At 35.3% G+C, this 115343-nt stretch carries 118 protein-coding genes and 1 other RNA gene (2 of these 119 cut by a window edge); 84 read left to right on the forward strand and 35 right to left on the reverse strand.

Annotated elements, in window-relative coordinates; translation table 11 throughout:
- From murF to ftsZ, 10 genes are all read left to right on the forward strand, one after another.
- Window positions 1–432: the 3' portion of a UDP-N-acetylmuramoyl-tripeptide--D-alanyl-D-alanine ligase gene (gene murF / locus ABMA72_RS09885; protein ID WP_392861247.1), read on the forward strand. It extends 879 nt beyond the left edge of the window; only the last 432 of its 1311 coding nucleotides appear in the window; the start codon falls outside the window, past its left edge; the stop codon is at window positions 430–432.
- 25 nt (window positions 433–457) lie between these two features.
- On the forward strand, window positions 458–1534 hold the full coding sequence (mraY, locus tag ABMA72_RS09890; RefSeq protein WP_392861246.1) for a phospho-N-acetylmuramoyl-pentapeptide-transferase: 1077 nt from the start codon (window positions 458–460) through the stop codon (window positions 1532–1534).
- Window positions 1535–1537: 3 nt separating this feature from the next.
- Window positions 1538–2920, forward strand: a complete 1383-nt coding sequence (murD, locus tag ABMA72_RS09895; RefSeq protein ID WP_021267585.1) for a UDP-N-acetylmuramoyl-L-alanine--D-glutamate ligase — start codon at window positions 1538–1540, stop codon at window positions 2918–2920.
- A gap of 77 nt (window positions 2921–2997) precedes the next feature.
- On the forward strand, window positions 2998–3465 hold the full coding sequence (locus ABMA72_RS09900; RefSeq protein ID WP_392861244.1) for a hypothetical protein: 468 nt from the start codon (window positions 2998–3000) through the stop codon (window positions 3463–3465).
- Between the two features lie 62 nt (window positions 3466–3527).
- Window positions 3528–4658 carry a putative lipid II flippase FtsW gene (gene ftsW, locus ABMA72_RS09905; RefSeq protein ID WP_393056999.1) on the forward strand — a complete coding sequence of 377 codons (1131 nt, stop codon included), beginning with the start codon at window positions 3528–3530 and terminating at the stop codon, window positions 4656–4658.
- A gap of 51 nt (window positions 4659–4709) precedes the next feature.
- Complete coding sequence (gene murC, locus ABMA72_RS09910) at window positions 4710–6086, forward strand: UDP-N-acetylmuramate--L-alanine ligase (RefSeq protein WP_393057001.1); 1377 nt, start codon at window positions 4710–4712, stop codon at window positions 6084–6086.
- A complete protein-coding gene (gene murB, locus ABMA72_RS09915; protein ID WP_393057003.1) occupies window positions 6079–6987 on the forward strand; it encodes a UDP-N-acetylmuramate dehydrogenase in 909 nt (302 codons plus the stop codon). The genes murC and murB overlap by 8 nt, the downstream gene beginning before the upstream one ends.
- Window positions 6987–7724, forward strand: a complete 738-nt coding sequence (locus ABMA72_RS09920; protein WP_392861238.1) for a hypothetical protein — start codon at window positions 6987–6989, stop codon at window positions 7722–7724. Before murB ends, ABMA72_RS09920 begins: the two co-directional genes overlap by 1 nt.
- Window positions 7725–7817: 93 nt before the next feature.
- On the forward strand, window positions 7818–9071 hold the full coding sequence (gene ftsA, locus ABMA72_RS09925) for a cell division protein FtsA (RefSeq protein WP_021267553.1): 1254 nt from the start codon (window positions 7818–7820) through the stop codon (window positions 9069–9071).
- Between the two features lie 14 nt (window positions 9072–9085).
- Window positions 9086–10627, forward strand: a complete 1542-nt coding sequence (gene ftsZ / locus ABMA72_RS09930; RefSeq protein ID WP_393057005.1) for a cell division protein FtsZ — start codon at window positions 9086–9088, stop codon at window positions 10625–10627.
- An 80-nt stretch (window positions 10628–10707) separates the two neighbouring features.
- Here ftsZ and ABMA72_RS09935 read toward each other — a convergent pair whose 3' ends face one another.
- From ABMA72_RS09935 to udk, 4 genes are read right to left on the reverse strand one after another with little or no spacing between them, the layout of a single operon-like run.
- A complete protein-coding gene (locus tag ABMA72_RS09935) occupies window positions 10708–11094 on the reverse strand; it encodes a hypothetical protein (protein WP_392861234.1) in 387 nt (128 codons plus the stop codon).
- Window positions 11095–11105: 11 nt separating this feature from the next.
- Window positions 11106–11621, reverse strand: a complete 516-nt coding sequence (locus tag ABMA72_RS09940; RefSeq protein WP_392861233.1) for a hypothetical protein — start codon at window positions 11619–11621, stop codon at window positions 11106–11108.
- Window positions 11622–11639: 18 nt separating this feature from the next.
- A complete protein-coding gene (locus ABMA72_RS09945) occupies window positions 11640–13247 on the reverse strand; it encodes a ribonuclease J (protein WP_393057006.1) in 1608 nt (535 codons plus the stop codon).
- Window positions 13247–13897: a uridine kinase gene (gene udk, locus ABMA72_RS09950; RefSeq protein WP_392861230.1), complete on the reverse strand. Its 651-nt coding sequence runs from the start codon at window positions 13895–13897 to the stop codon at window positions 13247–13249. The genes ABMA72_RS09945 and udk overlap by 1 nt, the downstream gene beginning before the upstream one ends.
- A 114-nt stretch (window positions 13898–14011) precedes the next feature.
- On the opposite strand from udk, the gene ABMA72_RS09955 reads away from it, so the two are divergent.
- From ABMA72_RS09955 to ABMA72_RS10000, 10 genes are all read left to right on the forward strand, one after another.
- Window positions 14012–15532, forward strand: a complete 1521-nt coding sequence (locus ABMA72_RS09955; protein ID WP_392861228.1) for an ABC transporter substrate-binding protein — start codon at window positions 14012–14014, stop codon at window positions 15530–15532.
- Window positions 15516–16484, forward strand: coding sequence for a 50S ribosomal protein L11 methyltransferase (locus ABMA72_RS09960; protein ID WP_393057008.1), 969 nt, complete (start codon window positions 15516–15518; stop codon window positions 16482–16484). Before ABMA72_RS09955 ends, ABMA72_RS09960 begins: the two co-directional genes overlap by 17 nt.
- Window positions 16485–16487: 3 nt before the next feature.
- Entirely contained in the window at window positions 16488–17210 is a 723-nt protein-coding gene (locus ABMA72_RS09965; RefSeq protein WP_392861225.1) for an RsmE family RNA methyltransferase, read from the forward strand.
- Window positions 17211–17244: 34 nt separating this feature from the next.
- A complete protein-coding gene (locus ABMA72_RS09970) occupies window positions 17245–17967 on the forward strand; it encodes a hypothetical protein (RefSeq protein ID WP_392861224.1) in 723 nt (240 codons plus the stop codon).
- On the forward strand, window positions 17967–18425 hold the full coding sequence (rfaE2, locus tag ABMA72_RS09975) for a D-glycero-beta-D-manno-heptose 1-phosphate adenylyltransferase (protein WP_392861223.1): 459 nt from the start codon (window positions 17967–17969) through the stop codon (window positions 18423–18425). Before ABMA72_RS09970 ends, rfaE2 begins: the two co-directional genes overlap by 1 nt.
- Window positions 18426–18728 carry a hypothetical protein gene (locus ABMA72_RS09980; RefSeq protein WP_392861221.1) on the forward strand — a complete coding sequence of 101 codons (303 nt, stop codon included), beginning with the start codon at window positions 18426–18428 and terminating at the stop codon, window positions 18726–18728.
- A gap of 275 nt (window positions 18729–19003) precedes the next feature.
- Window positions 19004–19837, forward strand: coding sequence for a flagellin (locus ABMA72_RS09985; protein ID WP_392861220.1), 834 nt, complete (start codon window positions 19004–19006; stop codon window positions 19835–19837).
- A 433-nt stretch (window positions 19838–20270) separates the two neighbouring features.
- Window positions 20271–21101 (forward strand): flagellin, encoded by an 831-nt coding sequence (locus ABMA72_RS09990; protein WP_392861218.1) that lies wholly within the window; start codon window positions 20271–20273, stop codon window positions 21099–21101.
- A 116-nt stretch (window positions 21102–21217) separates the two neighbouring features.
- Window positions 21218–21889, forward strand: a complete 672-nt coding sequence (locus ABMA72_RS09995; protein ID WP_392861217.1) for a PilZ domain-containing protein — start codon at window positions 21218–21220, stop codon at window positions 21887–21889.
- A 30-nt stretch (window positions 21890–21919) separates the two neighbouring features.
- Complete coding sequence (locus tag ABMA72_RS10000; protein WP_393057010.1) at window positions 21920–22642, forward strand: UDP-2,3-diacylglucosamine diphosphatase; 723 nt, start codon at window positions 21920–21922, stop codon at window positions 22640–22642.
- 2 nt (window positions 22643–22644) lie between these two features.
- Here the strand turns inward: ABMA72_RS10000 and ABMA72_RS10005 are convergent, their stop codons facing one another.
- From ABMA72_RS10005 to fliD, 11 genes are all read right to left on the reverse strand, one after another.
- Complete coding sequence (locus ABMA72_RS10005; protein ID WP_392861213.1) at window positions 22645–23541, reverse strand: NAD(+)/NADH kinase; 897 nt, start codon at window positions 23539–23541, stop codon at window positions 22645–22647.
- Complete coding sequence (locus ABMA72_RS10010) at window positions 23542–23904, reverse strand: response regulator (RefSeq protein ID WP_392861212.1); 363 nt, start codon at window positions 23902–23904, stop codon at window positions 23542–23544.
- Complete coding sequence (locus tag ABMA72_RS10015; protein ID WP_393057012.1) at window positions 23885–25390, reverse strand: sensor histidine kinase; 1506 nt, start codon at window positions 25388–25390, stop codon at window positions 23885–23887. The genes ABMA72_RS10010 and ABMA72_RS10015 overlap by 20 nt, the downstream gene beginning before the upstream one ends.
- Window positions 25339–25959: a hypothetical protein gene (locus ABMA72_RS10020; RefSeq protein ID WP_393057014.1), complete on the reverse strand. Its 621-nt coding sequence runs from the start codon at window positions 25957–25959 to the stop codon at window positions 25339–25341. Before ABMA72_RS10020 ends, ABMA72_RS10015 begins: the two co-directional genes overlap by 52 nt.
- Complete coding sequence (locus ABMA72_RS10025; RefSeq protein WP_393057015.1) at window positions 25956–27629, reverse strand: glycosyltransferase family 9 protein; 1674 nt, start codon at window positions 27627–27629, stop codon at window positions 25956–25958. The genes ABMA72_RS10020 and ABMA72_RS10025 overlap by 4 nt, the downstream gene beginning before the upstream one ends.
- A gap of 9 nt (window positions 27630–27638) precedes the next feature.
- A complete protein-coding gene (locus ABMA72_RS10030; protein WP_392861205.1) occupies window positions 27639–27779 on the reverse strand; it encodes a hypothetical protein in 141 nt (46 codons plus the stop codon).
- Window positions 27763–29406, reverse strand: a complete 1644-nt coding sequence (locus tag ABMA72_RS10035) for a glycosyltransferase family 9 protein (protein ID WP_393057017.1) — start codon at window positions 29404–29406, stop codon at window positions 27763–27765. Before ABMA72_RS10035 ends, ABMA72_RS10030 begins: the two co-directional genes overlap by 17 nt.
- A gap of 9 nt (window positions 29407–29415) precedes the next feature.
- Window positions 29416–30114 (reverse strand): hypothetical protein, encoded by a 699-nt coding sequence (locus ABMA72_RS10040; protein WP_393057019.1) that lies wholly within the window; start codon window positions 30112–30114, stop codon window positions 29416–29418.
- 108 nt (window positions 30115–30222) lie between these two features.
- Window positions 30223–30633: a hypothetical protein gene (locus ABMA72_RS10045; RefSeq protein WP_392861199.1), complete on the reverse strand. Its 411-nt coding sequence runs from the start codon at window positions 30631–30633 to the stop codon at window positions 30223–30225.
- Entirely contained in the window at window positions 30633–31022 is a 390-nt protein-coding gene (gene fliS / locus ABMA72_RS10050; RefSeq protein ID WP_392861197.1) for a flagellar export chaperone FliS, read from the reverse strand. The genes ABMA72_RS10045 and fliS overlap by 1 nt, the downstream gene beginning before the upstream one ends.
- A 14-nt stretch (window positions 31023–31036) precedes the next feature.
- Window positions 31037–32404, reverse strand: a complete 1368-nt coding sequence (gene fliD / locus ABMA72_RS10055) for a flagellar filament capping protein FliD (protein WP_393057020.1) — start codon at window positions 32402–32404, stop codon at window positions 31037–31039.
- Between the two features lie 255 nt (window positions 32405–32659).
- Between fliD and ABMA72_RS10060 the strand changes: the two genes are divergently transcribed.
- The 5 genes from ABMA72_RS10060 (at window position 32660) to lepB (ending at window position 37466) form a co-directional block, all read left to right on the forward strand.
- Window positions 32660–34171 (forward strand): hypothetical protein, encoded by a 1512-nt coding sequence (locus tag ABMA72_RS10060; RefSeq protein WP_393057022.1) that lies wholly within the window; start codon window positions 32660–32662, stop codon window positions 34169–34171.
- Window positions 34172–34309: 138 nt separating this feature from the next.
- Window positions 34310–34471: a hypothetical protein gene (locus tag ABMA72_RS10065; protein ID WP_392861192.1), complete on the forward strand. Its 162-nt coding sequence runs from the start codon at window positions 34310–34312 to the stop codon at window positions 34469–34471.
- Window positions 34472–34925: 454 nt separating this feature from the next.
- Window positions 34926–35528: an SAM-dependent methyltransferase gene (locus tag ABMA72_RS10070; RefSeq protein ID WP_392861191.1), complete on the forward strand. Its 603-nt coding sequence runs from the start codon at window positions 34926–34928 to the stop codon at window positions 35526–35528.
- A 4-nt stretch (window positions 35529–35532) separates the two neighbouring features.
- The gene (locus tag ABMA72_RS10075) at window positions 35533–36744 is read left to right on the forward strand and encodes a penicillin-binding transpeptidase domain-containing protein (protein ID WP_393057024.1); all 1212 of its coding nucleotides are present in this window, start codon (window positions 35533–35535) and stop codon (window positions 36742–36744) included.
- Window positions 36741–37466: a signal peptidase I gene (gene lepB / locus ABMA72_RS10080; RefSeq protein ID WP_393057025.1), complete on the forward strand. Its 726-nt coding sequence runs from the start codon at window positions 36741–36743 to the stop codon at window positions 37464–37466. The genes ABMA72_RS10075 and lepB overlap by 4 nt, the downstream gene beginning before the upstream one ends.
- Here the strand turns inward: lepB and ABMA72_RS10085 are convergent.
- Complete coding sequence (locus ABMA72_RS10085; RefSeq protein WP_393057027.1) at window positions 37450–39780, reverse strand: Smr/MutS family protein; 2331 nt, start codon at window positions 39778–39780, stop codon at window positions 37450–37452. The two genes, lepB and ABMA72_RS10085, sit on opposite strands and share 17 nt — an antisense overlap.
- Between ABMA72_RS10085 and ABMA72_RS10090 the strand changes: the two genes are divergently transcribed.
- The 15 genes from ABMA72_RS10090 to ABMA72_RS10160 all read left to right on the forward strand — a co-directional run bounded on the left by ABMA72_RS10090 (window position 39779) and on the right by ABMA72_RS10160 (window position 56614).
- A complete protein-coding gene (locus ABMA72_RS10090; protein WP_393057029.1) occupies window positions 39779–41080 on the forward strand; it encodes a hypothetical protein in 1302 nt (433 codons plus the stop codon). The two genes, ABMA72_RS10085 and ABMA72_RS10090, sit on opposite strands and share 2 nt — an antisense overlap.
- A gap of 40 nt (window positions 41081–41120) precedes the next feature.
- A complete protein-coding gene (locus ABMA72_RS10095) occupies window positions 41121–41900 on the forward strand; it encodes a hypothetical protein (RefSeq protein ID WP_392861183.1) in 780 nt (259 codons plus the stop codon).
- Complete coding sequence (locus ABMA72_RS10100) at window positions 41901–43073, forward strand: class I SAM-dependent rRNA methyltransferase (protein WP_393057031.1); 1173 nt, start codon at window positions 41901–41903, stop codon at window positions 43071–43073. It abuts the gene before it with no gap.
- Window positions 43066–44013: an AAA family ATPase gene (locus ABMA72_RS10105; RefSeq protein ID WP_392861179.1), complete on the forward strand. Its 948-nt coding sequence runs from the start codon at window positions 43066–43068 to the stop codon at window positions 44011–44013. Before ABMA72_RS10100 ends, ABMA72_RS10105 begins: the two co-directional genes overlap by 8 nt.
- A gap of 1 nt (window position 44014) precedes the next feature.
- A complete protein-coding gene (locus ABMA72_RS10110) occupies window positions 44015–44860 on the forward strand; it encodes a DUF58 domain-containing protein (RefSeq protein ID WP_392861178.1) in 846 nt (281 codons plus the stop codon).
- Entirely contained in the window at window positions 44860–45642 is a 783-nt protein-coding gene (locus ABMA72_RS10115; protein WP_392861177.1) for a hypothetical protein, read from the forward strand. The genes ABMA72_RS10110 and ABMA72_RS10115 overlap by 1 nt, the downstream gene beginning before the upstream one ends.
- A gap of 136 nt (window positions 45643–45778) precedes the next feature.
- Window positions 45779–46621 carry a VWA domain-containing protein gene (locus tag ABMA72_RS10120; RefSeq protein ID WP_392861175.1) on the forward strand — a complete coding sequence of 281 codons (843 nt, stop codon included), beginning with the start codon at window positions 45779–45781 and terminating at the stop codon, window positions 46619–46621.
- Window positions 46621–48420 (forward strand): VWA domain-containing protein, encoded by a 1800-nt coding sequence (locus ABMA72_RS10125; RefSeq protein WP_393057033.1) that lies wholly within the window; start codon window positions 46621–46623, stop codon window positions 48418–48420. The genes ABMA72_RS10120 and ABMA72_RS10125 overlap by 1 nt, the downstream gene beginning before the upstream one ends.
- A complete protein-coding gene (locus tag ABMA72_RS10130; RefSeq protein ID WP_393057035.1) occupies window positions 48420–50078 on the forward strand; it encodes a hypothetical protein in 1659 nt (552 codons plus the stop codon). The genes ABMA72_RS10125 and ABMA72_RS10130 overlap by 1 nt, the downstream gene beginning before the upstream one ends.
- Window positions 50065–50985 (forward strand): bifunctional riboflavin kinase/FAD synthetase, encoded by a 921-nt coding sequence (locus ABMA72_RS10135; protein WP_392861169.1) that lies wholly within the window; start codon window positions 50065–50067, stop codon window positions 50983–50985. The genes ABMA72_RS10130 and ABMA72_RS10135 overlap by 14 nt, the downstream gene beginning before the upstream one ends.
- Window positions 50978–51658 carry a hypothetical protein gene (locus tag ABMA72_RS10140; protein WP_392861168.1) on the forward strand — a complete coding sequence of 227 codons (681 nt, stop codon included), beginning with the start codon at window positions 50978–50980 and terminating at the stop codon, window positions 51656–51658. The genes ABMA72_RS10135 and ABMA72_RS10140 overlap by 8 nt, the downstream gene beginning before the upstream one ends.
- 75 nt (window positions 51659–51733) lie before the next feature.
- Entirely contained in the window at window positions 51734–53410 is a 1677-nt protein-coding gene (locus tag ABMA72_RS10145) for a GspE/PulE family protein (RefSeq protein WP_393057037.1), read from the forward strand.
- 24 nt (window positions 53411–53434) lie between these two features.
- Entirely contained in the window at window positions 53435–54574 is a 1140-nt protein-coding gene (locus ABMA72_RS10150; RefSeq protein ID WP_392861165.1) for a type IV pilus twitching motility protein PilT, read from the forward strand.
- 8 nt (window positions 54575–54582) lie between these two features.
- Window positions 54583–55797 carry a type II secretion system F family protein gene (locus tag ABMA72_RS10155; RefSeq protein WP_392861163.1) on the forward strand — a complete coding sequence of 405 codons (1215 nt, stop codon included), beginning with the start codon at window positions 54583–54585 and terminating at the stop codon, window positions 55795–55797.
- A gap of 205 nt (window positions 55798–56002) precedes the next feature.
- Window positions 56003–56614 carry a type IV pilin protein gene (locus tag ABMA72_RS10160; RefSeq protein ID WP_392861161.1) on the forward strand — a complete coding sequence of 204 codons (612 nt, stop codon included), beginning with the start codon at window positions 56003–56005 and terminating at the stop codon, window positions 56612–56614.
- Window positions 56615–56644: 30 nt separating this feature from the next.
- On the opposite strand, the gene ABMA72_RS10165 is transcribed toward ABMA72_RS10160, so the two are convergent.
- On the reverse strand, window positions 56645–57307 hold the full coding sequence (locus ABMA72_RS10165) for a hypothetical protein (protein WP_392861160.1): 663 nt from the start codon (window positions 57305–57307) through the stop codon (window positions 56645–56647).
- A gap of 46 nt (window positions 57308–57353) precedes the next feature.
- Here ABMA72_RS10165 and ABMA72_RS10170 point away from each other — a divergent pair, with 46 nt between their 5' ends.
- The 20 genes from ABMA72_RS10170 to lon (ABMA72_RS10265) all read left to right on the forward strand — a co-directional run bounded on the left by ABMA72_RS10170 (window position 57354) and on the right by lon (ABMA72_RS10265) (window position 81771).
- A complete protein-coding gene (locus ABMA72_RS10170; RefSeq protein ID WP_392861159.1) occupies window positions 57354–58211 on the forward strand; it encodes an ABC transporter ATP-binding protein in 858 nt (285 codons plus the stop codon).
- Entirely contained in the window at window positions 58208–58975 is a 768-nt protein-coding gene (locus tag ABMA72_RS10175; RefSeq protein WP_393057038.1) for an ABC transporter permease, read from the forward strand. Before ABMA72_RS10170 ends, ABMA72_RS10175 begins: the two co-directional genes overlap by 4 nt.
- The gene (locus ABMA72_RS10180) at window positions 58975–59748 is read left to right on the forward strand and encodes a prepilin peptidase (RefSeq protein WP_393057040.1); all 774 of its coding nucleotides are present in this window, start codon (window positions 58975–58977) and stop codon (window positions 59746–59748) included. Before ABMA72_RS10175 ends, ABMA72_RS10180 begins: the two co-directional genes overlap by 1 nt.
- Window positions 59749–59811: 63 nt before the next feature.
- Window positions 59812–60984, forward strand: coding sequence for a type IV pilus assembly protein PilM (pilM, locus tag ABMA72_RS10185; protein WP_392861154.1), 1173 nt, complete (start codon window positions 59812–59814; stop codon window positions 60982–60984).
- Window positions 60981–61610 (forward strand): PilN domain-containing protein, encoded by a 630-nt coding sequence (locus ABMA72_RS10190; RefSeq protein ID WP_392861152.1) that lies wholly within the window; start codon window positions 60981–60983, stop codon window positions 61608–61610. Before pilM ends, ABMA72_RS10190 begins: the two co-directional genes overlap by 4 nt.
- Before the next feature lie 2 nt (window positions 61611–61612).
- Window positions 61613–62266, forward strand: a complete 654-nt coding sequence (gene pilO / locus ABMA72_RS10195) for a type 4a pilus biogenesis protein PilO (protein ID WP_392861150.1) — start codon at window positions 61613–61615, stop codon at window positions 62264–62266.
- A complete protein-coding gene (locus tag ABMA72_RS10200; RefSeq protein WP_392861148.1) occupies window positions 62263–62697 on the forward strand; it encodes a hypothetical protein in 435 nt (144 codons plus the stop codon). The genes pilO and ABMA72_RS10200 overlap by 4 nt, the downstream gene beginning before the upstream one ends.
- Before the next feature lie 72 nt (window positions 62698–62769).
- Window positions 62770–64566, forward strand: coding sequence for a type IV pilus secretin PilQ (pilQ, locus tag ABMA72_RS10205; RefSeq protein ID WP_392861147.1), 1797 nt, complete (start codon window positions 62770–62772; stop codon window positions 64564–64566).
- Entirely contained in the window at window positions 64567–65427 is an 861-nt protein-coding gene (locus ABMA72_RS10210) for a tetratricopeptide repeat protein (RefSeq protein ID WP_392861145.1), read from the forward strand.
- Complete coding sequence (locus ABMA72_RS10215; RefSeq protein WP_393057042.1) at window positions 65420–65854, forward strand: type II 3-dehydroquinate dehydratase; 435 nt, start codon at window positions 65420–65422, stop codon at window positions 65852–65854. Before ABMA72_RS10210 ends, ABMA72_RS10215 begins: the two co-directional genes overlap by 8 nt.
- Window positions 65855–65863: 9 nt before the next feature.
- On the forward strand, window positions 65864–66436 hold the full coding sequence (gene efp, locus ABMA72_RS10220; protein ID WP_392861143.1) for an elongation factor P: 573 nt from the start codon (window positions 65864–65866) through the stop codon (window positions 66434–66436).
- 151 nt (window positions 66437–66587) lie between these two features.
- On the forward strand, window positions 66588–67475 hold the full coding sequence (locus ABMA72_RS10225; protein ID WP_393057044.1) for a hypothetical protein: 888 nt from the start codon (window positions 66588–66590) through the stop codon (window positions 67473–67475).
- On the forward strand, window positions 67472–71416 hold the full coding sequence (locus tag ABMA72_RS10230) for a translocation/assembly module TamB domain-containing protein (RefSeq protein WP_392861141.1): 3945 nt from the start codon (window positions 67472–67474) through the stop codon (window positions 71414–71416). The genes ABMA72_RS10225 and ABMA72_RS10230 overlap by 4 nt, the downstream gene beginning before the upstream one ends.
- Complete coding sequence (locus ABMA72_RS10235; RefSeq protein WP_392861139.1) at window positions 71404–74256, forward strand: outer membrane protein assembly factor; 2853 nt, start codon at window positions 71404–71406, stop codon at window positions 74254–74256. Before ABMA72_RS10230 ends, ABMA72_RS10235 begins: the two co-directional genes overlap by 13 nt.
- A 236-nt stretch (window positions 74257–74492) precedes the next feature.
- Window positions 74493–74930: a 50S ribosomal protein L13 gene (rplM, locus tag ABMA72_RS10240; RefSeq protein WP_021267593.1), complete on the forward strand. Its 438-nt coding sequence runs from the start codon at window positions 74493–74495 to the stop codon at window positions 74928–74930.
- 15 nt (window positions 74931–74945) lie between these two features.
- Entirely contained in the window at window positions 74946–75347 is a 402-nt protein-coding gene (gene rpsI, locus ABMA72_RS10245) for a 30S ribosomal protein S9 (RefSeq protein ID WP_021267519.1), read from the forward strand.
- A gap of 102 nt (window positions 75348–75449) precedes the next feature.
- A complete protein-coding gene (locus ABMA72_RS10250; protein WP_393057045.1) occupies window positions 75450–77999 on the forward strand; it encodes a hypothetical protein in 2550 nt (849 codons plus the stop codon).
- Between the two features lie 117 nt (window positions 78000–78116).
- Window positions 78117–78719: a hypothetical protein gene (locus tag ABMA72_RS10255; protein WP_392861135.1), complete on the forward strand. Its 603-nt coding sequence runs from the start codon at window positions 78117–78119 to the stop codon at window positions 78717–78719.
- A 73-nt stretch (window positions 78720–78792) separates the two neighbouring features.
- Window positions 78793–79275, forward strand: a complete 483-nt coding sequence (locus ABMA72_RS10260) for a hypothetical protein (protein ID WP_103218451.1) — start codon at window positions 78793–78795, stop codon at window positions 79273–79275.
- A gap of 12 nt (window positions 79276–79287) precedes the next feature.
- Window positions 79288–81771 (forward strand): endopeptidase La, encoded by a 2484-nt coding sequence (gene lon, locus ABMA72_RS10265; RefSeq protein ID WP_392861133.1) that lies wholly within the window; start codon window positions 79288–79290, stop codon window positions 81769–81771.
- Between the two features lie 64 nt (window positions 81772–81835).
- Here the strand turns inward: lon (ABMA72_RS10265) and rpoZ are convergent, their stop codons facing one another.
- Window positions 81836–82048, reverse strand: a complete 213-nt coding sequence (gene rpoZ / locus ABMA72_RS10270; RefSeq protein ID WP_021267614.1) for a DNA-directed RNA polymerase subunit omega — start codon at window positions 82046–82048, stop codon at window positions 81836–81838.
- Between the two features lie 177 nt (window positions 82049–82225).
- Here rpoZ and ABMA72_RS10275 point away from each other — a divergent pair, with 177 nt between their 5' ends.
- Together ABMA72_RS10275 and ABMA72_RS10280 are read left to right on the forward strand one after the other, a co-directional pair.
- A complete protein-coding gene (locus ABMA72_RS10275; protein WP_392861131.1) occupies window positions 82226–82465 on the forward strand; it encodes a hypothetical protein in 240 nt (79 codons plus the stop codon).
- A complete protein-coding gene (locus ABMA72_RS10280) occupies window positions 82465–82698 on the forward strand; it encodes a hypothetical protein (RefSeq protein ID WP_392861130.1) in 234 nt (77 codons plus the stop codon). Before ABMA72_RS10275 ends, ABMA72_RS10280 begins: the two co-directional genes overlap by 1 nt.
- Here the strand turns inward: ABMA72_RS10280 and ABMA72_RS10285 are convergent.
- The 5 genes from ABMA72_RS10285 to ABMA72_RS10305 form a co-directional block, all read right to left on the reverse strand.
- The gene (locus ABMA72_RS10285) at window positions 82691–83089 is read right to left on the reverse strand and encodes a hypothetical protein (protein WP_392861129.1); all 399 of its coding nucleotides are present in this window, start codon (window positions 83087–83089) and stop codon (window positions 82691–82693) included. The genes ABMA72_RS10280 and ABMA72_RS10285 overlap by 8 nt on opposite strands.
- A gap of 138 nt (window positions 83090–83227) precedes the next feature.
- Window positions 83228–84952 carry an ABC transporter substrate-binding protein gene (locus tag ABMA72_RS10290; protein ID WP_392861128.1) on the reverse strand — a complete coding sequence of 575 codons (1725 nt, stop codon included), beginning with the start codon at window positions 84950–84952 and terminating at the stop codon, window positions 83228–83230.
- Window positions 84930–85487 (reverse strand): regulatory protein RecX, encoded by a 558-nt coding sequence (locus ABMA72_RS10295; protein WP_392861126.1) that lies wholly within the window; start codon window positions 85485–85487, stop codon window positions 84930–84932. Before ABMA72_RS10295 ends, ABMA72_RS10290 begins: the two co-directional genes overlap by 23 nt.
- 83 nt (window positions 85488–85570) lie before the next feature.
- The gene (gene recA / locus ABMA72_RS10300; protein ID WP_393057047.1) at window positions 85571–86689 is read right to left on the reverse strand and encodes a recombinase RecA; all 1119 of its coding nucleotides are present in this window, start codon (window positions 86687–86689) and stop codon (window positions 85571–85573) included.
- A gap of 175 nt (window positions 86690–86864) precedes the next feature.
- Window positions 86865–87383, reverse strand: a complete 519-nt coding sequence (locus ABMA72_RS10305) for a phosphatidylglycerophosphatase A (protein ID WP_392861124.1) — start codon at window positions 87381–87383, stop codon at window positions 86865–86867.
- A 43-nt stretch (window positions 87384–87426) separates the two neighbouring features.
- On the opposite strand from ABMA72_RS10305, the gene ABMA72_RS10310 reads away from it, so the two are divergent.
- Window positions 87427–88656 (forward strand): TIGR04552 family protein, encoded by a 1230-nt coding sequence (locus tag ABMA72_RS10310; protein ID WP_392861123.1) that lies wholly within the window; start codon window positions 87427–87429, stop codon window positions 88654–88656.
- Here the strand turns inward: ABMA72_RS10310 and ABMA72_RS10315 are convergent.
- Genes ABMA72_RS10315 through ABMA72_RS10340 form a run of 6 tightly spaced genes read right to left on the reverse strand, consistent with a single transcriptional unit; the run spans window position 88642 to window position 93313 of the window.
- Window positions 88642–89523, reverse strand: coding sequence for an alpha/beta fold hydrolase (locus ABMA72_RS10315; protein ID WP_392861122.1), 882 nt, complete (start codon window positions 89521–89523; stop codon window positions 88642–88644). The two genes, ABMA72_RS10310 and ABMA72_RS10315, sit on opposite strands and share 15 nt — an antisense overlap.
- Window positions 89504–89941, reverse strand: coding sequence for a hypothetical protein (locus tag ABMA72_RS10320; protein ID WP_392861120.1), 438 nt, complete (start codon window positions 89939–89941; stop codon window positions 89504–89506). Before ABMA72_RS10320 ends, ABMA72_RS10315 begins: the two co-directional genes overlap by 20 nt.
- Window positions 89942–89978: 37 nt before the next feature.
- Window positions 89979–92057: an ATP-dependent DNA helicase RecG gene (locus ABMA72_RS10325; protein ID WP_392861118.1), complete on the reverse strand. Its 2079-nt coding sequence runs from the start codon at window positions 92055–92057 to the stop codon at window positions 89979–89981.
- Window positions 92044–92514 (reverse strand): transcription elongation factor GreA, encoded by a 471-nt coding sequence (gene greA / locus ABMA72_RS10330; RefSeq protein WP_392861117.1) that lies wholly within the window; start codon window positions 92512–92514, stop codon window positions 92044–92046. Before greA ends, ABMA72_RS10325 begins: the two co-directional genes overlap by 14 nt.
- An 11-nt stretch (window positions 92515–92525) precedes the next feature.
- On the reverse strand, window positions 92526–92822 hold the full coding sequence (locus tag ABMA72_RS10335; protein WP_392861115.1) for a hypothetical protein: 297 nt from the start codon (window positions 92820–92822) through the stop codon (window positions 92526–92528).
- On the reverse strand, window positions 92822–93313 hold the full coding sequence (locus ABMA72_RS10340; protein WP_392861114.1) for a hypothetical protein: 492 nt from the start codon (window positions 93311–93313) through the stop codon (window positions 92822–92824). The genes ABMA72_RS10335 and ABMA72_RS10340 overlap by 1 nt, the downstream gene beginning before the upstream one ends.
- A gap of 90 nt (window positions 93314–93403) precedes the next feature.
- Between ABMA72_RS10340 and ABMA72_RS10345 the strand changes: the two genes are divergently transcribed.
- The gene (locus ABMA72_RS10345; RefSeq protein WP_392861112.1) at window positions 93404–95119 is read left to right on the forward strand and encodes an ABC1 kinase family protein; all 1716 of its coding nucleotides are present in this window, start codon (window positions 93404–93406) and stop codon (window positions 95117–95119) included.
- Here ABMA72_RS10345 and ABMA72_RS10350 read toward each other — a convergent pair.
- Window positions 95116–96117 carry a GNAT family N-acetyltransferase gene (locus ABMA72_RS10350; protein ID WP_392861111.1) on the reverse strand — a complete coding sequence of 334 codons (1002 nt, stop codon included), beginning with the start codon at window positions 96115–96117 and terminating at the stop codon, window positions 95116–95118. The two genes, ABMA72_RS10345 and ABMA72_RS10350, sit on opposite strands and share 4 nt — an antisense overlap.
- A 243-nt stretch (window positions 96118–96360) precedes the next feature.
- Between ABMA72_RS10350 and ABMA72_RS10355 the strand changes: the two genes are divergently transcribed.
- The 3 genes from ABMA72_RS10355 (at window position 96361) to ABMA72_RS10365 (ending at window position 99374) form a co-directional block, all read left to right on the forward strand.
- Window positions 96361–97209: a flagellin gene (locus tag ABMA72_RS10355; protein WP_021267425.1), complete on the forward strand. Its 849-nt coding sequence runs from the start codon at window positions 96361–96363 to the stop codon at window positions 97207–97209.
- Window positions 97210–97467: 258 nt separating this feature from the next.
- Window positions 97468–98301, forward strand: coding sequence for a flagellin (locus tag ABMA72_RS10360; protein ID WP_021267659.1), 834 nt, complete (start codon window positions 97468–97470; stop codon window positions 98299–98301).
- 92 nt (window positions 98302–98393) lie between these two features.
- Window positions 98394–99374 (forward strand): SDR family oxidoreductase, encoded by a 981-nt coding sequence (locus ABMA72_RS10365; protein WP_393057049.1) that lies wholly within the window; start codon window positions 98394–98396, stop codon window positions 99372–99374.
- Between the two features lie 5 nt (window positions 99375–99379).
- Here the strand turns inward: ABMA72_RS10365 and ABMA72_RS10370 are convergent, their stop codons facing one another.
- Window positions 99380–99910, reverse strand: coding sequence for a hypothetical protein (locus ABMA72_RS10370; protein WP_021267415.1), 531 nt, complete (start codon window positions 99908–99910; stop codon window positions 99380–99382).
- Between the two features lie 70 nt (window positions 99911–99980).
- Window positions 99981–100153: non-coding RNA, 6S RNA (gene ssrS / locus ABMA72_RS10375), on the reverse strand.
- Between the two features lie 234 nt (window positions 100154–100387).
- Between ssrS and ABMA72_RS10380 the strand changes: the two genes are divergently transcribed.
- The 17 genes from ABMA72_RS10380 to ABMA72_RS10460 all read left to right on the forward strand — a co-directional run bounded on the left by ABMA72_RS10380 (window position 100388) and on the right by ABMA72_RS10460 (window position 114180).
- Window positions 100388–100576, forward strand: a complete 189-nt coding sequence (locus ABMA72_RS10380) for a Flp family type IVb pilin (RefSeq protein WP_021267549.1) — start codon at window positions 100388–100390, stop codon at window positions 100574–100576.
- A gap of 107 nt (window positions 100577–100683) precedes the next feature.
- Window positions 100684–100896, forward strand: a complete 213-nt coding sequence (locus tag ABMA72_RS10385) for a hypothetical protein (RefSeq protein WP_021267615.1) — start codon at window positions 100684–100686, stop codon at window positions 100894–100896.
- A 6-nt stretch (window positions 100897–100902) separates the two neighbouring features.
- Window positions 100903–101409, forward strand: coding sequence for a prepilin peptidase (locus ABMA72_RS10390; protein WP_392861107.1), 507 nt, complete (start codon window positions 100903–100905; stop codon window positions 101407–101409).
- A complete protein-coding gene (locus tag ABMA72_RS10395; RefSeq protein ID WP_392861105.1) occupies window positions 101379–101693 on the forward strand; it encodes a hypothetical protein in 315 nt (104 codons plus the stop codon). The genes ABMA72_RS10390 and ABMA72_RS10395 overlap by 31 nt, the downstream gene beginning before the upstream one ends.
- Window positions 101677–102207, forward strand: coding sequence for a hypothetical protein (locus ABMA72_RS10400; RefSeq protein WP_392990133.1), 531 nt, complete (start codon window positions 101677–101679; stop codon window positions 102205–102207). The genes ABMA72_RS10395 and ABMA72_RS10400 overlap by 17 nt, the downstream gene beginning before the upstream one ends.
- 1 nt (window position 102208) lies before the next feature.
- A complete protein-coding gene (locus tag ABMA72_RS10405) occupies window positions 102209–102718 on the forward strand; it encodes a hypothetical protein (RefSeq protein ID WP_392861102.1) in 510 nt (169 codons plus the stop codon).
- An 83-nt stretch (window positions 102719–102801) separates the two neighbouring features.
- Window positions 102802–103617: a Flp pilus assembly protein CpaB gene (cpaB, locus tag ABMA72_RS10410; RefSeq protein WP_392861100.1), complete on the forward strand. Its 816-nt coding sequence runs from the start codon at window positions 102802–102804 to the stop codon at window positions 103615–103617.
- Window positions 103617–105140: a hypothetical protein gene (locus ABMA72_RS10415; RefSeq protein WP_392861099.1), complete on the forward strand. Its 1524-nt coding sequence runs from the start codon at window positions 103617–103619 to the stop codon at window positions 105138–105140. The genes cpaB and ABMA72_RS10415 overlap by 1 nt, the downstream gene beginning before the upstream one ends.
- Entirely contained in the window at window positions 105140–107386 is a 2247-nt protein-coding gene (locus tag ABMA72_RS10420) for an ATPase, T2SS/T4P/T4SS family (protein ID WP_392861097.1), read from the forward strand. Before ABMA72_RS10415 ends, ABMA72_RS10420 begins: the two co-directional genes overlap by 1 nt.
- A 15-nt stretch (window positions 107387–107401) precedes the next feature.
- A complete protein-coding gene (locus ABMA72_RS10425; RefSeq protein WP_392861095.1) occupies window positions 107402–108292 on the forward strand; it encodes a type II secretion system F family protein in 891 nt (296 codons plus the stop codon).
- 88 nt (window positions 108293–108380) lie between these two features.
- Window positions 108381–110012, forward strand: coding sequence for a DUF6531 domain-containing protein (locus ABMA72_RS10430; protein WP_392861093.1), 1632 nt, complete (start codon window positions 108381–108383; stop codon window positions 110010–110012).
- 12 nt (window positions 110013–110024) lie between these two features.
- Complete coding sequence (locus ABMA72_RS10435) at window positions 110025–110222, forward strand: hypothetical protein (protein ID WP_392861091.1); 198 nt, start codon at window positions 110025–110027, stop codon at window positions 110220–110222.
- Window positions 110223–110406: 184 nt separating this feature from the next.
- Window positions 110407–110592, forward strand: coding sequence for a hypothetical protein (locus tag ABMA72_RS10440; protein ID WP_392861089.1), 186 nt, complete (start codon window positions 110407–110409; stop codon window positions 110590–110592).
- Between the two features lie 98 nt (window positions 110593–110690).
- A complete protein-coding gene (locus ABMA72_RS10445; protein ID WP_392861087.1) occupies window positions 110691–112055 on the forward strand; it encodes an aldehyde dehydrogenase family protein in 1365 nt (454 codons plus the stop codon).
- A gap of 67 nt (window positions 112056–112122) precedes the next feature.
- Window positions 112123–112740 carry a hypothetical protein gene (locus ABMA72_RS10450; protein WP_392861085.1) on the forward strand — a complete coding sequence of 206 codons (618 nt, stop codon included), beginning with the start codon at window positions 112123–112125 and terminating at the stop codon, window positions 112738–112740.
- A 26-nt stretch (window positions 112741–112766) separates the two neighbouring features.
- Window positions 112767–113831, forward strand: coding sequence for a PQQ-dependent sugar dehydrogenase (locus ABMA72_RS10455; RefSeq protein WP_392861083.1), 1065 nt, complete (start codon window positions 112767–112769; stop codon window positions 113829–113831).
- Window positions 113832–113967: 136 nt separating this feature from the next.
- The gene (locus ABMA72_RS10460; protein ID WP_021267597.1) at window positions 113968–114180 is read left to right on the forward strand and encodes a hypothetical protein; all 213 of its coding nucleotides are present in this window, start codon (window positions 113968–113970) and stop codon (window positions 114178–114180) included.
- A gap of 1 nt (window position 114181) precedes the next feature.
- Here ABMA72_RS10460 and ABMA72_RS10465 read toward each other — a convergent pair whose 3' ends face one another.
- From ABMA72_RS10465 to lon (ABMA72_RS10475), 3 genes are all read right to left on the reverse strand, one after another.
- A complete protein-coding gene (locus ABMA72_RS10465) occupies window positions 114182–114538 on the reverse strand; it encodes a hypothetical protein (protein ID WP_392861081.1) in 357 nt (118 codons plus the stop codon).
- A gap of 4 nt (window positions 114539–114542) precedes the next feature.
- Window positions 114543–114938: a PleD family two-component system response regulator gene (locus tag ABMA72_RS10470; RefSeq protein WP_392861079.1), complete on the reverse strand. Its 396-nt coding sequence runs from the start codon at window positions 114936–114938 to the stop codon at window positions 114543–114545.
- A gap of 62 nt (window positions 114939–115000) precedes the next feature.
- Window positions 115001–115343 carry the final stretch of an endopeptidase La gene (lon, locus tag ABMA72_RS10475; RefSeq protein WP_392861077.1) on the reverse strand. The gene runs 2081 nt beyond the window's last position, so 343 of the gene's 2424 nt are visible here — the last part of the coding sequence; the start codon falls outside the window, past its right edge — the gene reads right to left on this strand; it ends in the stop codon at window positions 115001–115003.

The raw sequence follows: 115343 nt of genomic DNA on the forward strand, positions 1-115343 counted from the left end.
TTAAAAAAACTAAGGCTTCCTGAAAATAAAAGGGCCCAGTGGATTAGTGTTAATGAGTCAAAAATATATTTAGATGCCTACAATGCAAATCCAACTTCAATGAGACTTGCAATTAGAGAGTTTGCTAAACAAGTCCCAGATACAAAGAAAGTTATCTTCATTATTGGTGACATGAATGAGTTAGGCGATAAGACCCAGGAACATCACGAGGGTGTTGCGGAGTTGTTAAATGAGCTAGGTATCAAAAACTCAATTTTCATTGGGCGATTTGCTAATTTTTATCAAAATAAATTTAGCGGTGCGTCCGAAACTTATGTAAATCTTGATGATTTCATCTCAAATTGGCCAACAGTATTAAATTCGTACGATTATATTTTTTTAAAAGCTTCTCGTTCTTTACAACTAGAGAGGCTAATAGATATAACTATGTAATATAATTTAAAAACCAGGTGATTACATGCTGTATCATTTCCTCTATCCCCTAAGGGATGAATTCTTTGCTTTTAATATTTTTAAATACATCACATTTAGAACAGTTGTGGCCTTCTTGCTTGCAACAGTTATCTCAATTATTTGGGGTAAGTACTTTATTGGATTCATGCAGCGTAAGCAGTTTGGCCAAGTAATACGTGATGATGGTCCAGAGTCTCACTTAAAAAAAGCAGGAACACCAACAATGGGTGGTGTTTTTATTTTGGGGACAATCCTATTAACGCTGTTAATAACTGGAAATTTTAATTCGATTCCAGTTCTCATTACCTGTGGTGTAACTGCATCGTACTTTGTGCTCGGCTTTATCGACGACTATGCTAAGATCTCTAAAGGAAATACAAAAGGTGTTTCGGCCAGAGGTAAGCTTGTGTGGCAATTTGCAACAGCTCTAATTGCTGTCTTTGCCATGGTTCATTTCAATGTTATCGACACTCAATTATTTGTACCTTTTGTGAAAGGGCCAGTCTTTAACCTGATGAGCTTCTTTATAATTTTCGGGGCTATCGTTATTGTTGGTTCTAGTAATGCTGTTAACTTAACAGATGGATTAGATGGACTAGCTATTGGTCCAATCATTACATCAGCTGCAACTCTTGGATTTATTGCTTATGCAACTGGTCACAGAGAGATTGCATCATACCTTTTTGTGCCATACGTTGAAAATGTTGGAGAATTAGCTGTCATTGGTGCTGCAATCGTCGGTGCAGGCGTTGGATTTTTGTGGTATAACACATACCCAGCTCAGATTTTTATGGGTGACGTGGGGTCCCTTGCCTTAGGTGGTACACTAGGAACAATGGCCGTACTAACAAGAAGTGAATTACTCTTTGTTATTATTGGTGGTGTTTTTGTTGCCGAGGCTGTTTCGGTGATCTTACAAGTTGCTTCTTACAAAACTCGTAAGAAGAGAATATTTAAGATGGCCCCGATACATCACCACTTCGAGCTATTGGGATGGGCCGAGCCTAAAGTAATTGTTAGATTTTGGATTATAAGTATATTTTTAGCGATTCTAGCGATCGCAACATTAAAAATGAGGTAGAGAATGGAGAGATTTAGAAACAAGAATATCCTAATCGTTGGTATTGGAAAAACTGGTTTCAGACTCATAAATTTCTTTAATCGTCTTGACTGTAATATTCGTGTAACAGATATCAAACCGATTTTTGATCTTAATAAAGCTGTAAAGAAACTACGTAAGATTAAACCTGCAGTTGAAATGACTTTTGGTGAACACTTAGATGACGACTTCATCAATGCTGATGTTGTTGTTTACTCAGGTTCTGTTGATCCAAATATGCCTCAACTAGAACTAGCAAGAAGAGAAGGGAAAGAAGTTTACTCTGAATTCGCTCTTGGAAATAAGCTATGTCGTAAGCCAATCATTGCTGTTTGTGGATCTCACGGTCGTACAACTGTAGCACACATGATTGGATTTACTTTAAGACAAGATGGAAAGAATGTATTTGTTGGTGGAACAAGCGAAAGCCCATTTATCGAATACTCAATGCTTCCTAATAAAGATGAAATTGACTACGTTGTAGTCGAGGTTTCAGCAGTTCAAATGAGACGTCTAACTGACTTCCACCCTAAGATGGTTGTCTTTACAGATATCGCAGACACTTACCCACAAGGACAATTCACGTCGATGGGTGAGTACATGGAAACAAAATTAAGTATCATCAAGACTCTATCTCCTGATGACACTTTAATTGTTAACTTCGACAAGCTTGCAAATAATAGCTTCTTTAGAAATGCAAATTGCCAGACTTACTGGTACTCAAGAAGATCATTCGTTAAGCTTGGTGTAATGGAAGAGATCCAAGGAACACACTTCCACGATCGTCGTATCCATTCAAATATCAACTACCACTCAGAGTTTGTTGTTAAGAAAATGAGAATCATTGGTCAAAATAACCGTGAAAATCTTCTTGCTGCAATCACTGCATGTAAGGCACTAGATCTTTCTGACGAAGCAATTCAAACATGTGTAACGAAATTCCCTGGAATTCCACACAGAATTGAATTCTTAATGGAAAAGAATGGTGTTTCTTTCTATAACGACTCAAAAGCAACAGATATGAGAACACTTGTTGAGACAACTAAGGCGTTTAAAACTCCGGTTATCTTAATTGCTGGTGGGAAAGATATCGAAGATCTTGAGTATGAAGCATTTACTGATGAGCTAATTCAAACAACAAGAATCATCGTTCTTGTTGGTGAAGCAAAAGAAAGAATGAACCGCGCACTTGGGGAGCATCCACAAACTTTCATTGTTGGATCGTTTGAAGAGTCTGTTCTCTTTGCTTATCAAAAGTCGAGAACTGGTGACACGATTATTCTTTCACCAGGTAACCCTGCTACGGACTTCTTTAGAGATTACGAAGAGCGTGGGAATTACTTTAAGAAGTTAGTATATCAACTATAATTACTGAGATGCCCCTTTCATAGGGGCATTTTTTTTATGCCTAATACAGAACAAGTTTTAAGTCATATGATCTCGTCATGAAGGTTCTGTTATTTTTTATTTTTGTTTCTATTTTTTCTACTCAAATTAAAGCTGATCAAGATTATGTGAAAGTCTGTCAAAACCTCGTGGACAAGCGACTTTCAAAATACAATCAATTTCGTTTTAAAAAACAATGCTCACAAATTACGACTAAGTATCAGTTTCAATGTTTAACTGAAGTCTTAGACAATCGCAGAGCGATCTCCCTCGTGGAGTTTAACGCATGCACTTATGTAAAGAGTGCTGAAACTTTGGCGAGCATTCATGAAGTGGCCAAGTACTATCACAGTAGTGTGAATAGCTTTCATGTGACAGTTGCGGCCTTGGTGCAAAATGAAAAAGAGAAGAACTGTGTTTTAAATATAATTCAAAAAGAAGGCTTAGATCCTTTCAATGCCTACACGTGTTTTGATGAAAGAGGAATTGATCCAATTAGGCATTTTGCGCAAATGTATATCAAGTAGCCTGACGCGCAGTTTCCTATATTTCTAATGCATCGAATACAATCTTCATATATGATTAATATATGAACTCTATTGAAAACACGGATCGTTTTGGAAAACTCTTTTTAATTATCACATCAATTATTGTTGGTGTTGGTATCGTCATGGTTTACTCTTCATCCTATATGTTTTCAAAAGAAGTTTACGGAACAAGCCTTCACTTCTTCTCAAGACAAATTCTCTTTGCTTTAATCGGCGTGGGTATGGCCTATGTTGTGGCAAAGACTAAGTATCAGTTTTGGATAAAGTTCTCATTCCACTTAAATCTCGTTGTGGCCTTTCTTTTGGTTTTAACATTTATTCCAGGTTTAGGCGTTGTTGCTAAAGGTGCCAACCGATGGATTAATCTAGGATTCGGTTCATTACAACCGGGAGAGCTTGCAAAGTATACGATACTTATGATGTCACTTTTCTTTTTTGAGAATTATGAAAAGCTAAATCTTAAAAATCGTTTAAAGTATGCGGCCAATATTGGATTAGTTCTCTTGCTCTTACTTTTACAACCTGACTTTGGAACATTCTTTATTTGTGCCCTAGGAATGGGATTCACTTGTTTTATTTCTAATTTTAATCGTAAGTATTTCTATATCATGGGAGTAGTAGGTACAATTCTTTCGTCTCTAATACTCGTTGCTCAACCTTATCGTGTGAAAAGACTGATGTCCTTTTTAGATCCATGGGCAAACCCAAGAGGAAGTGGTTTCCAGGTAATTCAGTCTTGGATTGGTTTTGCAAATGGTGGCTTCTTTGGAAAAGGTATTGGTAATAGTTTAGAAAAATTATTCTTTCTACCAGAGGCCCATAATGATTTCATCTTTTCAGTTATAGGTGAAGAGTTTGGTTTTCTAGGTGTCATTGCATTTGTTGTTCTCTTTATGGCCTTTACTCATATTGGTTTTAAATTAGCACTGTCTTTAAATGACGATATTGCAAAGAAAATGGTCATGTCCATTATCTTCATTATCGGTGTTCAAGCTTGTTTAAATATGGGGGTTGTTCTTGGGCTTCTTCCAACAAAGGGACTTAACCTACCATTCGTTAGCTATGGTGGATCATCACTTATGAGTAATTTAATTGCTATCGGTGTAATCTTCTCTTGTGTGTCACGTCAACGAACGATGTCAGGCCAGAAACCGTTTTTTTCTCAACAATAGCCAATATATGCGCTAAATTTAGAAGAAGTAATCTTGTGAAAAGGAACAAGTATGAATATTAATATTCAAAATATTAGCGTGCATTTTATTGGAATCGGTGGAATTGGGATGAGCGGTATCGCTGAAATTCTACTGAGTCTTGGGTATAAGGTAACTGGTTCAGATATTAGTGAGTCTGCCAATGTTGCTCGTTTAAGAGATTTAGGAGCTGAGGTCTTTATTGGACATAAGCGTGAAAATATAACTGATAAAACGACAGTAGTTGTTTATTCATCTGCAGTAAATGAGTCTAATCCTGAAATGCAGATGGCCCGTGAAAAGCAAATTCCTATTATGAGAAGAGCTGAAATGTTGGCCGAACTTATGAGACTTAAAAGAGGAATCGCAATTGCGGGAACTCACGGTAAGACGACAACAACAAGCTTTCTAGCGACAATCTTACAAGCGAGCAATTACGAACCAACTTATATTATCGGCGGTATCGTTTCTAATCTTGCAGGACATGCAAAGGTTGGTACTGGTGAGTACTTAGTGGCCGAAGCCGATGAGTCCGATGGATCTTTTCTAATGTTAAATCCAATTATGTCGGTTGTAACTAATATCGACCTTGATCATATGGACCATTACGGAAGTGAAGATGTTCTTATGGATAGCTTTGAAGAATTTATTAACAAAGTTCCTTTCTATGGACTCTCTTCACTTAATGCAGATGATGAAAGACTAATGAGTCTTGTTCCACATATTAAAAAACCAATTGTTACTTTTGGAATTGAAAAACCAGCAGATTATCAAGCTGTCGATATTAAAATGTCTGATCTGTGTTCAGAGTTTGACCTTATCGTTGGTCCTGAGAACTTAGGACGCTTTATCATTAATCTTCCTGGTAAGCACAATGTGCAAAATGCTCTTGGGGCAATCTCCATTGCTCATAAAATGGGAGTACCAGTGGATATGATTAGAAGCTCAATTAGAAGCTTTGAAAATGTTGGACGCCGTTTTCAATTACTTTATAAGAATGAAGATGTAGAGATTCTTGATGATTATGGCCATCATCCGACTGAAATAGCTAAGACTTTAAACACATTAAAAGAAATTAGAGATCATAAGAAAATTGCTATTTTTGAACCGCATCGTTTCTCTCGAACAAAAGACTGTTGGAATGAGTTCCTACACTGTTTCAACGACGTTGATGAGTTATATATGTGTCCAATTTATCCAGCTAGTGAAAGCCCTATTCCTGGGATCACTTCAGATAGACTTGTCGAAGATATTAATCGACTTCATCCGGGGCTAGCTAAAACAATTGAACTTAAAGACTTAGATACAATTATTAAGTCTAATAAGAATTCAACAATTATGACATTAGGGGCCGGGTCAATTGGCCGAGTCATTAGAGAATGGGTTTTAGATAACGATCGCAATGAATAAGATTAAAGAGTTATTAGCTAATATTCCAAATATTGAAATCGAAATTGATAAGGATCTATCAAAGTATTCAACAATGAGACTTCAATCTAAGGGGGATTTTATTTCTGTAAAGGATCTTGATGGACTTAAGGACGTTGCAAGAACCCTTACTGAAAATAACCTTAACTACATGGTGTTAGGATTAGGTGCCAATCAACTTTTAAATGAAAGAATTGATCATCCAATAATTAATCTAGACTTTGATTACGATCGTCGTATTTTAAATCATTATCGTGAAAGCTATATTCTCCCAGCTTCTGTGAAGCTTTCAAGCTTAACTTCTCATGCTTCCAAATTTGGTAATATGCGCTGGGAAGTGATAACTGGAATTCCTGCTACCTTAGGTGGAGCAGTTTTCATGAATGCGGGAACGGGCCTTGGTTGGATTAGCGAAATTATAAATAGAGTTTGGTATATTGATAAGGAAGGTAACGAATATCTTCATGAGGCAACAGAGTCTAGCTTTTCATATCGCCAAAACAATTTTTTAAGGCCTGGGGATATTGTTTATCAAGTTGAGCTTGTCTCAAAAGGTCAAGATGAAAACCTTGGTGAGAAAATTCGTAACTACCTCCTAATGAGAAACAAGTCACAACCATTAAAGGAAAAAACTTGTGGAAGTGTCTTTAAAAACATTGTTGGAGATAAGCGAACTTGCACTGCAGGACAATTTATTGATATACTTAATTTGAAAGGGTTACAAGTTGGTGATGTTCGCGTGAGTAATCTTCATGGAAACTTCATGGAGAATTTCGATAAAGCGACGGCCAGCGATGTAAAAGAACTTATAAAAATTGTACAGGAAGAACTTTATCTAAACTATGGTTTAAAGTTTGAGCCTGAAGTCAGGATAGACATTTAATGAAAAAAGCTATTTCAATTATTTCACTTCTTCTTTTGAGTGCTTCTGCATCAGCAGTTTCACAGCCAAATGAGAAGATCAAATATAAGACGGCTTTTGGTAAATGTCCTTCACGTGCTGCTGGAACACTAACTCTTAAGTTAGTAAAAGACTTCGAAAGAAACCGTTCTTTAAGAAGTATGAAGAATCTAGTTGCAGCAGATAAATTAAAAGAAAAACACTTTCTGTCAGACTATACGATTAAGTATAATCCGATGGAAGGAATGCTTAACTTTATCTATGAATGTCCATCTCCATTAATGAAAGTACAAATTTACAAAGAAAATGGAATGGAGTCTTATGAAGCAATTCTTGTTGATAATGGTCAACTATTTGACCCAACATATGAAATTCTACTAAGAACGGAAAAGAAGTTAAATTACTCTCTTCCTTATCTTGCAATCCCTGTTGGGGAAATGGATAAGACAGTTCAAAAAAATATCACACGTATTATCGCAGATCTTGATCTTGTTTTTAGAAAGTTAATTTCTGAAGTTATTATTAGCGATGATAAAGAGTTAACAATGATTCTTTCGATTAAAGGAAAGCCTTCAAGTGTCTTTATGGGCAAAGATGAATGGCCTCTTAAGGTTGAAAAGTTGACTCAAATCATTGGTTATATGAACAAGAAAAAGAAAATCCCATCAGTGATAAATATTACAAATTCCAAAAAAGTTGTTGTCAAGTTCAACGACTAATTCTAAAATTTCATTGTATGCGGTAAAAATTGCCGTTAGATTTCTTTATTAACAGAATGATTCTGTAAGAAAAAACTAGAGAAAGGATTCTCAATGAAAGAAAAAAACATCGTTGTCGGTTTAGACGTTGGTACAACTAAAGTCTGCACAATCGTAGGTATCCAAAACATTTCTAATCAAAACACTGGTAAAGCTGAGCTTGAAATCATTGGTATTGGTACACATCCAAGTCATGGTTTAAAGAAAGGTAGTGTTGTAAATATCGATAAAACAGTTCGCTCAATTCATAACTCTTTAGAAGAGGCAAGACTAATGGCCGGAGTTGATATCCATAGTGCAACTATTGGAATTGCTGGTAGCCATATTTATAGTTTTAATAGCTCAGGTGTTGTTGCTGTTAAAGGTAACGAAATTTCACAAGATGATGTTGATCGTGTACTTGAAGCTGCTAAAGCAGTTGTTATGCCAAGTGATCGTGAAATCATTCACGTTATTGCTCAAGAGTATAAAGTTGATAATACAACTGGGATTAAGAATCCAATTGGAATGTGTGGGACACGTCTTGAGGCCCATGTACATATTGTTACAGGTTCAATCTCACTAATTCAAAACCTTGTTAAGTGTGTTGAGCATACTGGGATTAAAGTAGAGAACGTAACTCTTCAACCGATTGCTTCTTCTGAATCTGTTCTTTCTCCTGAAGAAAAAGAAATGGGAACACTACTTGTTGATATTGGTGGTGGGACTACAGACCTTGCTCTTTGGAAAGATGGGGCCCTCGTTCATACACAAGTTATTCCAGTGGGTGGAAATCATTTCACAAATGATCTTGCTGTTGCACTCAAAATTCCACACGCAGAAGCAGAAAGAATTAAAATTAATCACGGTTCAGTTTTACCTGAACAGGTAAACCAATCAGCTCATATTACAGTACAAGGAATCTCTGGAACTAAGCCAAGAGAAGTACAACTAAATACAGTTGCAAATGTACTTGGAGCAAGAGCTGAAGAGTTATTTGATCTTATTAAAAATATTATTAGAGAAAAGAATCTAGGAGATGACATCAGTGGTGGTGTTGTTCTTACAGGTGGTGGTGCAATGATTAAAGGAATGCCAGATATTGGTGAGTACCTTTTAGAGCGTCCACTTAAGATTGGTTTTCCAATTGCTTTTGGTGGCATGACAAATATTATGCAAAATCCAAAATTTTCTACAGTTTTAGGTCTTCTACTTGAAGCTTCAAAAGGTAAGGAAGTAGACGTAGAAGAGGAAGAAGATATTAATCAAATAGATATTGTAAGTAAATTATCAGGATCTATTAAATCAGTATTTAGAGAAATTTTTTAAATAAGGGGGAACTTATGTTCGAAATTTCTGACAACAACGAATTAAAATTAACTGAAGGCGCGAAGATTCGCGTTGTTGGTGTTGGTGGCGGTGGGTGTAATGCCGTAAACACAATGATTAAGGCCGGTTTAACTGGCGTTGAATATATTGTTGCTAACACTGACTCACAAGCACTTGCAGTTAACCTTGCACCAACTAAAGTACAACTTGGTGTTGAGTTAACAAAAGGTCTTGGAGCTGGGGCAAACCCAGAAGTTGGTCGTAAAGCAGCTCTAGATGAGTATGAAATGCTTAGCCAGGTTCTTGAAGGATCTGACATGGTATTTATCACTGCCGGTATGGGTGGTGGAACAGGTACTGGAGCAGCTCCTGTACTTGCAAAACTTGCACGTGAACTAGGTGCTCTTACTGTTGGTGTTGTTACAAAGCCATTTATCTTCGAAGGTAAGAAGAGAATGAGACAGGCATCAACTGGTATTCAAACTCTTGAGGAGAATGTTGATTCTCTAATCACTATTCCAAACCAAAGACTTCTTCAACTTGCTGGTGAAAGCCTTTCACTTGTTGAAACTTTCATGAAAGCAGATGAAGTACTATTAAACGCTGTAAGAGGTATTTCTGATCTAATCAATACGACAGGTCATATCAATGCTGACTTTGCTGACGTTTCAACTGTTATGTCTAATAAAGGTCTAGCTCTTATGGGTACAGGTCTTTGTTCTGGGCCAGATAGAGCTATTAAAGCTGCTAATGAAGCAATCTCTTCACCACTACTTGAGGATATCTCAATTGATGGTGCAACTGGTATCATCATTAATATCACTGGTGGTTCTTCAATGACTATGCATGAAGTTAATGAAGCAGCTACTTTAATTATGGAAGCAGCAGATGAAGATGCTGAAGTAATCTTTGGATCTGTTGTTGATGATGAACTTGAAGATAATATCAAGGTTACTGTTATTGCAACTGGACTTGGTGGACGTGAAGCTGCTGTTAATGTAGCTCCTCAACAAGAGGTTAGAAGACCTGTTGTTCAAGAAGCTAAACCAGTTTATGCAGCTCCTGCGGCACCAGCTACTCCTGTAGTTGAAGAAAAGCCAGTTTTTGAACAACCAGTAGCACAACCTGCTGTACAACAAGCTGCTTACCATGAAGCTCCTGTTCAATCGAACCCACAAGTCGATGCGATGAGAGAAATTCAAATGGAAGCACAACGTGAGCAACAAGCTCAAGAACTAGTTCAAGAGCCAGTAAGAACTCACTCATTTGATGGAGATAATTCAGAAACTTCTCAAAGACCTAGCTTAACTGATTCAATCAGAGAAGCAGCGTCTCAATACGAAGCATCTAAATCTGAAGTAGATCCTTGGGCAAATGAAAAAGTATTAACAGGTAATAATGCTGCCGCTGAAAAATCAGATCGTCCTAAGTCAATTGCTGAAAAACTTGGTTTTATCAACTTTGATGAAGATGAACTAGATACTCCTTCTTATCTAAGAAAAGAGGAGACTCCACAAACTTCTGGAAATGAAACTTTTCGCCAAGTAGAGCGATAGGATTCCCCCCAAAGTATATTGATGGAAACATCAAAAAAAGGGCCCTCTTTGGGGCCCTTTCTTTTTTTAAATATAGTAAATTATAAAGAAATTGTTTTAAGAATATTTGATTTAAATGATTCTAAAAGTTCTGCCGTATCAATCTTGAAATCTTCTGGCAGCTTAATAAGAAGTTTTGAATTATTATGTGGGATATTTCTTAGGACGAGTCTGAAGTTTCCTTCCCATTCCTGCCAACTTAACTCATATTGCCAACGACTGAATTGACCACCGCCAAATTTTGAATCTCTTTTTTCAGGCATAAGGGCATCAATAGTATAAGATACCTTTTGCTTCAATCCTGCTGAAGTTAAGTCTTTTTCACAATCTCTTATTAATCGATCGTGTTTAGAATCGAAAACTACATTTGGTTTATTAGTTTCCATGATTTGATTAATTTGGCCTTTTAGGATTTCAAGATCGTTCACTACGCTCTCCCTTATTTTTGTATTTTCAATCTTTGTCTCATTTCATCTTCTATTTCTTTTTGTACATGTAATTGAACATAGGTTTCGATCAAGTCACTTTCCACATCAATTTTGTACTCACATAGAATGAAGGTTGGGATTTTATCATTATCCCACGTATTTTTTTTGAAATTATAAATATAGACACCTTTTTCCGGTGTATCGCTTGTCGTTCTCTCATTTGTAATAGCGACCCATTCGTGTCTTGAATAAAGATTGAAATGATCACGACAAAGATGAAGTGAGTCGACATTAAAGTAATCATTTTCGACGAGTTCTTTTTCACAAATACTACATAACCCAAGAATCTTTTCTTGTGACTTATTCTTTTCTAATAAATTGTTTATCTTATCTGTGAGTTTTCCGTCTTGAGTTTCTTCTTTTTGAATCTCTTTTCGAAATGCGATAAATGCAAAGACGCCAATAAGTAGAAAAAGCGCAATCGCAATGATTACAAGTAATGCAATGATGATAACCGTGTTGTCCATGTAATTAGTTTAATGGACTTAGCAAATATGAACAATGGCCAGAGGCCTATATCCAAGGATATTTTGAAAATATCTTCTAACCGCTACTCGAATACGTTCACTTCGTTGATCAATCGTTCCTTTTTCATTGAAGTAATCAAAGCAAATTTCTTGTAGTTGACTAATTTGATCTTCTTCATATGGGATTCCCATTGTCGTAATGTGAACTCTTTGCTGAGAACGAGCAATACTGTTCTTTGAAATTGAAACAAAGACTGTACCAAGCGTGGCCATTTTTCGTCTTTCTGAGATTTTTTCTCTTTCGATGACAATACGATTTCCATGAATGAGTATCGGTGGAATTTCTTGTGAGCGAGAAATTTTTATTTTGCCATTTAAAGATAGTGAGATGCTGTCGTGATTTTTAATCTCGATCGCTTCACTGGTAGGCAGAATTGATTTGATAAATTCACAGTGTTTTCTTAAAAAATATGTTTCGCCGTGAATAGGGATCGCAATAGTAGGTTGGTAACTATCATAAACATCTTTAAGATCAGCTTTACCAGGGTGTCCTGAAGCATGGATTAATCCATTGAAGTGTGTAATGACCTCACAACCTTTCTCTGTGATTTCGTTGTATAAAAGAGCTAACTTTTTTTCATTTCCAGGAATTGCTTTAGAGCTAAAGATAAAAGTATCTGATTCATTTAGCTTGTAGTACTTATCACTGCTACTTGTAATTCTCTTAACTGTACCTCTGAATTCACCCTGACTTCCTGAACATAGAATAATATGTTTCTTCTTTAAGTCTGTAACACTTTCAACTTCACGAACAAGTCCATGGTCGTTAAAGATTTCACACTCTCTGGCAATTTGTGTGTACTTAAGTAGAGAGCGGCCATAAGGAACGACGTTAAGCTTAAGCTCTTTTGCAATATTAAATATTGTTTGTAGACGATGAATGTTAGAAGCAAAGCATGTGATAAAGACACGTCCTTTTGCATCTGAGATAAAAGAAAGCAGGTCTTTTTTAAGCTCGGACTCAGAAGTCGTTCTTTCATTGCTACTTGTGATATTTGTCGAGTCTAGCATCGCAAGGCGGTTGTTATACTTCTTTGATAAGAGGTTGATTTTCTCGAGTTCAATAGGCTTTTCATATTCAGTGTTAAAATCACATTTGAAATCAGAGATGAAGAGAATTCCAGTATCAATTTCTTTGATACCTAGATGAATTCCCTTTGTATTTGGAATCGAGTGATTAACATGAATCGTGTCAATTTCGATTTCATTTATCACAAGTTTACTTTCAAGTTTGTTAATCTTTTTTGAAAGATCTAAATATGACAACTTATCTTCAATAAGCTCTTTTGCAAATGTTGGGGCATAGACATCAGCTTCTGGAAATCTCTCAATATAATGTGAGATTGCACCAATATGGTCTTCGTGGCCGTGAGTTATGATGAGAGCATTGATTTCAACATCTACATTCTTTAAATCAGGAATAAGATAATTGATATCAAAGCAGTCTTCGTAGGGAAATAGAATTCCACTGTCGATTATTATATTTGTATTCTTATAAGAAACTAAAGTCGCATTAGATCCGATTTGTCCAACACCACCAAGAGGTGAAATATTTAAATTAGACATTAAGATCCTTTCGTTGTGTTTAGTAGTAGTTCGAACTCTTTGTTTTGCTCAATGAATTGGACTAGTCTGGCCGCTAAGATTTCAGAAGAAACATCGGTTTCTTCACCAACAATAAAGTCAGCATACTGTCTTTGTGGCGCTAAGAATTTCTCATACATTGGTCGAACACTGTCGTAGTATTGATTGATAACACTTTCTAAACTTCTTCCACGTTCAGCAACATCTCGATTAAGTCTTCGAGTAAAGCGAATATCTGCCTCAACATGGAGAAAGCAGCGAATATCTAACTTCTCTCTAATCTCCTGATCGAAGAGAGTAAAGATTCCTTCAAAAAGGACAACTGGTGTTGGATTTAAAGTTGTTGTTGATGTTGTACGACTACTCGTTTTAAAGTCGTAATTTGGAACTTCTATAGGCTCATCATTTTTTAGGGCCGTGATATGTTCCTGTAGGAGTGCCCAGTCAAATGCTTGTGGGTGGTCGTAATTTGGTCGTCCTGATTTTGTATAATGCTCTTTTGGTTGCTCTGGTAGATAGTAAGAATCCATTGATAAAACAGATACTTTCTCTTTTGGTAGTTTTGAAATTACTTTTGAGGCAAAAGTAGTTTTTCCTGAACCTGAACCACCAGTGATTCCAATTAGCTTCATAGATGACCTTTGTTTTAATGTTTTCAGTAACTTAACATAGATTGAGTTCACATCAAATAAAAGAGGTGATAATCTTATAATAATTACATTTGTGTCATTCGTCAGGGATATTCGATGTTTAGATTTCTATCTTTTTTAGTATTTATTTTCCTAACTTCAATGGGTTATGGAGCGAGTCTTAATATCGCAATTTCGTCGTCTCCAAATAGCTTGAGTCCGTTCTTTTCAACTGATGCTAACTCTCAAAATATTAATCGCCTTGTTAACGCCTCTCTTATTGATTTCAACAGTAATATGCAGCCGATTTGCCAATTATGTGAATCCTTTAAAGAGTATCGTACAGTAGATTCATATAAGATTCGATTCAAACTAAAACCAAATCTAAAGTTTTCAAATGGCGCACCTTTGACGTCGAAAGATGTGGAAAAGTCTCATTTTTATTTTACGGAAACTGAGAAGATAAAATCGATCTTCCGCTTTGCTTTTGGAAATATTAAAGAGGTTAAAATTATCGATGAACTCACTTTTGAATTAATCTATAAGAGCTTTGGCCTTGATCACTTACCAAATTTAGTATTATTTAAAATTATCCAAATCCCTAAGTATGAAAAACTTGAGAAAGTCGAAATGTCAGATCTCGTCGGTGCGGGTGACTATAAAATTGCAAAGATTGCACCTTTGCAAATTGACTTAAAGTCTTTAAAAGCTGATCACTACGATTTGAACTTTGTTGTCGTAAAAGATGAGACAACACTTTCGTTAAAACTGATCAAGGGAGAGATCGACTTATCTGTTGCCAATATTTCACCTAGAAAAGTTAATTACTTAGAAAAGAATAGTGATGTAAATGTACAAAAGGTTTTAGGGACAGATTATAATTACATTGGACTAAATCAGAAAAAAGATATTCTCCAAAATGAAAATGTGCGTAAGGCATTAAGCCATCTTGTCCCTAGAGCTAAGATTATTAAGTATAAGTTTAAAAATAATGCTGTTGCTTCAAATGGCCTCTTTGCAAAATCCTTTAAGAATTTTTATATCGATACACCAGTTGATGACTTCAATCCGAAAAAGGCCTATGAGCTTTTTAATAAAGCAGGTTTTGAGAGAAAAAATGGAATTTGGTATGACAATAATGGAAAGACTTTTTCTCTTACTTGGAAGACAAGCAGTAATAAATTTCAACAAGAACTAGTGACAATCATTAAGAATGAGTTTGAGAAATTTGGCCTAGTTGTAAATGTGGTACCTCAAGAGTGGGGAACTTTCCTTAGAGGTATTAAAAGAGGAGAATACGATCTTTATTTAGGGCGTTGGGTAGGATTTACAGGTCAGGATATGCTTAAATTCGCATTTTACTCTGAAAATATGGCCCCAAAAGGTGCAAATCGTGTCTTTTTTGATAATAAGGATTTTGATAATTTAATTAAGCAGGCCGAGCAGACTATCAATAAGAAAAAAGAAGTCGCTCTATATAAGAAGGCCAATCAAGTAGTAAACGAACAATACCCATATATTAGCTTATGGCATCCAAATGTCATTTGGGTGATGAGTAAGTGTATAAAACTTAAAGAAATTTATCCTAATGGAAATTTTCTAGTTTTAAAGGAAATTGAGAATGTCTGTAAAAACTGAAATCTTTAAAATTGTAACGATTGAATTTCAAAGTAGCTCACAATGTGAAGAGGTGAATAAGATCGCTCTTAATGAATTTGAAGTTGATGGAATTGAAGAGTTCTCAATGGAAGAAGAGCGTGTTGATGAGATTCTTGGAGAGAGAGCATATTCTGGTGGAGACGTTCCTGAGTCAGTAATTGATGAAGTCGTTGATATCTCAGATGATCAAGATGTTAAGAATTTTAATTATTTCTTCTTTCAGGGAGATATTAATAGGGCCCATGAATTTGCAAAGGCAATCGAAGGGATGGATCTAACAATTGAAGTTAAAGATGAAGAGTACTCAGACTGGAATGAAGTATGGAAAAAGCACTATGCACCGATTGAGGTAACTCCTGAACTAAGTGTTATTCCAGAGTGGTTTAAGGAAGAAGATTATAAAGAAAATAATAATAATATTTATATCATTCCAGGAATGGGATTTGGTACAGGTGAACACGAAACAACATACCTGTGTCTAAAGCACTTTATGGCAGTAAAGGACTCTTTCAAAGAGAAAGACCTTTGTTTAGACTTTGGATGTGGTTCAGGTATCTTAGGAATCGGCGCTATCAAGAAAAGCGATATGCTCGTCGACTTCGTTGATATCGACCCTGCTGCTCTTGATAATTGTCACGAAAATCTTAAGTTGAATTTAAATGAAGACCGTCTTAATGGTCATCGTCTTATTGCAAGAAAACGATTCAATCTAGATGATAAGTATAAACTTGTTTTTGCTAATATTCTTATGCATGTTCTTGTATCTGAAAAAGAAGTTCTCTTAGACTCACTAGCTGATGATGGTTATATCATTCTTTCTGGTATTCTAAATGAACAAGTTGATGCAGTTATTGAAGAATATAAGTCTTTAAAGAAAATCGATGTATTATCTAAAGGTGATTGGTCAGCAATTCTTCTAAAAAAGGAGTAATTCATGCGCGCTATTTATACTCGAGATGATCTCTCTCCATCAATTGATGGAATACTTAGCTTTTCTGATGATCGTAGCCATCACTTAATTAAGGCCGTAAGAGTCAAAAAGGGTGATGAGGTTCTGCTATTAGATGGAGAAGGTGGTCGCTATACAAGTGAAGTGATTAACTGCACGAAACGTGAAGTTTCACTAAAGGTATTAGCATTTGAGAAGATTGAAAAGTATACACATATCGATTTAGCAATAGGGCTTCCTAAAAGAGAAGCTTTTGAGAGCTCTCTAAAGAATGCAACTCAAGTCGGTATCTCAGAAATATTTCCTTTTCAAGCAGACTACTCAAATTGGTCAATAAAGAATTTTGATAGAGTAAATTCAGTTATTGAAAGCTCGCTAATTCAATCAAATAATCCTTACTTTCCAGTAGTACATCACGAGACAGCAAGTCTTGATGCTCTATTCGAAATCTTCCATCAATACGATTATATATTCTTAACGACATTATCTCATTCAAATGGTATGGATATTGAAAGTATTGACAGCATAAAAGATAAACGTATTTTAATTATCATTGGACCAGAAGGTGGACTTTCTACTCGTGAAGAAGAGTTAATGTTAAAAGAGAATAATGTTATGGGGCTTAAGCTTGCAACACCTATTCTTAAAACAGAAAGTGCAGTCCTAACAATCGTAGGCTATGTACTTGGAAAATTTGATGTTAAATAAAAAATGTGTCATCCTATTATAAGAGGGCCCAGGGATGAATTTAGAATCACAAAATAGCAAGAAACCAATTCGCTTAAATGACTTAGAAGACTTCGATAATTTCGATGACTTTGGAATAGAGGATATTCCTTTTAAACCTATTAATGAAGGACTTGGTTTTCATCATGGAAAGGCCAGTAAAGAAGTTTTAAAAAGTGCACGTGTTGAAGTTACTCCAACTCAATCACATGTAAATAATTTCAATAAAGTTCTTGGCCGTGAAAAAGAGATGAGTGTTCCTTCTGAACTTGAAGCTTTTTATCGTAAAGGTACAGAGTCAGAAATCCCTAAAGTAAATCGTGAAATTGAAATAAAGAATAAGTCACAAGATGTTTCTATCGCAAGAAGATTTGCTTCTTACGTGATTGATATGAGTGTATCACTAGTTATTTTTGCTGTTACTTTAGCTGCAATGTTTTTAGTAAGTGGACTTCCTCTCGAATCATTTATTGAAATCACACTTCAAAACTCAAATTATAGATTTCTATTAGCACTATTTGTGCTTATTCATATTATTTATCGTATTACATCTGTCTACAGGCCAACGTTTGGTCAGTATATTTGTGGCCTAAGGCCAAAGCTTTCAAATGAGGCAGCTTTTAATACGATTATTGAAAGAACTCTTTTTGAGTTCATTTCGATCCCACTTCTAGGACTTCCATATATTTTAGGACTAGATAAGAAATTCTTTGGGAATAGCCTTAAAAAGAGTAAGTAATGAAATATCAAGAAGCACAGGAATATGTAGAGAATCACTTTAGTGGGAAGAAAATTGTATTCACTAATGGATGCTTTGATATCCTTCACCGTGGTCATTTAATGTACTTAAATGAAGCGAAGAAACTAGGTGATATTCTTATTATAGGACTTAACTCAGACAGTAGTGTTAAGCGTTTAAAAGGTGAGGATCGTCCTGTGAACTCTGAAGGCGATCGTCAGTTTATGCTTGAGAATTTAAAGTCAGTTGATAAGGTTTTTATTTTCGAGGAAGATACTCCTTATGATCTTATAAATGCTGTTCTTCCAAGTATCCTTGTTAAAGGTGGGGACTGGGCCATCGATCAAATTGTTGGCCATGATATTGTTACCGCTAACGGTGGACAAGTGTTAAGCTTAAATTTTGAAGATGGCTATTCAACGACTAATCTAATTGAAAAGATCCAAGGCCGCTCTTAAGTGTATATTCATTTTAAAAATGAACTGGCGATTATTTCAAACGATCTTTCTGATACAGAAGTTGCCATAGCTCACATCTTAAAAACCATAAAGGCCACTTTGAAATTCGGCCTACCTGTTCTACTAAAATTCAAAGATGGAGATATCGATATTTCGAAACTTCGTAGTAAGCACTATATTGCTAACTCTGAATTTGCATTTATTAATATCTCTTTAAAAAATCGCTTTCCTGTTGAAAAAGAATTTCAATCACTGACTGAAATGGTCGAGTATATGCTTGATTTGAATGATTGGTTATCTTAATTTCTAAGTAAAAAGTTTGATTTGTTTCTTAAGTAATTGATTCTCCTGACCTCCCTTCGTGGTCGATCGGAGTTGTTCGGCATCATTTTACCATCGTGGTAAATGCCGCCTCCAAAAAAATAAAAAATCCTCCACTTTTCTCTCAAGAATATTTCCGAGTAACCGTTATGGGTATTGCAGCCAGATGGGTCTGGTTGTTTTGGGATTTAATTTGTTGAGACAAGGAGTTTCAACGCTAATTACACAAGGAGGTTGCTTATTCGAGGAGAATAGTAATGGGATTAAGAATTAACACGAACACACAGTCAATAGCAGCACAAAGAAGTTTAGGACAAGTTAAAAGAACACAAGATGAATCTTTAAACAAACTTTCATCAGGTTCTAGAATTAACAAGGCCAGTGACGATGCTGCAGGACTTGCGATATCTGAGAAGTTAAGAGCGAATATTAGAGGTACTCAACAAGCAGCAAGAAACGCTGGTGACGGTATCTCGATGATTCAGATCGCTGAAGGTGGGATGAACGAAGTATCAAATATTTTAGTTCGTCTAAGAGAACTTTCAGTACAGTCTGCATCGGATACAATTGGTGATACTGAACGTGAATTTACTGATAAAGAATTCCAACAACTAACAAAAGAAGTTGATAGAATTGCACAGTCAGTAGAGTTTAACGGAACATCACTAATTAATGGTGAAGGGTCAGAGAAAGAATTCCAAATTGGTCTTAATAATGATGAGACAAATGACAGAATTAAATACGATCCTTCAGCAGTATCAGTTAAAACAGAAGACCTAGGTATTAGTGGACTTTCTGTTGCGACAAAAGGTGATGCTCAATCAAACCTTGAAGCTATCGATAAGGCCATGACATCAGTATCCGGTGGACGTGCGGAACTAGGGGCATTACAAAATAGACTACAGTCTACAATTAATAACCTAGAAATCTCTAATGAAAATATGAGTGCCGCTAATTCACGAATCAGAGATACAGATGTAGCAGCAGAGTCTGCAAACTTAGCTAAGGCAAATATCCTTACTAGTTCTGCAACTTCTGTTCTCTCGCAAGCAAATGCTTCGAGCCAATCTGCACTAAGACTGATCGGTTAAGTAAAAATCTAAATCGAAAGCAACATCTAAAAGTAAGGGCCTTCGGAAGAAGGCCCTTATTCTTTTCTATAGTAAAAAATTAAAGCTTAAATTAATAGACCACGCTTTCACGTGGCCCACTAGAATCTTGAAAGAGCAGAAACTCAGGAGAGAGAATCGCTCAGTCCTAATTATATTCATAAAATCTATTTCAAAACATGATCCTAATCATTTATTAGTGGCAAAAAATAATGTCGATTTTTATCCACTTTTTAAGTACTTATTATTGATACCTCAAGCTCTAACTATATGAATTTATATTAATTTGACCACTTTTTTCCAATTATCTGAGGGATTCACTAAAGTATTTAACCGAGTGTAACGAACAGGTATTTGTGAACACTAATTTTGTCTGAAAGCTATTTTTAGTAGGACGTGAGGAAAGGAGAAAAAAATGGGTTTACGTATTGCAACTAATACAGCTGCGCAAATGGTGCAGAAAAACATTAAACAGACAGGGAAAGCTTCAGGGGAGGCCTTGGAGAAATTATCGAGTGGTAAGAGGATTAATAAGTCCGCTGACGATGCTGCCGGTTTAGCGATTGCTAAGAATATGGAAGCACAGGTCAAGGGTTTACGTCAGGCTTCTCGAAACGCAAATGATGGTATCTCGATGGTGCAAACCGCAGAGGGGGCCATGAATGAAACAAGTAATATCTTAGTAAGATTGAGAGAGCTATCAGTTCAGGCCGCATCGGATACGATCGGTGATACTGAGCGTGGCTTCCTTGATAAAGAATATCAGCAACTCGTTAAAGAGGTTGACCGAATTGCAGAATCGACAAAATTCGGATCGATCTCATTACTTAATGGATCAGGTTCAGAGATGGATATTCAGGTTGGTACTTTTGCCGGTGAGAGTGGTCAGATTCAATACGACCCTTCTCAAACGAATGCAACGGCATCAGCACTTAATATTTCGGGCCTAAGTGTTGCTTCTAAAGATGATGCAAGAGGATCGATGGAAAATGTCGATGAGGCCATCACCAGCTTATCTGAACAAAGAGCGAATCTTGGTGCTGTTCAGTCAAGACTACAGTCTTCTGTAAACAACCTTGAGATTCAGGCGACGAATCTAGATGCTTCTAGATCAGTTATTGAAGATGCAGACGTGGCATATGAGTCATCGCAACTTGCTTCTTCTAATATTGCTAAGCAGGCAGGGATTGCATCATTAGCGCAAGCTAATAATATCAATTCAGCTGCTCTTAGATTAGTAGGTTAATAAAAATGGGGGACACACCCCCACTCCTTTCTTAAATAATTAAAGCGGTCTCGTGCAGGAGAGAATCGAGACCGCATTTTTAAGTTGGGAGTCGAAAGATAGGAATTGAGAAATAGATGAGCACAAAGAAGTTTGAACAAGATATTATTGAGTCCATCAAAGAAGGCAGTGAAGTCATTATCTGGGATGTTATTGATCAAAATATTGTTAGGCTTCCGGCCAAAATTAAAAGTCTCAATGCCTTTTCTAAACAGATCTTTTTAACTATCGAAGATGGCCTAAGAGATAGCTTGGCCCACTTCGTACGAGGACCAGGACTTCTTAAATTCTATATTCCCGATTTACAGTTAATCTTTATCAGCGAGCTAAATGCCTCTCATGGCAATAGTCTCGAAATCTCATATCCAATAAAAGAGAAGAGATTAGAAAGAAGAGAACATGAGCGTTTTGAACCACTCATTCCACTTTATAGCTGTTTTCAAAATTTGAAATATGAGATTTTTGATATCAGTGAAGGAGGGGTCTCATTTGTCTTAGGAGCTTCTCAATATGAACAGCTCTTTAGTAATAAGAATGAAGTTCTAAATTTTGAAGTTGTATTTGCAAATGAAAAAATTCATGTAAAAGGAAGTGTTGTTAATAAGAAGAAGATAAAACCATACCAGATATCGAGATTTCCATATGGTGCTTTTCGTATAGCAGTGGCCATTGAAAATAACCCAGAATATCGTAAGCATGTTAAGAAGTTACAAAGTGGATGCGATAAACTAATGAAAGATCTTCTTTGATTATCTTTGCTATTCCGATATGATAATTCTATGAGCAGTTATGTGATATCTGATGTCCATGTGAAATGGGATCAAAAAAATTCTGAATATCTTAAAAATTTTCTCGCTATTAACTTTAATGAAAATGATCGTATTTATCTTCTTGGAGATATATTTGATTTAATGGTTGGAAGTTATCAGGAATACGAAAAACAATATGATTGGTTCTTTAATCGTATAAGAGAAATTACTGCTCTTGGTATACCAGTCTACTATATTCAAGGTAATCATGATTTTCATATTGAAGACTTACTTACAGATAATGGAATTATCGTAAAGACGAAACCATTTGTTGAAATAATTAATGATCAAAAAGTTCTTTTTTGTCATGGTGACGAGATAGAAATCGAGAATTTTAGTTATCAGGTTTGGCGTGGTTTTATAAGAAGTTATCCTTTGGCCCTTATTTCTAAGTATGTTTTTAATTATAAAATTGTGAAAGCAATTGGGGATTATCTATCTCATAAAAGTCGACAGCGAAATGAAAAAAGGTATGGCCAGACTCAACTTAATGGAAGTATTCGAGATAAATTTAGAAAGAGTGCTCAAATTGCCTCAAATGAATATAATGTCGATGTCATTATATGCGGACATAGTCATTATCAAGATGAGTTTAAATCTGATAGCTTTTCATATTATAATTGTGGCTTTGTTCCTGCTTCAAATAAGTATCTGATGATTAATGAAAGTTACCAATTTAAGAATCTCGATTAAAATTAGCGGCGGCCGTATTTAAATTTCTCTTTTAACGTTCTAAAGTAATTTCTTTCTTCATTAATATAGAAGTTTACATGACTGCTTCTAGACTTCTTTATTTGAATTTCATCTTTTGGTTCTAGCTTAAATTCTTTTTGGCCATCAATCGTTAAGTAGATATCTTCTTGTCCACGTGGAATTATAATACTTAAGGTTTCATTATCAGGCAGTACCATTGGCCTATGTGTGAGGGCATGTGGGCAAATTGGTGTGAGGACAACACCCTTTACGCTAGGATGTAGAATTGGTCCATTTGCTGCTAAGGAGTACGCTGTTGATCCAATTGGTGTACTGACGATGAGGCCATCACCGGCCAAGTTATAAATACTTTCACCATTGGCTTCTAGTTCAAGATTAAACATTCGCGAAATACCTGATTTTGTAATCACGGCATCATTTAAAAAGTTAAGTTTTATTTTCTTTTGTCCTGGTCTTGTAATCTCAGCTTGATACATTTGGACTTTTCGAGTTTTGAGCTTTCCTTTAAGGGCCATCTCAAGCCCGTCGTAGAAGTCATGTTTAGCAAACTCAGCAATAAAACCTAGATTTCCCATGTTAATACCAAAGATATTTAACTTTTTTATATCTTTAGTTCTTGCTGCTCCTATAAGAGTACCATCGCCACCAAGAGTGATAAGGATTTTGCATTTGTTAGAAATCTCGTCTCTATTAATGAAGTTGAAATCTTCAGACTTACAGTTTTTAAAGATTTTTAAGATTCTTGCTTCTTGTGATTTTTCGAAGAATACATCAACTTTTCTTCTCTTAAGCCAATTAGTTAGATTTGGTAATACTGTCGTAAACTCTGAAACTACTTTAGGCTTTAAGATAATTGCTACTTTGTTTGCTAATGCCATTTATTCCTCTACTGTAACTTCATTGATAAAGTTATTGATATCATCAAAAGGTTTTTGAATTACCTTACATCCATATAGTGAAGCACGTTCTACAATTTGTTCTGAGCTGTAAGCTGTAATTATGTAGAAGATGTTTGATATTTCAGCTTCATTATACTTTGTTTTGGATTCTTCTATTATATCAAAACCAGTAATATCTTGAAGCATTAAATCGCAAATAATTCGATCATAATTATTTGCTTTGATAAGCTCAATTGCCTCTTTCCCACTTGCTGTAGACATGACATCTACGCCTTTTCGCTTTAGTAATGTGACAATAGTTTTTTGAATTAGTAGCTCATCTTCAACGACTAGGATTTTCATTGTGTACCTTAGGGACGCTAATTTGAAAGTACGCACCTTCACTGCTATTAATTAGTGAAATATCACTATTAATTTTCTTTGTTAAATTTTTACAAATTGCTAGGCCGAGTCCTGTTCCCGTCTCTTTTGTTGTAAAGAATGGATTAAAGATATTATTCTTTAAAGAATCAGGTACTCCAGGTCCATTATCTATTATATCGATAAGAATATGTTTTGGTGACTCGTTAACGAGAATGTCTATTTTTGAATTTTCTACTTTGTTCTCACTTAGGGCCTGGGAGCTGTTGATAAGTAGATTAAATATTACTTGGCTAAGTAGTGTTCCATTCGACATGATTTCAATATCATTCTCCATGTTGAAATTTACTTTGTGAGAACGTGATTCAGATTTAGTTAAAATTATAGTTTCCGAAATTAAATTCTTTAAAGAAATTGAAGTGAATTCTTCGTCGTCTTTATAGAGGTTTGAAAACTCTTGAATAATTGCTTGTGATCGTTTCACACTATTTGAAATATGAGAGAGTGTATCTTTGACGTCAAAATCACTCGTTTGATCAATAAGTAAATTATGAGACAGATCGATCCCAAACAGGGGATTACTAAGCTCGTGTCTCAAGGTGTTTAATAGTTCACCCATAAGCAAGATCCTTTCATGGTGCAGGGAACTTGTATCTTGTTGGTGGTCTTCAATTCCAATTTGATTAATCTTAACATCGTCCTCTTCGATTATGAATGAATCGATAGGGAAATTTGATAAGATACGATCACTTTCTAATTTAGACTGTCTGCTACTCTCAATTGTAATAATATTAAATAACTTGGGAATAGATTTGATAATTAGGTCATTAAAGATAGATCGATCCGTTTCAGCAATGGGGAATAGATCGTTACGTGATAAAAGTATAATTAAGTTGTAGTCACGAAAAGAAAGCTCTTTGGCCAAGAAGTGTCCATCAAGTTGAATGTCTTTATTTAGTAATTCCTTTTGATCAAAGGATTTATTTTTACTCTTTCTCACTTTGGCAAAGAGGGTATTGAAAAAGGTAGGCTCTTGATAGGTTTCATAATATTCATCGTTCTTGTAGGTGATTGAATAAATATTGGTTGTACCTTTTTGATGGATCAACATCTGAGTTGAACTAAAGCCGTTTAAACCTTCTGCGATCGTTAAATATTTAAGAAATGAACGAATATTATCTTTCTTTTTAAATTGATACTCTTTATCAATTTGTGAAATAAGTTCTTTGGAATCACGAAGTTTATCAAGTATGAAATCTTGCGAATTCAATAGAACGAATTTCTTACTATTTAGTTTTAATTCAATTTCTGAGTTATTGATTTTTGTGATTTGTAGCTGCGAGTTTTTTTTTGAAGTCGTCTTAAAATGACTGTCTTGAAAGGTAGACTCCAAGACAGCCTTATCAGTATAGATATTTAGAAATTTATTTTCGACTCTTGAATGAGTGGTATTGCTTTGATTTTCCACTGTTTAAGATTATCTATTAGTTCATACTCTAGCAAGTCAGAAAGCATCACAATATCATTGTTTTCACGAGCTGGTATTAGCGCTTTAATCACTGAAAATAGGTGGATTTCAAGATTCTTAATAACTTCTTTATCCGCAAAATATTCTTTGTTGGCCTTTCTTGCAGTCGCATGAATTCTTGTGATTAAGTGAACGTAAAGATCGAGTAGCTCAATTAGATCGGCAAAGAAGAGATTGGCCTGATCGATATTACCTTTATTGAATTCATCTGTAGTAATTAAGATCTTATCAATTAACTCGCTAATATATCGATTACAATCTTCGAGTGCTTCAAAAGCTAATTCATATGAGTTCTTAATTTGTAGGCTTGGGTATCCTAACTCTTCTAGTGTGTAGTCTAACAATTCACCAATTTCATTAATTGGAAACGTCTTACCTTCAATGACGACACCTGTGATTGATTCATTTGTCGAAATACCATCTGTTTCGATTGCTGTGATGGCCTGTCTCAGGGAAATTGAATTTCCATCCAAAGAAAAGCTATCGTTTCCTAGTTCTAAAGTGATCATATATTTTCCCTTGCCTCTTGCTTGGCCTTGTTAATGAGTGAGCATTTTTCGAAGAACTCGTAGAGGACACTGCACATAAGTGATATTTCATTATATGTGTAGAATGCTGCCTCTGATAAACTAACGAGATTACTTCCTTGTAGGTTGTTCTTAGCAACTTTTGCAAAATCAATTACTGGAGATAGTAGGGGATATGAAGTTGCGACAAGATCGCTTAAACGGTCAATTTCATCTAGCTTTGCCGAGAATTTTTTAATTTCTTCTAAGCTAGGAGTGTTCTTGCTAATCTCTTCGATAATATATCTTGAGTACTTCTTTCCAAATTCTGATAACTCGTAAAGAGTCTCGATTCCTTTGATGTGTGAACTTAGTTGTGCTTTAGCTTGAAGATTAAAAGAAGGGATATCCATGCTAGTGTTAACTTCAGTAAAAATGCTAGTCCACGCAATGTGATAGAAATTTCGCATAACTTCTTTTGCATCTTGTTCCTTATGTAGTAATTCATTGATGACTAAATCGCCGTTATCAAGCATGTCTGATTGGTAAAGCTTTACTCTGCTAAGAGATAAAGAGGAACATGAGTTGTTTAGTTCCTCGATATTGATTCTGTTATTGTTTAATAATTGCACAATACATTGATGAGTGATGTTGTACGGAACATCATTGTGACATTTGTATTCCCTACATTCATCTTTAGGGAAACAAGGTGCACATTCTGTCTTTGGAGCAAGATTATAATTATCTAGGGCGTATGGCGTTGTTTCATGAGGCCTAACTGTTCCTAGAGAAATTGTTAATGTCTTTATGTTTTTGAAGCTTAGTAAGTTTCCAATCATTGAGTCATGGCCAACAAATAGAAAAGAATTATCAACTTTAGAATATAGCTCTTTTAGGTCTAGCCCAATCCAAGCTTCAATTCTGTTCTTATATGGCCTAATGAGTTCTGAATTTAAAATTTCATCCGTTGATTTCTGATCTTGGTTGGCGCCACAAATATAAACCTTAACTTGATCGTTCTTTTTAAGTGTTTGGTAAATTACCTCAACCCAGCGATTTGCCTTCCACATTTTCTTTTCATTAGAGGCAAATGGATGAATTAATAAATTGGTTTTTTTTTCATTTGAAAACTCTTTGTTGCTTAAGTGGGTAAGCTTCTTTGTTGTGCCAATAATCGATGAGAATAGATCCACTAAATTATAAGGATTTAAATCTCCTCTCATAACAGTTGAGTAAAGATACTGTGACCATCTATCTGTAATGACTCTTTCGTGTAGCTCATTAAAGTGAGGGCCGACTTTATTCTTTGAATCTATTAATGAATGAAGATAGGTCGCAGACTTTGAGAATGCGAGGTTTATCGAAACTTCAATGTTCTGGTCATTGATTTGTTTGAGTTGTTTTTTAAGGTTTGATAGGGCCTCTCTAACATTTTCAGCGCCTACCATTGCTGATTTGTGCTCAATAGAAATAACTTCATCAAAAACTTTCTCTAGTAAGAACATAATCGGTGATGCGAATTTTTTGCGAGCAACTAAGATAATCCTATAGTCGGGATGATTCTCTCTAAGTAGCTTAACCGCATGAGATGTTTGAAGAAGGTCACCAATTCTTGTCGTTTGAATTATAGCAATAGTCTTCTTTGTATCTGCTTCATTTTTTAAGGCGTTCATAGATTTCTCCTATTCCTCTTCTAAAACAGAGCATAGATATAAAAATGACATATCATCTTCACTCAAGTTTTCTCTTTTAACTTGTTTCTCTTGTATTCTTTCAAGTTCTTTAAAGAATTCTGTCTTTAAAGTGTTACGATCTTGATTCATTTAATAATTCCTTTGTAGATTCTTGACGTAATCTACTGCGACTTTCTCTGATTAGATTTGAAACCTCTTTGATTTGTTCAAATTGTATTTGTAAGTCATTTTTTAATGCGATTAAAATATGCTCAACTTCAGGTAGAGTCGGGTTCTCGATATTATTAATTTTTGCTCTATAAAATAAGAATGGTAGTGCACAGTAATCTGATGTGTGTCCCATGTATGAAGTTATTTCTGTTAGTTTTTGTTGTAGCTTCACTGTATCTTGTGCCAGTGTTGCTTTGATTGCTGCTAATACATGTCTTGAAGAGTTGATTAGCTCCCCCTGTGCTTGTTCTAGCCAGCTTGAAGTAAAATTTAAGTCACTTTCGACAATTCCATGTCCTGATAATGATTTTCTTTCGATTTTTCGATACAAGAAGTCTCTTGAAAGATACCTTTCTAGTTCAATTTCAGTATCCATACGGCCTTCTATATTCTTATAGAATGCACCTAGTTCATCTTGTCTAACTTGATAGATTGAAATATCAGAGTTTTCTAGCTTCTGAACATCTTTGTTTAGAAAGAATTTATCTAGTGCGTAAACGATATCATCTGATTTGATAATTTCATTATTTCTAACTTGCTTCTCTGTATGTGCACTTGGGCCATAAGCAAAGTCACGATCCTTCACTCTTGGCGTGATAATGATACTCTCTTGGTTCGTTGATCCTTGCTTTAAAAATGGAGATGGTCCCATTGAAAGCTCAATTGTTGGAACATCTAAGATGTCGGCCATATGCTTGATGGCCGTATCTGGCGTAATTAAAAGGTCACAATTAATTAACACTGAAGGTAGAGCACTGAATTGAGCTTCAATTGTAACGGCCTTTTGCTCCAATTCAGAGTTGATCTTATTCGCATATGATCTCTCATCAGACGTTGGTGCAATAACGAGTAGTGGAATAGTATCTTCTTTATTATTTAGTTTATTTATTAAGTTGATTAGCTCTTGTCTCTCAATCATTTTATTAATGTTTGAGGCAGTAAGTTGAACTGCAACTAGTTTAGGATCAACTTTTCCTTCTGCCTTTCTCATCTTTAAAAAGTTTTGGTGACAAACCTTATTGTATTCATTTGATACATGTAGAGCGTTGAATGAATTATTTTCTTCAATTCCCACCATCTTGTGATAACAGTCATTAAAGTTGAGTGGTGCATATTTTTGTTGCGTTAAAACATCGTTGAAAACGACGGCCCATTCATTTGAGTACTTAACATTGCAATTTAAATCGAACTGAATACCTTTGAATTCTTTGTTTAGGTATGATGCAAGGCTTGTTGAGATACGGTCGTTAGAGTAGTTAATTACTAAGTTCCAACTTTTATTGATCTCTTTAATTGTTTTTCCAAACTCATCAAGAGCAAAGCCATTTGAATAGATTTTATTCTTCTTGTAACTTACAATCTTCTTTCTATCTAAGGTAATAATATTCTTTACACCGTTAAGAAGTTCCGCTGATTTTTCAAATTCTTTATTAATTAAAACAGTGACGTTTGCATCAGGGTTGTTGTTCTTGATAGAAGAAATAAGTCTTCCCATTTGAAAAATGTCACCATGTCTTTTGAAATTGATAATAAGTATATCTTTCATCTATTCCTCTTATCCTTGCTTGATAACTGCATCAAATGCTAGGAGTAAAAAATCATTTTTATTTTTAAATTGGTTAGTTTGATAAATTGCACTTTCAATATGTTGATCAATACTCTTATCTTGATCAGCGTTGTATAAAAGAGATTTAAGTTCACTCGACTTGATATGCTCAATGCAGTCACTAATCTTGATACTTGCTTCAAAGTCTAAGAATGCTTTATAGAAAGTATTGTAGAGTGAAAAAGATGGTGAATGGGTAAGAATTGTTGGCCTCTGTGATAGAAATGAAGCAACATTCTTTTCTTTGTAAATACTAGCAACATAATCTGTCGCATAGACTTCAATATTCTTATTAGGGAAAAGGTTATTTTTGATACACTCTGTATACGTTTGTTCATTGGGTTCAATCACAATAACTTTGTAATCTTGACCATGGTAAGTTTCCAAAAGTTTACAGGCTTCATAAACATGGTAGGCAAATCCTAAACCTAATATTAATAAATTCTTATTTTCTTTAAGCTGATGTTCAATGTTGGCGATTAACTTCTTAGCTTCTTTTGCTGGATGATAATTCGAATGAAGATGTACTCCGTTAATAACGGGTACTTTCAAATTACTACGAGATTGCTTAATCTCATAAGAATGAATATCTAAAAAAGAAAGTGATTTCGCAGGAATTGCTTGTGCTGATTCTTTTACTAATTCCATAATTTCCTCGTCCTAAGGCCCAATGGTCTTTTATATAAGTGAAGCTCTATCCTAGAGCTCCACCACATTATACTATAATTTCGATTAAGGGGGCAAACTGGTCTAGTATTACCTGTTCTTTACATTGTTCAGGTTGTATCCCTGGAATTGTTGACGCTTTTTGAATACTGTTGAGATCTCTTTAGTAGTTGACTCTTTTGCTTCAGCTAAGAGGTTTAAGCACTCCTCATCGAGTCTTTGGTTTTGTTGAACTAGTTCTGTAACATCACCAATCCATGCCTTGAAGATATCCATATCTTCCTGTGGATAAACGGCCTTATTATTTTGTAGCTCACTTTCTATCTCATCTTGGAGTAGGCGAATGATATTAATCAATCTTTCTCTATTCTCTGAAATATGTTCGACTAGGTCATAACGGCCATTATGACATGAAGTAATCATGGACTTCGTTGAGTTAACAAGAAGTCCCATGAGGTCAAGATGTCTAGTGATCTTGTCAAAGATCTCCATGCTCGCCATTATTTGGCCTTCTGCTCAACTCTTAATTGTTTAACAGCTTCTTGCCATCCTTCATAAAGAGTCGTTAGGACTTCTAGTACCCCTTTTAATGGCTCTTTATCAATCTTGATATTTGCTTGTGTACTTGAAAACAGCATAAAGTCATATAATGAAGAAAGCTCTTTTGCTACATCTCCACCAACTTCAAAATCTAGACTGCTATTAAGTTCAATAATAATATCTTGAAGCTTTCCTATATATTGTCCTTTACCTGCAATATCTTTCTTTTCGATAGCTTCAATTGACCTTTTACAGTTCTTAATTGCAGCTTGATAAAGCATAAGTAAGATTTGTTCTTTACTCGCTGTTTTAACAGATGTTTGTTTGTAGGCTCCTAAACCGTAACTCATTTACTTCTCCTTAATTACCCCATTGGCTGAGGTCCGCCAAGGCCAGCACCTTGAGAGCGAATCCTAGACATGGTTCCTTCTAAGCGTGAAAATTTATCTTTTAAGTTCTTCTCTTTTTGTTGAAGCATGTTCTCTCTTTGAGCAATCCTTCTATCAATTGTTTCAATATTATTTTCTAGTGATCTCTTTCTTGAAGAGAGTAGTCCGTTTGGAAACTGAAGAAGTTGCCCAACAGTCTCCTTAAGGTTGTCGATGAACCCATTAGTTTTTGTTCCGTCTTCATATCGACCAGTTAGTACTTCAGCGATATGGTCATAATCTTTTTCCATCACGGTTTGAAATTTCTTTTGATCAAACTCAAGTAAACCTTCTCTTGTAAACTGAATACCTAGTTCTCCAATACGAGAAGTGCTACCATCTTTTAGTGGAATATCTTTAAATATGGCATTTCTTAATCTTGATTCAATGGACTGTAGGAGGATATCCCCACCAAGTGTTCTTGATGTATCTGTTGTTTCATCCATTGTGTTTTGTTGCTTAATAAAAGTGAAGACACCATTTATTTGATCAATTAGTGACTTTACTTTTTCTCCAATTTTCCCAGCATCTTCACTAATGTTGATTGTGAATTCATCACCTGGCTTCGCTTTCTTAAGATCTAGCGTTACACCTGGAATTAGCTCAGCAGCTTTATTCTCTGGTAGTTCAATTTCAAAGCCATCAAGTGCAACAACTGCATCTTGGGCCTCTCTTTCAAACTCTATATAAAAATCTTGTTCACCATCTACGAAGTAGAAGTTTGGGAAGTCTGCTTTATTAATATCGCCTGTGTCTTTAAGTGAGAGGATAAGACGCCAAGGTGTATCTGACTCTGAGCCATCATTAATAACACTGGCCCTAAGTCCTGATTCCTCATCCCTATTAATTAGCTTGGCGACTGATTTTAGAGATGCATTATCTGCATCGATATATATTTCTTTTGTATCACCGCTTGGTAGTGAGTATTGAATAAAGCCTACGCCGATATAACTTTCTTCAGGATCGGCAAAGCCACTTGTCATGGCCGATGATTTTTGCGCAAGTTGTTTTACTTCAAATTGGTATGTTGCAGGTTCCGCAACGTTTTTGTCTGCTGTGATTCCAACGATATCATCATTACCAATGACACTCAGTTCTCTAAGTGATCTAGCACTACCGTTTTGGAGGAGGGTTCCGCGCATTCCTTCAACAAGGGATGTAAGTTCCTGAACAAGAGCTTTCTTGTCAGCGACTTTACCCTTACGTACTTCCATATTTTGGATTGGAATACGTTCCGCCTTCATAATTTGCTGAACAATATCCTTAGGAAGTCCTGTGTTAATGGAGCCCATTGCTATCGACAAAAATCCTCCTGATTTTAAATGTGAAAATCCTTTTCACACTTGTCTCCAACTCAGATTTTATCACACTTGAGGTTTTTTTTCCGTCGCATCATTAGTGGAATAATTTTCTAGGCAGGGCCCCTTCGTCATTTGATGTTTTAGGGGCTATAATGGGTAAATCCCTGAAAATAAAAAACCCGCCTTGTGGGCGGGTACTTTTCGAGAAAGTAATTTTTTTGGGATTGGGATTTTGTACTAAATTTATCGGGTATTATTGTGAAAACTTTAGAAAAAAAGTCGGATATTTACATTGAAAAGACAAAATTCTTGTTATTTCGACTAGTTACATATTTTACATTCTTATTATTACCAATCTACCTACAAAAAGAAGTTAATCTCGCACCGATTTGGCAAATCATCGCAATGATCTTCTTTTCAATGTTTATTGTTTCCCAGTGGTTCTTACTTGGAAAAGAAATTGATCACCGATTAAAGATCTATTTTAAAGTAAACTCATCAATCGATAGAGTCGTGTATCGACTTTTCATGGGGATGTTCTTCATGGCGATATACTTCAATCTTCTAAGCCTGCTGCCACATAAGTGGAGTTACAATATTTTCTGGGTGACGTGGATTGTAATGGGGCTGTTTTACTCTTGGCCAACAAGAGGAAAGATTATTAAAGAGTCTGTATCAACGAACTTTCACGAGTATCGCTATCTTGATAAGTTTGAAAAAACGGTACTCTTCTTAACAGTCGTCATGTTCTTTACTTCATTACCACAACTACCGAACTTGTTTTCAACTAGTTCTTTAAGACTATTCTTTGATCCAAGTGAAAGAGTGTCTGGAGCATTCTGGAATTTTATATCAATTAACTATATTCCATTTAGTAAGTATCCAAAGCTCTTAAACCTCTCTTGGTCGATTCACTTCTACTATGTGACGATGTCGTTATTCCTAATGACATTCTATGCGCTTCTTCGAAATTTTGTTTCAAGAAGATTGTCACTACTAGGTGTCTTTGCTTTAGTTTCCTCGTGGTCATTTTCAAAGATACTAGCTAATAATTACGGTTTTACCCTTTTAACGACTTTCTCAGTAGTATGGGTATGGTCTACTCTTTGGTCGACAAAGAGTTCTACGTACCGCTCAGGGCTTTTTATTGGCCTTTTAGGTGCGTGGGGGACAGTTATTGATAAGTCCAATATTATCCTGTTAGTAGTTCAGCTACTATTGATCCATTTCGTCTTTTTTAAAGAAGAAACAGCTTGGTATAAGAGACAGTTTTTTAAGTACACGTTACTTGGAGTTTTCTTATCGATATCTCTTTTCTTCTTATCTACTAGCACGATCTCGATCGGAATGATTGAGAGTGTAAATATTATTTCTTCAGAAATATCGAGACTCGTTTCACGTAAGTCGTTCTTTGTGCTTTCGTTCTTTGGCCTTGTTATTTTTATGTATAAGATTCTTGCCCAAACTCGCAGTGAAAAGCATAAGATTCTAAATATCTCACATGACTCTTCAATTAAGGTCGCAATCTCAATTCTCTGCTTACTTTTAATTGATCTGCTATTTAGCTCGAGAACCTTTCAGGACTTCTCGATACTATGGCTCTTAGCTTTCTTTAGTGTCCTGCTTATTGAAGTGATCTTTCAAAAGATTAGAGGCCTTAGAAGCTCTAGGAATATGATCTATGCAGTCTATATTATTATTTGTCTGCTAGACTCACACTTTGAAGGCCGAGTTAAGATCCTACTTAGAACGATTGGAGCAATTGACTAAAACCCTAGGACTTAAATTTATTTATTTATATGAGATTTAAACTATAATTAAATTAACGTTAACGATGAAAGGGAGTTTCATCTGTTTAAGTCTCATATAACAAGACAATTGTTTGAAGAGTTTTCTGATTCGTACAAAATGCGCAAAGACGCAGCCACTTCCCATCCATTTGTATTTGTCGATCCAGCTGATAGTAGTATCAAGCTGATTGCTAGTTCATTTACATATGATGACGGGGAAGAGTATGGTGCAATTTTGGCAAGTAGTGATGAACTAGAATTTATGGTTACTTCCGAGTAATCCTCTTCTACCTTATTGAAATAACTATTATTGTGCTTTGAGCATAAGGTAAATTCATCCCCCAAAATCTTACTTCATTTATTCGAAAAATATTATTGACAAGCTTTAAAAGCACTTTGAAATGTGCATATGTGGATAAGTTGGTATTTTTTGTTGGTAAGTTTACTTGCAACCTGTCAAAACCTGTCATCACATCGCAACATGAAGGGTAAAGTGTTGAAAATAAGGCATTTCATTAGTAAAAGTTAATTTAATGAAAAATAACCAAGCATTATGGTCAAGTGTGGATAACTCTGTTAATAATGTTAGTAAAAAACCTGAGTCAATAAGTTTTTTCACAAAAGAAATTTTTTTTTCGAGCTCAGATGTAAGAAAAATGTCGTGTACTTACAAAAATCGACTTTTTCAGTTTTTTGAATAATGTTAGTCTAATATTACATATAAGGTTTAGTTAATGACGTTTAAAGTTAAAGATTATTATTACAATAAGGCCAAGAAAGAAAACTTCCTGGCCCGCTCTATTTACAAGTTAGAAGAGATTGATAAGAAGTATAAGGTTATCGAAAAGGGTAATAATGTACTCGATCTTGGCTACTTTCCTGGTTCTTGGATGCAGTATACGAGCAAGAAGATAGGGCCTGAGGGTTTTGCGGTAGGTATTGATATTAAGCCAGTCAATAAGAAGCTTTTAGGAGTTAAGAACGTCAGGTTATTTGAGAAGTCTATTTTCGATGTAACGACAGTCGAAGAGCTTGATTTCGATCGTAAATTTGATGTCGTTATTTCTGATATGGCCCCTAATACAACTGGTGTTCGCTCTGTTGATCAACTTAGAAGTTTAAATTTAATTGAACAAGTTTTTGCACATTTAGATGTCTTCTTAAGAAAAGATGGTAACTTCGTTATTAAAGTATTTGATGGCCATGAGGCACAAGTCTTTCTAAAATCACAAAGAAGTATTTTTAAAGAATTCCATTTCCTTAAGCCGAAATCAACTCGTTCGGTTAGTAAGGAGTTCTTTGTGATTGGTAAGGGCTATAAAGGTGTTCAAGTATAGGTTTTTGTATAAGTATTTATTAGTTTTAGCTCCGCTCGCCTTAATAGGATATTTTTTAGTTGGAAAAGACGAGCAAAAGAAAATAGAAGTTCAGCCAAAGGCAAGTGTCATCGATAATCAACAATTGAGGCACTACCTTTCGAGCCAACTTTTAGATCCTAAAACTCCATTCAAGCAAACGATTTCGCATAATTCAAAATCTTATAAGGTAAATTATTCAACAGATCCTAAGTTAGAAAGCTTTGTAAGAAAGCGTCTTCGCTACTATCGTCCAGACAAGGCAGCAGTCGTTGTTATGGATAACAATAACGGTAATCTCCTTGTTAGTATTGGATTCACACGTCAAGGAAAGGTTTTTGACTACCTTCTACCGTTTACTGGAACACATCCTGCTGCAAGTGTATTTAAAATTGTAACGAGTGCAGATTTAATTAATAATGAAGATTTTGATATTCACGACAAATTTAAGTATCGCGGGCGTGGAACGACACTTTACAAGTACCAGCTAAAAAATAAGAAATCTCGCTGGCAGAGAACGACATCATTTGATAAGGCTTTTGCTTATTCTAATAATGTTATCTTTGGGAAGGCCGCAATTAATAATACAACTCCAGAAGAGCTTGAGGATATGGCCAAAAGACTTGGTTTTAATGATAGCTTAATGGAAGAGATTGATTTAGCTAAGTCTACTTTTGAAATACCACAAACAGACTATGCCATGGCCGAGATCGCTTCAGGCTTTAATAAACGTACACAAATTTCTCCTGTTCACTGTGCAGTTTTATCTAGTGTTGTGGCCAATGGGGGAGTTCTTCAATACCCTCGCCTCGCAACTGACCTTGTTGATGAACAGAACCAGACGGTTTGGGAAAATGAAGTTCGCAAAGAACAAGTCATCGGTCTAGAGACAGCAAAGGAGCTCTCTGAGCTAATGCAGGGGACGATTAAGCGTGGAACTGCCAGAAGAACATTTAGAAGATATATGAGCCGACGTATCTCTAATAAGCTTGAGATTGGTGGTAAAACAGGTTCAATTACTGGTGGCTTTCCATTCGGTAAAAGGGATTGGTTTACTTCTTATGCTAAACCTAAAAAGAATTTAGACGATAAGGGTATCTCTGTGTGTATTATGATTATCAACTACGAAAAGTGGTATGTTAAATCAACTAAGTTGGCACAAGAGATTATTTCAAAATACTACCGAGGAATTAAGTGAGTGATATATTAGAAGAGAAAATAGCAAGTCGTAAGAAAAGCTTTCTTAGGATGTGCCGTGATTCATTTTTAATTATCTTATTTCTTCTCACTTTCAGATCTTCATTCTATGAGCCTTACCGAATTCCGTCTGGGTCAATGATTCCAACTTTGGAGATAGGGGATTTTATTCTTGTCGAAAAATTTAGCTATGGCCTCAAGCTTCCTTTCTCGGATATTGCCTTAGGTGGTGTTAATTCAAATCCTTTCTATTTGCTAAGAACAAATGAAGTTGAGCGTGGGGATATTATCGTTTTCAAGTATCCGAATGATCCAAAAATTAATTATATTAAGCGAGTTATTGGCCTACCAGGTGAAAGCATAGAGATTAAGAATAAGAAGATCTATATTAATGGTAAGGAAATAGCTGAAAAGCTTATAGCAACTAAATATAATGATAATTACGACTATCTTGAAACAACAATGAAGGACAAAAAATTTGTTGTGAAAAAAGATATGGATAATATCTATAAGCTTAATTATCCACTGACAAAAATTCCTGAAGGTCACTACTTTGTTATGGGTGATAACCGCGATAACTCTTCTGATTCGCGAGCATGGGGTTTTGTCCCATTCGAAAATATCAGAGGCCGTGCATTTTTCGTCTGGTTTTCAATGATGCAAGATAGCTATACTGGGCAGATGAATATAAAGTCAGAACGTATCTTTAAGTCGATTGAGTAAGATCAATACGTGTCGCCCCATCATTTCCTTCATCCGGTGACCAACTTAAATCTCGCTGTCTTCTGAGCTCATTCCTAAGCCATTTCTTTAAGGTTCCATCACCATGTCCGTGAACAATAATTAAATATGGAATATGGCCCATTCTTAGATCATCGATACAAGAGAAGACTTTTTGTTGAAATTCACTTAAGCGCATACCACGGCAATTAACTTCGGTCGTGTAGTTGATCGTTTTAAAAACATTAATTTCAACTTTCTTGGCCTTTTGAGGCTTTTTATTATTAATACCTTGTTGATCAAAGAGTGATGCTTTTGGTACAGAAATTTTCTTACCATTTACTTCGACAACACAATTCTTACCCTTAATCTCTGAGACAACACAAGTCGAGTTTAGGCGATCACAAAAATAGCGTGAACCCACTTTAATCTCTGTTGCAACTTGCCTTTCTTCTTTTGGCTTCTCAACTTGACTTGGTTTTAGCCTTTCATACTGCTTATTTAGTGAAGAGATCTCATTGCTTAGACTTTTGGTTTTGACATCATTAAGCCCTTTGATAATCTTTTTAATCTCTTTCTCATATTGGTCAAAAGCTCTTTGTTTCTCGAGAAATAGAATACCTTCTTGAGATTTCTTTTGATTTTTAAGCTCGTGGTTAAGTTGTATATTTTCTTTAAGTGTTTTATTGATTCTTTCTTGCTTCTTTGAAAGGTCTTGTAAAAGTCTTTCATAAGTAACATATTTTGTATCAAGCATCTTTTTTGCATCATCTAATATGAAGGCAGGTATATTATGTTTCTTACTTAGACGATTAAAGATTTCCAGGGCCATTGATGAACCTGGAGTTCCAATAATTAGCTTATAAGTAGGAGTGTTATTATCAAAGTCATAGCCTACATGGGCAGAGATAAATTCCTTGCTCTCTTGTATCTTTGTTTTTAACAACTGATGGTGAGTTGAAATTAAAACGTCACAGCCTAGCTCTTTTGTAACATAGTTAATAATTGAGTAGGCTAGAGATGATGCTTCATCTGAAGATGTCGAATTAAAGATTTCATCCGCTGCAATAAGTGAATCATTTTGGATATTCTCAAGCATTGAGAGAATAACTTGAACTTCACCGGCAAATGAACTGAGTCCCATTTCTAAGTCTTGATAGTCACTATCAAAATAAAACACATCGCTTTTGTACTGTAGCTTCGCTTTTTGCGCTGGAATAAATAATCCAAGCTTTAAAAATAGGTGCGCAATAACAATACTTTTAATGGAAACAGTTTTCCCCCCCGTGTTGGGCCCTGAGATGATAATTCCTCTCATCTTACTTTCAACTTCGATCGTATTTCGAACACAGTTTTCAATAAGGGGATGATAGAAGTCCACTAAATTAGTCGTTCCATCTTGGCTAACTTCTGGGTAGCAGAAATCCTTAGTATGTGAATAACTAGCTAATGTATATGTATAGTCAAGCTCGATAAAGAATGAGTAAACAGCACGCATTGTTGTGAGATCATTATTGATCAGGTCACAATAACCTTTGCAGATCTGAGAAATTGCGTAATCAATTTTTGAGTTAATCTCAATTAGCTCATTAGACATTTTTCTCGTCGCAACTGGTTCAACAAAGAGAGTGTTACCAGTTGATGATCTCGCAACAATGCTACCTAAATCACTTCGATAGGAATCACTTCTAATGGGAATGACAAATCTTTCATTGATAATATCAAAGGTATCCATTTGAAGTCGTTTTGAAATATCTTCATCTTTTAAAATAAAGTTAATCGTTTCACGAATTCTTCTCTCAAGACTTATTTGCTCTTGAATTAAAGGAGCAATAACGGGGTGCTTTTCTAAGTGAACACTTCCATCAGCATCCACAAACTTGCGAAAGGGATTAATGAACTTTTGCTTAAGTCTCTGTGTTTTATTAACTAATTCATCTAAGAAAACTCGGTAATTACCAAAATTTAATACACGTTTAGTTGAAAAAAGGTTCTCAATCGTATTAGCTAAGAAATTTAGCTGATCCAGTGTTGCAACGCCACCTTTTGCAATATAATTTAAGGCATTGTGATTTTCATCACTATCTCTCAAGTTGCTAAAGAAGAAATCACCAAGATTACCTGTTTCATCAATTTTCTTAATAATCTCATTTAAGTCATAAAAATGTTCGTCTAGTTGTTCAGATTCGAATATCTTTGGGTTATGTTCTATAATATTCTTATTAACTTGAAACCTTGCATGGGTGATAATTTCAGAAGCAATCTTGCTCCAGTCAATATTACTCAGTGTTTGTGACAAAATTGTTGGATTATTCATGAATTTAAATTTCTCAGAGCTAGGGCGAAATGTCGATAAAATTAATGCGCAATTATTTGAAAATGGGGTGTCGACAAACCCTAAAATTCAAAAAATCTTTTCCTCTGGAAAACTTGTTCTACTACAATTGAGGCTCAGAGGTAAAAATCTTTGTATCACACTAGGAAGAGGTGGAGAGCATTGTGGAATTTGGGATTCAATTGCAAGTATACCTTCTGAGTATCGAATAACTCGAGATCAATTCTTAGAGTTTTTAAGATCTAATATTAGAAATTCACGTTTAAGTGAAATTGAAGTCGACGCAAAAGATAAATGTTTAAACTTTAAGTTTTATGACAAGAGTAATCTCTTACTTTTTTGGAAAGGCCGTCAGCTCTTTTTCTCGTATGTGTACTTCAATGAAGGGAAGAAGTTACATTTTTCTCCGTGGCAATCAAATAAGAAGCAATTATTTGAGTTTGAAGACTACTTTGATATTTTCAACGAACTTGGACGTAAACAATTAGATAAGAAAGACATCAATGAGAAGAAGCTCATATTAGATGAAGCTGAAGTATTTAATAAAAAAGCTGAGACGACTTATAATAAGAAGTTAATGCGAAAAAAGAAGTTTATTGAAAAAGATTTAGAAAATTGCCAAGTCAGACATGAGTTGGAAAATAAGTTAATCAATGACGAATTGGACCTAAGTGAACACGTATTTAAATATAAGAGTCTTAAGGCAAAATTTGATTATGGCCTTAATTATTATCAAAAGAAGAACGTAATTTTCACGAAGATAAAGAAACTTAGAAAGGGTGAAGAATTTCTAGAAAAGCGCCTTGCGGATGTTATTAAAGAAATCGAGTCTAAGAAAGTCGTATTTGTTAAAGAAAAAATAAATGTACCTGTTTGGAAAAAAGTTGCACAAAAAAGTACTGAAGTTAATAAGTCGGATGATCACTCTATTTTCAAATGGAATGATATTTCAATTGCTGTTGGCCTAAATACAAAAGGAAATGACTATATCCGAAGCAAATGGTCGACTAAAGGAGATATTTGGTTTCACCTTGATGGAGATAAGAGTGCTCACGTTATTGCCAAAAATTTAGAGGGCTTCGATTTCGATAAATACAGTGTCGTAGCATCAATATTGGCCGATTATAGTGAGTTTAGTGCAGATCAAATACCTGTTATTTTTACTCAAGTAGAAAACCTTAAGGGAGTAAAGGGCGCAGCAGGTAAAGTTATTTATAAGAAAGAGAAGCATTTGATTCTCCCTAAAGTCAATTGGAAGGAAATAATTTCAACTAGTTGGTAATGGTCTATGTCCCTTTTAAAATAAGTTAAAAGGACATATTATGCTGAAATTTAACTTATCTCTAATTGTTGTTTTATTACTCTCTGTTTCATCTGTTTTTTCTAACAATAGTAGTATCTTTAACGATCACAAGTTAAGAACGTATACTCCATTAGAAGGACAGATACAGGACCTATTCTTTGATATCCGTGAGCCAAACTTAGAAAAATACGTAAGGTCAAACACGGCCTTAGAGCCCGATGATATCTACTATCGTGTCTACTGGGTTTACCCTAATAATATTAGAATTAGAGTCGAGGGGCTGCCGGAGAAAGGCTTTGATTTACTTAAGCAAACGTTAATCGCAAAAGTTAAGCCGTATGTAGAATTGGTGTTAGCGAAAAACCTAACAACTCCTCTTGAGCAGAGTGCGTTTAAGAAAGATCCAAAAAATAATAGTCGTTATATTAGAGTTAAAGACAAGGCAGAATTACTTGATTTAAGTATTGAGCTATACTCGAGCGGACAAATTAAAGAGATCGAATCAAGTAGTCCACAACTACATACAAAAACATCATTTTCTTACTCTAAGAAATCATGGGCAAAAGGAAAGAGTGTAATCTCTCAGATATCTATTTCAGAAGGAAGAGGAGCTTCCTCTGTTATAAAAGAGATTGAGATTGAGTATGAAAAATTTGGAACTTTCGGATTACCAAGTAATATCGAAGCTGTGTCATATGTTGTGACAGGGGATAAGAAGGTTGAGCTAGGTAAACTAGATTTGAAAATTCAAAACTATCAAATCAATACTGGGCAAGCCAAAAAGATTATAGGCCTATAAATGAGACAAATAGAAATTAATAAAAAAGTTAGACTTCACTTTGAAAGTAAAGTCATTCATTTATCTGAAAATGATATTGAAGATTCACTTCGTTCACATCGTCCTGGTGAGTGGTGTAGCTTTAGTCATTTAAAAGATAAGTATATTGGATTTGTTAATCCAAACTCAACACGAAAAAAGAATATTGCAATATTTAAATCATCGTTAGAGCCTTGGGAGTATGTGGCAAAAGCTATCGAAGATGCAATAAACTACCGCTCTGAAATAGGTTATGGACAAGATGCTCGTTTGATTTATGGTGATGAAGACGGACTCCCTGGACTGATTCTTGATGGTTACAGAAACTGTGTCATTCTACAAATTAATACAGCGGGAATGGACACTTTTCGAAGTGAAATAAAAGCACATTTGCAAAAGCTTCTCGATAAGGAAGTGATACTTCTCGATAATAAGAAGTATCGTGACATCGAAGAACTTCCTGTTTTTGAAAGTGATGAATTACCTGAGCTGATCGAAATTGAAGAAACTGGTTTTAAGTATCAGATCAAAAGAGAGATGATGCAAAAGGTGGGATACTATTATGATCACCGTGAAAATCGAAGAAAGTTTGAAGAACTAATTGAGCGAACAGGGCAAAGCTATAAAAAAGGACTTGATCTATTTACTTATGTGGGCTCGTGGGGACTGCATATCTTACGTGCAGGTGTGGAGCAGGTTGAGTTTGTCGACCAAGCAAATATGGCAGAAGTGGTTGGCAATCATGTTGAGCTAAATAACTTTAGCAATCGTGGTATTTTTACGCGTAAGGATGTCTTTAAGTTTTTAGATGAAAAAGTAAGTGAAGGTACAAGCTATGATGTAATCGTATGTGATCCTCCTGCATTTAGTAAAAGTTATAAAGATAAGAAGGCCGCGATTAGTGGCTACGAAAAACTATATACCCGTATATTTAAGATGATTAATAAGGGGGGAATTCTTGCCGCAGCATCATGTACACAAAATATTTCGATGAATGAATTAGATCAATGTGTTGCTAAGAGTGCTCTAAAGAATAATCTTTCAATTAGGTTAATCGATACAGGTATACAGGGTCTCGATCATCCTATTAGTCGACTAGATTCAAAATCAAATTATATAAAATATTTAGCTTATAAGGTGGAAAGAAATGACTGATAATTCAAAACAGAAGGTTAATAGTGTTTTAGATAGGGCCAAGAGAATTGTCTACGGCCAAGATGAAATGCTAGATAGTATTATTGCTGCATTAGTCTGTGAAGGACATCTTCTTATTGAAGGTATGCCTGGTTTAGGTAAAACATTATCTGTATCAACAATGAGTAAGCTTTGTGACTTAACGTTTAAAAGGGTTCAGTTTACGCCAGACCTACTCCCGTCTGATCTTGTTGGGACAATGGTTTACTCGCAGCAAAAAGAAGAATTTTCGACGAAGTTTGGACCAATCTTTACACAACTTTTACTTGCCGATGAGATTAATAGATCTCCGGCCAAGGTACAATCTGCACTGCTAGAGGCAATGGCAGAAAAGCAAGTAACGATTGGTGATTCGACACATAAACTATCAAGTCCATTTGTTGTACTTGCTACACAAAACCCTATTGAACAAGAAGGAACATATCCGCTTCCAGAAGCACAGCTTGATCGATTTATGATGAAAGTAAGTGTTAATTATCCTGATTTTGAAGCTGAAAAATCAATTCTTGATTTAGAGAATATTAAGCAAGACTTAAGCTCTATTCTTTCAACAGATGACATTCTTTCTATTCGTGAAGAAATTGATAAGGTTTATGTTGATGATAAAATGAAGGACTTAATCATTAAGATAGTAAGAGCAACAAGGCCAGGTGATAAACACTTCTCACCTGACTTTAAGGGACTTGTTCAAGCTGGAGCTTCACCTCGTGCTGCTATCTGGTTACAGAAACTAGGACGCTTTAACGCATTTATGGCCCAACGTGATTATGTTACACCAGATGATGTGATGAAAGTTGTGGCTTCTGTTTTAGGGCACAGAATTATTTTAACTTATGAGGCATCTATTGATGGTATAAACCCAAGGGACTTAGCAGTTAAGATTGCTCAGAAAATGATTTAATATGAAAACACTTGAAGTACATCAAATTGTTCAAAATATGAAAAATAGTTTGTTCAAAAGAGCAAACTCATTTTCTATTGGTATGCTTAAATCTCACTTTAGAGGTACGGGGTTAAAGTTTAAGGAACATCAGGTGTATGTTCATGGTGATGATGTTCGTTTTATTGACTGGAAAATGGTTGCTAAAACGAATACTCCATATATTAAAACTTTCGAAGAAGAAAGAAATGTGGAGATTACAATTTTACTTGATTGTAGTCCAGGTATGGTTATTGGACACAATGGTAAGTCAAAACTAGCTGCTGCCTTTGAAATTATCTCGTTGCTTTATTTACTCTCTGAAAAAACTCATGATTATATAGAAACTATTATCTGTTTGAATGATCGAGTTGTAAGAGTTCAAAAGAAAAGAGGAGAAGCTGGGCTTGTCGCATTTGTTGATGCCCTAAGGAAGTCTAGCGTCATTAATAAGGCCGGTGAAATTGATACTGAATATCTTGTATCTCAAAAAGAGCGTAATTTTGATAAATTTGATGCTGAGCTAGTAAGAGAGTTTTATAAGAAAAGAGAAGTTGTTATCCTTAGTGATTTCTATGAATTCTTATCACCAGAAACTTTAAAAAGACTCACGGCCCGAAAACATGTACACGCCTTTAGATTACTTTGTCCGCTGGATACTTCTAATGAATTTCGCTTCTCTGTAATTGGACGTATTGCGGGGAAAGGAAGCGGAAAAGTCGATGCCAGACTTAAGGGTAAAGTCGAACCATTGGATTTTGGCTTTAGATTAAAAGATATCAATGTAGGGGATCGCTACTTGGAAGATTTTGTTAAGGAGATGTTATAATGAGATTGCATTCCTTTTATTCGTTTCTTGCAATAATTCTAATATCTTTCTCATTTAATACGAGAGCACTTGATACAAAGATAGAGCTGAGCCTTGAAGGTGATGAGAAAGTTTGGAGTGTTGGTGAAATTCGCGACTTCAAGCTTACAATTTATCCCATTACAGATGTAATTGATGAAGATCTTAAGAATAATTTAATGTCACGGGACTTTGCTGATATTGTTAAGATATCAAAAGTTAATAAACAATATTTCTTAAAAACTAATCCGCAATACTATATCGTGGAAGCTAGTGGTGTTCTCGTTGCAACACCAAAGAATTCGTTTCCAAAAATATGGGATTATCGAGGAATGGCCCTTGGTGTTTCATTTTCTGGTATCAACTTTCAAGACACAGCGGTTGCACAGCAAGACTTCATTGTTTTTGATAAAAAGTTAGAAGAAGAAAGGTCCATTATTGAGTATGTCATATATATAGTGGTGCTACTTGTTGTAATGCTGGCTTCATTTTATGGCTTTCAAATATTTAATAAGAAGCAAAATGCTAAAAAGGCTTGGGCCGAAAAGATTGACCAATTTAGAGATGCTGATACTCGTGAAAAACATGAGGGTATCTATTCGAAAAAAATAAATTATGAAGAAATATTTGAAAACGCAGAGGTGTTTAAGGACTACTTAAATAAGATAAATGAGCTTCAGTATAAGAGAAGTTGGACACATGATGATGATTTAACAATTTCTGATCTCCATAATCGTGCCAAGGAGAATATCATTGTTAAGTAATTATATCTTTCACAACAAATACTTATTCATTGTCGGTGTTATAGGATTTCTATTTTGGTGCATCGATTTTTTTGCAATCTTCAAAAAAGGGGAATTAATCCTTCCTCCGCGATATAGCCTAAAGGCTAGGCCGTCTATGTTAAGAGGGCTTCTATTTCTAGTCTCTCTTGCATCATGGGCCCTTATCAGCTTTGCCCTAATGGGGCCAAAGACTCCTATGGGCAAGAGCAATGTAAAAAAAGAAATTAATGATATTTATTTTGTTGTTGATGTTTCAAGATCGATGTTGGCCGAAGACTTTCCTCCAAATCGATTAGAAGCTGCGAAAAGTCAGATAAGAAAATTTGTTGAACTATCTCCTGTTGATCGAATTGGTATCATCATGTTTGGAGATAAGGTGTTTACGCTAATTCCAGTAACAACAGATTTAAAGCTAGTAGAGCAATCAGTTGAGCAGATTAATATTGGCTTTCTCGGTTCTGGTACAAATATTGGCGATGCTCTTGGATTGGCCTTGGCAAGGTCAGAAACGAGTGTTGCTGAAAATAAATCAATCATTTTACTAACTGATGGTAGTGCGAACGCAGGTCTAATGTCTCCTATGCAAGCTGCAGAGAAAGCAAAAGAGTTAGGAATAAAGATCTATACGATTGGTATTGGTGGTGACCCAGATGCAAAATTACCGATCGGTCGAGATGCTTTTGGAAGAAAGAGATACCAGAATATGCCTGGTGCAAGTATGGACTTTGAAACTCTTCAAAAGATTGCAGAATTATCAGGAGGAAAAGACTTTGTTGCCTCTGATAACGACTCTTTAAATGAAGTTCTTTCTGAGATTAATAAACTTGAAAGAAAAGGACTTGAGATTAAAGGACGTATTATTTATCAAGAAGATTATTATAAGTTTTTACTCGCAGGTGTTTTACTCTTAATGTTGGTTGAAGGTACTCGTCGTTTATACTTAAGGGAAGTTGCATAATGGATTTTGTTAATACGAAGCTATTGATCATTTCTATTGTAGCGGTTGCTATATTTATCACGCTTTTGTTCATACTAAGAAAACGCTTTTTCAAAATTGTTAAACAGGTTTGGAATTTTAATTCTAGGCCAATAAGTAAGCTGTCAATGTTATGCTATACTCTGGCCTTCTTTGGTTTTGCGTTTTCTCTTGGAGATCTTCGTGGCCCTGAAGAACTTGTTGAATCTAATATTCCTAACCAGAGAACACTAATCTTAATTGATAATTCTTTAAGTATGTTAGTTGAAGATATTAGACCTAATCGAATTTCTAAAGCAGCTATTATTGCAAAGCACTTTGTTAAAAATGCTTATGGCCATCAGGTTGCCTTAAGTATTTTCTCTGATATACAACGTAAGATCGTTCCATTTACAGATGATGTCGATATTCTTGAGTCACGCTTGGGAACAATGTTAAGTGCTGCTCCGGAAGGAGGGTCAAATGTTAGTCTTGCTTTAAAAGAGGCGTTCCAATTCTTTAAGACAAGTGACGGATTTACAAAAGGAAATATTCTTTTAATCACAGATGGTGAAGAGCACTCTAATATTGAAGTTGATATTCCTGCTGAAATCAGTTTGGCAATTGTTGGGGTTGGTACAGAGGAAGGTGGGAAAATTCCTATGCGTGGAAAGCGTGGTAATTTCTTTGGTTATAAAAAATTCAATGGTGTCGAGATTGTCTCCAAACTAAATAAGCAGTTTTTTGAGGATCTTGTTAATAAATCTAAATATGCAAAAGTATGGTTTGTGGAATCCTATAGTTTACCAACACAAGAGATTCTTGGATTCTTTAAGGATATTCATTTGAATTCCTTCACTAAGGGAACATTGAGATCAAGACCTGTTCTAGGGTATTGGCTCATCGTGACAAGTATTTTCTTTTATATTCTATCAGTGTTCTTTGGACGTTTTAAAACATTTAAGCCGGTGGTCATGCTTATTTTATTTTCTCTATTTATTCTTCCAACTGAGAATAGCTATGCTCAAGAAGAAGCAGAAGCCGATCCAATGCAAGAGATGCTAGTTGATAAAATGCGTGCAGGTAATATTTCAAAAGATGAGAAGTTAAAACTAGCAGAATTATTTTTAAAGCAGAAGGATGGGCAAAAGCAAGCTGCCGATATCTATAATGAAACATTGAATAATTATGAAGATGAGGCACCAACAGACCTATTCAATTATGCAACTGCACTCTTGAAAAATAATCAATTTGTCGATTCCGTTAATCTTTATAAGTATATCTTAGAGCAAAACGCGGATAATGAAGAGCTTGCAGAAGCAATTAAGAAGCAAATCAAATTTGCTCTTCAAAAGCAGAAGCAAGATAAGAAAAAGCAAGAACAAGATAAGAAGAAACAAGAAGAAAACAAAGACAATAAAGAAAATAAGGATAATAAAAACCAAGACCAAAAACAGCAAAAGAAAGATGGTCAACAAAATAAAGACGACAAGCAAGATCAGAAAGACCAAGGGCAGAAGGGTCAAGAAGATAAGAAAAAAGATCAAAATAAATCTGATGAAGGAAATAAAAAGAAAGACCAAAATAAGTCTGAAAACAATAATGATAAAGATGAAAAGAATAAGAAAAAGCAAAAAACTCAGCAACAGCAGTGGAAGGATCTAGAAGATCAGGCCAAGAAGAAAAAGCGTATGAGAAAAGCAAATGGAGTCTTTAAGCAGATTATGAATGATGATTCACAACTGCAAAAGAAATTTATCGATACAACTTCAGATGGAAATAATAATCGTAAGGATTGGTAATGTTTAAGTATATAATTTTAATTCTATTAACATTTTCTTCTATCGCTCAAACGATAACTGCAAAAGTAAGCTCATCTGAGGTCGCGTTAGAGGATTCGTTTAAATTAATAATCAATTTCGAGTATCAGGGTGAAACGGAACCTTATGTAAGCTTCAAGCTTAATAATGCTGAAATAGTCTCTGATAACACAAATGATGCAAGTCGACTGATGGTGAAAGGGTATTTTGCTGGCGGTAAAATGATTCAGAAAAAAGTCTATAATTACGTCTATGAACTTAGAGCATTAAAAAAGGGAAGTGCTATAGTTAGGGATATTAAAGTTGATTTTGGAAATGAAGTTATTAAGCACCGTTCTTTAACAGTTCGTATTCTTAGTCAAAGGGCAAGACTCCAAGATTACTTTATTCGCGCAGAAGTAGATAAAACTCAGGCATATGTTGGAGAGAAGATTGACCTTGTCTACTATGTATATTTTAAGGGGGAAATAACTAATCCTGAATTTGTTAAATTTCCTGTACAAAAGAATTTCTTAAAACGTTTTGAGTTACCACGTACAAATGTTGAGAGAGTAAGTGTTCAGGGAGATGTCTACAAACGTATTCCTGTATATAAAAGTGTACTCTATCCTGAAAAGCCAGGAAATCTTTCTATTGATCCTATCGAAGTACGTTTTCAACACCCAGACTATAAGAATAGACGCGGAAATGCATTCGGGATGTCATTTTCATTTAGCTCAGCAACTTATAAGTCGAAAACGATTAGAAGTGAGCGAGTTAAAATAAAGGCCCTTCAGATTCCTATGGAGAATATGCCTAAGTCTTTTACGGGACTTGTTGGTAAACACTCTTTCAACTTAAGTCTTAATAAGAGTAAAATTGTTGTGAATGATGTATTAGAGGCCCGTTTAGAAGTTCGCGGAGATGGTGCGCTTGAGAAATTTGATGCACCTACTTTAATTAATTCTGATGCATTCGAAGTTTTCGAAACAAGAGCGGAAATGGTTGAACAAACTCCACTTATAAAGAATAAGGTATTTGATTATACTTTCTTAGCAAAAAGAGCAGAATTTGTTTCACAGAGAAAAATTGAATTATCGACATTTGATCCAGCTTCTGGCCAGTTTGAAACGACAGAGCTAGTTGTTGATCCACTTGTCATTATTGGTTCAGGAAGTGCCGCTTCAAATATTGCATCGAGTGAGACAAAAGAAGTTGTTAAAAATAAGCAGGTTACAATGCCTGAAGTCCAGAAAACGATACTGGCAGAAAATATTATGGCGCCAGTATTTGTTGTCTCTAATAAGAGAAGCTTATGGGATATTATTAATTATTCGCTAGCGGGAATCATAATTTTGATTCTAGTGATTACGGCATTTCCTTATATTAGATTCTTTGATAGAGATCCTTTTAAGAATCTTAAAAATGAATTTAATTATTCAAATATTTTTCATTACATCACAATATTTACACCAAGTGTACACGGTGATAGCTTAAATGATCGTATTAAGGGAATGAGAGTTTCAGATGAAGCTAGAAAATACTTTTTCGATCTTGTCGATAATGCTGGAAAAAATGAGTACAAAGGCGCTAAGTTGCCTCTTAAGTATAAGAAAGAATACTGGCAAGAACTAGCTAGAGCAGAATATGAAAATAATTAAAAGCCTAAACGAAATAGAGTGTGATAATTTTGCTGTTACTATTGGTAACTTTGACGGTGTTCATCGTGGCCATCAGAAAATTATTAATCAGATTTATAATGAATGCCGCGATGCTGATTTAAAACTAGTCGTGATAACATTTACTCCACATCCTATTGAAATCCTAAATCCAAAAGAGCACTACCTAATTAATAGTTATGAAGAAAGAAGAGAGCTTCTTTCTCGTCAAAATATTGATTACCTATTAGAGATTGAATTTAATCGTGATCTATCGATGAAAGAACCAGAAGTATTCTTAAACGAATATATCTTTAATCATATAGAGCCTAAAAGAATTTATCTTGGGCATGATTTTGCTTTTGGTGCGCAAAAGAAAGGAAATCATGAGTTTGTTAAAAGTTTTTGTTCATCAAAGTCTACAGAAGTAAATGTACTTTGCTCTTACGATGTTGAAGGAGATAAAGTTTCTAGTACAGTTGTACGTGAATCTCTGGCAAATGGAGACGTTGAAAGTGTTGGAAAGTATCTAGGACGAAACTATTTTATTAGGGGACGTGTTATAAAAGGCGCTGGCCGTGGTCGTCAGATTGGAATTCCGACAGCTAACTTGGCCCTCGATCGTTATCGTCGTTATCCTAAAAATGGTGTCTATATTACGAAAACTAAGTTTGGGGAATCTACATGGTACTCCGTTACAAATATCGGTCATAATCCTACCTTTAATGATGGAAATAATGTTTTCGTTGAAACACATATCTTAGACTTTGATAATGATATTTACGGAAATGAACTAGAAGTATCATTCATTAAAAGGTTAAGGGATGAAAAGAAATTCTCATCAGTAAATGAGCTCATTGAACAAATTAAATTAGATGTGAAGAAGACGCGAGAATATTTTAATGCTTAAGCTAGGTCTTTTAGGAAAGAATATTCAACATTCAAAATCGCCTGATATATATGATGAACTCTTTGATGGCCAAGTTGAATACACTCTTTTGGATATTGATGATGAAAAAAATATTCCTAAATTAAAAGAGATCTTTTCTAATCTTCAAGGACTTTCAATTACAGCTCCTTATAAGAAGCACTTTCTAAATGATGTTTTATTAGAGGATACTGTAAAGGAAATTGGTGCAATCAATTGCATTAAATATGATGGAACACAATTTTTTGGCACAAATACTGACTACTTGGCCGCTAAAGAAATCATTTTGAAAAACTCGTATGAACAAAAAGATATCGTCATGCTTGGTGATGGCGCTATGACAAATATGTTCAAAATTTTATTTAAAGAGCTAAATATCAATTATCACCAATTCTCTAGAAGAAAGAATGGTGATCTAAATTCTATTAAATATGATTCCTTTGTTAATCTTGATAAGACATTGATTATCAATTGTTGTGCACGTCAATTTCAGTTTGATTCTGTACTATCAAAAAACTCTATTTTTTGGGATATGAACTATTCTCATGAATATCATCAGTCTTTTCTGAGTAATAAACTCACTTATGTAGATGGAAGTGAACTTCTTTACCTACAAGCAGTAGCAGCAAAAAAATTTTGGAACTTTACGTTATAATAGTAAATAAATAGTAAATAGTTAGAGTGTCTAAGTATTCAATATTTAAAGAAACTAATATTAGGATAACGTAAGGTGATAAGAAAAGAATTTCTAGAAGTCATTTCAAAAACCGGTATGGTACCACGAAAAGATTTAGTACCATTAGCTGCAAATAAGAACCCTGGTGTTGTGTCAGAGTTAGATCTATTAAAGTTTAATTTCTTTGATGATATTAAATTTGCAAAGGCCATTGCAGAACAAAGTGGTCTTGCCTATGTTGATTTATCAGAAACTCGTGTACCAGGTTCAACACTACAATTAGTTAAAAAAGGTGTTGCCACAAAATTTCGAATTGTTCCTTTGAAGAGACAAGCAGGAACTTTATCATTAGCTATTTTTGATCCATCACTTGTTGAAATTAGAGCAGAAATACAAAAAGAAATTCAGTCTAACGTAGAGTTTGTTTTAACTTCTTTATCTGCGTGGAAAACTCTATATCAAAATATCCAAGCCTCCATTGATGAAATTCTTGAAACTGTAAGAGAGGTTAGAGGTGATCAGGCACAAGGTGATGAGAACGTAAAAGAAGAAGATATTGGCGAAGATATCATTTCGTACGTTAACAAGGTCCTAGCTGAAGCATATATTAAAAAGGTATCCGATATTCACGTTGAGCCTTATGAAAATAATTTCAGAATTAGATTTCGATTAGATGGTTCTCTCCATGAGTACGCGGCACCACCACGATCAATGCTATTGCCATTAGTTTCGAGAATGAAAATTCTTTCTCAACTTGATATTTCTGAAAGAAGGATTCCACAAGATGGACGTATTAAGCTAGAGATTGATGGTAACCCTATCGATTATCGTGTTTCCACACTACCGACACTATTTGGTGAAAAAGTTGTAATGCGACTTTTAGACCAATCAAATCTACAGTTAGATATGACTAAGTTAGGTTTTGAAAAGAAACAACTTGATGTTTTCTTAGAAGGTATTAGACAGCCTTACGGAATGTGTCTTGTTACAGGGCCTACTGGTTCAGGGAAAACAACAACTCTTTATTCTGCATTATCAGAGCTTAATAATATTGAAAAAAATATTTCGACGGCCGAAGACCCTTGTGAATTTAACTTAGAAGGGATCAATCAGGTTAACGTTAGAAAGGATATTGGACTGGACTTTGCTAGAGCTCTTAAGGCCTTTCTTAGACAGGATCCGGACATTATCATGGTTGGGGAGATTCGAGACCAAGAAGTAGGTGAGATTGCCATTGAAGCGGCCCTAACTGGTCACATGGTTCTATCTACTCTTCACACCAATGATGCTCCTTCAACAGTTACTCGTTTATTAAATATGGGAATAGAGCCTTTCCTTGTAACAGGTGCTCTAAATGTTGTTGTTGCACAAAGACTATGTCGTAAGATTTGTGAAAACTGTAAGACTGTCGATGAGAGCGTAACAGTTGATCAAATTGTTGCCTGTGGTGTAACTCCAAATTCTGCTAAGAATCTTAAAGTTTATCACGGTACTGGTTGTGAGTTCTGTGATGGTTCAGGTTACAAGGGACGTGTCGCCATTTATGAAGTTCTAGAAATGACTCCGGCTGCAAGAGATCTTGTTTTAAAGCACTGTTCTTCTGATGATTTGAAAAAGCAGGCTATTGCAGATGGGATGAAGACATTAAGAATGTCGGCCCTGACAAAAGTTGCTGAAGGTGTCACAACTTTAGCTGAAGCAATAAAAAATTCGAGTGTTGATAAATTATAATAATATTTTCTATAGGTGAAATAGATGAGTAGCGATAATACGCAAACAAAAACTAAAACGGAAACAAAGACAGGTGCTATCACAAGTGCCGAATCCCTTAAAATCCAACAGCTCTTTAAGTTGATGGTTGATAATGGTGGTTCAGATTTGCACTTAACTCCAGGAACTGCTCCTGCAATGAGAGTTAATGGTGACATTGTTAGAGTAAAACTTCCTGCTCTTGATGCTTCTTCAAGTAAGTCGCTTATTTATCAAATACTTTCTGAAGAACAAAGAAATGAATTTGAGAAAAATCTAGAACTCGACCTTGCCTTTGGAATTAAGGGGCTTGCACGTTTTAGGGCAAATATATTCTACTCAAAAGGTGGAGTCGCAGCGGTATTTCGTTTAATTCCTAGTGCTGTTCCTGATTTCAAAGCACTAAATCTACCAAATGTACTTATGGAAATGACAGACGTTTCAAATGGTCTCTTCCTCGTAACGGGACCAACAGGTTCAGGGAAATCGACAACTCTTGCAGCTCTTATTAATCGTCTTAATGAGATGGAGCCTGCGCATATCGTTACTCTTGAAGACCCTGTCGAATTCGTCCACCCACATAAAACAAGTATTGTGAATCAACGTGAAATTGGCCGTGATACTCACTCATTCGAAAATGCTCTTAAAGGGCTTTTAAGACAAGATCCTGATATTGTTCTTGTTGGTGAGATGAGGGATGTGGAAACAATTGAAGCTGCCTTAACTGTTGCAGAAACTGGACACTTAGTTTTTGGAACACTCCACACTAACTCGTGTGTGCAGACAATTAACCGTCTCGTAAACGTTTTTCCTTCGGATCAACAAGATCAGATTCGTACACTGCTCTCATTTGTTCTACAAGGTGTTGTTTCACAACAACTATTACCAAAAACATATGAGCCTGGACGAGTTGCTTGTCTTGAAATTTTAAGGCCAACACCTGCGATTCGAAACTTAATTCGTGAAGATAAAATGCATCAAATTTATTCACAAATGCAAATTGGTCAGGATCAGACCGGTATGACGACAATGAATCAATCTATTAAAAAGCATGTTGATTCTGGTGCAATTGATGTTGAGACGGCCATGTCATACTCAACAAACCCTGAAGAGCTTGGTCCACAACTAGGTATTAAGGAGCGATAGAGTAAGATATGCCACTATATAAATGGGAAGGACTTGATAAAAACGGTAAAAAGGCCTCTGGACAAATCCAGGCCAACGATGAAAAGGATGCGAAGAAGAGACTGCGCGCCCAAGGTAATCGTGTACGTAAAATAATTCCACCGTCAATTTTAGAATTTGATATTAATGCATGGTTAATTGAGAAGGGGATTGGATCAGCCTTTGGTGCTCCAGAATTAATGAACTTTACTAAGCAGTTATCCATTATGATCAATGCAGGTGTACCAATTATTTTGGCCCTTGAGATTATTTATAAGTCAGAAAAAAATCCAGCACTAAAAAATGCAGTAAAGAATATTGCAACAGATGTAGCAGAAGGTAATACTCTTGCTGAGAGTATGCGTAAGCAGCAAGGCTTTGATAATCTCTACTGTAACCTTGTAAAAGCCGGAGAGGTTGGTGGTATTCTCGATGAGATCCTTTCTAAACTTACAGAGCACTTAGAGAAACAAGAAAAAATTAAAAAACAAATTAAGTCAGCAATGAGTTATCCACTTATCGTATCAGGTATTGGGGCACTTGTTGTTTGGGGTCTAATTACATATGTTGTTCCTCAGTTTACAGGAATGCTCGCAGATACAGGACAGGAGCTTCCTTGGATAACTCAATTTGTAATTGATACATCTGAATTCTTTGGTGAGTACTCTGGGAAGATGATTATTGGTGGTATTGCGGCCATGATTTTTCTTACTTACTTTGTAAAAACACCACAAGGAAAAGTAGCATTTGATAAATTTGCAATGAATGTCCCAGGCTTTGGTATTGTTATTATTAAAGGTAGTTTGGCACAGTTTTCAAGAACACTTGCTACATTACTTGGTTCTGGTGTTGCACTTATCGATGCCTTAGAAATCTGTGTTGAAACGATTGATAATAGTGTTATCTCGGGTGATATCAAAGAAGTCAGGAAGAAAGTAATAGAAGGTAAAACCCTTACTGAGCCTTTAACGAAAATTGATTATTTTCCTGAAATGGTCGCCCAGATGATTAAAGTTGGTGAATCAACCGGGGCAATTGATCAAATGCTGGCCAAGATCTCTGTTGTTTTTGAAGATGAGGTTAATGATGCAATTACAGCAGCGACAAAGATGCTAGAGCCTTTAGTTCTTGTCGTTCTTGGTGGAATCATCGGTGGTGTTCTTATTGCAATTTACCTACCAATGTTCATGTCAGCAGGAGCTTAATTACTTAGATTGACATACTTTAGAGGCAAAAAAGTAGTAGAATTTATTTATTGTTTCGAAGTAAGTGTTTGATATTACTAAGACTTAATTTTTAAGTTAAATATACCGTAAAGTAGTTGTAGGGCTGGTTAAATCTTAATTTTAGCTAAGTTCTTAAACTTGTTTAAATTAATCTATCTAAATTAGATTAACGAGGAGAAAAGACATGAAATTTACGAACGAGTTGAGAAACTCAAAGGGGTTTACCCTAGTTGAGTTGATGGTCGTTGTAGCCATCATCGGAATTCTATCTGCGGTAGCAATTCCAAACTTTAAAAAGTATCAAGCGAAAACGAAAACTTCTGAAGCTAAGCTTCAGTTAGCTTCAATTTATTCAGCTATGACAGCTATTCAAACTGATTATGATTCATTTGGTACATGTCTAGGTGACGCTGGTTACGTATCACCAAATGGTGCATGGGATGCTTCAACACCATCTAGTGGGAGTAATTATTACTCAATTGGATTTAGTGCTGCTAACTCGACACCAAACCAAATCGTTAGAGATAACGGTGGAACATGCCAAAATATTGAGTTTGGCGCACCTGCATTTAAGAAAGTAGGGGGGCAGAGAACAACTGTTGCTAACATTTCTACTATTGCTGTTTCGAACATGGGTGACGGTACACAAACTGCTCCAGGTGTAGACGCTCAAGGTGGTTACTTTGTAGCTGGTGCAATTGGTTACATTGACTCAGACAATATTACTACTGCTAATGCGAGTAAATGGGCGATTGACCAAGATAAAGTACTTAGAGAAATTAATAAAGGTTACTAGTCTTAATTTAATAATCTAAAAGAGAGGGCCTCAAATATTTGGGGCCTTTTTAATTTCTTCTATTTTCTTAATCAATACGTCTCTTTCTTTAATGTCTTTAGTTTTATTCAGCTGTAATCTTAAAAGTTGAATATGGGATTCTTTTGATTTTCTCTTAGCTTTTGCTTCTTCAATAAGCTTTGGAAGGATAATAAATCCAGTTGCATAGGGACTCTGTTGTATCTTTTGATATAAGGCTAACGAGCTATTATAGTCTCTAAGTTGGAAGTGATAATTGAATGCCGCGTTGTACATTAGACGGTAATCATTAGGGAAAACTTCTAGTCCTCTATTGAAGATTATCTCTGCCCCCAGAGTATCATCTTTAATAATTGATAGATAGATACCGCCGTGAAGGTAGTTTTCATAAAAAGCTTTATCAAGATCTGCAATTAATTTGAATCTATAATACAGCCAAGATTTCTCTCTATTCTTAACATGCTCAACATCGGCATCCAATAGTGTCTTTGTCCAATAATAGCTAGAAATAAATCGGTAATTACCAAATGATATGATCTTAATAAAGTCACTGTTTAAGGTAGTAAATAGCTCAGGATTAATAGGCTTCTTAAATGAAAGAATATGATTAACACCTATTAGAAAAATGAATAGGATCATTGGAATTAATTTATTTGTAAGTTGTGTTTTCTTCATGAGCATATCTGATTATACTAGTATTAAAAAAAATAAAAAGGCTTCTATGTTAATTTGTGAAAATATATCGAAATCATTTAAGAAAGACTTTTGGAATAAAGATTTCGTCGCATTAAAAGATGTAAGTTTTGAACTAGGTTCTGGAAAGATTGTGGGCTTTTTAGGTGCAAATGGCGCCGGGAAAACAACACTTATTAAAATTATTCTTGGATTTATCAAACCAAATACAGGTTCAATTAAGATATTAGATATTGATTGGACAGAAGATGAAGTTAGAAAGCTTATTGGTTATATGCCAGAGCGTCCTTACTATTATCAGAATTTAACAGGCTATGAGTTCTTAACTTATTGTGGTGAACTACAAGAGATTGAGAATAAAACAATTGAAAAGAATATTGAAAAGTGGGCCACAAAGCTAGAGATTAAGTTTGCTTTAGATCGAAAAATTAAAGGCTACTCCAAAGGGATGTTACAACGACTAGGTTTTGTTTCTGTTTTACTACACAATCCACGTCTTATCATTTTGGATGAGCCTCTTTCTGGACTGGATCCAATTGGACGAAAAGAGTTTAAAGACGTTATTAAAGAAGTAAATGAAGAGGGAGTTGGTGTTTTCTTTTCTTCACATATCGTAAATGATGTTGAAGAAGTTTGCCACGATGTAGTGGTTCTTGAAAGTGGAAAGATTATCTACAATGGCCCAATTAAAGAATTAGTCTCTAAGAATACAAGTAATAAGTTTGTTATAAAGTATAATGATGGAACTAAAGACTTTGAATTATTAGTAGAAGAAGACCTTAAAGACAAGAAGGTTTTAGAGTTAATTGAATCAGGTGCAAAAATTTCGAAATTAAGTAGAGAAAGCTCTTCTTTAGAAGAAATAGTATATCGGTTAAATAAATGAAGAATATATTAACAATTGCAAAATTTACATTTAAGGATATCGTTAAGAGTAGAGTTCTTTACCTTACCTTATGGATAGCCCTTTTTATCTTAATTTTAAGTTATATAACATCCGAGTTTTCTTACGGAAATGTTTTGAGAATATCAATTGATTTCGGGCTAGGCGGTGCATCTTTGGCTGCAAATATATTGGCCATTTTTGTAGGTGTAAATGTTCTGTCTGATGAAATTGAATCAAGAACGATTTATATAACTCTGTCTCGCCCTATCTCAAGAGTTAAGTTCTTACTTGGAAAGATTTTGGGAGTTTCTTCTATTTTAATTCTAAGTTCATTTGTAATTTTTGGAACTTCTCTCGTTGTTTATTTAATGAGAGGTGGAGTCTTAGATAGCGTTATCATTAATTCGTTATTTTTAGGTATCTTAGAATCAATACTTTTGTTTTTAGTGGTTATTTTTTTTAGCTTAATAACTTCACGTGCGCTTAGTGTAATTAATACCGTTGTGATTTATTTTGTTGGGCATGCCATAACTCATATTTCTAATTTATCTTTTGTAAAAAATCGTGAAGGACTAGAGCTTGTTCTTAGGCTATATAAAGCCGTTCTACCGGATTTGAATTTACTCAATTATAAACCTTTTGTTTTTAATGCTGATCTGGTCTCTAGTCAAAATATTATGAATAGCTACCTCTATGGGGTCTCTTATATTGTAGTGTTATCTTTTATTAATGCGTTTGTTTTCAAAAATAAAGAGCTGAGCTAATGATACTTCTGTTTAAAATCTATGCATTCATTTTCGGCGCTCTTATTGGAAGTTTTTTAAATGTCTTAATTCTTAGACTGCCAACAACTGAAAAGTTCTTTATTGATCGATCACGTTGTCCAAAATGTGGATTTCAACTTAAATGGTTTCACAATATTCCTATTCTAAGCTTTATTGGCCTAAGAGGAAAATGCGCTAATTGTAAAACAAATATAAGCTTTCAATATCCTGTAATAGAGTTCTTAACAGCAACAATTTCACTTCTATTGTTTGGCAATGATATTAGTCTTCATGGATTAACATCGTATTTATTTTTTTTCACAGTCGCTTGTTGTTTACTTGTCCACTTTGTTATTGATATTCGACACCAAATACTTCCTGATGTTATCAACGTATATCTAGGAGTTATCTTTTTTATTCATGTTGTGTTTTTCTTTCATTGGAAACACTGGGTATTAGGAGGCTTAATCGGATTCTTGGTACCGTACTTAATTACTTATGTATTCTATCGTATTAAAGGAGTCATCGGTCTTGGTGGTGGTGATATAAAACTTTTTGGTGTCTTGGGGATATATCTTGGGCCACTTGGAATTATTCACAATATGCTCTTTTCATGTATTCTTGGAAGTTTGCTGATGTTACCACTGTTGATGTTTAAGGTAATAAAAAGAGACCAGGCAATTGCCTTTGGCCCGTTTATTATCATCGTTGCTGTGATTCAAATTTACTTCCCAAGTGTTTTCAAAATGATGCTAGGCGCATTACTGTTTTAAATAACTTCTTGAAATGACTGGACTGTGCAGAGTATAATATAATAATACTTTGATAGGTCACGGATGAAGAAGAATATTGATATACAGGATGTTATATTTAAAATTAGGGAAGGTTTAGGTTTAGTTCCTAAAGAACTTATTGGTGTTGACATTGGTCAAAGCTCAGTAAAGGTCTCTAAAATAGTCACTAAGAATGATACTTATAAATTAGTTAAGTATGCATCTGTTCCACTTCCGGAAGCTGCAATTATTGAAGATGAAATTCAAGATGAGGACGCTCTTAAAGAAGCTTTAGAAGAAGCCTTTAAAGATGCTAAGGTTACTGAACCTTATATTTGCCTCGGCCTATCTGGTCCCAATACTGTTATTAAGAAATTACAACTAGCTGGTGGTGATGACGAAGAACTTGAAGATCAAGTTATTTGGGAAGCCGAGCAGTATCTTCCATTTCCAGTAGAGGACTGTAATATTGACTGGTATGTCATAGGTGAAAACATGGGGGGAGGTCTCGATGTTATTGTTTGTGCTGTTAAAAAAGATGTTCTCGAATCATTCAAGTCAATTATTGAATCCTTAGGCAAAATAGTTAAAGTTGTGGACTTATGTTCAATTGCGATCACAAATATTTATGAGCTAGCTTCTGAAGATGATGATGTCGAAAGTAGTATCACTCAAGATTTTAATGATGAAGTTTTTGAGCCTACAACAAGTACAGATGTAAGTAAGGTGCTTATTCCTTCGAGTTTATTAATAGATATAGGCTCACAGGCGACAGTATTTATTGTTCTCAAAAAGGGGATTCCTGTTTTTGTTAAGGAAATCATTATTGGTGGTGCTAGTATTACTGAAGAAATTCAAAGGCAGCTAGGTGTTACCTTCCAAGAGGCAGAAGACTTGAAGAAGATGTCTGCTGGTGGAGGTGTTCCAGACGATGTCTTAATGATCATTAATGAAATCAATGGAACTCTGGTTAATGAACTAAAGAAAGCGCATGATTTTTATATAAATGCCACGTCTGATGACTCATTAAAAAACATTACTGTAACAGGTGGATCTGTTCGATTACCGAATTTATTAGAAGAGATTCGATCTTCGTTTGGTGTTGATGTAAATGTACTAAACCCATTCAATGAAATTGAGTTTAATGAAAATGATTTCGATGATGAAGAATTAAATGATATGGCCCACGAAGGTGTTGTCTCATTTGGATTGGCCCTTAGGGAGTTTCCAAAATGATAGAAATTAACCTATTAGAGAAAAAGAAGCCGATAGAGCTTCCAGTTATTCTTGGTGTTGATCTTAATAAGGTGAATAAGAAGTCACTCCTGATTGCTTATGCTCTGTACTATGCAATGACATCTTATTTGGTTCCTAGTTTTAAGAATCAAAATAAAGATATTCAAGATCAAATTGTTCAACAAAGAGCAACTTATAATAAAATTAAGAAAGATGTCGATTCATATGGCTCATTGACTGAGGTAATGGATGCATTTACGAAACGAATTGAAGAACTTAAAAGTCGTGAAGCTCTTGTTGCACAAGTAATGTCAAAGAAATCGAACCCATATAAAGTACTGAGAGGTCTGTCTGGTTCTTTGAATGATGATATTTGGTTTAATACACTGACTATCGATGATAAGAAAGTTATCAAAATAGAAGGGGAGTCTATTTCTTTTTCTTCAGTTGGAGATTTTATTAATAATGTGAAGGAGCTTGAATATTTCATCCCAAGAAACGGCTTTAGTTCTGAGACCTTTGGAATGAAAGAATTAAAAGAGATACAGGACCAATTATATGGCGAAAACGTAACGTTACAGAGTTTTTCGATTGAAGGAAAAGTTCAATCATATGGAGATCTTTAGTAATGTTATCGTTAATTAATAAGCTATATTTACTACTTATTCTTTGGGGAGCCTTCCAGGCATACGAGGCTTATAATCAAGTTGATTCAGAAAGAGAAGTTCTACAGTCTGACCTGAATGCAATTAATGGCCGAATAGCTAAGAAGAAAAGAGAACTAAAAAAACTCAAAGACTACGAGCGAGATGTCGAACAAAAGAAAGAAGAGATTGAAATCGTTGCTCAAAAGTTAGAAGAAACACAAAGACGCTTACCTAAAGATATAAGTGATAACGAAAGTATAAATCTTATTAAGAAGCTAGGTGAGAGTCTCAAAATTAAAGATGTGCAAATTAATCCAAGTGGCCAAGAAGAAAATGGCTTCTATATTACGAAGTATTATACATTTTCTGGAAAAGGAACTTATTTACAGTTTTTACTATTATTAGAAAATATTTCTAAGCAAGAAAGAATCTTAAATGTTAGAGATATAAACCTGAGTAAAATTACAAAAACGAATAAATCAAGATACGAGATTATTAATCTTTATGCGACAATTGAGAGTTATATTTATAACCAGAACCATAGAGAAAAGCGCGGTATTAAAGAAATCGAACAGCAGCTTAGTGAAAAGCAGAAAAAGCCAGCACCTAAGAAGAGAACTAGGAAGAGAAAATGATAAAATTTAGCAAAATAATGCTCATCTGTTTATTCTCATATCTCTCGTTTGGAGATGTTCCGTCTGACTTAAGCTCTGGCCGCAATATCCGTGACCCATTTAAGGTAAAATATAAAAAGAAAATGGGTAGTAAGAAAGCAAGAAGAGAGAAGTTTACTGGTTTCTCAAATAAACTCACTACTGACCACTTAAGAATTGATCGTTTAAGGGTTACTGGAATATTCTTAGGTAAAGATGCAAGAGCTATTATTAAACAAGTTGATGATGAAGGATTATCTGAAGCTGTCATAATAAAAGAAGGGATGAAAATAGGCCCAGATCAAGTTGAAGTAAAAGCAATCCTACCTGGTGGGGTAGTATTAGTTGAGAAAATTATTAATGTATATGATGAAGAAGAATATCTAGAAACAATACTTCCTTTATCTGAGTAATGCATAATACTTTTATAAAATTCAAATTGTGATATCATAAAAATATAATAATTTTACTTAGGAAGAGTAAAAATGAAAAAAATAGTCATAGCAGTATCAATTCTATACTCATTTTTTGCACTATCTGCAAATTTAACAAAAATTGATTTTCAACAAAAAGATGACTTAAGTTACTTGAATTTTAATTTTGATAAGAATGACTTCAAGATCAAGAAGTTTCAAGTAGTAAAAGACAAACAAGTTATCATCGATATTGAAAACACAGTTTCAACTCAAAGAGTTTTAAGGGCCTTTGATACATCTGAGTTTTCTGGAAGTGTTGTATTTGTTTCAGCATTCAAATCACCAGGAAGTTCTCAAGATATTAGAGTCGTTGTACAGTTACGTGATAATGTACGTTCCAAAATTCAAACATCGGGAAATTTAGCGAGCATTATTTTTGAAAATCGTTACGGTGCCTTTGCTAGTTCAAAAGAGCAAGATAGCGTTGTGTCAGCGGTTGAAGAAAAGAAGGCGGAAAGACTTCTAAAACCTAAGTCTAAGAGCATGGAAGATATTCTAGAAAACCTAACTCTTTCTGGGCAAAAGAAATATGTTGGTAATAAAATCTCTCTAAATGTTAAAGACATGAAGATTAACGATATTCTTGATCTCATTGCAGATGCTTCAGGTTTTAACGTTATCATGACAAATGATGTAGCAGAGCTTAAGCCTTTATCACTTAACCTTGTTAATGTTCCATGGGATCAGGCACTAGATACCGTTTTATCAATCAATAAGCTTGTTGCTGAAAAGAATGGTGCGATCCTAACAATTAAGACGCTTGCTCAAGCGACTGAAGAGAAGAGAAAAGAGAGAGAGGCGACTCAGATTAAAGAAGTTGCGGAACCTCTTGTCACAAAAATTCTTCCAATCTCATATTCAAAAGCGAAAGACCTAACAACACTTTTAAAGGACTATGTAACTCCTGCAAGAGGTTCAATCATTGCTGATGAGAGAACAAATAATTTAATTATAAATGATACTTTAGAGACTACTGAAAAGATTGCAAAAATTGTTGATATCCTTGATCGACAAACTCCACAGGTTTTAATTGAATCAAAGATTGTTGAAGTTAACGAAGGATACCAGAAACAAATTGGTCTTCAAAATGGGTTAAACTTTGGCTATGACCCTGTTGGACAAATTCCTACTACGACAGAGTTAACGGGGACGGGAAGTACAACTAGTATTTCAGGTCCAGGGTTAAGTTTTTCAAGTGCTCCAACAACAGGAGAGAGTACACGAAACTTACTTGGAGTAACAATCTCTCGATTTGGTCGCTTATTTGACCTTAATTTCCAATTACAACTTTTAGAAAGTGAGTCGAAAGGGAAGATCATTGCTTCTCCTCGAGTTGTAACAAAACATAATGTGAAAGCTGAGATCGTTTCAACTGATACAACTTCATTTGAAGAAAGAGAAGGAACAGGTGAGGATCTAACAATTACATTTAAAGAAACGACTGCAGAGTTAAGTCTCGCTGTTACACCTCAGGTCGCTAATGATGGTGCGATTGATCTAATTGTCGAACTTTCAAAGGAGCAATTTGGTACTTCTCCAGCAGCTGGAGCACCACCTGATAAAACAAAGAGACAGGTAAAGACAAACGTGTTGGTTGAAAATGGGTCAACTATCGTTTTAGGTGGACTCTATAGTTATTCTAAACTTGAATCACACTCTGGTGTGCCTTACCTAAAAGATGTACCAATTGTTGGCTGGCTATTTAGAACTCCATATAACCCGCAAGTGAGTAAGACTGAACTTGTCATTTTCATCACTCCAAGGGTTATTAACCAAGAACGTGCAGGTTTAACAAGTAGCTTGTAGATGAAAAATTATAATAATTTAATCTCAAAATATAAGAGTCAATTGGAGAAAGACCCTCGTTCGAAGGTCTTTGCTCCTCTTGCCGAGATATATCGCAAAGTTGGTATGAATGATGAAGCTCTTGCCTTATTAAAAAGAGGTCTAATTCATCATCCAAATTTTTCAGCTGCAATTATTATTTATGGACAACTTCTACTAGAAAAGGATGAGGTTGAAGAGGCATATACTATATTAAAGCCTCAGCTTTCTATAAATGGCGATAATATAAAGTTCCTAAAACTATTTGCACAATCTTGTTTTAAGCAAAACCTCATTCTTGAAGCTCTAAATACTTATAAGAGAGTTCTATTTATCTCTCCTAAAGATATGGAAGCGACTGAGTTTATCGTTAAGTATGATAATTTTGATAGTGTTGAAGATGAGGACTTAACGCAAAAGACTTTTGATATCTCAAATCTCGATGACGAGATTGAAAGCTGGAGCACGTTGAGTTTAGTTCCGCAAATTAAAGAAGAGCCTGTTGTTGAAGAGAAGAGCAATGATGAACCAGGACAAATCTTTAGTCATACCTTAGTTGATCTTTACCTAAAACAGGGTGCCAAGCAAAAAGCTATTGAGGTATTAAATAGTGCATTAGTTGAAAATCCAGATGATAAGAGAATTCAAGATAGGCTAAGGGAGCTTGAAGGACTTGATGAGATAAGTGAGAGCAAAGGCCGTGAAGATCTTATGGCCGCATTCGAGTCTACGGCCAAGAAACTAGAAGAAAAGCCGAAGGTTGAATTAGAAAAATTATCAATGGCCTTTGAGCTATTTGAATCATATCTAAAGAAAAGAAGCAGCGAAGTTTTAAATGGATAAATTCTTAGTCATTAATGGACCTAATTTAAATTTATTAGGTAAGCGTGAGCCCGAAATCTATGGCACTTTAGATCTTGCCGGTATCGAGTCGTATACAAACAAAAAACTTGGAGACCTCGGTTATAATGTTGATGTCGAATGGTTTCAATCTAATGGTGAGCAAGAAATTATTGAGAAAATACATGCTGCGTCAGAGGGTAGTTATAAAGCACTTATTATAAATCCAGCGGCCTTTTCTCATACTAGTATTGCTATATTAGACGCTTTGCGCGTTATGAAATGTCCAGTAATTGAAGTACACCTGTCGAACACAAATCTTCGAGAGGAGTTTAGAAAGAATAAAATTACTGCAAAATCTTCATCAGCTGTGATAGAAGGTTTAAAAGAAAAAGGTTACTTCCTAGCAATATTATCGCAATTAATTTAAAGGGTTTTTATGGAAATATCGACAAATGACTTTAGGAAAGGTTTAAAACTAGAAATCGATGGCAAACCATATGTTTGTATTAAATGTGACTTCACTAACCCAGGTAAAGGTTCAGCTTTTTACAAGTTAAGAATTAAGAACCTTGAAACAGGTGCAGTTATCGAAAGAACTTTCAAGTCTGGTGTAGCAACGGGTGCAATGCAACCAGATCTAGACGAAAAAGAAGTAGAGTACTTATACAATGATCCTGAAGGATTTAACTTCATGGACCAATCAACTTTTGAAACAATTCACGTAGCAACAGAGTATATCGAAGATGCTGCTAATTACCTTCAAGAAGGTATTAAAGTAGAACTATTATATTATAAAGGAAAGCCAATCTCAATTGAACTTCCAAACTTTGTTGAACTTGCAGTTACTGAAACTGATCCTGGACTAAAAGGTGATACTGCTCAAGGTGGACTAAAAAAGGCCATTATGGAAACAGGTCTTCAAGTTAACGTTCCACTATTTATCAAAGAAGGTGAAATCCTGAAAATTGATACAAGAACAGGTGACTACGTAGAGCGTGTAAATAAATAAATTTTCCAATAGTAAGGGCCCTTTTTTAGGGCCTTTTTCTTGTCTCTATTTCAATTATTTCTGTGGTAAAAAGTACGCTTAACATTAATTAAATTAATTATTTGATATAATAATATTAGATAGTTAGTTGTATTTTTATACCAGAGGCAATGTGTCAGAAAACACAATGACAAATACAAATTTTGATATCAAAACGTTACTTGGTAGTACGCAGGAACTCATTGCGTTTTTAGAAAGTCATCGTGTTGAAAATGAAGAGTCATCACTAAGTCATAATTTATATATTGATTCAATTTTAAAAATTTTATTATTTCATTCAACAGGAAAAGTACAAAAGCTATCAGTCGAAATTAAAAATCTAATAGGTTATTTATTAAAACGAAAAAAATCCAATCGCCTTAATGAATTAAAAAATATTTTAGATCATTTCAGTGTTTCATACTCAGAAAATTTTGATTCATATATAAATATATTAAGTACTGAAAAAGTAGACGAGACTTTCGCGGATTCTATTTCAACGATTACAACTGTTAAAAACTCTGAAAAATATTTCCAATATGAAACATTAAGAAAAAAACTTGAAAGAGATTTAGAGTTAATCGATCCTCTAATGTTCATCGAGTCAATTTTTAAAGTCATTCCTTTGTTTTTTGAAACAAGTGAGTATAAGTCTATTATCTTTAAGTATGGAAAAAATAGTGATGATAACGATCTGATAAGAGCTATTAACTACTACCTAAAAGATTATAGCGATATTCCAGAGTTTGTTAAAACTACATCAAAGCGTACATTAGATAGAGACTATATTGAAGCTTATAAGACTTCTATTAATAAAAAGGATGAGCTTCTATCATTAGTTGAATTAAGAGAAAGATTAGTAGATGGTTGTAAGTCGAAAGATGAATATATCAATACTTTATTTGAAATGGCCGTTGCTTATCGAAAACTCGGTAATGAGGAAAGAGCATACTTTTTAGCAATAATTGTTAACCGAATATATCCTGGTTATAGAAATATAGAGGTTATGTTAAAGAGATGAGATTTGTTAATAAATTTCTAATCATATTCACTCTTGTATTCGGACTTCTTGCTGTTGGGGCCTGGCGTTTTATTCAATCACGATATGTATCAACAATACTAACAGAATATATAAATAAGAATATTATACTTGATTCTAATATGACTCTCTCGTTCTCGAGAGTTTCTGGTGGATTCTTTCCTCCTCGAACAATCCTAGAGGATGTAAACTTTAAGGTCAAAGATGAGTTAGAAGTACATGTAAAGGATGTTTCTGCAGCATTCTCACTACTAAGTCTATTCTCATCAAATGTTAGATTTAACTCAGTAAACTTCAGCGATGGTTACATTGTTCTTGAAAAATTAGAAAAGAGTGAAGATGACACTTCACAAGTGAGCGTATTTAATACGCTTAATAACGTAACTAATCAATTACCATTTAAGATTAATAAAATTGAAATTAGAAATTCTGATTTTTATATTGCTGAAAGTAACCTCAATATTCCAATTAAGCATTTGGCCCTAAGTCCATTCGAATATAGTTACGATATAATCCTAGATATTGAAAATGTTAGTTGGCAAGGTGCCATTGTTGATAACTTATTTTTAGATGCAGAGATCGTTGAAAACAACATTCGTGTCAGAAATGGTTATGTATTCATTAAAGACTCTAAGATAAGTGGTTCTGGAAAATATGAGTTTAAAAACAAAAAGATTCATTCAGATATTGAGTATAAAATAAACTTTGATAGCTTTGAGGATTTAAAGAAAAAGTATAGTGTAAAAATGGATGGTATCCTAGAAGGAAAGGCTACGATAACAGGAGCTATCGATAAGAAAGATATTTTTATAAGTGGTCTTACGAATGGAAGTAATATTCATTCTGATTATGTAAATCTTGATAAGTTTAAAACAAAGTACTCATTCCATAATAATAAATTAACTATAAAAGACTTTGTAGGTGAGATAAATAATGGCCAAGCCAAAGTCTCTGATGAACTAATCTTGAACTTTAGTGAGAATAAAGTAGTTGAAAATAAAGTTGTCGTTGAAACGAAAAATCTTCATTTGAATGATATTTTATACTTCCTGGGTGATGATTTTGTTCTTTTAAAAGGACGTGCAAATGGAAAAGTTCTACTAAGCATGGATGAAAATGGTGCTGTCCTTGTTGATAGTATTGAAGGAAGTCCCATTTATATCAAAAACTTAGCTCTAAAACCTACACTTGATAATATTTTAAACTTTAAGAAGGTAGACATATCAAGTCTAAATATTTTTGCGGGAGATGACTTTAGAATTGGAATTAATGCAAAAAGTAATTCCTCATCACTCGTTGGTTGGGGATCTGTTGTTGGAAGTGAAGTAGATTTCACTGTTAAAGCAAGAGACTTTAGTATCTCTGATCTTGGTGGACAAATTGCTCAAGTTGCAAAAGGCCGAGGTGATTTTGATATTACGATTAAAGGATCAGAGGAAGTTATAATTGATGTAAATACTTCAAACGCAAAATATATTGAAGTATTTGGCTTTCTCTTAGAAAAAGAATCTAGCGCAAGTTTAAAATATTCAATTGATAAGAATATCATTTATGTAAACGAACTTAGAAATAAGACTAATGGCCAAACCACGCTTTCAGGAAATGTGAACCTAGGTAAAGAAGAGGTTGAATTAAATATTGGACTTAAGAATGTTGACCTAAGTCTACTCGAACGAAATGTTAAGCCTATCTGGGAAGATATTAAAATGTATACGACACCTTTTGAAGGTGTCTTTAATGCTGATGTTAATTTGAATGGTAAATTTTCAAACTTTATTACTTCTGTAAATATTAATTCAGATAAGGTGAGCGTTTACAAAGAGCCTATTGATAATATTGCTTTAAAGCTTATCGTTACAAATGATGATGTATCGATCAAGGATGCTTTCGTTAAAAAGAACCAATCTAGTGCATCGGCTGACTTTATTTATAATTTTAAAAATGGATTTGAAGAAATTTCATTTATTACAACACCAATAAAGCTTGGTGATTTTTATCGATATCGTGATCTCGGTTTAGGCTATAATGGCCACTTCTCTGCTAGTATTGAAGCAAAGAGAAATGGTGTTCTCAGAGGAAAAGGGAATGCATACTTAACTGAAACAAAAGTAGGAAATGAAGAGATTGGTGCTTCGGAATTAGAGTTCAGTTTTAAAGATAAGGTAATTAACTTTAATACAAATATTCTAAATCAAAATATCCATATAGATGGTGAGTTAGACTTTAGTAAAAGTCATCCGCGAGTTATTCTTAACTACAATGTCGATATGCCTGATATCAAACCATCTCTATCTTTTATTTCTGAGCACAACTCTTTTAATAATGAATTGAATGGATTTGTTCAGCTGAGTGGACAATTAACTTACGACTTCAATCCAAATCGACCTGTAAGTTCTATTATGAATTTGACTCAATTTCATATTAGTAATTATGGGCGCTCTCTAACATTGAAAAGGCCGACCTCGATTGAAGTTGATCAATCGGAAATTAAGCAGCTTAACTTATCATTAAGCGGTTCCGGTGGTTCATATCATTTAGTAGGGAGTGGAAATTTTGATACTAATTTTCAACTAGTGCAAGACTTAGATATTAATCTTAGTTATCTAACCCTTTTAACAAGTGAGATCGAAAGGATTCTAGGAACGATCAAGGGCAAGGGAATTATTGTTGGAAATCGTAAAAAATATGACTTGTCCCATTCCCTAAGTACTTCAAATTTTGGGCTAAAGCTTAAAAGCGTTCCTTTAGAAATTTCTAATGCTAGTGGTGTCGGTGCCTATCGTGACCAAAAAATACTAATCAATAACCTTAGTGGTGAGATTGGCTCTGGTGACTTTGACTTGTCTGGATATATAAAAGCAAGTTTTCCACTGCCTGAAGTTTATATAACTTCTAATTATACAAATGTAGGCTATCAAGTAGAGTCGCGATCAATTATCAACACAGATGGTAAATTAACTTTAAGTGGCCGTGGTTTTCCATATTTAATTAAAGGAAGTGTTTTTGTTAATGGTGGACTTATTGAAAACGAATTTAATGACTTTAAATCGTCATCAGAGTTCAATAAAAGCTTAAGTAAATATATTACCCAGAACCAAAGAGGTATCCCTGATTTAATTAATCTGGATATCGACTTAAGTATTAAGGAAACTGTTAGATTAAGAAATCGTTTAGCAGATCTCTTGATTGCAGGGGATTTACATATTGATGGACAGTTTACAAACCCAGCAATGCAGGGACAACTTATTATTGTTCCAGGATTAAGTAAGTTTAAATTTAGAGGTAATGACTTTATCTTATCTGAAGGCGTTGTTTACTTTACGAAAGAAGAGAATATTGAACCTATCACTCTAAATCTTTTAGCAAACTCTACTATTGGACAATATGATATTGAAATGGGAATTGCTGGTTCGGTTGACGACATTTCAATCAACTTAGAATCAAATCCATCACTTTCTCGTGATAATATATTTTCACTACTCACACTTGGAGTAACATCTGACTTTTCTCAAAACTTGGAAGACAGTCAAAGAACTAACTTAACGACAATCGGAATTGGTACATTTTTAGTTGATCAGTTAAATATTAATGAAGGCCTAGATGCTGCACTTGGGTTAAAGCTAAGCGTTTTGCCAGAGTTTACTGAAAGCTCTGATAGTCCTATTGAAGAGGCCACGAAATCTGAGCAGTCAGTAAAGACGGCAACTAAGCTACAGATTACGAAAAAAGTGAATGACAATATCAATTTAAAGTTTTCCAATACTTTTGATAGTGAAAGTAATAAACAGTCGATTAACGTTGATTACAGTATAAGTGATAAGCTCTCTATTGAAGGGATCTTTGAAAGTGAAGATGATACAAATAATAAAGAAGGAACAGACGGTTCTGTAGGGGCCGACATAAAATATAAATGGTCATTTTAAGATTAATTGCCACATTCATCTTACTATTTAGTTCTGTTCATGGTGCTGAAAATATTCATATCAAAAATGTTGATATTGACTGTACCGGCCGCGAAGAATGTCTTTTTATCATCGAAAGTTTTAAAAAGTATGAAGGAAAGGAATTAACTCGTGAAGAGTTAAGCCGAATTATTCAATTTGAATTAACAAAGCCATATTACAAAACTTTTTATTATGAAGTTAAAAAGAGCCGTCTAAATATTGTTGTCGAAACAAAGCCTAGAATTCTTTCAATAAACGTAAAGGGGACAGACTCTGTACTTAACCGACGAATCAAAAATGATTTTAAGTTGAAAGAAGGGGACTATTTTGATGACATGTCTGCTCAAGAGGGGCTTAAGGCCATTGGTAAAGAGTATTTTAAAAAGGGCTCAAAAGTAGGTTCAATTTCTAAAGAGTTAAATCAAGAAGGAATTAAGATTACTCTAAATCTATTAAAGAATGAGATCAGGAGACTTGAGGATATAAAATTAAATGGCCTAGTTGGAGTAAACTTAATCGAAGCTGAAAAATTCTGGCATCGTATTAAAGGAAGCTCTCTGGATTTCACAAATTATAAAAAAATGCTTCAAGAGTATCGTTCTTTATTAATAAGAGATGGTTTTTGGCTATCGCGAGTAAAAGAAGAGTTGAACGTTTTGAAAAATGGTAATTATGAGCTAATTTTCAATGTTGAACTAGGATCTCGATTCGGTGTTAATTTTTATAATAACTATCGTTTAAATCATAACGATCTTCTCTCTCACGTTAAGAAGTATATTCAAAATAATAAGGGACGATTTGATGATATTTCGCTTAATCGTCATATTGTGAACTTTTATCGTGAGAACGGTTATTACTACGCAAAGTCTAAGCTAACTGAAGCTCGTGGACTTGATATTAATGGAAATAAAATTCTAAACTTCTATTTTACTATCAACGAAGGACGTAAGGTTAAAGTTGCTCAAATTAATTTTAACGGCAATCACTTAAAAAATAGTAAAAAACTAAATGAAGTCTACTATAAGACAGATTCAGATCTTTTAAAGGCTGACTATCTACATGAAAGAGGACTTGAAAACGCCTCTGAGAAGATTAAAGAGATTTATGTTAAAGACGGTTATATCTTCGTAAATATTGAAAAGCCTAAGGTCGACTTCATCGACGGTGGAGATGCTGCAATTGTCTCTTTTTCAATTTCTGAAGGTTCTCAGTATATATTAAGTAAGATCAATATTGAGGGTGTTGAAGATGAAGAGGCCAGATACTTTATTAAAGATGTCCTTAAAAATAAAATAGGAAAGCCTTTTAATGTTGTTCACATTGATGAGGATTTAAAGAATGCCCTGATTTCTCTAAAAACACGAGGCTATTACTTCAGTACATATACTGAAAAACGTCCTAAAAAGATTGTTAATGTAAACTCTGCAACAAACGAAATTGAATTAAACCTAAAATTTGGTGTTGGTGTAAAGACCTATCTTGGAAATGTCATTGTAACTGGGAACTCAACGACTAAAGATGTTGTTATTAGAAGGGAGCTTCCGTTGGAGCGTGGGGATCTTGTTACTCCTAAGGCCATGAACGACTTTATCGCACGCTTAAGAGAGCTTGGCCTATTTTCAAACGTAAATATTTCTTCATTCGTTGGAGAAGAAGTTTCACCAACAGAGAAGTATCTAAACTTTGTTATTAAAGTTACTGAGAAGGATTTTGGTCTTGCTGAAATAGCACCGGGATTCAGAACCGACCTAGGTTTAAAATTCTCTACGACTATTTCTTATAATAACTTCAATGGAATGAACCGCTCTTTCATTTTTAAGGCCCAGACAAACTGGAGAACTGATTTCTCGTATCTTGATGATCGCAGAAGAGAGGACTCGCGAAAGTTATTAGAAGGGTTAGTACAGTTTCAATATGTTGAGCCGTATCTATTCTATGACCTATTCAAATCCAAAGTAACTTTTAAGGCGACTGCTCGTTACGAAAGAAAAAGATACTCTGACTTTGATGCTGATATCATTAGTTTCTCTCCACAACTGATTAAGACCTTCTCTGATGTTTTATCAATGAGCCTTACTTATGAATTTGATAATATCAGACAATTTGATGCAACAGATGCAATTGATGAAGATAAATATATCATTGGTGCAATCAGGCCTGAACTATCATTAGACTTTAGAGATAATAAAACGCTTCCTAAGAAAGGCTCTTGGTTTAATTTCTCATGGGAATTTGCAAACCCATATCTTGGTTCACAAGAAAGTGAAGACCTAACAATTGACTATCACAAGGCCGTCGTTCGTAATTTTAACTACATCCCTATGGGTGATTTTACCCTAGCAACTTCTATTGCCCTAGGATACGAGCACAACTTCTCAAGCGATATCGTTAAAGATAGCAGTGGAAATATTATTATCGATACTGATGGTAAGCCAATGACAACTGGTTATATCCCACCTTTAAAGGTTTTTCGTTTAATTGGACGCGACTATCTTCGTGGTTATAGTGATTTAGAAAGTGGAAGGCTAACAGACGGTACATATATTAATGATACAACAGTTAGAGGCGAGGCCTTCTTTGTAAACTTCAGACTTGAACCAAGATATTATATTGGTGACTATTCTGCTATTGCTGTTTTCTTTGATGCGGGACGCGTCTTTGTTGATAAAATTGATAACTTTGACCTATTAAAGTCAGTAGGGATGAGCTTTAAGTTTTTTACTCCAATTGGCTCCCTCGATTTTGACTACGGGATCAAATTAGACCGCATTGGTGGTGACTCATTTGGTCGTTTTCACATCACGATTGGCCAATTTTAGAAAATTTCGCAATTTCAAACACTTAAGTTCGAAGAAAATATTACGCATGGCCAAAAAAATAACAATTTCCCATTGTTTTATTGGCATAAATTGTTTAATATCTGCCGAAACCCGTTACCCCACAAACAACGGAATTATGGGCCTTTAGGTCCTTAAATGTTGTAAACAAATCATTTTATTCTGATGATGCGTTTACGTTTTATTGATTTTTAACATTATTAAAGTGGAAGGTTACTATGTACACTGAGAAATCATTTGTGTTGAAGCCAGCAGACGCTGACAAAAAATGGCACTTAATTGATGCTACTGATATGGTAGTTGGACGTTTAGCAACTGAAATCGCTAATGTATTAAGAGGGAAGAACTCACCAAAGTACACTCCTCATACAGATTCTGGTGATTTTGTTGTTGTTATTAACGCAGAAAAAGTTAGATTTACTGGGAATAAGTGGAACGATAAAGTTTACTACAGACACACAGGGTATGCTGGTGGACTTAAAGAAAGAACTGCTAAAGAACAATTAGAAAGAAAGCCAGAAGCGATTCTTATGAACGCTGTTAAAGGTATGCTTCCTAAGAATTCTCTAGGTAGAAAACAACTAACAAAACTTAAGGTTTTTGCTGGATCTGAGCATGCACATAGCGCTCAAAACCCAGTAGAATACAAATTCTAGTAAGAGGTTATTATTATGGCTAAAGGAAAAACTTGGGATTCACAGGCAGTTGGTAGAAGAAAATCTTCAGTTGCTAGAGTTTACATGGCTGCAGGAACTGGTAAAGTTGTTGTTAATAATAGAGATATCAAAGAGTACTTCACAAAAGGTACAGATAGATACGTTGTTAACCAACCTCTAAACCTACTTAAACTTGCAGATAAATATGATCTAAAGATCAACGTTACTGGTGGTGGAACTACTGGTCAAGCAGGTGCTACTCGTCTTGGTATTGCAAGAGCAATTCTTAAGATTGATGCAGCTCTTAGAGGCGAGCTTAAATCAGCTGGATTCCTTACGAGAGATCCAAGAAAAGTTGAAAGACAAAAAGCTGGTCAGAAAGGTGCAAGAGCAAAGTACCAATTCTCGAAGCGTTAAGATTTATCTTACAATATTTTCGAATATATGCAGGGCCCACTTTTGTGGGCCTTGTTTATTCATGGGCTTACCAAAAACTTTTCTTCTATGCTATAAATCCATATGGCAAAATCCATTCAGCTTAAAGGCGTAAGAACTAATAATCTAAAAAATATTGATGTTGAATTTCCAATTAACAAGATCACTTGTGTTTCAGGTGTGTCTGGATCAGGGAAGTCTTCACTCGTTTTTAATACATTGGCAAATGAGTCCAAAAGAAGATTTTTGAATTCACTTCCTTCTTCAATGAACTTCTTTGAAAGAGTTCCAACAAGTGCTGAAGTCGATAGTATTTCTCCTGTTTTACCGGTTTGGAGTTTAGCGCAAAATAATCCAATTGTTGGATCGCGCCTAAATATGGCCGATCAACTTGAGATAAGCTACGAGTTAGCGCAATTATATTTTGAGCCATTCTCTACAGGGTGCTTAATTCATGGAAATGAATTTGTTGATGGACTTTCACAGGTTGAAACTGACATAACTGATACTCTAACTGGTGATTGTAAAGTTATTCATGTGCTAATTGGTAAAGATCATTATCTCGAAAATATAAGTGGAATGCCTGCTAGAAGTTTTGACTCAAAAACTTCTACTATCCGTGACTTTGATAAAGAGGATTCCCAATGGGAGATCTTTCGAATAAAGCCTAAGAGTATTGGCCAATTTAGAAAAAAATGGATGGAGCTAATAAAGAATAGTTCTGTTGCCCAGTTAAGTGTTTATCTTGCTGGCCAAGACGAACTAAAGCACTTCAACTTAAATACGACGGCCTTTTGTCCTAAGTGTTCTGAAGAAGAAGTTCGTAGTGCGAGGCAAATTAGTGATCTTCTTCCTTATAATGGAGTCGGGGCGTGTTCTGAATGTAAGGGATATGGGTCAACACTTAGTTATGATATTAATAAAATTGTAAAATTCCCTAAGAAAAAAATCTCTGAAGGTGCCATCACTTTCTTAGAGTACGCTAAATATAGTGAGCATTATAAGTACTTTATTGCTGAAATTAAAAAAGTAGGAGTCTCTCCAGATAGTCGTTTTTGTGATGTTAAAGACGAAGTTGAAGAAATACTTATGAGAGGAAGTGGACGCTTTTATGGTGTTTTAAACTTTCTCTATGGACTTGAAGAGAAGCGATATAAGCGTTCTGCGAGAATCTTTCTAAGATCACTACAAAGTGAAAAATGTTGTCACATTTGTGACGGCAGAAGAGTTTCTCCTAGCGCTCTACTTCATCGTGGAAAACTGCAAAATATAATTTCATATGGAGATTGTTTATCTCTAACTCTAGAAGAATTGTATGAAAACTTATTTGTAGACAAGAGTGATACAATCGTAAAAAAAATCTTAAGTAAACTAGAGATTGCAATCGAGTTAGGCCTAGGTCAATTTCCTCTAATGACAAAACTTAAGTCATTAGAAACAAGTGAATATCAAAAATCGCTACTAGTACGTTATTTAAGCTTTCAAGGAAGTGGCTCTTTATTTGTTCTTGATGAGCCAAGTCTTGGGATGAACTCAGATGAACAAAAAGTATTATTAAAATTTCTAAAAAAACTTTCAACAAATAATACCGTTGTGATGGTTGAACATAGTAGAGTTCTACAACAGGGAAGTGATCACAATATTGTCATTGGACCAGGTGCAGGGCATCTTGGTGGTGAAGTTGTTGCACACAAGCTACCTAAAATTGAAAAAATTCAAAAACAATCATCTAAAAAGAAAGTTGTAGACGAAGAGATTGTTTTCAAAAATATTGAGTTTGAAGGCTTTAGATATAATGAAATTAAATTTCAAGTTGGAACAATTAATCAAGTAAAGACTCAGATGGATTCATTTGATAAGAGGCTTGTTATCAATGCTTTATTTAATGAGTTGAATGAAGATATCTTCAATGAAAAATATGATTTTGAAACTTCTTATGAAATCGATGATTTAAGTTATCCTGATGGAATTGAGAATATTTTTATTTATGAAACTAGGATTGAGAAATCGACTAGTCGTTCTACTGTTGGAACGGCCTTAGACTTGAGTGGCCATGTAAGAAATTATTTCTCAAAGCTTCCAGTTTCTAAGTCTCTTGGCCTAGAAAAAGGACACTTTTCTAAAAACAGTAAGCTAGGTCAGTGTGCAGTTTGTGAAGGAAAGGGCATTCAAGAAATTGATATGCAGTTCTTAGAAGACGTGACTTTCGATTGTGATGAATGTGGTGGAACAGGATTGAAGAAATTCTACGCTACTATCACAGATGGAAAGTATACGATTATTGATGCATGTAAAACACCAGTATCAACTTTATTTGAAACACTACCAACTACACCTAAGATTAAAAGAACGATTGAATATTTAAAACTTCTTAACCTTGATTACTTAACTCTCGATCGAACAATTCCTTCTCTTTCTGGTGGAGAGCGCCTTCGTGTAAAACTTCTAAAGGCCATTGATAAGAAGGTGAAGAATTCGGTTATCGTTCTAACAAATATCTCTTACGGTCTATCAATTAATGAACTGACTTCAATATGTGAATTACTTGAGGGATTAACTGGCCAAGGTAATACGTTAGTTCTTCTTGATAACCATGAGATTTTCAGTAATTTCAATACGATAGAGCTTGATTAAAAGACTAAAGTATTAGTTGGAATAACCGATAAGAATCGTATGTTAAGGTTCTTATTGTGCTCTATTTTTATATTTATTTCTATAACTAGTTCAGCACAAGAGTTATTTCAAATCCCATTGAGTAAACAGCTTTCTGAGTCCAATGCTATTATTATGGGAACCTATCAAGGTAGCTTTCCTAAGAAATTAAGTGATGGATCAGTTGTAACTAATGTCTCATTCAAATTAGAGAAGTCAGTTGGACTTGGTTCTCGCCAACTTTTGAATAAGAACTCATTTAGTTTTGTCTATGATGGAGGAACTTGGCAGGGGATCGATTATCCTAACAAGCTTAAGCCGAGATTCGTTGTCGGACGCCGCTATATCGTTCTTTTAAGAAAAGGTGAGTATGATTTCTATCCATTGAATGAGCGCCTTGGCGTGTATAATGTAATTGGTCGCAATGGTGAAGATGCCGTTATTTCTCAGGCTTTTCCTGATAATCCAAAATTTGGTGCCAACTCATTTAGTACATTCAATCTTTGGATAAGTAGTATCTATGGTGAGGGACTGAAAGGAATTGGAACTGATAAAGATATTTTTCATAAGAAGGCCGGAGGCAGGAAAATTGCTTCAGTTGATAATTCTCGAGAATCTAGTGAATATAAAATTCACATCTATTGGTTAGCTCTTTTGTTTGGATTGCTTGGTGCGGCACAGTTAAGAAAATCAAAAGTCTAATTATCCAAATTTACTATTCATTTTTAACGCGCAATTTAGTAAAATTTAACTAATTATCCCATGGAAGGTAAATATGAATCTATTAAAAGTACTTTTGTTAATCACAGTTTTTTCTCTGGGTCACAAGGCCTATTCACAAGATTTATTAAACGAAAGAATTCGTAAAATTCCGGATAAAAAAAGATCAATCTTTTTCAACAAAGGAATCTTTCATTCGACAAATAGCAATACTAATTCTGTACTGAAATCAATTCGTCACGGAAATGGTAGCTCAAGAGGTTTTGAAAGACTTGTTTTCGACTTTGAAACAAATGAGGCTCCAAGAGTCTATGGTTATAAGTCTGAAAAAGAGAATAAGATCTATGTAGATTTCTTTAAAACAAAGCTTAATAAAAAAGTTGGTTCTTTTGGAACTTCTAAACTTGTGAAGAAAGTAGATTTTTATCCAGTTGGAGACGATACGCTTTCTGCAGAACTTGTCATTGATGGAAAACATTCAATTGATGTTTTCACTTTAAAAAATCCAGGTCGATTAGTAATCGATATTAAAAAGTAGGTGTGACTTATTATGAATGAATACGAAGAGTACAACGTGCAAATTAAAGACTCTCAAGGGGATGAGAAATTCCCAGAAGATGTTGTAATCATACCTATTATGAATAGCCCGATTTTTCCGGGAATGATTGCGCCAATTATTTTAACTGAAGATAAGTTCACTGCTGAATTAGATGAGTATCTAATTAAGAGTGGTTATCTTGCTCTTAACCTTGTTAAGAGTGATCTTAAAAATGAAGAAGGTGAGATTGATCCTTCTATTCAAGAAGACCTAGACTCTAGGGAAATCACTTCAAAGGATATTTATAAAGTAGGTGTTCTTTGTAAGGTTGTAAAAAGACTTAAGTTACCAGATGGTTCTGTAAACGTTCTTGTACACGGTATAAAAAGATACCGTGCTTCTAATATTTACGAACAATCTCCACTACTAAGAGCTAAGTACGAAGTATTTGACGATATCTTAGAAGAAGATGAAGAGCTAGATGCATACACTCGTTCAATCATCAATCAGGTTAAAAAACTTAGTGAAGTAAATGCTTACTTTAACGAAGAAATGAAGCTTGCGATGATTAACTCTTCTTCACCTGGTGCACTGGCAGACTTAGTTGCATTTGCACTATCTCTAGATATTCCAGAAGCACAAGACTTCCTAGAAACTCTTGTTGTTAAGAAACGTTTTGGGAAACTATTAGTATATCTAAAAAGAGAAAAGGATGTTGCTGACATTCAAAAGAAAATCTCTGATGAGGTTAATGACAAAGTTAATAAATATCAAAGAGAATACTTCTTACGTGAGCAGCTCAAGGTTATTAAATCTGAGCTTGGATTGGAAGAAGATGATAAGGCCCGTGATATTAGTAAGCTTAAAGAAAGAATTCTTGAAGCGAAACTTCCAGAAGATGTTCTAAAGTCTGTTAATGAAGAGATTGAAAGGCTTGAGGTAATTCCTGATTCATCACCAGAGTACAATGTAACTCGTACATACCTAAATTGGATCGTCGATCTTCCATGGTCAAAGTCGACTGAAGATCATGTCGATATGGATAAGGCACAGAAGATTCTTGAAAAAGAGCACTATGGCCTTGAGAAAGCGAAAGAAAGAATCATGGAGTTCTTGGCCGTTCGTAAATTAAAGCCACAATTTGATGGAACGATTCTTTGTTTAGCAGGTCCTCCTGGTGTTGGTAAAACATCGATGGGTAAATCAATTGCAGAATCTCTCGGTCGAAAATTCTACCGTTTCTCTCTTGGTGGTATGAGAGATGAGGCAGAGATTAAAGGACATAGAAGAACATATGTTGGAGCAATGCCTGGTCGCTTGATCCAAGCAATGAAGCGTGTTGAGGTGAATAACCCTGTCATCATGCTTGATGAAATCGACAAGCTTGGACAATCTTTCCAAGGTGATCCAGCATCAGCGCTCTTAGAGGTTTTAGATCCTGAGCAAAACCATAACTTCATCGATCACTATCTAGATGTTCCTTTTGATCTTTCAAAAGTTCTTTTCATCTCGACAGCTAATTATATTGGCGATATTCCTGAGCCACTTTTAGATCGTATGGAGATTATTGAGCTTAGTGGTTACACAATGGAAGAGAAACTTTCAATTGCTACTAAATGGGTAATTCCAAAACAGATTAAAAAACATGGTTTAGAAAAGAAAGATATTAGCCTAACAAAAGCAACACTTAAAAAGCTAATCGAAGATTATGCTCGTGAGCCAGGTGTTCGTGTGATGGAGCAGATGATTGCTAAAATGTGTCGTCGTGCTGCACTTGAAAAAGTTAAGGCCAAGAGACATAAGGTATTTAATCCTAAACCTACGGAACTTGAAGATATCTTAGGAACTGCTCGCTATCAAAGTGAGAAGGCCCTTAAGAAGCTTTGTCCTGGTATGACAACAGGTCTTGCTTGGACAGGTTATGGTGGTGATATTCTTTATATCGAAACTCTTTCTCTTAACGGCAAAGGTTTCAAGCTAACTGGTCAGTTAGGTGATGTAATGAATGAGTCTGCTAACCTTGCATATAGTTATGTTAAGCAACTTCTACAAAATGAGATGGAAGAATACTTCAAGATGAAGCCTAAGAGAAAAGCTTCTGATGAAAACGAAGATGAAATGGAAGACTTCCTTTCTGAAAGAGAAGTTCACCTTCACCTTCCTGCTGGTGCAACTCCAAAAGATGGTCCGTCTGCAGGTATTACAATGGCACTTGCTCTTTACTCACTTGCTCACAATGTGACTATTAAGAGTAATCTGGCCATGACTGGTGAGCTATCTTTAACAGGTAAGGTTCTTCCTGTTGGTGGGATTAAAGAAAAAGTATTAGCTGCAAAGAGAGCAGGTATTACGAATATTATGTTACCAATTGATAATGAAAAGGATTTAAAAGAAGTTCCTGAAAGACATAGAAAAGGAATGAAGTTCTATCCTGTAGCACACTTTAATGAAGTTTTAAAAATTGCGCTACCAAAATTCAAACCAAAATTTAAGTAATAAAAAAGGCCCTAATTAGGGCCTTTCTTATATTCAAAATAATTTAAAAAAAATTAAATTCGACTTAGAATTCGTCTGAATCGTACTCACTTACTGGAGCGTGCTTAACTTTACCAGCTGCGATCTCTCTAAGTGCTGTAACAACATCTTTATTTTTACTCTTAACAAGTTGGTCTGCACCATCTCTTAATTGCTTTACGCGTTTAGCAGCTAGGTGTACTAACTCATAGCGGTTTTCAACTTTTTCTAGACAGTCTTCAATCGTAATTCTTGCCATTTTGTGCACTCCGAAAAATTAAATGTGACTTAAGTTATTTTTATAGGACAAAGCGCTGTTTTTGTCTAGAGATAGGGCCTAAATATTTAAAATATTTAGAAGTACTTATACTTTAGTTATGTAATTTAAGTCACTTAGCTCTATTTGTTGAGTACTTTACTTGCATAATAATATCCTATGAAGCAACAATTATTTATATTTATCGAACATCAATCAGTATTAGAATCGGTTAAACATTATCAACAAAAATTCCACGGTATTTGCGCTGGAAATATATTAAGAAAAATTGATTTAATATTTAAAAATGGCCCATGTGATTTGGCAATTGGTTACTATATTTTTAAGATTGATGTAATAAGAATTGAATCACAAACACTTTTTGGTGAAGTGTTAAGTTATAAATATTTTGGTGACTAATGGATGACTCTACAATTGTTGAACTTGCCTTAGAAGAAAGAAAGTTTCTTCATGAAATGTCTAATAAGCTAGCTATTGCAGATGGAATGGCCGCAAAGGTGTTGAAGCTTTTAGAACAACAAGGTGGAGATGAAGAGCTGATAAGAAGACAAAGGAAGGCCACGAAGGCCATTAAAGAGCAGATAGAACTTCTTAAGCAAAGAAGGTTTCTGCTCCATGAACGCTCTAATTGAGACTTACGTTAACCTGGTCTCCAACCATAAATGCAGGTATCTCTAAAATAGGATGCCTTTCTTTATCGTTAAAATTCTTTGTTACTGCAATTGAGGTATCAGAGTCATGATGAATAACTTCAAGTTGTCCAACTTTCATCTTGTGACGGTAGCGTTTCTCACGATCATATGGATCGTTTAAAATCACAACACGATACACATCAAGTAAGGTACCATTCTTAATACCTTGTTTTTCACCTAAGTTTACGTAGTAGTTTTTTTGAATTTCTTGAACGTCATTGGTCATTGGCAGTTCATGTTCTACAGAATAGATCATATAGTCATTTGCCATGACTTGAGCTTGAAATAGTATCCCTATGATGACGAGTATGAAATGTGCAAGAGTCTTCATTCATTACTTCCTTTGTTGCAGTAGTAGGCTTTACAAGCGTACTGATCTACTATTCGGAAATATGGGGAAAAAAATGATAGGGGCAGTATTGTCGAAATTCGGGGGAAATATATTCCCCCGAAATATGGTGCTTATTTACTATTTTAATCTTAAGTATTTAACTTTATTAACAACAAGGTCGTTATATCTGAAGTTTTTTAGTCGGTTATGATAAACGATATAGTCACGTGAATAGTAAAGAAGTACCCATGGAAGGTCTTCTAAAACAATATCTTCAACTTGAGACATCAGAAGATATTTTTCATCACTATCATTCATTACTTTAATACTTTCAAATTTCTTATCAAAATCAGCATTTGAGTAGTTTGAAACATTAGGGCCAGGAGCTTGGTTCTTAGTTGTTAATAACTGAAGAACGTTTTCACTATCTGGATAATCAAGAGTCCAACCATCTAACCAAATTTGAAGTTTTCCTTCTTTTGATTTCTTTAAGAATGCAGGGAATGTATTAAGTTGAATTTTCATTTTAATACCAATTGCTTCAAGATCTTGCTTAAGAAGTTCTGCACGTTGTCTTTGTGTCGTCGATGATGCTCTCGTATCGTAGACAAGAGTTGGAAGCCCTTTTCCATCTGGATATCCGGCTTTTCTTAGATACTCTTTTGCCTTTTCAATATTATATGAATACGGAAGCTTTCTTGATGGGTCATAACCCGGGATTCCTGGAGGATAGATTGAGTTTGCCTTTAACCCAATATTATTTGTAAATGTCTTAATATATTTTTCAACATTTACAGCGTGTGCAATTGCTAATCTTAAATTCTTATTTGTTCCTACAATTGGGTCTTTCATATTGAATGAGAACCACCAATAAGTGAAACTTGAAAAGATATCAAGAGTGATCTTCTTGTCGCGAAATTCCTCTGTAAGCTCTCCGCTAGGTGAAACAAGTGAATGATAGTTATCTTTTGGAACTCTAAGGAAGTCGAGTTTACCAGACATAAATTGCAGCCATCTTGTTTGAGCTTCTTTAATAATATGAAATTCAATCTTATCGATAAAAGGAACGCGTTTACCAGCATCCGTTAAAAGGTTCTTACTATGGGCAAAGCGATCACCTTTTCCTGGGTAGAAAGACTTGTGATAGTTATTAAATCGGCTCATGAAAAGTTTTGAACCACGAAACCACTTATCTAATTTATATGGCCCTGTCCCTATTAACTCATCAAGAAAAGTTTCTTTCTTCATAACTTCAGCTGGCATTGGTGAAGTAAAGCTCATTGCAAGAGCATTTAGCATTTGAGGGTAGGGAGCAATAAGTCTAATCTGAAGTGTTCTCTTATCAAGAGCTTTAAGTCCATCAACATTAGTTGATAAAAGCTTCTCAAAATCACTTCCAACTTCTTTTCTAAACTTATTTAAACCAACAACTCTTCCATCAAATAGCCACCAACCATTACTACGATACGGTGTAAAAGCTAGACGTTTGATTTGGTTAATAAAATCTTGGGCCTCTACATAACGTGGTTGTCCGTTGAAAGCTGGGTGATCGTGGTATTGAACTCCCTCTTTAACTTTAATTGTATATGTAAGTCCATCATCTGAAACTTGTGGCATTTCTTCTGCTAAAAGAGGAACAAGTTTTAATGGTTTTCTTAGATAGTGATATTCAAATAATTGTTCATACCCTTGATAAATTACAGACATCGATACCGAGTCATATGCATTTACTGGGTCAATTGTAGAAATCGATTCTGTTAAAGGAAATCGAAGTGTATTCTTATCATCTCTATCAACTCTACACGATACTAGAGGTAGTAATAAGATAAAAAGAATGAAATTAAAAAGGGTAGTTTTGTGCATTACTTTCCTCATCATTTTGGACATTTTTTAGTTCAGTATTAATTTTGTCGTATGAATGTCCTTTTGACAAAAGAAAGCGTATCAACTTTTGCTTAAAATTAAAATCCTCGAGGGCCGAAACACCCTTAGAGCGCAATTTCTTGTTAATTAACTCGCGTAATTGACCATTTTCAGTATATCTATACTCATCAAACAGCTCGTCGATAAGCTCTGTGCTTGGTTCAACTCTTTCTGCACGTAATTTATTCAGAATATTTCTCTTACTTAAACCCTTGTACATGAAGGTTTTAATTCGAGTACGAATATATTGTTCTTCTTGTAGATACTTGGCCTCTTCTAAGAAGTCGAGTAGTTGATCAATGAATGGAGTGTATTTTTTTTCGTAGAGTTTTTGAGATAGTTTATATCTTGAGTAATCTCTCTTTGAAAGAAGCCAGATGCAGTATTGATAAGCTCGTTTGAATGAACGTATGTCCTCTGATTTTGTTTCAGATTCTCCAAGCGGAAGTTTATCGATAGTTTCTTTGAGGGTCATTTTGAGAGAGTCATTTTAAAGGGCGCCCCTTAATATTAATATCTATCATTCGATAGGATAGAAACCTAAGGGGCTATATTTGTTTATTGAACTACTTTTTTAGACTTAGACTTGCTCTTAGTCTTCTTTTCTTCAACTACTGGCTCATCTTCGATAATTTCACCAGTTGCTTGATCTACAACAGTGTTATCTTCAATTAGTCCGTGTAGGGCAAGAATTTTATTTTTAATCTCTAGAGCAACTTCTGGGTTATCTGCTAGATATTGTTTTGAGTTCTCACGTCCTTGACCGATCTTAGCTTCATTATATGAGAACCATGCACCAGCTTTTCCAACGATATTATTTGCTACAGCAAGATCTAATAGGTCACCTGTCTGTGAAATACCTTGTCCGTACATAATATCGAACTCAACAACTTTGAATGGAGGAGCTACTTTGTTTTTAACAACTTTTACTTTCGTTCTGTTACCAATTACTTCGTCACCGTTCTTAATAGCACCAGTTCTTCTGATATCAAGTCTTACTGAAGAGTAGAACTTAAGAGCGTTACCACCAGTCGTTGTTTCAGGGTTACCGAACATAACACCGATTTTCATACGAAGTTGGTTAATGAAAATTACAGTTGTATTTGAACGGTTAATAGAACCAGTTAGCTTTCTAAGTGCTTGTGACATTAGTCTTGCTTGAAGACCCATGTGTGAATCACCCATGTCACCTTCAAGTTCAGCTCTTGGAGTAAGTGCTGCAACAGAGTCAACAATTAGAAGATCAACTGCACCAGAGCGTACAAGCATATCTGTAATTTCTAGAGCTTGCTCACCACTGTCTGGTTGAGAAATAAGAGTATTTGGAATATCAACACCAAGCTTTTGCGCATATACAGTATCAAGAGCGTGCTCAGCATCAATAAATGCTACTGTACCACCTTGTTTCTGCGCTTCTGCAGCAATGTGAAGAGTTAGTGTTGTCTTACCTGATGATTCTGGACCATAGATTTCGATAATACGACCTTTAGGAACACCACCTACACCAAGTGCTAAATCTAGACCTAAACAGCTTGTTGGAATCGCTGGAATTTTTTCTGGACCATTTTCAGTGTCCAGCTTCATAATTGCACCTTTACCAAATTGTTTTTCAATTGTTGAAAGTGCTAGGTCTAATGCTTTTTGCTTGTTGTTCTTTTCAGTTGATGTTGTGGCCATAAGCTCTCCGTTTTTCTATTTACTTTGTTCTACCAAATTTATCTGTTATCAGCTAATGCAAAAAAGAGGATTTTTAACTTCTGTGTAAGTACAGTTAATTAAAAGATCTAACTAGATGACTTTCTAATTTTTTACTTTTTGCTTATAAATATTTTTAGCGTAAGTTTTGCGTAAGTCAAGAGATAAATTCTAACAATTTAAAAGTAAGGATGTAGCAGATACCGGCCATAAGACCCGCTGCAATATCGTCAAACGTAGTTCCTAGTGCGTCTTTACGGTTGTCGAAGTATTTCACTGGTCCTATTTTCCAAATGTCGAAGAGGCGAAAGAGGGCAAAAATCGCTACGTAACTTACGTAACTGTGATCAAGTATGAAGAATGACGCAATCCAAATCCCAATAACTTCATCAATAACAATCCATGATGGGTCGACACAATCGTATTCTTTTTCAATAACACCAGTTATGAAAACTGCACCAATTGTTAGGATTAGAAGAAAGGGGATGAAGAAGAAAAAAGGTGCGTTCAGCTTACCAACAAAATAGAGAAGGATAATTGTTACTAAACTTCCAACTGTTCCTGGTGCTTTTGGCGCAAGTCCTGCACCAAAAAATGTAAGAAAAAGAATTCTTAAGTCAGTTAGTGACTTTAATGTCAGTTTTTTTGTATTTTTTAGCTGATTTTCTGTCTTCATGGGCTTATGGTAGCATTACTCAACGATAGAACAAAGTAACTTTATGAATCGACCTGATTATTTAAAAAATTATATTTTCGACTGGGATGTATTTGATGTTGTTGTAGGTGGTAAATCTGCACTCGACTCAAACTTCTTTGTTGCCAAGCTGGATGACATCACAGAAGTAAATAAATTCTTAAAAGGTTATGGCCTAGATACAGAAGATCCTGTTTCAAGAGCAGAGTTATTTGGTAACTTTCAAGAAGCTGTCCAATTCATTAAACGTTATTTCTTAAAAGATGGAACTCCAGATGGACTTGATCTAGAGATTCCTAACTCTCTTTATACTGTTACAGACATTAGTGGTTTATTTCTTATGGCCACTGGGAATTCAGATCATACAGTTGAGGAACAACTTTGGGCGGAAATTGTTTTAAAAGTAATGCACACTATCTTGCATGCTGATAAAGATCTTCGTTCCAATTACTTTAATCAAATTCAAACTCAAATCTTTGATAAATTCTATCGCTATCTTCACCGTGATCAAGAGAATAATCTTTTCTTGAAATCGGGAGATATTTCAATTCCTCTCGTTGATTTTGAAACGAAATCAAAGAAGTCCCGTGATAGTGTTATTATTAAGTTACTTCATAAGGCCGAAAACGTTGCTGAAGAACTTTTTGATAGAGTAGGTGTTCGTTTAGTTACAAAAAATAAGTTAGATATTTTAAAAGTTCTTCAATTTTTAATTCGTAATTATGTTGTAACTCCTCATAATATTAAGCCTTCAAGATCTTTGAATACAATTTTTGATATCAATCATTTTAGAACAAAGTATTCAAGCCTGGTTAAAATGGCGTTAAGGAATAATCTTTCTGAGGAGAGATTTGTTTCAGCAGTGAATCGAGAAATTGATGAATGTAGCTTTGATAATTTAAAGAATGAAAATAATTTACATTCTTCTGCAAAGTACCGTTCAGTTCAATTTACTTGTCGTCAGCTAATTAAGTATAAGAACCCTTTCTTAGCAGAGTTCTTCAAATTAAGAAAACTTGCTAAAGAAGAGGATTCAGCAGTTGCTAAGGAATTACTTGGTTTAGACTTTTCTTCACTAGCAAGAGATATCAGATTCTTTTACCCTTTTGAAGTTCAAGTTGTTGATGAAACTTCTTATCGAATTAATTCAGAAGGTGAAGCATCACATAGTGAATATAAGAAAGCGCAACGCATCTATGCAATGAATCGTGTTTTCAAAAAGCTATTAATCCATAAAGGTTTAGTTCAAGAATAAATCAATTCTTTCATTGATAAAATCTGGGAAATCAACTTGCGGAACATGGCTTCCGTTTTTAATGATATAGAGCTCTGAATTCTTTAAACTGTCATGAAGGATTTGTTGTAAGTAATTTGGAATGACTTTATCTTTGTCACCACCAATGATTAGTGTCGGAGTTTTAATTTCCTCAAGCTCCTTAATGATTCTTTGATCTCTCATTTGATCGAGTAGCTGAAAAAAGATATCTGGAGATAGTTCTCCAAGCTTCTTCATATAGTACTCTACAAATTCAATATTTGTTTTCTTAATGTTGAAGCCGCCATTCCAAACCAGTGCACTGGCAAGAGGATTACGGTAAACGTTTTTCCAGATGAATTGAAATTGAGACTTCCACTTGCTTTTTAACTCTTTGATATAAGGCTCTGTCATATCAATAATATTTGAATCAAACATAACATCTTGTGGAGGAAAGATTGTTCCTGAAATCAAAACAATTTTTTGTACCTCTTCTGGAAATTTATGAGCATAATCAAGTGTGACATTTACTCCCATCGAGTGTCCGATATGTATTGATGTTTTGATATTAAGAGATCTGATTAACGAATTGAGATCACTAACAATATTCTTAAATGTGATAGACTCAACACCTTGAGTGGTTTCTGATTGATAGTGTCCGCGGTAATCATGTAGTAGGATTTTATATCCAAGTTTTTCATAGTGATCAATCTGATAGACAAAATGCCTTATATTACAAACTAGTCCGTAATTGAATACTATGACACGATTATGTTCTTGCTCTAAATTTTCAATATTCGTCCAATATTGAATTTTAGTTGTTTCATCCACTTGATGATACTTTGCTTTATTTCTCCAAGAAGTCATCGTCGTATTTTCCAGTTAGAGTAATATAATGTTCTTCGAGAGATTGAATAAACTCGTACTTTGCAGGATCTTCTACTTTTAATTTTTCAAGGTATTTGTAATAGTCTTGAAAGTCACTTTCTTCACTTTTAAGAAATTCAAGTATTTGTATCTGTACTCCTTGGCACTCAAGGATATCACCCTTTTCTAATCTAACGATACCTTCAACCGCCTTAGAGTTTACTTTATAAGAGTTATTCGTTTCAAAGACTAAGTAATGACTGATAGACTTCAGAACTCCAATTTCTTTATCAATGCTTTTATCTTCAATGATCAAGTTATTGTGAATAGAACTTCCAATATAAACCCTAGGAAGATCAAAGCGATATTCTCCTAGAGATAAAAGGTCATTTGTTTTTAATACTTTTAAGTGAATCATAGTTCTATTTTATACTCGATCTGAGTTTTTTGCTAAGTTAAATCGTAGTGAAAACTTTTTCATCATGGTTCATAAAATTGATGATGGAATCAAAGTCATTAGGGTACTTCTTAATATCCTCAATTGCTTCGTATAGGATGTCTTGATTGAGGACGATATTGGCCAATCTTTTCTGAGTGACGACTCCTGATTGCTCTTGACCAAAGAGATCTCCCTCTCCTCGAATCTTTAAATCTTCTTCAGCAATTTTAAATCCATCGGTGTATTTTTCGATAACTTGTAGCCTTTGCATGCTGTCAGGTGTGATTTCTCTGTCTGTGACAAGAAAGCAGAAGCCTGGCTTATTTCCTCGTCCAACACGTCCTCTCATCTGATGAAGACTACTAAGTCCAAATCTTTCAGGGCTTAGGATGGCCATAATAGTTGAGTTAATAATATTAATACCAACTTCAATAACTGAGGTCGCAATTAGAATATCTGTCTTATGTTCCTTAAACTCTGTAATTGCTGCTTGCTTTTCATCTGGTGACATTCTTCCATGTAGATAGGCAATCCTAAACTCAGGGAAGTATTTTTTGTAAAGCTCATAAGTATGTTCAAGGTTTCTGATATCATCATTTTCAGACTCTTCAATTGCCGGGACGACAACGTAGGCTTGCTCTTTCATCTCAAGTCTTGTTTTCACAAAGCTTAAGTAGTTATTTAAATTTGTATTTGTTACAATACGAGTTTTCTGACCTTTTCTTCCTCCTGGCATTGTTTTAATGATGGAGATATCAAGGTCGCCATATTTGGTTAGGCTAAGAGAGCGTGGAATAGGTGTTGCAGACATAATTAAGCAATGAGGATTTTCACCTTTCTTCATTAGTTTTATTCTTTGCTCGACACCAAATTTATGTTGCTCGTCGATAATAGCTAGTTCAAGATTCTTGAATTTTACACTGTCTTGAAAAAGAGAGTGAGTTCCTATTACGATATTACAATTACCATTTTCTAAAGATTCATTTATTTTTTTCTTTTCACTGCCCTTAGTACTCCCAACAAGAAGTTCAACATTAAATTCACTGCCAAGAATTTCTTCTATTTCTCGGTAGTGTTGAAGTGCTAAAGTTTCAGTAGGGCACATAAGAGCGACTTGCCCACCTGTCTTTAGGATTAAGTAAGCAGAGGCAACGGCAACAGTCGTTTTCCCACAACCTACGTCTCCTTGAATTAGTCGCATTGAAGGTGTTGTCCCTTCAAAGTCTGAGACAATATCGTTGAGGGCCTTGTCTTGATCAGTAGTAAGCTCGTAAGGATAAAGAGACTTTGCCTTTTGTACTTGCTCTGTACTTATTTCGAGGCTATTGCGTGATAGTTCAGTTCTCTTATTTTTTCGTAGTTTTATCTTGAGTTGATCATAGATGAATTCTTCATAAATAATTCTACGTCTCGCTTGATCAAATTTCTCCTGGCTCCATTCGTTAGAAGGAACTCTGCCGTGGAGATATTTAAAGGCCATACTACGAGATAGAAGGCCTTTGTCTTCAAGTATATTACTAGGGATAATTTCTGGAATCTTATCCCAGAATCCATTTGGTAATTTATCAAAGACTTTTTGAATATGATGTGACTTCACACTATCGATTGTCGGGTAGGTGATACGCAGTCCACTTTCAGATTCAGATTTACCAACTTCAAAAACTTCAGGGTTAACAATTTGCATTGATTCATTAAATACTGAGACAACACCTAGGAATTCGAGGTGCTTAAGCTGTTCAAGTTTCTTCTGAATTGACTGGTAAGCGTTAAACCATTTTAAAGTTATATAATTGTCACTTAAGTCATCTTTTACGGTAACAGCGATATTGAGTAATACAGCTCTACCTTTTCCTCTCGACTTAAAGTTTGGCTTTGCTTGCATCGAAACAATTGTTGCGCGACCACGAAAGAAGTCGCCAATATTTGCGTAATCAAATTTAGCAATTTCTGGCAATTTAACAATTCGCCTTGGCATAAGCCAAAGCAAATCGTTAATTGTATGTATATTTTTTTTATTAAGCGCTTCGAGTGTTTTGGTAGGCTTTGCGTAGAGATCAGAAATTTGAGTAGATAGAATATCCTTATTTAAACTCAATGCTCTCCACCTCATATTCAATATCACCTTTTGGTGCACGCACTAGAACTTCGTCGCCTTCTTCCTTACCAATAAGTGCTTTACCTAATGGACTATTATATGAAATAAGCCCTTTCTTCATATCTGACTCCGACTCACCAACAATCTTAACAGTTTGTGATTCATCAGTTTCCATATTTAAAATTGAGACAGTTGCTCCAAAAACAATCTTGTCTGATTTAATTGTACTAGGGTCGATAACTTCACAGCTCGCAAGAATTCCTTGAAGTTGTGAGATACGTCCTTCAACAACACCTTGTTTTTCTTTGGCCGCGTGATACTCAGCATTTTCTTTTAAATCACCCAGCTCTCTTGCTTCCGCAATTGTAACCTTAAGCTCTTCTCTTTCTACTTTGATTAAGTGATCAAGCTCAGTTTGAATTGTATCGTAACCTTGTTTTGTTATTGGATTTGCCATTAATAATTCCTTTATTTAAATAATGCGTTTGCAGCGGCAAGAAGGTCACCCTTACTATCTCCGCCATCACCACCGCCCTTGAGGACGAAGTAATCACAAAAATTAGCTTTTTCTTTCTCAACAATGCGATCAGCACTTGATTCGCGACACTCGTTATATGCCGTAATGTCGTAGAACTTACACATTTTACAACAATGAACACTAGCGTAGCAATATGGACACTCTTCTTTTAATGAGATTTTCTGTCCCGGTTGAAGATCTAGTGGTTTATGACACGCGTGGCAAGTGATTTCTTTATTGTCCATCATTAGAAGCTCCAGCTTTTTTCAATATAAACTTCAGGCGTATTAATTTGATCGTCTGACTTTAGAAAAATCTTAGGTTCTTGTCTCTTATTGTACTCATCAATACTCTTATAAAGTAACTCTTCATTACTTGTTTGAATTGTTTTCGTTAATAAGTAGTTGAGAATAAGAACAACCGTTCCTGATGCAATAAGGCTTCTTCTGGTATTTGAGCTAGGGTTTGTTAGGAAGGCCGATAAAATAAGGCCCGAACCAACAGTTCCCATTATTGCAGGACGCCAAATATCTTCTTGTAGTGATTGATAATCATTTAAATAACTTAGGGCCACTTTATCTTTTTCAAGATGGTAGCGTAGGCCTTCTCCCTTTAATGAGGAGCTTGGATCAATAAGAATCTCTTGTTGGTTAATTACTGCAACGCGCGAGCAAGTCTCATCATTTGCATGAGTCACTAGAGAAAATAAAAGCGATGTAATAATAAAAAATTCTTTCACTCCTTATTTTTACCATTTTTCTGGCAATAGGGCTATGCACCTTTTGATTCTATCGTGATAAAATAATAGATATTTTCTAAAGGATATTATGTGGGCCTAATAACGACGAGTTTTAAAATAACGAAAACAATTAGAAATATTTCTCGTTTAAGAGAGATTGCTACTGTTTTTGCTAAAAATGGCCTCGATGAGTTTGTTTCTCAGAATGTTATTAATATAATTCCAAACTTTGTTTTCCCAAGAAAAAGTGAAGAGTCACAAAAGGTTTCTGTTCATGACAATTCATGGGGAGATGTGATGGGATATCGCCTAAGACTTTGTTTTGAAGAGCTTGGGCCTGCCTTTGTTAAATTTGGCCAGCTACTTAGTACGAGAGAAGATATCTTTGATGAAGACTTCATCAAGCATATGAAAAAACTTAGAGATGAAGTGAAGCCGATTCCTTTCTCAGGTATCAAAAAGAATGTTGAAGCATCACTAGGGAAAAAGATTGAAGAAGTCTTTAAAAGTATTGAGGAGCAGCCGATTGGTACCGCTTCAATTGGATTGGTCTATCGAGCTGAATTACTAACTGGTGAAAAAGTTGTCTTAAAAGTTAAAAGACCTGGGATTGATCGAATCATTCAAACTGATCTTTCAATTCTTATCTTCTTGGCAACTCAAACAGAGAAGGCGGCAGATGATTTTAAGTTCTTGGGCTTCTCTAAAGTTCTAGAAGATTTTTCTTTCTCACTTCAAAGTGAATTAAACTTCAATGTTGAAGCTCTTAATTGTGAGAAACTGAAGAAAATAATTGCAAAGTACGACTCATCAGAAATTTTTCATTTACCTAAAATTTATAAAGACTTTACTTGCCACGACCTCTTGGTCATGGAACTAATTGAGGGGATACCTTTTAGTGATAGCGCTAGGATTAGTGAGCATATCGCTGATTTAGATTCTAAGCTCGATGAATGCGTGAAAATCTTTATGCGATGTTTTCTAAATGAAGGTTTCTTTCACGCAGACCTTCACGGTGGAAACTTCTTTTATCTTCCAAATGGAAAAATAGCTCTGATTGATTTTGGCCTTGTTGGAAATCTTTCTAAGAATGCTCGCCAAAACTTTATCGCGATTATCTATGCCATCTTAACTCAAAATTTTGAAAACTTAGTTTATGAGTTTTTAGATGTTGCAGTTTATGAAACTGTACCAGATGTAGATAAGCTTATTGTTGATATAAAGAATGCAATTGGTCCACAGATTGGACTAACTGTTCAACAAACTAACTTTTCTCTAATTATAAGTTCTATTATTACAACTCTTAGAGAACATCATATTTTCTTACCAAGTGAATGGTTCGTTGTCTTTAGAGCATTGATAACTCTTGATGGAGTGGGGCAGTCTCTTGATCTTGACTTTGATATCTTCAACCTTTTAGAAGGAGATATCAATGACATTATCAAAGATAGCTTCTCAACTGATAGCTTTATTGAAGATGGAATGTGGATTGCAAAAGATGTTTTAAGTGCGTCTCGAATTGTTCCAAGACATCTTAAGTGGTTTTTGAAAGAGTTTGCAAAGAATAATTATGCAGTAAAAATTAGGCATAAAGGAATCTGGAAGCCAATTGCTTCACTTGCAAGTAGTGTAAGATTATTATCTTTTTATATTCTTGGCGGAGTGTTGTTTTTTGCTGGGAAGTCATTTGTCTCCGAGCAGGATCTCTATCAAGGTGCGCTTCTCGATTATCCAACCATAACTTTAATCTTGTGGTTATTATCTTTAGGAGCTATCGGTTATGGAACACTTAAGCATCGTAATTAAATACTATCAGCACCAGTAATATAGATTTGAGGTATTAGGCTTTGCAGTTCAATTGCTTGTTCTGGGCCAAAAAGAAGAGGGAGAAGTTCTTCTCTTTTAAATAAATATGACTCGTTGTTTATCGTTAGTGTTATCTTATTTGAATCTGCTAGAAATTCTGAAATCGAAACCTGACCATTTGTAATGGCACTTAAGAATTTTGAAAAGTCCGAAGTATTTATAACTTTTCCCCATGCTAGATGAATATAGAATGAATCATCGTCTAAAGGGGTTGGGTTAAGTAACTGTAGACCTTTGAATTTAGAAAGCTCTTCTTTATTATTAGCAAAAGAACACTCGTGAATAATTCCTTTTAAATCTTGCCCCTTCTCAAAGAAGAGATAGTCATCATATTCATTCATATATATTTTCATCGAAGAGATTTTTTGAATATCATTCCATTCTGTTAAAGATCTTTTAATAGAAATAGTCTCTTTATAAGACTCGTTGTATTTCTTGGCCAATTTGTCTTTTGGAATCTCTTGGATAGATATGTCCTGGTAGCCTCTACGCTTAATTTCTTCTTCAGTTGAAGGAATGTCACCAATTACGGCCGTTAAACCGAATTGAGAGTAGCCAAGCTTTTTGTAGACACTCATATTATCACTCCAAAGAATAGCGAGTGAGTAGTTATCTTTATAGATACTCTTTATATGATTATAGAGTTCTTTAAAGTGTCCTTTTCCTTGAAACTCTTCTTTAGTGACAATACCTCCAAGAAGTAATGTTTTTAATTCTTGGCCTTTATAATGTAGTGTGACTGGCCTTACTCCTATATGGGCGATTAAATTCTCATTCTCATCAAGAAGAAGATGACAGTTATTATGATTGCTCTCTTTCATTAATTGGAAGAAATCAGTGTTAAAGCTATTGCCATCTTTATAATGAAAAGCTTTTTCAATTTCTTTATTGAGTATGTCTTTTAAGTGAGAATATTGATCTAAAGTTGTAAGTATCATGTCCATATATTTTACAGTTTTTTCTAATTAAAATCTTGAACAAATTAATCCAGATTTCAAAAGCCCCATAAACACTGGGTTAACTTCTTAACTAGGCAAAAAGTTTCGTATAAGAAATATACAATTTTTTTCTAAAGAGTTAAGAATTTGGAGCGATAAGGTGGTGTAACAATTGTACAGCTGTATGGATTTCAGCTGACTGACAGGAAGGAATCTTGTCGGTACCCAGTCAAGGAGGATAGAATGGGACTACGAATTAACACGAACGTTGCATCTCTAAACGCACAGAGAAACCTACGTGGAACACGTCTTGGTATGCAACAATCCCTAGAAAAATTATCATCAGGTCAGAGAATTAACAGAGCGGGTGACGATGCCGCAGGTCTAGCAATCTCTGAAAACCTAAAGGCTCAAATTAGAGGTCTTGGACAAGCTGAAAGAAACGCAGAAGACGGTATTTCACTAGTTCAGATTGCTGAAGGTGCTTTAGGTGAAGTTTCAAATATCTTAATTAGACTTAGAGAACTATCAGTACAAGCAGCTTCGGATACTATTGGAGCAACTGAAAGAAAGTTCCTAAACGTAGAATTCGAACAATTAACTTCTGAAGTTGATCGTATCGCTAACTCAACAGAATTCAACAGAGTACCACTACTAAATGGTACAGGTGCAGTATTTGATATTCAAATCGGTACGCGTAATGACCCTATATCAGATCGTTTAACGTTTGATGCATCATCAGCTGACGTAAACGTAGCAGCTCTTGGTCTTAACTTAGCATCAGTTGCTGATAAGATTTCTGCACAGAACTCTCTATCATCAATTGATCAGGCGATTATCTCTGTATCTGGTATTAGAGCGGACTTTGGTGCTCTTCAAAACAGACTTCAGTCAACGGTAAATAATATTGCAACGTCGATTGAAAACTTAAGTGCAGCAAACTCTCGTGTAAGAGACACTGACGTAGCAGCAGAAACTGCAAACTTAACAAAACAAAACATTCTAATGACTGCCGGTACTTCGGTTCTTGCTCAAGCGAACACTAGTACAAACAGTGCACTAAGCTTAATCCAGGCTGCTGCTCAAGGGTAATAATCCCTGACAGCGCCGGATGGCACTAGCATTGTTTAGAAAAGTTTAGAGTAAAGAACACGGAGTCAATAATATGCATACTACTGGATAAGTTATGTACGGCAATTGGAGACTGCAACCTTTGATTGCTTGGCAAAATATATAAAGAGGAATGATTGGTTTATCCGTAGAAGCATTATTTAATTATTAACGAATTTATTGAGCTGGAAGCTCAATTATCAAACAGGAGGTTTATATGATGATTGAAGGAGACTAATCATGGGTATCAGAATTAATACAAACGTGGCATCTATCGCAGCACAAAGAGCAATGTCACTTACAAATAAAAGAGTTGGGGACAACTTAAGAAAATTATCTTCAGGTGAACGTATTACAAGAGCTGGAGATGACGCCGCTGGACTGGCAATTAGTGAAAACTTAAAAGCACAGATCAGAGGTATGAGGCAAGCAAAGAGAAACGCAAACGATGCAATCTCACTTGTCCAAGTAGCAGAAGGTGGATTAAATGAAGTTTCAAATATCATCATTCGTCTTAGAGAGCTTGCAGTACAAACTGCCTCTGACACGATTGGGGATACTGAAAGGGCATTTTCAGACATCGAGTTCCAACAGCTTAAAGACGAGATCGATAGGATCGCAAAGTCTTCAAACTTTAACGGAACGCAACTGCTCGATGGGACAGGAGGCAGGCTGGAATTTCAAGTTGGTGTCAACAATGATCCAATGCTTGATCGACTCACGTACGATGCAGCAGGGTCTGACGCAACTATTACAGCGCTGGGACTTTCCTCAGAAAGTGTTGCTACTAAAGAAGGCTCGCAAGCAGTTCTTAAGAAACTTGACGATGCGTTGGTCGCAGTCAACGGTTATCGCGCTAATATGGGTGCGTTACAGAATAGACTTACATCAACAGTCAACAACTTGGGTGTTAGCGACGAGAACTTAAGTGCAGCTAAATCGCGAATCAGAGATGTTGATGTGGCAAAAGAAACTGCCGACATGACTAAGAACAACATCTTAATTCAGGCGGGAGCCTCTGTTCTTGGACAGGCAAACCAAGTGCCAAATGTGGCATTAAAACTAATCGGATAAACTAATCATATAGGCGACTATGGTCCTGAATAGGACATAGTTGCCTCCTCTTTTTTTTCTCAAAAATCAAATCTTACCTATATAATAGAAACATGACTGAACAAAGAACCAAGACAATTTTAATCTTTGGTATTTCTTCTTTTGTGGGTTCATCGCTTGCAAGCTTCTTAAAGAAAGACTACAAAATCGTTGGTACATACCATAAGAATCCTGTCTCTATTGATGGCATCACAACTGTTCCTTGTGATATTCATAGTAAACAAGAAGTTCAGTTAATCATGTACACTTTCAAGCCGGACATTACTATTTATGCAATAGGGCTTTCATCAATTGTTGATTGTGCCTTAAGTGAGAGAAGAGCTGACGCACTTAATACCAGTGGCCTTTTCACCGTTGCAGATATTTGTCAGCGCTATAAATCACAAATTATCTATCTCTCTTCGAATTTTGTTTTTTCTGGTGAGTCTTCTGAGAATTTTGAATTAGATATTCCGGATCCAACAACAACTTACGGAAAAACTCAGGCCGCAGCAGAGTTTTATATTCAAAAGTCTTCACTCAATTATTTAGTGTTTAGAGTTTGTAGACTTTATGGAAGGGGAGGTGTTCACGTTAGAAAAAACCTCTTTGAAAAAATTCAAGCAAAGCTGCATGCAAGAGAAGAAATAGAGTTAGATGATTATATTAAGACTGGCTTTCTTGATATTGATTATCTTGGAATGGTTATTAAAATCTGTGTTGAAAGAGGTCTTAAGAATCGCCTATTACAAATAAGCTCCAATGACTTTATGTCCACATATGCCTTTGGAAAACTTTACTGTCAAAAGTTTCAAGAACCAGGAAAACTAATTTCTTCTGGGAAGTGGCCTTATCCAATTATGAGTTCCGCAAAAGTTAGTGATAATAGCTCCGGAGTACTTAACTTTAATATGAATATCACTAATGCTGAAGGCTATCTCCATTTACGTCTTCCTTCAGTAGAAGAGTCGTTAGAGTATTCTGTTCAAAAGCTACGTGTAGGCCTTGATGCTAAAGAAGCACATGAGTCTAAAGATACTATTAACTATATCTAAGTTTTTTAGCGAGCTGAAAGCTTGATGAATTCGCTTAAGTAGTGTCTTACAAGAGCATCACAATCAACAACTTCATTCTCAAAGCGCCAAGTAATTTGATTAAATGGCCCAATATGTGCGCGAATTTCATGTAGGTGACCGCCACCGTGTACTTGTGATTCATTTGTTCTTGCACTGAAGACGTCTTTTCCATTGGCCAGGAAGCCAATTGAAATGAGATCATCCGACTTTCTTGCAAAAATAAGACGAAGTGAATTGCGATAGATCATAAAGTCATTAATCGTATTAGCGATTTTAAAAATCTTGATCGTATTATTGTCACCGCGGTATTCATTAAATTTATGGACATAAATCTCAAAAAGATCTCTGAGCTTATTCATGAAGTTAATTGAAGATTCCTCAAGTTGGAATGCCGGATTTAAATGGTCGTTAAAACTAACAACACCACTTTCGTCCATATTGATCTCTTCGAGAGCAAGGTTTTCGATCCATTTTGTTGATACTTCCGTGTTTCTTTCAAATTTTGTAATATCCATAACTTAAATTCTACTAGATATTGATGATTTGAAAAGATTTTTTTGGATTGCGCAATTGAAAGGGCAGTGTGAATGAGCTAGATGAGCGATGAAAGTTTCCGCCCGTCGTACGACAGGTGGATGTAGTGATAATCACTTTAGGCTTCCCACTGATTCATGGGCCTGCTCACCGTGACCAGTGACCACTTCCTTTCTAAGCTTTGTAGGGCGAAACAACTTTATTTGGTACCCATCTAGCTCACTCATAAATTATACCCGAAAACCGCAAACGGCAACAATAATAGGCATAATTAAAAGCACTTGACGGTAGTAATTACATGTATTTATGAACAAATAGCGGTTTTTTTTGTGCTAGTTTCGCAAAGTGTTAAAATATTATTAAGAAAAGTTAAAGCTTTACTCAGATATTGCCGAAACTTTCAAGTAGTTATTTAAGTTTCAACCCCACTGATTGGGGGTGATTGAAAGGAGTATGAAATGAAAACCTTACTAGCGTTTCTAAAAGACGAAGAAGGTCAAACATCAACAGAGTATATTCTACTTGTTGCTGTTGCAGCGATGCTTGTTATGAAGTTTAAGGAAAAGGCGTCTGAAGGTATTACGACTCTGACAGATGGTGTTTTTGGGAACACAGACAACCTACTTCGTGAACTACAAGGGAACTAATTCTTCCGCTCTTTAGTCTGATGCGACTATTTAGCACTCTATTCTAGAGAGCGGAGGAAAAACTTTCTCACCAAAACCTTTTGCATACTTAATGTAGAATATTAAGTATGTCACGTCAGTCTCAAAGCGGTCAGGCTTTAATAGAGTATATATTTATCCTAGCGTTCTTCGCTGGTATTTCCATTGCTATGGCAAGGGGAATAGGAGTCTATACAACAGGCTTTTTTAAAAGCTTTGCATTCCATTTATCGCAAGAACTTGCAACTGGCTCATGTCCGAGAGGATGTTGGCATTCACCTTATGTAAACCAAGATAGGTAGGTTTGAGTGCCAGTTAGTGTCTATATTTTTATCTTTATTCAATTATTGTATGTATCGTATATCGATATCCAATCACGTAAGATTGCGAATGTGTGGTCCATTGGAAATATTTTTTTATTTCTAGTTCTCGTATTCTTTTTCCCAAATAACTACATTATTGGAATTGAGACACTTCTTTATCCACTGGGAATATTTCTCGCGGGCTTTCTGTTATTCATCTTAAAGATAATGGGAGGCGGGGATTCGAAATATCTAGCAAGTTTATTTCTTTTAATTCCTGTTGCTCATCAGGATCAGGCCCTGATTTCACTTTCTGTTGTTACAGTCATTGTAGGACTTTCTGTATTCATTACAAATATTCTTAAGAATCTTGAGTTTATCATTCAGGCTTTTAAGGAAGGTAATGTTGTTCAGATTAAAAAGATTTTTGGGAAGAAATTTGCATTTGCCCCTGTTATACTTATTTCATGGATATTTCTAGGATGGAAAATAAAAAAGCATATATTCTTTTAGGCCAAGGAGGACAATCAACAGTTGAGTACATTCTACTCTTTGTTGTTGTTACATCTTTTGCGATGCTTGTTTTTAAAAGTGAAGGCTTTCAAAATATGGTTGGCGAGGGGATGTTTGGTACATTGGCCCGTTCGATGGAATACTCTGCTCGTTATGGTGATAAGGGCAGTGTCGATACATATGGAAAAACTTACGGTAATCCAGTTCATCCACTTTATTACAATAATGATGAAGGAAGATCTCACTTCTTCTCACCTGTAGGAGTTTATGATGAAGCTCCATAGGAAAATAAAAAATCAAAGAGGTCAGTCGACAATTGAATTCTTATCGACTTTTACCTTTGTTATTGCTTTCTTCTTTGTCTTTGCAAAGATTGCAATAAACTACACAAATACTTATCTATTACAATATGCAAATTTTATGGCCTCAAGAGCTTATCTCGTTGCTGATAATAAGATTCAAAATGATTCTCTTGCTCGCCAAAATGCAACAGCAGTTTTCAACTCTTATAATATGGTTAATTGCGGTACTGACTGCCAAATTAAATTTAATTCAAAATCAACGAATCAATGGTTTTTAAGTGGTACCTACTTAGATTATAAAACTAAGTTTTCAGTTATGAAGGTATTAACAGGAGATATTGATTTAGATTTTAGAATAGAGTCCTTTCTCGGAAAGGAGCCTACAATAAGGGAGTGCCTAGCTCAGGTTTGTCGTGCCTTTTCTGAAGTTGCGACCGATCTAGGAAATGGAAATTGTTCAAGTACGAACTCAACTATTTATGATAATGGATGTTAGATTGAATCCTAATCAGAAAAAAACTATTTTAAAAAATGAAGAAGGTCAGGCCTTATTTGAGGCAATGATCTTTATTCCAATACTTCTTTATATGGTTGTGATGCTTATCACTGTTGGTAACTCAATCAATGCTTCAATTAATCAAAATAAAGCAACTCGAACTTATACATTCTTTATCTTAAAAGGGAACTCAGATGGTATCGGTGCAAACGATATTAGAAGTTTAGGCGGAACTTTTAGTGAGATAGGTGGCTTTATGATTGGATGGAATAAGACACTACAATCTAATAGTACACCAATCTCATCAACTTTTAAGATTCCTAGTTTGCCGTGGGCCCCTGCTGAAGAAGAGAATTGTGAAGAGGCGGGTGATCCTGAGGATACAAGTTGTATTAAGGTGTTCACTCTTTTTGGAGTCTGTGGTGAAACCTTTACTAAACCAGGTGATGTTTTATTTAGGGCCAATGACGCCACTATTCTCTCGCCGGTAACTTCTTGTAGCTATAAGTAGCCAAAAATGCCTCATTGCAACTAAATGCTTGTTTTTTGTTAAAATATTAATTGATTACTTAACAAAGTAAAACAGGATGTTTTATGAATACTAGAGCTTTTACGCTGGCCCTTATTATTGCAGGTGTTGCCATGTTTATGGTCCACACTTATATCGAAGATCAACAATCTGCTTTGATTAAAAAATACGGAACGATGAGTTCTGTTCTTGTTGCTAAAGAAGATATCCGAGAGTTCGATCTATTAGATGAAACGAAGGTTTCAATCATTACAGTTCCTCAAAAATTCCTAGCTCCTGGAAGTTTTAAAACAGTTAAAGAAATTGAAAATACAATTGCAACAGTTCCAATTCTAAAAGGTGAGCAAATTACAAAGCCTCGTGTAACTTACCCTGGAGAGAGTACTGGTCTTTCAAGAGAGGTAACAGTTGGAATGCGAGCGATTGCTTTCCAGGTTGATGAAAGAAGCTCTGTTGGTAAACTAATTCGTCCTGGAGATCGTGTTGATGTTCTTGCACCTATTGATTACACAGGTGGAGCGAGAAAGGATCAAGAAAAGATTGTAACGATTCTTCAAGATGTTCGTGTCCTTTCAACGGGGATGAGTGTTTCAAATAATATTCCACTTATTGGTGTTAAAACTGAAGAAGTTGTTAGAAAGATGAAGCTTAACACTTACTCAAATTATACGACGGTAACACTTGAGCTAAGCCCATTCCAAGCACAGAAGATTGCACACCTTTATGTCTTCCAACCAAATAAACCAATCTTAACTCTAAGAAATATTAATGATGGTGAGAAGGCAATGATTGAAGGAACTAGACTTTACGATATTCTTTCAGATTCAGATAAGAACGAAGCGAGGGCCTTCTTTAACGAAAAATATAAGAAAAAGAATTAATGAGAATTTTAACGTACTTAACTCTATTTATATTTGCATTCACGGCCAGCGCTCAGCAGGCCTCTTCTGGTATTGGAGTATCTGAAGAGAAAGTTGAAGTAGTTCTTGGAATTGATAAGGTTCTACCAATCGATTTCACAATCACTTCTCGAAGTGTACAAATCGCTAATCAGAGAATTCTAAAAGTACAACCTGTTAATACTGCAGCGGGAACTAGTGAGCTTGTTCTAAAAGGTGAGGCTCCAGGGATTACATCTGTTACAGTTCGTGATCGATTAGGGGCAATTAAAAAACGTTACCTTGTCACAGTTACGGCAACAGAGAAATCGAAGCTTATTGCAGAAATCAAGGAACAACTAGGACCTATTGAAGGGCTAGAGATCAACCTCAAAGGTGGAAAAGTTTTTGTTGAAGGAAAGATTATTGTTCCTGGTGACATTGGCCGAATCGTAAAAGTTTTAGAAGATTACCCAGATGTGAAAAACCTCGTTGAAGTTTCTCCACAAACTTACTTAATTATCTCTCGCGAAATGCAAGAAGGTCTAAGAAGAAATAATTTAAAAGATGTGACGGTTAGGTTCTTTAACAACTCTTACCTACTAGAAGGGATCGTCAACTCTGAAGAAGAGAGTAATCTTGCCGTTAAGATTGCTGCAACTTACTTACCTGATCGAATCCAAAGCTTAGCAAGAAGAACTGACTCGGTTCAACAACTTGATAAGGGTGAGATCATTAGAAACTTTCTTGCAATTAATAGAAAACCTCAGCCTCCACAGGCAGCAAAGCTAATTAAAATTACTGCTCAATTTGTAGAGCTATCGAAAGACTATAACCGTGTTTTTGGTTTCAAATGGAACCCAAGTGTTGGGACAACTGGTGGACAGATTGTTTTCGGTAGAACTGAAAATGGTGGAACGGTAACGACTTCATCGGCCGGTAACTTTGGTGGAACGATTTCTCAATTATTCCCTAAGCTAAGTTCTGCAAAGGCTGCGGGGTATGCACGTATTGTTCAGTCGGGAATGGTTATTACTAAAGACGGTGAAAAAGCGAAGCTTTCAAAAGGTTCGGAAAGAAACGTTGCTGTTGGTACGGGTGAATTTCAACAAGCAAAGGTTATTGAAGCAGGATTTAACTTGGATGTAACTCCAAAAATTCTGCAGGAAGAAAAAATTAACCTGGATATTATTCTTGGTGTTTCTTCTTCTCAGGGAACAGATAAACAAACTAACAATCTCGATACCAAAATTATTGTAAAGTCTCGTGAATCAGCGGTTGTTGGTGGTATTTCGATTAATAAAACAGCAACTGAATATGATAAAGATCCACCAGATGGTGTTTCTACTACGACAAGTGATGGAAGTGAGGAAGGACAAGTCTTTTCACTCTTCTCATTCGTTCGTTCCAAAGATGTCTCTAAGTCAAAAGAGCAATTTGTTGTTTTCATCACTCCTGAAATTATTGAGAGTGCTTCGACAGGGACTGAAGATATTAAAAGAAAATTTAGAAAGAGGGGGCCATAGTGGCCGAAGGTCATATTATTACAGTTATTGGTGGTAAAGGCGGTGTTGGGAAGTCCCAAGTTGCCACTAACCTAGCTTTTGCCTTTAGTGGTGAAAAGCGATCTAAAACACTACTGCTTGATTTCGATCAAAGAGCAAGTGGGGACTTAAACTTATTAACTGGTATTAAAACAAATAAGAACCTAAAGGATCTATTTAACTTCAATGGAAATATTGATCCTCGAACGTTTCAACCTTTCGTGAATATGCACCCAAGTGGGGTTCACTATATAGGTTTACCAAATGATCCTGTTGCAACGGAAGGCATGAGTGTTGATGGAGCAGGTAAAGTTTTAAAGGCCGTTAAGAGTATGTATCCACTTACAGTAATTGATGTGGGTACTGAAATTACCGATCTTACAGCAAAGGCCCTTGAACATTCTACAATGATCTTGGTTGTGATCACGCCTGATTTACTGGCATTAAATCAAACGAAGCGTCTTGTTTCAGAACTGATTACAATGATGTTTCCTAAGGAAATGATTCATTTTGTCTTTAATCAGGCACAAAAGGGACATCCCGTTACTGCAGATGTTGCAGGGAAGTCTGTTGGACGTCCAGTTCTAGCGCAAATCTTAAAAGACGAGCAAACATGTGCAATGGCCATTAATCAGAAAAAACCTGTTATGTTGGCTGCAAAGAATAGTGCTTTTGCAAAAGGTGTTACAGAGTTAGTTCGTACGATCAATGGAAAGGGGATCTTAAGTCAACTAGCTAAGCTGAATAAGCCTAGTGAAGTTGGAGCAAAACAAGACCGACCAACTGGTGCAGCTGCAAATGGTTGGCGTGACCTTAAGCTTAGGATTCATAAAGGCCTTGTTGAAGAGATGGATCTTTCAAAAGATGACGACAATGATCCAAAAGCTAAGATTATTCTTAAAGAGAAAACGAAGAAGGTCGTTATTGATCTTCTTGGTAAAGAAGACACTAAAGGTATTTTAAATAACCGCGATGATATGAATAGTATCGTAAAGGAAATTCTCGATGAGGCCCTAGGTCTAGGCCCTCTAGAAGATCTTCTTGCTGATTCGGCCATTTCTGAAATTATGGTTGTTGGCCCTAACAAGATTTACTATGAAGAAGATGGAAAGGTTAAACTTTCTAAAGTAACTTTTTCAAATGATAGACAAGTTTTAAATGTTATTGAAAGAATCGTTGCACCAATTGGTCGACGTATCGATGAGAAAACTCCTTATGTCGATGCCCGTCTTCACGATGGATCAAGGGTGCATGCTATTATCCCACCTTCGGCCATTGATGGATGTTGTATCACCATTCGTAAATTCCCAGAAGAGCGATTAACTTATAAGCACCTTGTTCAATTTGGTTCATTCACACAAAATATGGCGGACTTTCTTCGTATCGCAGTTGAAGGACATAAAAATATTATCGTCTCTGGTGGTACCGGTTCCGGGAAAACAACTCTCGTTAATATTCTTGGAAGTTTTATTCAGGCCAATGAGCGTATCATTACTTGTGAAGACTCGGCCGAACTTAGTTTCCCTCAAGAACACGTGGTTCGTCTTGAAACACGTCCACCATCACTAGAAGGTGATGGAGAAATTGATATTCGTTGTCTTGTTAAGCAGTGTCTAAGAATGCGTCCAGAGCGTATTGTTGTTGGTGAGTGTCGTGGTGGTGAAACGCTGGATATGTTACAGGCAATGGGAACAGGTCACGATGGTTCACTTACAACGGTTCACTCGAATAATCCAAGAGAATGTATTGGCCGTATTGAAACCCTTGTTCAATATGCGGGAGCAGGTCTTACACCTAAAGCAATTCGAGAGATGATTGCAAATGCTGTTCACTTGATTATTCAAGCATCTCGTCTTGATGATGGTTCTCGTAAAATTACACACATTACGGAAATTGGGGGGATTCAAGGAGAGGTTGTTACTCTTCAAGATATCTTCTTATTTCAACAAAAAGATATTGATAAAAGTGGAAAGATTATTGGAGCACACCAAGCGACAGGATTCATTCCTAAGTTTATCGAAACGCTTGAGAGACAGGGATATAATATCCCTCGTGGATTATTCTCTAATGCTCCTGGTGCAAGCGGGGGAGCTCCTGCAAAGAAGCCAGCACCACCGCCTCAAAATAAAAGGCCACCACAACAAGGCCAGCAAAGGCCACGACCAGGTCAGCCTCAAGGCAGACCTAGGCCAAGTAATGGTGCACCACCTGTAAAGAAGAAGGCTTAGAGGATAGAGGTTTAAATGAGCTTTTTTATTGAACAAATTGGACGAAGTGGATTGATTGGGCTTATTGGTTTAATTTTCTTCCTTTTTTGTTATCGATACTCTGTTGGTATTTTTGATCTCATTGAAAAGCAAACTTTTGGGACGAGAACTTATATCTTGGAAAAGTTTGAATTACTCTTTATTGATGTAAAGCCAGATCATGTTACCTACGCACTTTTGGCGCTGTCATTTGGTTTAGGAACTCTTACTCTCATTATCTTTGGACTTCTTGGAAGCTGGGGAGGAGGAGCCTTTCTTGGACTAGTTGTAGGTTTTGTTGGTTTTAAGGCCCCTAAGCCTGTTGTTGATTATCTCGTCAATCGTCGTATTTTAGCTTATCAAAATCAAATGGTAGATGGCCTAACTCTTCTTTCTAATGGTCTTAGAGCGGGTCTATCAGTCCCTCAGGCCCTAGGAATGGTTGTTGATGAAATGCCACCTCCTATCTCGGAAGAGTTTAATATTATCCTCCAGCAGAATAGAGTTGGGGTGACATTGGAAGAGTGCTTCGAAAACTTGGCAGAAAGAATTCCCACTCAAGATAATGATATGTTCGTTTCAAGTGTTAATATTTTACGCGAAACTGGTGGTAATCTTGCCGAAGTTTTTGACACTATCGTTTCTGTTATTCGTGAACGAATTAGATTGAAGCAAAAAATCGATACGGCAACGGCACAAGGAAAGTTTCAAGGTTTTACTATTGCGGCCATGCCCTTTGTAATTCTAGCTATTTTCTCTGCAAATGATCCAACCCTTCTACCAAAGATGTTTTCTTCGGCCATTGGGATTGTCTTATTTGTAGTCGCCTGTGTTTTAGACGGTATTGGTACCTTCTTCATTCTTAAAATAGTGAAAATCAAGGAATAAAGTTAATATATGTTTAAGTTTTAGTTAAAGGCCTCCGATATGACTATGGAGAGAATGAAGATTCTTTAACTAAATAAGGATACAAGTCATGAGGATCAGTTTAAAGCTATTAGTACTATGTTTGTTTTCACTGGCATCGATTGCTGGTGTAAATCTGAAAAACGGAAATTTCTACATTACGTACACGGATATTATCGTACCTGGTGGTGGAAATGACCTAGTTGTTGAAAGAACGTACAACTCAAAGTCACCTGGAAAAGGATGGTTTGGTTATGGTTGGGGTTCTGACTATGAAACTTTCTTAGTTGTTTCTGCAGATGGTTCAGTAACAGTTCACGAGAATGGTTCAGGTGCTAAAACACGTTTTACTCCAAGACAGGCCGTTGACGCTAAGGCCGCTGCTGAGAAAATCGTGGATGTGATGAGAAAGAAAACATCACTTTCAACGACGGTTGCTAAAACTTTAGTTACGAAGCTAACTAATGATGCTGAACTTAGACAAGCTTATGCTAAGAAGTTCAATGTATCTTCAAACCTAGCAGTTGGAACTGAACTTTATTCAAATGTTCGTGGGCTTCAAAAAGTTGTCAAAACTGCAAAAGGTTATATTAGAAAGTATAACGACGGTAAGGAAAACCATTTCAATAAAGATGGTAAGCTTGTTCAAGTAAAAGATAAGAACGGATATGTTGTTAATCTTGATTACACGAAAGAGGGTTCTCTTAAGTCGATCAAAGATTCAATGGCAAAGCAAATCTTCTTTAAATGGTATCCAAATGGTCTTGTGAAATCTGTTGAATCCGGAGCAGGTAAGAAGACAACTTATACTTATGACACAAATTATAACTTAGTAGATGCTAAGGATATTTCAGGAAATAACTTTAAGTACGATTACGATGCAAATCACAATATGACTCTTATTACTTATAAAGATGGATCATCTCAAAAGATTTCTTATGAGAAGAAAACTCAATTTGTAAAAGAGCTAACGAAAAGAAGTGGAGAGGTGATTAAGTACTCTTACGAGAGTAACCCTAAGAACCCTGACTTTCACTACTGGACACTTGTTGCAAAGAAATCTCCTACTAAAAAAGAAGTTGTAAATCGTTACGAATATGAGATCAAGAAGAAACCAGACGGATCTCACTATACTTACAGAATCCTTACTGTAATTAATGGGCTTAAAACTGAAACGATTTATACTGAGTGTTGTTCTCTTCCAAAACAAATTAAAAGAGGAAACCACGTAACTAACTTTGAATATAATAAAGATGGACTTCTTGTTAAGAAAGCTTCTTCAAGAGGTGACTTTGTAGAGCTTGAATACCACAAGCAGTTTAAGAAGATTACAAAAGTTGTAAACCCACGTGGATGGACAGAGTTTGACTACGATAAAAAAGGTAACCTGAAGAAAGCAAATAACTCTAAAGGTATGTCTGTTGTTCTACTATACGATTCAAAAGGTCGTATTTCAAAAATGATGGATTACAATAAGAAGACAAAACAAAAAAGAGCTCTTGAGTTTCAATACAATGCTCAAGGTAAGCCAGTTGAGATTACTATGAATAAGGTAGGAAAGATCAACGTTAAATATGATAACTACGGTGAGATTCTTAAAGTAGAATCAAAAGCAGGACATAAGATGGCCTTACAAGTTACTCAGGCCTTCCAATCACTCTTAGCAATTGTTAAGCCTGCTGGTGTAAACCTAAATATGTAATTGGAGGGATATATGAAGAAACTACTAACGCTTTTAATGGTTCTTGGTTCATTTAGTATTTTTGCGGCAGATGGTGCGGTAACAGGTGAGAAAGATGGTGACTGTCCTAAGGTTAACTTAGACAACAGAAACACAACACCTACAACTGCAGTACCATCATCAACAGAGCCTGTGACAAACCCTGGTGGTGTTCAGTCTGGTTCAAAATAAGATTACATAAATTAATCATTGAATGGGCCCGTTTTAATAACGGGCCTTTTTTTTGTCTAAAATCTACACACTGTTCAAAATATTACACTTTCCTACTTTTTAACCTATTGAAAATACATTTGAATTGTTGGCATCCTCCTTGCTTTATAAATAGCAAAGAAACAAAACCATAATGGGGGAAATTATGAAAAAGTTAGCATTAGTATTTTTATTTCTATTAAGTGTATCAAACGTATTTGCATTAAATGAGTCTGGAACAAATTGCGACGATATGTATGCAAGTTCTGATAATGTAGCAAGTGTTGAAGCAGAGGTACCTGCAGTAGCTCCAGCTGGATCAAGCTCATCGACTCAATCAATGGGACAATAAAATTTAACTCAAACTTAACCCACACTTCTTATAAAAAGCCTGGCCAAGAGTCAGGCTTTTTTTTGCCTGATTAATTTAAAACCAGCTATAATGAGCCTATGGATAATAATATTACAACTGCGTACTGTGCTCAGAAAGGGCGAGAGAATTTAACATATGAAGATCGCATCAGTGCTCTTGAGGCCTTAGAAAGCGAAATAAGGGCCCGTGAGAGCGAGATTCTTGCTGCTTTAAAGGCAGACTTAAATAAGAGTTCTTTTGAGTCTTACCTTTCCGAAATTGACTTCTGCTTACATGAAATTAAGCTCATGAAAAAGAAGTTAAAGAAGTGGATGAAGCCAAAGAGAGTTCTTTCGCCACTCCCATTTATGCCAGCACGAAGTGAGATTCACTACGAGCCATATGGACAAGTTTTAGTCATTGCCCCTTGGAATTATCCGTTTCAATTGGCCATCGTTCCACTTATTGGTGCAATCGCAGCAGGAAATAAAGTTATTGTGAAGCCTTCGGAGATGGCACCAGCAACTTCCAAGATAATTGATGATGTCATTACAAGTGCACTTGATAGTGAGATTGCAGCAGTTATTGAAGGTGGAATTGAAGAAACGACTGAACTTTTGAATTTAAAATTTGATTATATTTTCTATACAGGAAATGGCCATGTTGGGCGAATTATTATGGCGGCTGCCGCTAAGAACTTAACCCCACTCACTCTCGAGTTGGGAGGTAAGTCTCCGGCAATCGTAACGACTAAGAATATTGATTTAGCGGCCAAGCGAATTGTTTGGGGAAAATTCTTCAATGCGGGCCAAACATGTGTTGCGCCTGACTATATCCTAATAAATAAGAGAGATGAAGATAGGTTTATAGCTGCTTCAAAGAAGTACCTCACGCAATTTTATAGTGAAGAAATTAAGAGAAGTGGTGACTATGGACGCATCATTAATGAAAGACACTTTGATAGACTTTCAGCTCTAATCGATAAGGATTCTGTTCTTATTGGTGGAGATGTGGATAAGGAAGAATTATATATTTCCCCAACATATGTAAGAGCTGATAAAGATAGTGCAATTATGAAGGATGAGATTTTTGGCCCACTGTTGCCAATTGTTTATTCTGATAATTTAGAAGAGTCCATTGAATTTGTTAAAAGCTATGATAAACCACTGGCCTGTTATGCTTTCGTTGATTCTAATGGAGATAAGAAAAAGGTCATTGAATCAATTAGCAGTGGTGGAATGGTTATTAATGATACGATTGTACACTTGTCGAATGAGAAGTTGCCATTTGGTGGTGTCGGTGAATCGGGGATGGGTGCCTATCACGGTGAGTTCTCGTTTAAGCTATTCTCTCATGAGAAGGCCGTTATGAAGAGAAGCTTTTGTTTGGAAAACGATCTACGCTATCCTCCTTATGAGAAAAAGGTATCGTTAGTACGTAAGATTATGAATTTACTGTCATAATTCTTTACGGCCATTGAAAGCTTTTCAAAAATCAATTTCAAATATTTATTATTAGTATAATAGGGCCATGAAAATGGCCCATTTCTATATTCTTTTAATTAGCACTATTGCAATCACTAACTCAACTTTTGCATCTACGGTATTAGACCGTGCAGACATTCCTGAGGTTTTTCAAAGAGAATATATCTATACATCTGCTGCCAAGCACACATTTGTTCAAACTTATGGTGTTGCAACCTGTGTTGCTTTAATTATGCACAATTCTGAAGGGGACACAGTTTTGGCCCATCTAGATAGTGGAACAAAGGTAGGGCAAGCAATTTCTAACTTTGTTAAAAATTTAGGAGATGTCACTTCTGTTCGTTTATATGGAGGTCAGCCACCATATCGCTTAGAAGATCGTATTGTATCAGAACTTTCAAAATACAAATTAAATCCAGAAGTCATTATAAGAAATGATCGCAATGAATCACTTAATTTGATGTTAAACCTTAAGTCTGGTGATGTTGAAGAATATGATGAAACCTACGCTTCAACAGATTACCGAATGGCCAATGAAAAAGTTAAGAGGTTAAAATTTTCTTCTCGTATTAGTCGTCATGAAGAGTCAATTGGAGGAGGAGATGTCATTGAAATTGATCCTCCAATAAGTGGTTTTGACTTTAATATGTTTTTACTTCCGTAATAGTCTTAACATGCTAGACTTTCATTATGAAAAGTCTCACGTTTGTATTTTTAATTCTCAGTTCTCTCATTTCTATTTCTTCGTTTGCAAAAATTAATGCAAAAGAAGTTTTTAAAACTAATGACATTATTTGGGGAATCAGTTTTATCAATGATAATGAAATCCTTTTTACCGAAAGAAGTGGAAAAATTAAGTATCATAATTTTTCAACAAAGCAGACCAAAGAGCTCATCTCTCCAAAAGTAAAGTCACGAGGTCAAGGTGGGATGCTTGATATTGTGTATAAGAAGATTGGAGACAAGGACTACGCTTACTTCACATATTCTTCTGAAGTTAAGGGTGTTGTCGTAACGACATTGGCACGTGCAGAATATGCTAAGGCCCAACTGAGTAAGGCCGAAGTACTTTTAGAAACAAAGGTTATAAGTGATACCACTCGCCACTTTGGTTCGCGCTTGTTATTTAAAGATAACTACCTCTTTATGACTATTGGTGATCGCGGAGAAAGAAAGTATGCTCAAGACCTCTCATATCATAATGGTAAAATTCTACGCTTAAATTTTGATGGCACACCGGCTAAAGGAAACCCCTTTGAAAATAAGAAGGGTGCTCTAAAGGAGATATGGAGCTACGGTCATCGCAATCCACAAGGAATTGGGATGAATAAGAATGGAGATATCTTTAGTTGTGAATTTGGTCCTCGCGGTGGAGATGAACTTAATTTAATAAAACCAGGTCTAAACTATGGCTGGCCTATCATTACTTATGGAAAGGAGTATTGGGGCCCAAGCATAGGTGAAGAAAAAAAGAAGGGAATGGAGCAGCCTATTGTCTATTGGACACCAAGTATTTCACCTTCGGGAATGGTTGTTTATGAAGGAACTAAGTATAAGGATTGGAAAGGGGATATATTTCTGGCCGCTCTTGGCAGTGAGCATCTGAGAAGGCTTAGAATGGATGGTAATAAAGTTGTTTCTCAAGAGAGTTACCTAGAGGAGCTTGAAGAGAGAATGCGCCAGATTGTAGTTTCTCCGGCCGGAGAGCTCTATTTAACAACGGATTCGGGAAAGATACTTAAGGTTGTAAGGTAAGTGTTAAAAGTCTAAACAGCGTTGAAAAAATGTATACTTCTTAAACAATATGCATATGGTAAGTGATTGAAAATACGATGTCTGTTGTTGGCATACTTCATGCATTGAATATAGTGTCTACAAAAGGAGAAGTATTATGAAAAAGCTATTTTTATTATCTGTACTAGCACTACTATCATCTCAGGTATTTGCCGGAGTAAAAGAAGCAACAACAAATACGTCTGATGATTCTATTTGTGAAACTAGGGGATTAAACCTTAAGCAAAAGATGCAAGAAATTGATAATTTAATTGCGAGTTCTGGTGGGACTATTGAAAAAGAGACAGAATCAAAGTCTATTAATCAATAATTTATTCACTTTCTCGTAATACTTTTAAAAGGGCCTCACGTTCTTCAACAGTATACTCACCATGTTGATAATCATCCAGAGCGTCGAGGCCCTGAACTTTCTTACCAATTGGCTTAGTGATCCCTGAAGATTCTCTTTTGACGTAATCCACTTTCTTAGCTGTATTATTAAAAAGCTTTACTGTCATTTCTTTGCCTTCACTAAGGCTTGTATTCAAATAAAAGGCGATTGTTGAATATACTTTTTGCGTATATGGTTTCAGTGGTTTGTTAATGCTATCAAATACTGTTGAATTCTTAGCTACAGGAAAGGCCAAGATTAAAAAACTAACTGTAAAATAAATTAAAAACCTAAACATTCAATTAACTCGCTTTTTCTGACGCAATATCATGAGTCAGCTTATCTACAGATCTAAGTAGATCTTCTCTTTTAAATGGTTTTACTAAAAAGTCTTGAGCACCTGAAGAAATTGCCTCAATACATACAGATTCAATATCAAGTGAAGACATCATTAGGATTTTAGCGTTTGGGAAATTGCTGGCAACAGATTCAGCAAGCTCTAGCCCACTGATTCCTGGCATAATAACGTCGATAATAAATAGTGTTGGAGGATTATCAAAAGCAAGTTTTAAAGCATCCTGTGCACTACCTACACAACCGACGACTTCATAGTTTTCTTGCTCTAAAATATCTTTAACAGAAGTTCTAGAGATTTCAGAGTCGTCAACAATCATTACTTTCATTTCTTCTTTTCCCATATACATTCCATTTTAATTTAATGTTGGATAAAAAAAAAGAGGGCCTTGTTGGCCCTCTCTATTTAAGCGGCAACGCCAGCTTTAGTTTTTTCTTGATGTTTTTCGTCCACTTTTTTCATTTGAACTTCTTTCTTATAACCTGCCCAGTCTACTAGGGCGATATCAAGAACTTCATCAATTGTTTTAACAGGAACAAAATTGATTTTCTCTCTTAGGTTCTCTGGAATATCAACAAGGTCTTTCTTGTTACCCCATGGAATAACAACTGTAGAGATTCCCATTCTAAGTGCAGCAAGTGCTTTTTCTTTAAGTCCACCAATTGGAAGAACTTTTCCTGTTAAAGTAATCTCACCAGTCATTGCAACATCACGGCTAACTGGAACACCTGTACAATTTGATACTAGG

Source organism: Halobacteriovorax sp. CON-3, from assembly GCF_043196995.1.
Taxonomy (GTDB): domain Bacteria; phylum Bdellovibrionota; class Bacteriovoracia; order Bacteriovoracales; family Bacteriovoracaceae; genus Halobacteriovorax_A.

Bases quoted from the DNA above. Each gene is read 5' to 3' on its own strand.
- mraY (WP_392861246.1), top strand. From the start codon at position 458: ATGCTGTATCATTTCCTCTATCCCCTAAGGGATGAATTCTTTGCTTTT.
- murD (WP_021267585.1), top strand. From the start codon at position 1,538: ATGGAGAGATTTAGAAACAAGAATATCCTAATCGTTGGTATTGGAAAA.
- ABMA72_RS09900 (WP_392861244.1), top strand. From the start codon at position 2,998: ATGAAGGTTCTGTTATTTTTTATTTTTGTTTCTATTTTTTCTACTCAA.
- ftsW (WP_393056999.1), top strand. From the start codon at position 3,528: ATGAACTCTATTGAAAACACGGATCGTTTTGGAAAACTCTTTTTAATT.
- murC (WP_393057001.1), top strand. From the start codon at position 4,710: ATGAATATTAATATTCAAAATATTAGCGTGCATTTTATTGGAATCGGT.
- murB (WP_393057003.1), top strand. From the start codon at position 6,079: ATGAATAAGATTAAAGAGTTATTAGCTAATATTCCAAATATTGAAATC.
- ABMA72_RS09920 (WP_392861238.1), top strand. From the start codon at position 6,987: ATGAAAAAAGCTATTTCAATTATTTCACTTCTTCTTTTGAGTGCTTCT.
- ftsA (WP_021267553.1), top strand. From the start codon at position 7,818: ATGAAAGAAAAAAACATCGTTGTCGGTTTAGACGTTGGTACAACTAAA.
- ftsZ (WP_393057005.1), top strand. From the start codon at position 9,086: ATGTTCGAAATTTCTGACAACAACGAATTAAAATTAACTGAAGGCGCG.
- ABMA72_RS09940 (WP_392861233.1), bottom strand. From the start codon at position 11,621: ATGGACAACACGGTTATCATCATTGCATTACTTGTAATCATTGCGATT.
- ABMA72_RS09945 (WP_393057006.1), bottom strand. From the start codon at position 13,247: ATGTCTAATTTAAATATTTCACCTCTTGGTGGTGTTGGACAAATCGGA.
- udk (WP_392861230.1), bottom strand. From the start codon at position 13,897: ATGAAGCTAATTGGAATCACTGGTGGTTCAGGTTCAGGAAAAACTACT.
- ABMA72_RS09955 (WP_392861228.1), top strand. From the start codon at position 14,012: ATGTTTAGATTTCTATCTTTTTTAGTATTTATTTTCCTAACTTCAATG.
- ABMA72_RS09960 (WP_393057008.1), top strand. From the start codon at position 15,516: ATGTCTGTAAAAACTGAAATCTTTAAAATTGTAACGATTGAATTTCAA.
- ABMA72_RS09965 (WP_392861225.1), top strand. From the start codon at position 16,488: ATGCGCGCTATTTATACTCGAGATGATCTCTCTCCATCAATTGATGGA.
- ABMA72_RS09970 (WP_392861224.1), top strand. From the start codon at position 17,245: ATGAATTTAGAATCACAAAATAGCAAGAAACCAATTCGCTTAAATGAC.
- rfaE2 (WP_392861223.1), top strand. From the start codon at position 17,967: ATGAAATATCAAGAAGCACAGGAATATGTAGAGAATCACTTTAGTGGG.
- ABMA72_RS09985 (WP_392861220.1), top strand. From the start codon at position 19,004: ATGGGATTAAGAATTAACACGAACACACAGTCAATAGCAGCACAAAGA.
- ABMA72_RS09990 (WP_392861218.1), top strand. From the start codon at position 20,271: ATGGGTTTACGTATTGCAACTAATACAGCTGCGCAAATGGTGCAGAAA.
- ABMA72_RS09995 (WP_392861217.1), top strand. From the start codon at position 21,218: ATGAGCACAAAGAAGTTTGAACAAGATATTATTGAGTCCATCAAAGAA.
- ABMA72_RS10000 (WP_393057010.1), top strand. From the start codon at position 21,920: ATGAGCAGTTATGTGATATCTGATGTCCATGTGAAATGGGATCAAAAA.
- ABMA72_RS10005 (WP_392861213.1), bottom strand. From the start codon at position 23,541: ATGGCATTAGCAAACAAAGTAGCAATTATCTTAAAGCCTAAAGTAGTT.
- ABMA72_RS10010 (WP_392861212.1), bottom strand. From the start codon at position 23,904: ATGAAAATCCTAGTCGTTGAAGATGAGCTACTAATTCAAAAAACTATT.
- ABMA72_RS10020 (WP_393057014.1), bottom strand. From the start codon at position 25,959: ATGATCACTTTAGAACTAGGAAACGATAGCTTTTCTTTGGATGGAAAT.
- ABMA72_RS10025 (WP_393057015.1), bottom strand. From the start codon at position 27,629: ATGAACGCCTTAAAAAATGAAGCAGATACAAAGAAGACTATTGCTATA.
- ABMA72_RS10030 (WP_392861205.1), bottom strand. From the start codon at position 27,779: ATGAATCAAGATCGTAACACTTTAAAGACAGAATTCTTTAAAGAACTT.
- ABMA72_RS10035 (WP_393057017.1), bottom strand. From the start codon at position 29,406: ATGAAAGATATACTTATTATCAATTTCAAAAGACATGGTGACATTTTT.
- ABMA72_RS10040 (WP_393057019.1), bottom strand. From the start codon at position 30,114: ATGGAATTAGTAAAAGAATCAGCACAAGCAATTCCTGCGAAATCACTT.
- ABMA72_RS10045 (WP_392861199.1), bottom strand. From the start codon at position 30,633: ATGGCGAGCATGGAGATCTTTGACAAGATCACTAGACATCTTGACCTC.
- fliS (WP_392861197.1), bottom strand. From the start codon at position 31,022: ATGAGTTACGGTTTAGGAGCCTACAAACAAACATCTGTTAAAACAGCG.
- ABMA72_RS10065 (WP_392861192.1), top strand. From the start codon at position 34,310: ATGCGCAAAGACGCAGCCACTTCCCATCCATTTGTATTTGTCGATCCA.
- ABMA72_RS10070 (WP_392861191.1), top strand. From the start codon at position 34,926: ATGACGTTTAAAGTTAAAGATTATTATTACAATAAGGCCAAGAAAGAA.
- ABMA72_RS10090 (WP_393057029.1), top strand. From the start codon at position 39,779: ATGAATTTAAATTTCTCAGAGCTAGGGCGAAATGTCGATAAAATTAAT.
- ABMA72_RS10085 (WP_393057027.1), bottom strand. From the start codon at position 39,780: ATGAATAATCCAACAATTTTGTCACAAACACTGAGTAATATTGACTGG.
- ABMA72_RS10095 (WP_392861183.1), top strand. From the start codon at position 41,121: ATGCTGAAATTTAACTTATCTCTAATTGTTGTTTTATTACTCTCTGTT.
- ABMA72_RS10100 (WP_393057031.1), top strand. From the start codon at position 41,901: ATGAGACAAATAGAAATTAATAAAAAAGTTAGACTTCACTTTGAAAGT.
- ABMA72_RS10105 (WP_392861179.1), top strand. From the start codon at position 43,066: ATGACTGATAATTCAAAACAGAAGGTTAATAGTGTTTTAGATAGGGCC.
- ABMA72_RS10110 (WP_392861178.1), top strand. From the start codon at position 44,015: ATGAAAACACTTGAAGTACATCAAATTGTTCAAAATATGAAAAATAGT.
- ABMA72_RS10115 (WP_392861177.1), top strand. From the start codon at position 44,860: ATGAGATTGCATTCCTTTTATTCGTTTCTTGCAATAATTCTAATATCT.
- ABMA72_RS10120 (WP_392861175.1), top strand. From the start codon at position 45,779: ATGTTAAGAGGGCTTCTATTTCTAGTCTCTCTTGCATCATGGGCCCTT.
- ABMA72_RS10125 (WP_393057033.1), top strand. From the start codon at position 46,621: ATGGATTTTGTTAATACGAAGCTATTGATCATTTCTATTGTAGCGGTT.
- ABMA72_RS10130 (WP_393057035.1), top strand. From the start codon at position 48,420: ATGTTTAAGTATATAATTTTAATTCTATTAACATTTTCTTCTATCGCT.
- ABMA72_RS10135 (WP_392861169.1), top strand. From the start codon at position 50,065: ATGAAAATAATTAAAAGCCTAAACGAAATAGAGTGTGATAATTTTGCT.
- ABMA72_RS10140 (WP_392861168.1), top strand. From the start codon at position 50,978: ATGCTTAAGCTAGGTCTTTTAGGAAAGAATATTCAACATTCAAAATCG.
- ABMA72_RS10150 (WP_392861165.1), top strand. From the start codon at position 53,435: ATGAGTAGCGATAATACGCAAACAAAAACTAAAACGGAAACAAAGACA.
- ABMA72_RS10155 (WP_392861163.1), top strand. From the start codon at position 54,583: ATGCCACTATATAAATGGGAAGGACTTGATAAAAACGGTAAAAAGGCC.
- ABMA72_RS10160 (WP_392861161.1), top strand. From the start codon at position 56,003: ATGAAATTTACGAACGAGTTGAGAAACTCAAAGGGGTTTACCCTAGTT.
- ABMA72_RS10165 (WP_392861160.1), bottom strand. From the start codon at position 57,307: ATGAAGAAAACACAACTTACAAATAAATTAATTCCAATGATCCTATTC.
- ABMA72_RS10170 (WP_392861159.1), top strand. From the start codon at position 57,354: ATGTTAATTTGTGAAAATATATCGAAATCATTTAAGAAAGACTTTTGG.
- ABMA72_RS10175 (WP_393057038.1), top strand. From the start codon at position 58,208: ATGAAGAATATATTAACAATTGCAAAATTTACATTTAAGGATATCGTT.
- ABMA72_RS10180 (WP_393057040.1), top strand. From the start codon at position 58,975: ATGATACTTCTGTTTAAAATCTATGCATTCATTTTCGGCGCTCTTATT.
- pilM (WP_392861154.1), top strand. From the start codon at position 59,812: ATGAAGAAGAATATTGATATACAGGATGTTATATTTAAAATTAGGGAA.
- ABMA72_RS10190 (WP_392861152.1), top strand. From the start codon at position 60,981: ATGATAGAAATTAACCTATTAGAGAAAAAGAAGCCGATAGAGCTTCCA.
- pilO (WP_392861150.1), top strand. From the start codon at position 61,613: ATGTTATCGTTAATTAATAAGCTATATTTACTACTTATTCTTTGGGGA.
- ABMA72_RS10200 (WP_392861148.1), top strand. From the start codon at position 62,263: ATGATAAAATTTAGCAAAATAATGCTCATCTGTTTATTCTCATATCTC.
- pilQ (WP_392861147.1), top strand. From the start codon at position 62,770: ATGAAAAAAATAGTCATAGCAGTATCAATTCTATACTCATTTTTTGCA.
- ABMA72_RS10210 (WP_392861145.1), top strand. From the start codon at position 64,567: ATGAAAAATTATAATAATTTAATCTCAAAATATAAGAGTCAATTGGAG.
- ABMA72_RS10215 (WP_393057042.1), top strand. From the start codon at position 65,420: ATGGATAAATTCTTAGTCATTAATGGACCTAATTTAAATTTATTAGGT.
- efp (WP_392861143.1), top strand. From the start codon at position 65,864: ATGGAAATATCGACAAATGACTTTAGGAAAGGTTTAAAACTAGAAATC.
- ABMA72_RS10230 (WP_392861141.1), top strand. From the start codon at position 67,472: ATGAGATTTGTTAATAAATTTCTAATCATATTCACTCTTGTATTCGGA.
- ABMA72_RS10235 (WP_392861139.1), top strand. From the start codon at position 71,404: ATGGTCATTTTAAGATTAATTGCCACATTCATCTTACTATTTAGTTCT.
- rplM (WP_021267593.1), top strand. From the start codon at position 74,493: ATGTACACTGAGAAATCATTTGTGTTGAAGCCAGCAGACGCTGACAAA.
- rpsI (WP_021267519.1), top strand. From the start codon at position 74,946: ATGGCTAAAGGAAAAACTTGGGATTCACAGGCAGTTGGTAGAAGAAAA.
- ABMA72_RS10250 (WP_393057045.1), top strand. From the start codon at position 75,450: ATGGCAAAATCCATTCAGCTTAAAGGCGTAAGAACTAATAATCTAAAA.
- ABMA72_RS10260 (WP_103218451.1), top strand. From the start codon at position 78,793: ATGAATCTATTAAAAGTACTTTTGTTAATCACAGTTTTTTCTCTGGGT.
- lon (WP_392861133.1), top strand. From the start codon at position 79,288: ATGAATGAATACGAAGAGTACAACGTGCAAATTAAAGACTCTCAAGGG.
- rpoZ (WP_021267614.1), bottom strand. From the start codon at position 82,048: ATGGCAAGAATTACGATTGAAGACTGTCTAGAAAAAGTTGAAAACCGC.
- ABMA72_RS10275 (WP_392861131.1), top strand. From the start codon at position 82,226: ATGAAGCAACAATTATTTATATTTATCGAACATCAATCAGTATTAGAA.
- ABMA72_RS10280 (WP_392861130.1), top strand. From the start codon at position 82,465: ATGGATGACTCTACAATTGTTGAACTTGCCTTAGAAGAAAGAAAGTTT.
- ABMA72_RS10285 (WP_392861129.1), bottom strand. From the start codon at position 83,089: ATGAAGACTCTTGCACATTTCATACTCGTCATCATAGGGATACTATTT.
- ABMA72_RS10290 (WP_392861128.1), bottom strand. From the start codon at position 84,952: ATGCACAAAACTACCCTTTTTAATTTCATTCTTTTTATCTTATTACTA.
- ABMA72_RS10295 (WP_392861126.1), bottom strand. From the start codon at position 85,487: ATGACCCTCAAAGAAACTATCGATAAACTTCCGCTTGGAGAATCTGAA.
- recA (WP_393057047.1), bottom strand. From the start codon at position 86,689: ATGGCCACAACATCAACTGAAAAGAACAACAAGCAAAAAGCATTAGAC.
- ABMA72_RS10305 (WP_392861124.1), bottom strand. From the start codon at position 87,383: ATGAAGACAGAAAATCAGCTAAAAAATACAAAAAAACTGACATTAAAG.
- ABMA72_RS10310 (WP_392861123.1), top strand. From the start codon at position 87,427: ATGAATCGACCTGATTATTTAAAAAATTATATTTTCGACTGGGATGTA.
- ABMA72_RS10315 (WP_392861122.1), bottom strand. From the start codon at position 89,523: ATGACTTCTTGGAGAAATAAAGCAAAGTATCATCAAGTGGATGAAACA.
- ABMA72_RS10320 (WP_392861120.1), bottom strand. From the start codon at position 89,941: ATGATTCACTTAAAAGTATTAAAAACAAATGACCTTTTATCTCTAGGA.
- greA (WP_392861117.1), bottom strand. From the start codon at position 92,514: ATGGCAAATCCAATAACAAAACAAGGTTACGATACAATTCAAACTGAG.
- ABMA72_RS10335 (WP_392861115.1), bottom strand. From the start codon at position 92,822: ATGATGGACAATAAAGAAATCACTTGCCACGCGTGTCATAAACCACTA.
- ABMA72_RS10350 (WP_392861111.1), bottom strand. From the start codon at position 96,117: ATGATACTTACAACTTTAGATCAATATTCTCACTTAAAAGACATACTC.
- ABMA72_RS10355 (WP_021267425.1), top strand. From the start codon at position 96,361: ATGGGACTACGAATTAACACGAACGTTGCATCTCTAAACGCACAGAGA.
- ABMA72_RS10360 (WP_021267659.1), top strand. From the start codon at position 97,468: ATGGGTATCAGAATTAATACAAACGTGGCATCTATCGCAGCACAAAGA.
- ABMA72_RS10365 (WP_393057049.1), top strand. From the start codon at position 98,394: ATGACTGAACAAAGAACCAAGACAATTTTAATCTTTGGTATTTCTTCT.
- ABMA72_RS10370 (WP_021267415.1), bottom strand. From the start codon at position 99,910: ATGGATATTACAAAATTTGAAAGAAACACGGAAGTATCAACAAAATGG.
- ABMA72_RS10380 (WP_021267549.1), top strand. From the start codon at position 100,388: ATGAAAACCTTACTAGCGTTTCTAAAAGACGAAGAAGGTCAAACATCA.
- ABMA72_RS10385 (WP_021267615.1), top strand. From the start codon at position 100,684: ATGTCACGTCAGTCTCAAAGCGGTCAGGCTTTAATAGAGTATATATTT.
- ABMA72_RS10395 (WP_392861105.1), top strand. From the start codon at position 101,379: ATGGAAAATAAAAAAGCATATATTCTTTTAGGCCAAGGAGGACAATCA.
- ABMA72_RS10400 (WP_392990133.1), top strand. From the start codon at position 101,677: ATGATGAAGCTCCATAGGAAAATAAAAAATCAAAGAGGTCAGTCGACA.
- cpaB (WP_392861100.1), top strand. From the start codon at position 102,802: ATGAATACTAGAGCTTTTACGCTGGCCCTTATTATTGCAGGTGTTGCC.
- ABMA72_RS10415 (WP_392861099.1), top strand. From the start codon at position 103,617: ATGAGAATTTTAACGTACTTAACTCTATTTATATTTGCATTCACGGCC.
- ABMA72_RS10425 (WP_392861095.1), top strand. From the start codon at position 107,402: ATGAGCTTTTTTATTGAACAAATTGGACGAAGTGGATTGATTGGGCTT.
- ABMA72_RS10430 (WP_392861093.1), top strand. From the start codon at position 108,381: ATGAGGATCAGTTTAAAGCTATTAGTACTATGTTTGTTTTCACTGGCA.
- ABMA72_RS10435 (WP_392861091.1), top strand. From the start codon at position 110,025: ATGAAGAAACTACTAACGCTTTTAATGGTTCTTGGTTCATTTAGTATT.
- ABMA72_RS10440 (WP_392861089.1), top strand. From the start codon at position 110,407: ATGAAAAAGTTAGCATTAGTATTTTTATTTCTATTAAGTGTATCAAAC.
- ABMA72_RS10445 (WP_392861087.1), top strand. From the start codon at position 110,691: ATGGATAATAATATTACAACTGCGTACTGTGCTCAGAAAGGGCGAGAG.
- ABMA72_RS10450 (WP_392861085.1), top strand. From the start codon at position 112,123: ATGAAAATGGCCCATTTCTATATTCTTTTAATTAGCACTATTGCAATC.
- ABMA72_RS10455 (WP_392861083.1), top strand. From the start codon at position 112,767: ATGAAAAGTCTCACGTTTGTATTTTTAATTCTCAGTTCTCTCATTTCT.
- ABMA72_RS10460 (WP_021267597.1), top strand. From the start codon at position 113,968: ATGAAAAAGCTATTTTTATTATCTGTACTAGCACTACTATCATCTCAG.
- ABMA72_RS10465 (WP_392861081.1), bottom strand. From the start codon at position 114,538: ATGTTTAGGTTTTTAATTTATTTTACAGTTAGTTTTTTAATCTTGGCC.
- ABMA72_RS10470 (WP_392861079.1), bottom strand. From the start codon at position 114,938: ATGGGAAAAGAAGAAATGAAAGTAATGATTGTTGACGACTCTGAAATC.